Source organism: Clostridium sp. TF11-13AC, assembly GCF_003481065.1.
Classification (GTDB): domain Bacteria; phylum Bacillota; class Clostridia; order Lachnospirales; family Lachnospiraceae; genus Otoolea; species Otoolea fessa.
In genome coordinates, this window is the sequence record NZ_QUKJ01000003.1 from 1 (window position 1) to 115,343 (window position 115,343).

The 115,343-nt window shown below is 49.1% G+C and carries 94 protein-coding genes, 4 pseudogenes, 1 riboswitch and 1 other annotated feature (1 of these 100 running past the window's edge); of the genes and pseudogenes, 9 read left to right on the forward strand and 89 right to left on the reverse strand.

What is annotated here, in order from left to right:
* Positions 1 to 367 precede the first annotated feature (367 nt).
* From DXD12_RS07425 to DXD12_RS07515, 20 genes and pseudogenes are all read right to left on the reverse strand, one after another.
* Positions 368 to 856, reverse strand: coding sequence for a hypothetical protein (locus DXD12_RS07425; protein ID WP_002569239.1), 489 nt, complete (start codon positions 854 to 856; stop codon positions 368 to 370).
* 114 nt (positions 857 to 970) lie between these two features.
* Positions 971 to 1,276, reverse strand: a complete 306-nt coding sequence (locus DXD12_RS07430; protein WP_002569240.1) for a hypothetical protein — start codon at positions 1,274 to 1,276, stop codon at positions 971 to 973.
* A 175-nt stretch (positions 1,277 to 1,451) separates the two neighbouring features.
* Positions 1,452 to 1,580: pseudogene (locus DXD12_RS07435) on the reverse strand (Maff2 family protein); the annotation flags it as partial.
* Between the two features lie 331 nt (positions 1,581 to 1,911).
* Positions 1,912 to 2,157 carry a hypothetical protein gene (locus DXD12_RS07440; protein ID WP_118637983.1) on the reverse strand — a complete coding sequence of 82 codons (246 nt, stop codon included), beginning with the start codon at positions 2,155 to 2,157 and terminating at the stop codon, positions 1,912 to 1,914.
* Positions 2,144 to 2,698 (reverse strand): annotated as a pseudogene (locus tag DXD12_RS07445) (TraG/TraD/VirD4 family protein); the annotation flags it as partial. The gene DXD12_RS07440 and the pseudogene DXD12_RS07445, both read right to left, overlap by 14 nt.
* Before the next feature lie 102 nt (positions 2,699 to 2,800).
* The gene (locus DXD12_RS15640) at positions 2,801 to 3,988 is read right to left on the reverse strand and encodes a hypothetical protein (RefSeq protein WP_243097876.1); all 1,188 of its coding nucleotides are present in this window, start codon (positions 3,986 to 3,988) and stop codon (positions 2,801 to 2,803) included.
* Positions 3,985 to 4,710, reverse strand: coding sequence for a reverse transcriptase domain-containing protein (locus DXD12_RS15425; RefSeq protein ID WP_201885414.1), 726 nt, complete (start codon positions 4,708 to 4,710; stop codon positions 3,985 to 3,987). Before DXD12_RS15425 ends, DXD12_RS15640 begins: the two co-directional genes overlap by 4 nt.
* An 814-nt stretch (positions 4,711 to 5,524) precedes the next feature.
* Positions 5,525 to 6,775, reverse strand: a pseudogene (locus tag DXD12_RS07455) (type IV secretory system conjugative DNA transfer family protein); the annotation flags it as partial.
* The gene (locus tag DXD12_RS07460) at positions 6,772 to 7,248 is read right to left on the reverse strand and encodes a PcfB family protein (RefSeq protein WP_055214164.1); all 477 of its coding nucleotides are present in this window, start codon (positions 7,246 to 7,248) and stop codon (positions 6,772 to 6,774) included. The gene DXD12_RS07460 and the pseudogene DXD12_RS07455, both read right to left, overlap by 4 nt.
* Before the next feature lie 41 nt (positions 7,249 to 7,289).
* A complete protein-coding gene (locus DXD12_RS07465; protein WP_002569164.1) occupies positions 7,290 to 7,511 on the reverse strand; it encodes a DUF5348 domain-containing protein in 222 nt (73 codons plus the stop codon).
* Positions 7,512 to 7,542: 31 nt separating this feature from the next.
* Positions 7,543 to 8,526, reverse strand: a complete 984-nt coding sequence (locus DXD12_RS07470; RefSeq protein WP_055214162.1) for a DUF6017 domain-containing protein — start codon at positions 8,524 to 8,526, stop codon at positions 7,543 to 7,545.
* Positions 8,527 to 8,829: 303 nt separating this feature from the next.
* Positions 8,830 to 9,027, reverse strand: a pseudogene (gene eno / locus DXD12_RS07475) (phosphopyruvate hydratase); the annotation flags it as partial.
* Between the two features lie 58 nt (positions 9,028 to 9,085).
* Positions 9,086 to 13,783 carry an acyl-CoA dehydratase activase gene (locus tag DXD12_RS07480; protein WP_118637987.1) on the reverse strand — a complete coding sequence of 1,566 codons (4,698 nt, stop codon included), beginning with the start codon at positions 13,781 to 13,783 and terminating at the stop codon, positions 9,086 to 9,088.
* A gap of 393 nt (positions 13,784 to 14,176) precedes the next feature.
* The gene (hflX, locus tag DXD12_RS07485) at positions 14,177 to 15,427 is read right to left on the reverse strand and encodes a GTPase HflX (protein WP_118472464.1); all 1,251 of its coding nucleotides are present in this window, start codon (positions 15,425 to 15,427) and stop codon (positions 14,177 to 14,179) included.
* 14 nt (positions 15,428 to 15,441) lie between these two features.
* On the reverse strand, positions 15,442 to 16,251 hold the full coding sequence (locus DXD12_RS07490; protein WP_118637988.1) for a tetratricopeptide repeat protein: 810 nt from the start codon (positions 16,249 to 16,251) through the stop codon (positions 15,442 to 15,444).
* Between the two features lie 18 nt (positions 16,252 to 16,269).
* Positions 16,270 to 16,701, reverse strand: coding sequence for a dUTP diphosphatase (locus DXD12_RS07495; protein ID WP_107001670.1), 432 nt, complete (start codon positions 16,699 to 16,701; stop codon positions 16,270 to 16,272).
* A gap of 301 nt (positions 16,702 to 17,002) precedes the next feature.
* On the reverse strand, positions 17,003 to 18,184 hold the full coding sequence (gene gltS / locus DXD12_RS07500) for a sodium/glutamate symporter (protein ID WP_107001574.1): 1,182 nt from the start codon (positions 18,182 to 18,184) through the stop codon (positions 17,003 to 17,005).
* Positions 18,185 to 18,365: 181 nt separating this feature from the next.
* Positions 18,366 to 18,974: an SMC-Scp complex subunit ScpB gene (scpB, locus tag DXD12_RS07505; RefSeq protein WP_118467432.1), complete on the reverse strand. Its 609-nt coding sequence runs from the start codon at positions 18,972 to 18,974 to the stop codon at positions 18,366 to 18,368.
* Positions 18,958 to 19,776 carry a segregation/condensation protein A gene (locus DXD12_RS07510; RefSeq protein WP_107001576.1) on the reverse strand — a complete coding sequence of 273 codons (819 nt, stop codon included), beginning with the start codon at positions 19,774 to 19,776 and terminating at the stop codon, positions 18,958 to 18,960. Before DXD12_RS07510 ends, scpB begins: the two co-directional genes overlap by 17 nt.
* A gap of 160 nt (positions 19,777 to 19,936) precedes the next feature.
* Positions 19,937 to 20,878: a metallophosphoesterase gene (locus tag DXD12_RS07515; protein WP_107001671.1), complete on the reverse strand. Its 942-nt coding sequence runs from the start codon at positions 20,876 to 20,878 to the stop codon at positions 19,937 to 19,939.
* A gap of 290 nt (positions 20,879 to 21,168) precedes the next feature.
* Between DXD12_RS07515 and DXD12_RS07520 the strand changes: the two genes are divergently transcribed.
* Positions 21,169 to 21,978, forward strand: a complete 810-nt coding sequence (locus DXD12_RS07520) for a YihY/virulence factor BrkB family protein (RefSeq protein ID WP_107001577.1) — start codon at positions 21,169 to 21,171, stop codon at positions 21,976 to 21,978.
* On the opposite strand, the gene DXD12_RS07525 is transcribed toward DXD12_RS07520, so the two are convergent.
* The 4 genes from DXD12_RS07525 to DXD12_RS07540 all read right to left on the reverse strand — a co-directional run bounded on the left by DXD12_RS07525 (position 21,956) and on the right by DXD12_RS07540 (position 26,892).
* Entirely contained in the window at positions 21,956 to 22,333 is a 378-nt protein-coding gene (locus DXD12_RS07525) for a hypothetical protein (protein WP_107001672.1), read from the reverse strand. The two genes, DXD12_RS07520 and DXD12_RS07525, sit on opposite strands and share 23 nt — an antisense overlap.
* Before the next feature lie 24 nt (positions 22,334 to 22,357).
* On the reverse strand, positions 22,358 to 23,737 hold the full coding sequence (gene rlmD, locus DXD12_RS07530; protein WP_107001578.1) for a 23S rRNA (uracil(1939)-C(5))-methyltransferase RlmD: 1,380 nt from the start codon (positions 23,735 to 23,737) through the stop codon (positions 22,358 to 22,360).
* A 261-nt stretch (positions 23,738 to 23,998) separates the two neighbouring features.
* The gene (locus tag DXD12_RS07535) at positions 23,999 to 24,292 is read right to left on the reverse strand and encodes a hypothetical protein (protein ID WP_022359751.1); all 294 of its coding nucleotides are present in this window, start codon (positions 24,290 to 24,292) and stop codon (positions 23,999 to 24,001) included.
* A gap of 161 nt (positions 24,293 to 24,453) precedes the next feature.
* Positions 24,454 to 26,892 (reverse strand): UvrD-helicase domain-containing protein, encoded by a 2,439-nt coding sequence (locus DXD12_RS07540; protein ID WP_118637990.1) that lies wholly within the window; start codon positions 26,890 to 26,892, stop codon positions 24,454 to 24,456.
* A gap of 245 nt (positions 26,893 to 27,137) precedes the next feature.
* On the opposite strand from DXD12_RS07540, the gene DXD12_RS07545 reads away from it, so the two are divergent.
* Positions 27,138 to 27,752 carry a DUF1836 domain-containing protein gene (locus DXD12_RS07545; RefSeq protein WP_022359749.1) on the forward strand — a complete coding sequence of 205 codons (615 nt, stop codon included), beginning with the start codon at positions 27,138 to 27,140 and terminating at the stop codon, positions 27,750 to 27,752.
* Positions 27,753 to 28,032: 280 nt separating this feature from the next.
* On the opposite strand, the gene DXD12_RS07550 is transcribed toward DXD12_RS07545, so the two are convergent.
* The 23 genes from DXD12_RS07550 to cysK form a co-directional block, all read right to left on the reverse strand.
* Positions 28,033 to 28,347: a YerC/YecD family TrpR-related protein gene (locus DXD12_RS07550; RefSeq protein WP_022359748.1), complete on the reverse strand. Its 315-nt coding sequence runs from the start codon at positions 28,345 to 28,347 to the stop codon at positions 28,033 to 28,035.
* Between the two features lie 168 nt (positions 28,348 to 28,515).
* Positions 28,516 to 29,340: a Cof-type HAD-IIB family hydrolase gene (locus DXD12_RS07555; RefSeq protein WP_107001580.1), complete on the reverse strand. Its 825-nt coding sequence runs from the start codon at positions 29,338 to 29,340 to the stop codon at positions 28,516 to 28,518.
* A gap of 171 nt (positions 29,341 to 29,511) precedes the next feature.
* Positions 29,512 to 32,460 carry a PAS domain-containing hybrid sensor histidine kinase/response regulator gene (locus DXD12_RS07560; protein WP_118637992.1) on the reverse strand — a complete coding sequence of 983 codons (2,949 nt, stop codon included), beginning with the start codon at positions 32,458 to 32,460 and terminating at the stop codon, positions 29,512 to 29,514.
* A 5-nt stretch (positions 32,461 to 32,465) separates the two neighbouring features.
* The gene (locus DXD12_RS07565; RefSeq protein WP_107001582.1) at positions 32,466 to 34,316 is read right to left on the reverse strand and encodes an ABC transporter substrate-binding protein; all 1,851 of its coding nucleotides are present in this window, start codon (positions 34,314 to 34,316) and stop codon (positions 32,466 to 32,468) included.
* On the reverse strand, positions 34,294 to 36,501 hold the full coding sequence (locus DXD12_RS07570; RefSeq protein WP_118637994.1) for an ATP-binding protein: 2,208 nt from the start codon (positions 36,499 to 36,501) through the stop codon (positions 34,294 to 34,296). The genes DXD12_RS07565 and DXD12_RS07570 overlap by 23 nt, the downstream gene beginning before the upstream one ends.
* Positions 36,485 to 37,300, reverse strand: coding sequence for a transporter substrate-binding domain-containing protein (locus tag DXD12_RS07575; protein ID WP_118638255.1), 816 nt, complete (start codon positions 37,298 to 37,300; stop codon positions 36,485 to 36,487). The genes DXD12_RS07570 and DXD12_RS07575 overlap by 17 nt, the downstream gene beginning before the upstream one ends.
* A 389-nt stretch (positions 37,301 to 37,689) precedes the next feature.
* Positions 37,690 to 40,323 carry a pyruvate, phosphate dikinase gene (ppdK, locus tag DXD12_RS07580; protein ID WP_118637996.1) on the reverse strand — a complete coding sequence of 878 codons (2,634 nt, stop codon included), beginning with the start codon at positions 40,321 to 40,323 and terminating at the stop codon, positions 37,690 to 37,692.
* Between the two features lie 334 nt (positions 40,324 to 40,657).
* Positions 40,658 to 42,046 (reverse strand): glycine--tRNA ligase, encoded by a 1,389-nt coding sequence (locus DXD12_RS07585; protein WP_107001585.1) that lies wholly within the window; start codon positions 42,044 to 42,046, stop codon positions 40,658 to 40,660.
* Between the two features lie 95 nt (positions 42,047 to 42,141).
* A complete protein-coding gene (locus DXD12_RS07590) occupies positions 42,142 to 42,801 on the reverse strand; it encodes a hypothetical protein (protein WP_107001586.1) in 660 nt (219 codons plus the stop codon).
* A gap of 155 nt (positions 42,802 to 42,956) precedes the next feature.
* Positions 42,957 to 43,982 carry an acyltransferase gene (locus DXD12_RS07595; RefSeq protein ID WP_118637998.1) on the reverse strand — a complete coding sequence of 342 codons (1,026 nt, stop codon included), beginning with the start codon at positions 43,980 to 43,982 and terminating at the stop codon, positions 42,957 to 42,959.
* A gap of 30 nt (positions 43,983 to 44,012) precedes the next feature.
* Positions 44,013 to 44,660, reverse strand: coding sequence for a DNA repair protein RecO (gene recO / locus DXD12_RS07600; RefSeq protein ID WP_022359740.1), 648 nt, complete (start codon positions 44,658 to 44,660; stop codon positions 44,013 to 44,015).
* A 20-nt stretch (positions 44,661 to 44,680) separates the two neighbouring features.
* Positions 44,681 to 45,598, reverse strand: coding sequence for a GTPase Era (gene era, locus DXD12_RS07605; RefSeq protein WP_022359739.1), 918 nt, complete (start codon positions 45,596 to 45,598; stop codon positions 44,681 to 44,683).
* A gap of 26 nt (positions 45,599 to 45,624) precedes the next feature.
* Positions 45,625 to 48,543 (reverse strand): insulinase family protein, encoded by a 2,919-nt coding sequence (locus DXD12_RS07610; protein WP_118638000.1) that lies wholly within the window; start codon positions 48,541 to 48,543, stop codon positions 45,625 to 45,627.
* A 114-nt stretch (positions 48,544 to 48,657) separates the two neighbouring features.
* Complete coding sequence (locus tag DXD12_RS07615) at positions 48,658 to 49,470, reverse strand: YdcF family protein (protein ID WP_107001589.1); 813 nt, start codon at positions 49,468 to 49,470, stop codon at positions 48,658 to 48,660.
* Positions 49,471 to 49,504: 34 nt separating this feature from the next.
* Complete coding sequence (locus DXD12_RS07620; RefSeq protein WP_118467416.1) at positions 49,505 to 50,743, reverse strand: U32 family peptidase; 1,239 nt, start codon at positions 50,741 to 50,743, stop codon at positions 49,505 to 49,507.
* 14 nt (positions 50,744 to 50,757) lie between these two features.
* A complete protein-coding gene (locus tag DXD12_RS07625) occupies positions 50,758 to 51,399 on the reverse strand; it encodes an O-methyltransferase (RefSeq protein ID WP_022359735.1) in 642 nt (213 codons plus the stop codon).
* Positions 51,386 to 51,799, reverse strand: a complete 414-nt coding sequence (locus tag DXD12_RS07630; protein WP_118628759.1) for an aminodeoxychorismate lyase — start codon at positions 51,797 to 51,799, stop codon at positions 51,386 to 51,388. The genes DXD12_RS07625 and DXD12_RS07630 overlap by 14 nt, the downstream gene beginning before the upstream one ends.
* Before the next feature lie 30 nt (positions 51,800 to 51,829).
* Positions 51,830 to 53,497, reverse strand: coding sequence for a ribonuclease J (locus DXD12_RS07635; RefSeq protein ID WP_118628760.1), 1,668 nt, complete (start codon positions 53,495 to 53,497; stop codon positions 51,830 to 51,832).
* Between the two features lie 34 nt (positions 53,498 to 53,531).
* Entirely contained in the window at positions 53,532 to 53,834 is a 303-nt protein-coding gene (locus DXD12_RS07640) for a DUF1292 domain-containing protein (RefSeq protein WP_107001592.1), read from the reverse strand.
* Positions 53,835 to 53,890: 56 nt separating this feature from the next.
* Positions 53,891 to 54,328: a Holliday junction resolvase RuvX gene (gene ruvX / locus DXD12_RS07645; protein WP_117795092.1), complete on the reverse strand. Its 438-nt coding sequence runs from the start codon at positions 54,326 to 54,328 to the stop codon at positions 53,891 to 53,893.
* A gap of 107 nt (positions 54,329 to 54,435) precedes the next feature.
* The gene (locus DXD12_RS07650) at positions 54,436 to 54,699 is read right to left on the reverse strand and encodes an IreB family regulatory phosphoprotein (RefSeq protein ID WP_022359731.1); all 264 of its coding nucleotides are present in this window, start codon (positions 54,697 to 54,699) and stop codon (positions 54,436 to 54,438) included.
* A gap of 110 nt (positions 54,700 to 54,809) precedes the next feature.
* The gene (locus tag DXD12_RS07655) at positions 54,810 to 55,979 is read right to left on the reverse strand and encodes an ATP-binding protein (protein ID WP_118638002.1); all 1,170 of its coding nucleotides are present in this window, start codon (positions 55,977 to 55,979) and stop codon (positions 54,810 to 54,812) included.
* A gap of 281 nt (positions 55,980 to 56,260) precedes the next feature.
* Entirely contained in the window at positions 56,261 to 57,196 is a 936-nt protein-coding gene (cysK, locus tag DXD12_RS07660) for a cysteine synthase A (RefSeq protein WP_118638004.1), read from the reverse strand.
* 807 nt (positions 57,197 to 58,003) lie between these two features.
* Here cysK and DXD12_RS07665 point away from each other — a divergent pair.
* Entirely contained in the window at positions 58,004 to 58,762 is a 759-nt protein-coding gene (locus DXD12_RS07665; RefSeq protein ID WP_118467410.1) for a tRNA threonylcarbamoyladenosine dehydratase, read from the forward strand.
* 126 nt (positions 58,763 to 58,888) lie between these two features.
* On the opposite strand, the gene mtaB is transcribed toward DXD12_RS07665, so the two are convergent.
* Positions 58,889 to 60,205: a tRNA (N(6)-L-threonylcarbamoyladenosine(37)-C(2))-methylthiotransferase MtaB gene (gene mtaB, locus DXD12_RS07670; RefSeq protein WP_118638006.1), complete on the reverse strand. Its 1,317-nt coding sequence runs from the start codon at positions 60,203 to 60,205 to the stop codon at positions 58,889 to 58,891.
* A gap of 91 nt (positions 60,206 to 60,296) precedes the next feature.
* Here mtaB and DXD12_RS07675 point away from each other — a divergent pair, with 91 nt between their 5' ends.
* The gene (locus DXD12_RS07675) at positions 60,297 to 60,527 is read left to right on the forward strand and encodes an HPr family phosphocarrier protein (RefSeq protein WP_022359725.1); all 231 of its coding nucleotides are present in this window, start codon (positions 60,297 to 60,299) and stop codon (positions 60,525 to 60,527) included.
* Positions 60,528 to 60,738: 211 nt separating this feature from the next.
* Here the strand turns inward: DXD12_RS07675 and thiI are convergent, their stop codons facing one another.
* The 28 genes from thiI to DXD12_RS07815 all read right to left on the reverse strand — a co-directional run bounded on the left by thiI (position 60,739) and on the right by DXD12_RS07815 (position 91,905).
* Complete coding sequence (thiI, locus tag DXD12_RS07680; protein ID WP_117795086.1) at positions 60,739 to 61,917, reverse strand: tRNA uracil 4-sulfurtransferase ThiI; 1,179 nt, start codon at positions 61,915 to 61,917, stop codon at positions 60,739 to 60,741.
* Positions 61,918 to 61,997: 80 nt separating this feature from the next.
* Positions 61,998 to 63,152: a cysteine desulfurase family protein gene (locus DXD12_RS07685; RefSeq protein ID WP_117795084.1), complete on the reverse strand. Its 1,155-nt coding sequence runs from the start codon at positions 63,150 to 63,152 to the stop codon at positions 61,998 to 62,000.
* A gap of 31 nt (positions 63,153 to 63,183) precedes the next feature.
* Entirely contained in the window at positions 63,184 to 63,918 is a 735-nt protein-coding gene (locus DXD12_RS07690) for a 16S rRNA (uracil(1498)-N(3))-methyltransferase (protein WP_118467406.1), read from the reverse strand.
* 2 nt (positions 63,919 to 63,920) lie between these two features.
* Positions 63,921 to 64,877 (reverse strand): 50S ribosomal protein L11 methyltransferase, encoded by a 957-nt coding sequence (gene prmA / locus DXD12_RS07695; RefSeq protein ID WP_107001601.1) that lies wholly within the window; start codon positions 64,875 to 64,877, stop codon positions 63,921 to 63,923.
* Between the two features lie 260 nt (positions 64,878 to 65,137).
* Complete coding sequence (locus tag DXD12_RS07700; RefSeq protein WP_107001602.1) at positions 65,138 to 65,899, reverse strand: TSUP family transporter; 762 nt, start codon at positions 65,897 to 65,899, stop codon at positions 65,138 to 65,140.
* Positions 65,900 to 65,991: 92 nt separating this feature from the next.
* Positions 65,992 to 67,248: a radical SAM family heme chaperone HemW gene (hemW, locus tag DXD12_RS07705; protein ID WP_118638008.1), complete on the reverse strand. Its 1,257-nt coding sequence runs from the start codon at positions 67,246 to 67,248 to the stop codon at positions 65,992 to 65,994.
* A complete protein-coding gene (lepA, locus tag DXD12_RS07710) occupies positions 67,248 to 69,062 on the reverse strand; it encodes a translation elongation factor 4 (RefSeq protein WP_022359720.1) in 1,815 nt (604 codons plus the stop codon). Before lepA ends, hemW begins: the two co-directional genes overlap by 1 nt.
* A gap of 178 nt (positions 69,063 to 69,240) precedes the next feature.
* Positions 69,241 to 70,467, reverse strand: coding sequence for a stage II sporulation protein P (gene spoIIP, locus DXD12_RS07715; RefSeq protein WP_117795076.1), 1,227 nt, complete (start codon positions 70,465 to 70,467; stop codon positions 69,241 to 69,243).
* A gap of 88 nt (positions 70,468 to 70,555) precedes the next feature.
* Positions 70,556 to 71,557, reverse strand: coding sequence for a GPR endopeptidase (gene gpr, locus DXD12_RS07720; RefSeq protein WP_118638010.1), 1,002 nt, complete (start codon positions 71,555 to 71,557; stop codon positions 70,556 to 70,558).
* Positions 71,558 to 72,186: 629 nt separating this feature from the next.
* A complete protein-coding gene (gene yihA / locus DXD12_RS07725; RefSeq protein WP_107001606.1) occupies positions 72,187 to 72,792 on the reverse strand; it encodes a ribosome biogenesis GTP-binding protein YihA/YsxC in 606 nt (201 codons plus the stop codon).
* 21 nt (positions 72,793 to 72,813) lie between these two features.
* The gene (gene lon / locus DXD12_RS07730; protein WP_118467770.1) at positions 72,814 to 75,135 is read right to left on the reverse strand and encodes an endopeptidase La; all 2,322 of its coding nucleotides are present in this window, start codon (positions 75,133 to 75,135) and stop codon (positions 72,814 to 72,816) included.
* A gap of 141 nt (positions 75,136 to 75,276) precedes the next feature.
* Positions 75,277 to 76,575, reverse strand: coding sequence for an ATP-dependent Clp protease ATP-binding subunit ClpX (gene clpX / locus DXD12_RS07735; RefSeq protein ID WP_117795072.1), 1,299 nt, complete (start codon positions 76,573 to 76,575; stop codon positions 75,277 to 75,279).
* A gap of 43 nt (positions 76,576 to 76,618) precedes the next feature.
* Positions 76,619 to 77,200, reverse strand: a complete 582-nt coding sequence (gene clpP, locus DXD12_RS07740) for an ATP-dependent Clp endopeptidase proteolytic subunit ClpP (protein WP_022359226.1) — start codon at positions 77,198 to 77,200, stop codon at positions 76,619 to 76,621.
* 249 nt (positions 77,201 to 77,449) lie between these two features.
* The gene (gene tig, locus DXD12_RS07745) at positions 77,450 to 78,736 is read right to left on the reverse strand and encodes a trigger factor (protein ID WP_118481874.1); all 1,287 of its coding nucleotides are present in this window, start codon (positions 78,734 to 78,736) and stop codon (positions 77,450 to 77,452) included.
* 199 nt (positions 78,737 to 78,935) lie between these two features.
* Positions 78,936 to 79,490, reverse strand: coding sequence for a DJ-1 family glyoxalase III (locus DXD12_RS07750; protein WP_118638012.1), 555 nt, complete (start codon positions 79,488 to 79,490; stop codon positions 78,936 to 78,938).
* A gap of 127 nt (positions 79,491 to 79,617) precedes the next feature.
* Complete coding sequence (locus tag DXD12_RS07755; protein ID WP_182429730.1) at positions 79,618 to 80,286, reverse strand: phosphatase PAP2 family protein; 669 nt, start codon at positions 80,284 to 80,286, stop codon at positions 79,618 to 79,620.
* A 47-nt stretch (positions 80,287 to 80,333) separates the two neighbouring features.
* Complete coding sequence (locus DXD12_RS07760) at positions 80,334 to 80,807, reverse strand: CYTH domain-containing protein (protein ID WP_117795066.1); 474 nt, start codon at positions 80,805 to 80,807, stop codon at positions 80,334 to 80,336.
* 36 nt (positions 80,808 to 80,843) lie between these two features.
* Entirely contained in the window at positions 80,844 to 81,122 is a 279-nt protein-coding gene (locus DXD12_RS07765) for a DUF4160 domain-containing protein (RefSeq protein ID WP_107001610.1), read from the reverse strand.
* Positions 81,106 to 81,378 (reverse strand): hypothetical protein, encoded by a 273-nt coding sequence (locus DXD12_RS07770; RefSeq protein ID WP_107001611.1) that lies wholly within the window; start codon positions 81,376 to 81,378, stop codon positions 81,106 to 81,108. Before DXD12_RS07770 ends, DXD12_RS07765 begins: the two co-directional genes overlap by 17 nt.
* Positions 81,379 to 81,430: 52 nt before the next feature.
* Positions 81,431 to 81,718, reverse strand: coding sequence for a hypothetical protein (locus DXD12_RS07775; RefSeq protein ID WP_227589388.1), 288 nt, complete (start codon positions 81,716 to 81,718; stop codon positions 81,431 to 81,433).
* Positions 81,719 to 82,094: 376 nt separating this feature from the next.
* A complete protein-coding gene (locus DXD12_RS07780; protein WP_107001612.1) occupies positions 82,095 to 83,087 on the reverse strand; it encodes a beta-methylgalactoside transporter in 993 nt (330 codons plus the stop codon).
* A 14-nt stretch (positions 83,088 to 83,101) separates the two neighbouring features.
* On the reverse strand, positions 83,102 to 84,610 hold the full coding sequence (locus DXD12_RS07785) for a sugar ABC transporter ATP-binding protein (RefSeq protein ID WP_107001613.1): 1,509 nt from the start codon (positions 84,608 to 84,610) through the stop codon (positions 83,102 to 83,104).
* Positions 84,611 to 84,722: 112 nt separating this feature from the next.
* Entirely contained in the window at positions 84,723 to 85,814 is a 1,092-nt protein-coding gene (locus DXD12_RS07790) for a substrate-binding domain-containing protein (RefSeq protein ID WP_181357250.1), read from the reverse strand.
* A gap of 247 nt (positions 85,815 to 86,061) precedes the next feature.
* Complete coding sequence (locus tag DXD12_RS07795; protein WP_118570223.1) at positions 86,062 to 87,090, reverse strand: galactose ABC transporter substrate-binding protein; 1,029 nt, start codon at positions 87,088 to 87,090, stop codon at positions 86,062 to 86,064.
* Between the two features lie 24 nt (positions 87,091 to 87,114).
* On the reverse strand, positions 87,115 to 88,089 hold the full coding sequence (locus DXD12_RS07800; RefSeq protein WP_107001676.1) for a substrate-binding domain-containing protein: 975 nt from the start codon (positions 88,087 to 88,089) through the stop codon (positions 87,115 to 87,117).
* 31 nt (positions 88,090 to 88,120) lie between these two features.
* Positions 88,121 to 89,920, reverse strand: a complete 1,800-nt coding sequence (locus DXD12_RS07805; RefSeq protein ID WP_107001616.1) for a sensor histidine kinase — start codon at positions 89,918 to 89,920, stop codon at positions 88,121 to 88,123.
* Positions 89,920 to 91,548 carry a response regulator gene (locus DXD12_RS07810; RefSeq protein WP_118472438.1) on the reverse strand — a complete coding sequence of 543 codons (1,629 nt, stop codon included), beginning with the start codon at positions 91,546 to 91,548 and terminating at the stop codon, positions 89,920 to 89,922. The genes DXD12_RS07805 and DXD12_RS07810 overlap by 1 nt, the downstream gene beginning before the upstream one ends.
* A 174-nt stretch (positions 91,549 to 91,722) precedes the next feature.
* Positions 91,723 to 91,905: a hypothetical protein gene (locus DXD12_RS07815; protein ID WP_107001618.1), complete on the reverse strand. Its 183-nt coding sequence runs from the start codon at positions 91,903 to 91,905 to the stop codon at positions 91,723 to 91,725.
* A gap of 185 nt (positions 91,906 to 92,090) precedes the next feature.
* On the opposite strand from DXD12_RS07815, the gene DXD12_RS15645 reads away from it, so the two are divergent.
* Positions 92,091 to 92,891 carry a hypothetical protein gene (locus DXD12_RS15645; RefSeq protein WP_243027557.1) on the forward strand — a complete coding sequence of 267 codons (801 nt, stop codon included), beginning with the start codon at positions 92,091 to 92,093 and terminating at the stop codon, positions 92,889 to 92,891.
* A gap of 46 nt (positions 92,892 to 92,937) precedes the next feature.
* A riboswitch (TPP riboswitch) is annotated at positions 92,938 to 93,043 on the forward strand.
* A gap of 140 nt (positions 93,044 to 93,183) precedes the next feature.
* On the opposite strand, the gene DXD12_RS07825 is transcribed toward DXD12_RS15645, so the two are convergent.
* Together DXD12_RS07825 and DXD12_RS07830 are read right to left on the reverse strand one after the other, a co-directional pair.
* On the reverse strand, positions 93,184 to 93,924 hold the full coding sequence (locus tag DXD12_RS07825) for a L,D-transpeptidase family protein (RefSeq protein ID WP_118628770.1): 741 nt from the start codon (positions 93,922 to 93,924) through the stop codon (positions 93,184 to 93,186).
* A 77-nt stretch (positions 93,925 to 94,001) separates the two neighbouring features.
* On the reverse strand, positions 94,002 to 94,727 hold the full coding sequence (locus tag DXD12_RS07830) for a DUF6198 family protein (protein ID WP_243105361.1): 726 nt from the start codon (positions 94,725 to 94,727) through the stop codon (positions 94,002 to 94,004).
* Between the two features lie 300 nt (positions 94,728 to 95,027).
* Between DXD12_RS07830 and DXD12_RS07835 the strand changes: the two genes are divergently transcribed.
* Complete coding sequence (locus DXD12_RS07835; protein WP_118638014.1) at positions 95,028 to 96,368, forward strand: MATE family efflux transporter; 1,341 nt, start codon at positions 95,028 to 95,030, stop codon at positions 96,366 to 96,368.
* Positions 96,369 to 96,660: 292 nt separating this feature from the next.
* On the opposite strand, the gene DXD12_RS07840 is transcribed toward DXD12_RS07835, so the two are convergent.
* From DXD12_RS07840 to DXD12_RS07865, 7 genes are all read right to left on the reverse strand, one after another.
* Positions 96,661 to 97,557, reverse strand: coding sequence for a transposase (locus DXD12_RS07840; RefSeq protein WP_118638016.1), 897 nt, complete (start codon positions 97,555 to 97,557; stop codon positions 96,661 to 96,663).
* Between the two features lie 285 nt (positions 97,558 to 97,842).
* Positions 97,843 to 97,992: a hypothetical protein gene (locus tag DXD12_RS15285; protein ID WP_182457043.1), complete on the reverse strand. Its 150-nt coding sequence runs from the start codon at positions 97,990 to 97,992 to the stop codon at positions 97,843 to 97,845.
* A gap of 38 nt (positions 97,993 to 98,030) precedes the next feature.
* Complete coding sequence (locus tag DXD12_RS07845; protein ID WP_147354017.1) at positions 98,031 to 99,050, reverse strand: hypothetical protein; 1,020 nt, start codon at positions 99,048 to 99,050, stop codon at positions 98,031 to 98,033.
* A gap of 172 nt (positions 99,051 to 99,222) precedes the next feature.
* Positions 99,223 to 101,634, reverse strand: a complete 2,412-nt coding sequence (leuS, locus tag DXD12_RS07850; RefSeq protein WP_022360162.1) for a leucine--tRNA ligase — start codon at positions 101,632 to 101,634, stop codon at positions 99,223 to 99,225.
* A gap of 195 nt (positions 101,635 to 101,829) precedes the next feature.
* Positions 101,830 to 102,068, reverse strand: a binding site (T-box leader).
* Positions 102,069 to 102,196: 128 nt separating this feature from the next.
* Positions 102,197 to 102,409, reverse strand: coding sequence for a ferrous iron transport protein A (locus DXD12_RS07855; protein ID WP_022360163.1), 213 nt, complete (start codon positions 102,407 to 102,409; stop codon positions 102,197 to 102,199).
* Positions 102,410 to 102,642: 233 nt separating this feature from the next.
* Positions 102,643 to 103,701, reverse strand: a complete 1,059-nt coding sequence (locus tag DXD12_RS07860; RefSeq protein ID WP_118638020.1) for an MBL fold metallo-hydrolase — start codon at positions 103,699 to 103,701, stop codon at positions 102,643 to 102,645.
* A 163-nt stretch (positions 103,702 to 103,864) separates the two neighbouring features.
* Positions 103,865 to 105,226, reverse strand: a complete 1,362-nt coding sequence (locus DXD12_RS07865; protein ID WP_118638022.1) for an MATE family efflux transporter — start codon at positions 105,224 to 105,226, stop codon at positions 103,865 to 103,867.
* A gap of 404 nt (positions 105,227 to 105,630) precedes the next feature.
* Between DXD12_RS07865 and DXD12_RS07870 the strand changes: the two genes are divergently transcribed.
* Positions 105,631 to 106,950 (forward strand): acetyl-CoA hydrolase/transferase C-terminal domain-containing protein, encoded by a 1,320-nt coding sequence (locus tag DXD12_RS07870; RefSeq protein ID WP_118638024.1) that lies wholly within the window; start codon positions 105,631 to 105,633, stop codon positions 106,948 to 106,950.
* 158 nt (positions 106,951 to 107,108) lie between these two features.
* On the opposite strand, the gene DXD12_RS07875 is transcribed toward DXD12_RS07870, so the two are convergent.
* From DXD12_RS07875 to DXD12_RS07885, 3 genes are all read right to left on the reverse strand, one after another.
* Complete coding sequence (locus DXD12_RS07875) at positions 107,109 to 107,630, reverse strand: hypothetical protein (protein ID WP_107001643.1); 522 nt, start codon at positions 107,628 to 107,630, stop codon at positions 107,109 to 107,111.
* Positions 107,627 to 108,757 (reverse strand): hypothetical protein, encoded by a 1,131-nt coding sequence (locus DXD12_RS07880; RefSeq protein ID WP_118638026.1) that lies wholly within the window; start codon positions 108,755 to 108,757, stop codon positions 107,627 to 107,629. The genes DXD12_RS07875 and DXD12_RS07880 overlap by 4 nt, the downstream gene beginning before the upstream one ends.
* A gap of 380 nt (positions 108,758 to 109,137) precedes the next feature.
* A complete protein-coding gene (locus DXD12_RS07885; RefSeq protein WP_118467340.1) occupies positions 109,138 to 111,228 on the reverse strand; it encodes an elongation factor G in 2,091 nt (696 codons plus the stop codon).
* Positions 111,229 to 111,562: 334 nt separating this feature from the next.
* Here DXD12_RS07885 and DXD12_RS07890 point away from each other — a divergent pair, with 334 nt between their 5' ends.
* On the forward strand, positions 111,563 to 112,669 hold the full coding sequence (locus DXD12_RS07890; protein ID WP_118492045.1) for a prephenate dehydrogenase: 1,107 nt from the start codon (positions 111,563 to 111,565) through the stop codon (positions 112,667 to 112,669).
* 66 nt (positions 112,670 to 112,735) lie between these two features.
* Positions 112,736 to 114,013, forward strand: coding sequence for a 3-phosphoshikimate 1-carboxyvinyltransferase (aroA, locus tag DXD12_RS07895; protein ID WP_118638257.1), 1,278 nt, complete (start codon positions 112,736 to 112,738; stop codon positions 114,011 to 114,013).
* Between the two features lie 74 nt (positions 114,014 to 114,087).
* Here the strand turns inward: aroA and DXD12_RS07900 are convergent, their stop codons facing one another.
* Positions 114,088 to 115,343: the 3' portion of a penicillin-binding transpeptidase domain-containing protein gene (locus tag DXD12_RS07900; RefSeq protein WP_118638028.1), read on the reverse strand. Its footprint extends 205 nt past the window's final position; the window shows 1,256 of its 1,461 coding nt (coding positions 206-1,461); the start codon falls outside the window, past its right edge; its stop codon occupies positions 114,088 to 114,090.

Genomic DNA, 115,343 nt, shown 5'->3' on the forward strand with positions numbered 1-115,343 from the left:
TTTTTCAGAAAATCTATAACCAGCTTTTTTTATAAAAGGCTGCGGGCTGGCGTTTTTCCCTTACTCCCTATAAACCACAAAAGAGCAGAATGGACGGACTTTCCGGCAAGAACTTTTCCGGCGGCTCGGTCTTTCCCGACAATAAGGCGTTTCGGAAGCTGCGTTTTGCCCGCTGTCTGAAAAAAATGGCAGCCTTTTTTGGTTTCACTGTCTAATACGGAACTTTTGGAAATTTGCCAAAAATGGACGCAAAAAAAGCAGCAAATCTTTTTCGGATTTACTGCTTCATGTGCCGCTGCGGTGCGGCGGGATGGATATTCAGTTGAAATAAAAGAGGATGGTGGTACTTTAGTCTATCGACTCTTTACTAACTATTAGGTAATCTTGAAAGATTTTCCTTGAATTTATCTAAAGAATGTTCATTGTTTCCCGCAAAAATAAGTGGAATTGTATATTCATATGATATGCCATTTTCATAGTCCGATAATTGTATTTTTATAGTATCATCCCTCTCATCTTTAGGTGCTATATATATGAATGAATTTTTATTTATATCAGATATTTTCCCTTTTTCAGAAGAAACAGTATAACCCCAGTCTGTTAAATTTGTCTTTATTGTAACTTCTGTTTCTGTTTCTTTTCTAGTCTGCAATGCTGTTTTATCGATTTGGATATCAAAAGGAGTCGAACCTAACAATTCACTGTTTATATTTACAAGTTCTTCTCCATTTGTTTTAGAAATATTAGATTCATCTTCATAATTTTGTTGAGATTCATCTTTTGGTGTTTCTCTGTTACATCCTAATAAAAAGCATAAAATAATTAGTACTAATACAGAAAGTTGTTTTTTTTGCATTTATTTCTCCTTTCATATTATCAAAGAAAGCACTGAGAGTACTTTCAAGAAATTTTGAAATATTCTCAACGCTTTCTATTTTTTGATTATAAACTTGCCGGTAATGATACTATGTTAATTTATCTCTTTCGCGTAACCTTTGTTGCAATATACACATGCACCATTCACCCATTTGTGAGACATTTCAATCGTCTCAACTTCATAAATGCTTACTTCTCCACAAATTAAACATTGTTTGTAATTATATACATGACGTGTCGCACATTTATCCCAGTCATCATATATACCAGGCATTTCATCTTCATATCCATAGTACTGGGGAGAACCCCAACTATGAGTATGAGCGGCAAATACAGTCATTGGAGCAGCTACAATTCCAGCTACTACTGAAAGTGCTAAAATAGATTTTCTTAAATTCATAAGTTCCTCCCTTTCCTTAAAAATACATAGCTCTTTGTTACATTGTCATTTTAACATAATAATTGGTAAAATGCAATAATTTATTTTCTATTTACGAGAAAATACTGTGCATATTATCTTATTTAGGAATAGTTAAGGCGGCTACCTAAATCTTTTTATTACTTTACCGCACATGAGCATTCGCGCCCGGATTGTCGTTGCCGTAGCCCTCCATCAGATTGATTACGCCCCAGATACCAAGCCCGGCTCCAAGTGCTACAACAAGGGTCTGCAAAACGTCTACTGCGCTATTGAAAAATGCCATAAATATATCCTTTCTGCCGCGTCTGCGGCTGTCCGGCAAGCGGACAAAAGGCGGTCAGCATATGCCGCCGCACAAAAAAACCGCCCTCTGATAAAGGCGGCTGTCCCCGCGCTGCGTAAGTTCTGCGGCGCGGCGGTATTCAGTTGTAGGGGGTGCGGCTCCTGCCGCTGTGTACTGCGCCGGAAAGTGGGGGCGCGTATCATGTAGCCGGTATGGATAGATGTGATTGCTTCAATCGCTCCTTTCTGTGTCCCGCTGTGCTGCCGGACGTTTTTTTCAGACTTGCGGGAAGTGAATAGCTTGCGTAGCAAGGTGTTCGCTTCCTGCAAGTTCACAAAGGGGTAGCTGCCGCAAGGCAGCGTAGGGGAAGTGTAGCTTCCCCTGTCCCCCGGCGGTCTGCCATGCTGTCACTGTTGCGGGATAAGCCCCGGCGCGTGACATACTCCGTTGCAAAACGGCGGTGTTCCGCTTCCTTTTCCCGCCAATACTCCCATAATGCAGCGTCGGCGGCTTCCGCAACATTCATTAAAAACCGTTCAAGCTGCTTTTGTTTTTCCTCTGCGCTACGTTTCCTCATGGTCTGCGTCCTCCTGTAAGTCTGCCGCGTCAATCTCGTAATAGTCAAAAACCTCGTCGGGCTTGACAATGGCGGGGCGGCGTCTTAGGTGCTTTTCCATGTCAAAGGCGTTCTTCGGGTCTGCGTCGGACAGGTACTTGTATTTCGGGTGCTTCGTTATGTCGAATTTATCCGAAAAGAACGGGCGCACCCCGCGTAGCTGCAAGATACATTTCCCTCCGTCCATGACTGCGATTTCATCTTCCGTCATAAGCTGCTTTCCCAATTTCTGATAGTTCAGCCCATGCGAAAGCTCCCGCCCCCTTGTTTCGGAAGTGTTGAAGCTGTCTATCGTTTCCTTGCCTAAAATCTCCGATATTTCTTTGAGCGTCGTTTTTTCCTTGCCGCCCAAGAAAAGCGTGGTGTCGCAGTTGCCGACTATGGTATCGGCGTTGTCCTTGTAGATTGCCTTTAGTTGTGACTGGCTCTGCAAGATGATTGACGCGGAGATTTCCCGGCTCCGTATGGTGGCTATGAGCTTTTCAAACTTCGGTATCTGCCCGAATAGCGATAGGTAAGCCTCTGGCGTTTCCACCTCGGGCTTTTCCCCCGCTCCACACCGTGCGTGATAGTTTCCCATCACACGGCGTTCCACCGACTAAGATTACTTTTTAGTGCCTATATAGTCCTCGAATTGTATTTCCTCCAACTCTCTGTGTTTTCGGAGTTTATTGATTTTATCTTTCATTTCTTCGGTCAACTGTAAGTCTTTAAGCAACTTTCCAATTTTTACAGGATTCGTTGCTCCAACCAGTTCTGACACCTCTTTTGACAGGATAATCAAATTCCTGTAAGTGTCGTTTCGCTCTCCCTTACATGGTTTGATATGCACACATACCATATCTGATATTGACAGAGCATTGTGCGTTACCGCACATTTGCCTTTTTGTGCGATATATCTCGAAAGAGCGTTGTCTGCCATCTCCAACGTAGGGTAGAGATGTGCATTTTCCATCATGTATTTCATAACATCGTAGCTGATACAGTTTTCGATGTCTGAATACTTCCTCACATATTTATTGACTTCACGCCTTTTATATTTGGGGTATTCATAAGCCACATATCCAACAGGGATAATCATTCTTCCCTTTATCCATCGGAACTGCTTAGACTTTCCATACTTTTCCTGAATAAACTTGCTGGTTATCTCGCCTTGACGTTCTATGGGGTAACAGCGGTTATTATGATTCATGCCGTTACTTTTTCCCGTTACTTTAAAGGCGATTTCCGCAAAGTCTGCTGATACCATAGTTGCCATACAGTAATAGTTGTGCATTCCCATAACCATTGCATTATAAAGACTTATATTTCGGTCTATCTCGCTTTGTTTGCTCGGATTCTTTATGTCTTTCCAAACGTCACTTAGCTTTTTAATGACCTTTGCTTTACTCTTGTCTGCCATGTGGGAACGTATTACCCACTTACTGCCTTTTGGTACAACCTTAAATTTGATACCGAGGAAAGTAGTGTAATTCTTCCGCAAGTTTGTGATACCCGACTTTTCTCCACTGGTCTGTAAATGCAGATTTTCTGCCAACCAGAGTTTTGTGGCACACATTACCTTTTTCGCCGTTGCATAATCCCGACAGAATAGCTTAAAATCATCTGCATACCTTACGATATACATTTCTTTCAAATCGGTTTTTGCTCTCAGCTTATTCCATTTCTGCGTTCTGTCTACTGTGAGGACGTTTCCCTCTTTATCAGTCTTGTTAAACTCTAAACCTGTTTTACCCTCTTTGATTTTGAACATTTCCCACTGACTGGCAATCCACCAGTCCAGTTCATTCAATACAACATTTGCAAGAAGTGGGGATAGAATCCCCCCTGTGGTGTACCCGTTTCGGGAGTGATTATAATGTCATTGAACAGGATTTCCGCTTTCAGCATCTGCTTGATTATCATAATCAGCTTTCTGTCCTGTATGCCGATTCCCCACAACTGCCGAATCAACTTACTGTGGTCGATATTATCAAAGAAGCCAACAATGTCTACATCTACTACAAAGTGCAGATTCTGCAACTGTGCCATTTTATAGCATTGTGCGATTGCATTCTGCGTTGACCGATATGGTCTGAAACCATTGTTCCGCTCATGAAATTTCGCTTCACAAATCGGCTCCAGTATCTGTAAGATACACTGTTGTATCAGTCTGTCCCAAATACTCGGAATCCCTAATGGGCGGGTTTTTCCGTTGTCTTTCGGGATTTCAACTCGTCTAACCTTTTTTGGCTGATAATAGTTCAACTTATTTCTGACGGTTTTAATGACCGATTCGATGGGCAGTGACTGTATCGCTACAATCGTTTTCCCATCTGTGCCGGGAGTTTTGCTCCCACTGTTTTTACAGATATTTCGATATGCAAGTATGATATTCTGCTCTGACACAATCAACGGCATGAGCCTGTCAAATGTCTTTCCATTCTGGCTGTCCTCAAATAATCGGTAGCCTGTTTCTTTAGCGTCATACCTTTCTGCATTTCGCTCTGCTTTGTTTACAATTCGTTTTGCCATAGTAACCAGCTCCTTATCAGAGAATGATTTTTTCTTAGTCGCACCACGACAGCTATGAAAATCTCCATTTTGGTGATTACTATATAGGCATGAAAGAAAATCTTAGTATCGGCTTGAGGCTATCCCTCCACCGCTTATTGTTACGGCTTCACAGGTACTGTGCCTCTACTCTCACAGCCACTAATGCACTTATTATAGAAAGGCTCTTTCAATCCCTTTCCTTTTCGATACAACTACGGTACTTTTTCCGCTGATACAGTCAGCTCCCGTATTGGCTGCTTTCCACGTTCCGCATAACTTAGGATTGTTGCCACTTAGGTCGTTCCTTTAGCCCTGCAAGCATTATCTTCGAGCGAATCCATCAAGATACCTGTGTCCTGTAAACACAGAGGGCATTTCATACTAACAACTTTTACTTTGCCCCGCTTGCGTACCCATTGGTACACTTGCATTTCTGCAAGCCATTCGTTTAGAGCCGTACATTCGGAATCTTTGTCAGACCGCCTTTTTGGTCATTCTAACCATATGGCAACCCCACCCGCACTGTCACACACAACCCGTACCTCTACGAATCTTTCCTCGCCATTAAGCGTTAGGGTGTGCTTCGCACGACTTCCCCGAGCTTATAACCCCAACCGTCTGTATTCGGCTGACGCTATTCGGAGTATTAGTGAATCCCCTTCAGGGCGTTACCCCGTCATTTGAGATTTCAGTTATGCAGTTCTCTAAAACCACATTTATTTAATTGTTTGTGACTTTAGGCTACGCTTTTGTCGGTTATTCCCACCGTTTTAGGCGTAGAACGTGTCACACTATTCGCAAATTCATCAAGTAAGCACCGTACATGGACGGGAAGCCGCCCGCCGTATTCATCATCTGCCTTGTCGCACAAGAGGTTGAATAGCTGTGTGTAGAGGATACTCACGACAAAGTTAAAGGTGTCGTCGGTGTCGCTGATAATGACGAAAAGGGCGGTCTTTCTGTCGCCTATGGTGTCAAGCTCCATTTCGTCGGTTTCCATCAGTTCCCGCAGCTCCTTAATGTCGAATGGGGCTAACCTCGCGCCGCATGAGATAAGTATGCTTTTTGCGGTCTTGCCCGCCGCCAGTTTGTATTTTTTGTACTGCTTGACTGCAAAATGTTCCGGGTCTTTTTCTTCCAGACGTTCAAACATGAGGTCAACCGGGTTCTGGAAATCCTCGTCGTCCTCGCGGGCTTCCGACGCATTTATCATTTCAAGCAGCGTCGTGAAGTTCTTCTCGTCCTCCGGGGCTTCATACCAGATGTAGCCGATTAGCGCGGTGTAGTAGAGCTTTTCCGCTTTCACCCAGAAATCCTCGCCGGATTTTTCCCCGTCGCCTTTGGTGTTGGCGATAATGGTATTGACTAACTTCAAAATGTCCTTTTCGCTCCGCAGATAGGCAAAGGGATTGTATTTCATGGATTTTTTGAAGTTAATCGTATTTAGCACTTTGATACGGTATTTGTACCGCTGTAACATTTTCCCGGTTTCCAAAATCAGTGTTCCTTTCGGGTCAGTGACGATATACGACGTTGGAAAATCCTTTGACGTACATTGCATGAGCGACGGTTTCACAAAGAACCGGGTCTTGCCGCTGCCGGAACCGCCGATTACAAGGATATTTTTGTTTCTTGCGTATTTCGGCTGCTTCGGGCGGCTGTTCATGGTAAGCCGTTCCGTCTGCGTTAAGGGGATATTGTTCTCAAATACCGGGTCTGTGTACGGCTTTATGTCGTCAGCCCCGCCCCAACGCGCCGAACCGTATTCTGTCCCGCGGCGGTATTTCTTCGCGTTCTTGCCTTTGGTGTAGATAATCAGCCGGACAATGACCGCCCCCGCAATGCCTAAAGCTAAATCTGCCGGGTGGAAGCTCGGCGCGATACTGGAAAAGGCGGCGGTAAAACCGTCCCCAAGATGTAGCAGCTTTGCGCTTGCGTCCGCGCCGGGGGATAGACGGACAGCCGCGCCCACTTTATCAAAGAGCCAGACAAAGAGCAGATACGGGAGATTTAGGATAAGCAGCTTCTTGATTTCCGGCTTCATAGCGATACCTCCCTGTCTTTGTTCTTGACTTTCGCACGTTCCGCGTTCTTGCCCTGTGTGGCTTCTTTAAGGGTTGAGAGCAGCTTTCGGATAGAGGGCTTTTTCTCCTGTGTCAGCTTCTTTGCGGAAAACTCCTTAAAGGCTGCGGTCAGCACGTCCGCGTCCCGCCCCTTGAAGAAAACCAGATAGCGGGGCGGGCTTTCCGTCGCGTCCTTTTTCAGCGCAAAGTCGATACCGTACTTTTTCGCCGTACCCTCAAAGGCTTTGATATTGCCCTCGGTAATCTCAATGTTGGAAACGCCCGCGTTCTGCTTCATAAGCTGCTTTAAGCTCTGCTTTCCCTGTGGCGGTTTTGCAAGCTGCTTTTTGCCCTTTGACAGTATGGCTTTCATTGCCTTTTGGAGCGTCTGGGCGGTCAGCTTCCCGGTCTTGATGTAAAGGGCTATGGTCTTTTCGTTTACTTCGTCCTGCAATTTGTCGCGTCCTCCTTTCGCGTTTCTTTATGGGGCGGCGGTCAGATACGCACCCGCAGCCCGTTCAAGTCCTCGGCTCTGATACCCACAAGATACCAGTTGTCGCCGTACTCAATCCGGGTCGGCTTCCACTTGCCCCGCACGAATACGTCAAAGCACTCGCCGCAATGCAAGCCCCCGTAGTAGCTGTTTAAGTCAAAGCGGATGTCGTAACGGTCGGTGCGCTCGTCAAATACCAATGCTCCTGTCATTTTCTGTGCCATAATAAAATCCTCCTTTTGTGGTTGTGGGTGGTTACAGGCTTTCGCCCTCGTTGCATGAATAATAGTCCGGGTCGCCGTACTGCGGCTTTTTCGGTGACAGTGCGCCGCTTGCCATGTCATGGGCGACAAGGGAAGTGTAATAATTGCCGATAGTGGACGGGGCGTTGAAAAGGGCTGCTTTCAGATATTGCTTGATGTTGCGGATTTTCGTTGTGTTCTCCCGCATACAGTCAAGCACAAAGCGGATATGCTCGCCGTCCAGTTTCATAAACTTAGATTTCACAAGCTCTGCCGGGTAGTCGTCCCCCGCAATCCGCACCCGCTTTCTGGCGGTGCATACGGTTTCAAGCATGAGGTCTACAATCTCGTCAAGCCTGTCACTGTCAAACTTCATGTCCTGTTTGAGAATGTGGTAGTCGATATTGTCCTTGATGATTTCCCGGTATATATCAACTGCGCTCTGTGCTGTCGCTTCCGTTCCTTTCCGTTCCGGCGGAGTAGCCGCTTCTCTGCAAGGAGAGGGGTTAGGGGAAAGGATAGGAATGGAATGGGTACTTTGTTCATCAGTAATTATTTTTTCTTTTTTTGGTAAGTCAGTTCTTTGTATATCTTTATTTAATTGCGTTGGATTTTCCAACGTAGGTTTTTCCAATGTTGGTTTTTCCTGCGTTGGATTATCCAATGTTGGATTTTCCAATGTAGGTAAATCCGGCGTAGGCGGCTGCGGCTGCTCGAATATCACATAGTCCGCGCCCCGCAAGCGTCCTTTCTCGTCGCGCTCCCTTGACCGGACGATATACCCGGCGCGTTCAAGCTCCTTAATGGCTTCGCGGATAGCGTCTATCTTCTCCCGGTTGATAAGGGATAAGCCTTTCAAGGTGTAGTCCCAATCTTCGGGGAGTGACAGCATTTGCGACAACAGCCCCTTTGCCTTTAGGGAAAGCTCCTTGTTGCGTAGGTGGTGGTTGCTCATTACGGTGTAGCCCTTGTTCCGTTCCACTCTGAAAACTGCCATAGTTCATAGCTCCTTTGCTTTGGATTTGTTACGCAGTAGAAGCGCGGTTTCGGGGGATAAGGTATAAATCCCTTTCCGCGCCAGATACGCGCCCGCAAAACCGCTTGTAGCAAGGCTTTTTCTGCCCCTACTGCGTAACAAGGGCATGAAAAAAGCGGCGTTCCTGTTCTCCCGTATAGAGAGTAAGAAACGCCGCTTCTGCGTCGTATTCAGTTTTTAGTACAATACCCTGCTTGTCCGTCGCTCGAAAAACCTTGATTTTCCAGTGTTTTCAAAAGTATCGTTATCTAACGTCAGCTTTTGTACGCCCTTTCCGCCAAAACGCGACTTGTCGCCGTCGCGCAGCTCCAGAGCCTCAAATTCACCTGTCGATGCACCGCTCGGTGCCGCGCCGCGTCCTATGCTTCCGTCTGATAGATAAACTTCCGCCTCCACTGTTGGATTTCCTCTCGAATCAACAATCTCCCGTCCAATCACCTTTTCAATTTCCAGATGTTTCATAGCCTGTCCCTTTCCGCCGCGTGGGCTTATGTGATTTCTATTTTTGTCTAACCCGAAATCAGGAAACTTTCTGCTTTTTATTATCGGCGTTTTTCTGTTTTCTATTCATAGTCTCCACGGGGCTTCTCTGCCCCACGTCCGGCAGGGCAACCGTGCCCACGCTTCTTTCTTTCACATTCATAATCAGCATCTGCAGGCGGTTTTCCAGATTGGCAAAGCTCACATCCGGATCGTAGTCAAGCGGCAGGATCTGGGCGTCCGGGTACATTTCCCGCATTTTTTTTACGATGCCGCGTCCTACCACATGGTTTGGCAGACAGCCAAATGGCTGTAAAATCACAAATGCCCGGCAGCCGTGCGCCGCATGGTGCAGGATCTCACCCGGAATCAGCACGCCCTCGCCCGCATCAAAGGTGTGCGGGATGATCGGGTCACTTTCCTTTACCAGTTCCGGCAGGCGGCAGACAGGCGTATAGAGCGGATGCTGTTTCGCTATCCGATCCGCTGCCGCGTGCGCAGCGTCAAATACCCGGTTCGCCACATGGTACCAGTTTTTCTTGACAAACGGCTTTTTCAGATGATACGTCCGAATCTGCTCATCCTGGCAGAAATACGTTTTCCGGATAACATCCGTCATCCGCGCCTCGATAATCTCAAATCCATTTTTCTCCAGGTAGCGCTCAATCTCATGATTCGCGCCCGGATGGAAATTGAGGAGATACTCGCCGACGATCAGGACGCGCGGGCGCGGCTGGCTCCGGTCATATTCGATCGCATTCATCCGCTGGATCGCCTTTTTAAAGCCTCGCAGAGCGCCTGAAAGCCCATGCCGCTCCAGACCATCCACGACGAAATCCATCGCCTCGCCAAATGCCTGATCGCTGCTTCCAGAAACTTTCTCATACGGGCGGATCTTGCGAAGCAGCTCTTCCAGAATATCGATCATCGGAAGCGCTCCCGCCAGACGGATCGACGACACAAGGTTCATCCGGAAGCCCGGATGCAGATCATGATAATCGACGTCATCGTTCGTCAGAATCGCCACCTCCGGGTAGCCGGCGTCGTTAAGCGCCTTGCGAAGCAGCGCACTGTAATGGGTCAGGCGGCAGTCACCGATGTATTTTCCCATACCGATCGCCGTCTCAGATGGCACATACTGACCACTCCGAAGTGCTGCCAGCGCCTCGCCGATGACAATCTGCGCCGGGAAACAGATATCGTTGTGGACATACTGCTTTCCGAGGCGGATCGCCTCTTCCCTGCCGACCGCCAGCGGAACTGCCCGGATTCCCTGTGTCTTCAACGCCGCCGACATAATCCGGCAGAACGCGTGGGAGGTGTTCGGGACCAGAACCGTGCGCTTCTTGCGGTCTTCCACCTCAAATTTAACCGGATATGGATCCGAAAGTTCGTGAACCTGCCAGGATTTTTGAATGTCTGGTCCCAGCGCAGCCGTCCCGCATTCATTTCCGCCGCCCGCATTCTCCTGTCGGCTTGTTCCAGGCTGGTTTTGCAGCCTCTCCGCCATCTCCCGCTTCTTCCGCCGCATGTTGATCGTCTCCAGGAAGGAACGCACCCTGATCCGCAGCGGTCCCTGTACCTCGCTCTCGTCAAGTTTCAGGATCAGCGGTGATTTTCCGGAGATTTCCCGCATCATACGCTGGATCTCATCCGACAAATATGCGTCATGCCCGCATCCAAAGCTTACAAACTGGACATATTCCAGATTCTGGCTCTGTGCCGCCAGAACCGCGGACGCCAGCATCCGCGCATGGTAATTGTTTACGACATCCAGACGGCTGTGGCTTAAATCCACATTTTCAATGCCCGGAACAGAATCTGCCGTCAGAACCGGAACGCCGAACTCGGTCAAAAGCTCCGGCAGGCTGTGGTTGACAAGCGCATCATTCTGATACGGTCTTGACGCCAGCACCACCGCATAGCGCCCCTCTTTTTCCACCTCTTCCAGAACCTTCGCTCCCGCCTCTTTCAGGCGGCTCCCAAACTGCCGCATCGCATCATTTCCTGCAAGAACCGCCTTTTTCGTTTCCGACGGCTGGATGGAAAATGTCTGTTCCATATATGTAATAAGCTGACGTTCTTTATCTTCCTCCCTGTACCAGTAAAATAACGGTGCATCAAACGGAATGCCCCACTGTTTCTCCGGAGAATCCGAGTTGCGGATCACAAGCGGATATCCCTTCACGACTGCACACATGGACTCGCTCGTTGATTCCGTATTTTCCGATCCAATCGCCGCAATCGACGGCATAAAAATACGATCCACTTTCTTCTTTACCAGATCGCGGATATGCCCGTGCACCAGTTTTGCCGGAAAGCAGACGGTATCTGAAGTTACCGCGCTTAAGCCTTCCTCAAACATCTTGTGCGTGCTCGGGGATGAAATCTGAATCTCAAAGCCCAAAAAACGCCAGAACGTCGTCCAGAACGGCATCGTATCCCAGAAAGCAAGGACGCGCGGCAGACCGATGGTTATATTTCGCCGCACAGTATCAGACACAGCATTCGGCACAAGACCAGTCTTAGCGGCTGCCCGCTCTGAATGACTTTTTGCAGACGATGCATCCCCTTCTTCCGCTTGATCCAGATAATCTGCAAACAGGAGTTCTTCCCGCAATTTATAGAGATTTGGCACTTTATTCCGGGTTTCTGACGCTATTTTCAGTCGCTCGCGCACCTTCACATCCTTCGGATCGCCAAGAATCTCGCCCCGCTCACAACGGTTGTTCGTGATCCATGAGGTTCCATTCGAAAACCGCACCACCGCACGCTGACAATGGTTCATACAGAACGGACACGGCACATTCGCCTCCTGCTGCCAGGTCAGGGACTCCATTTGATCCAAACCAATAAAATGCGGCTGTTTCCGGCTCTGTGCTTCTTCCTTCGCTAAAAGCGCCGCACCGATCGCCCCCATAATGCCCGGATACGGCGCCCGGATCACCGGGCGGCCGACATACTGTTCCAGCGCACAGAGAACCGCATCATTTTCAAACGTTCCGCCCTGTACGACAATCCTCTTTCCCAGAGAATCCAGGTTCGACACACGGATAACCTTTGTAAATACATTTTCAATGATCGAACGGCACAGCCCCGCCATGATGTCCTCCGGCAGCTTTCCATTTCTCTGCTCCGTCACGATACTGCTCGTCATAAAGACGGTACAGCGGCTTCCGAGCGCAGCCGGATGCTGCGAAGAAAATGCCTTTTCAGCAATCTCCCGCGCCGGAATATGCAGGGAGGATGCAAAATTTTCCAAAAACGACCCACAGCCGGATGAGCAGGCTTCATTCACGACAATATTTGTGATAACGCCATTGTCCAGCCAGATTGCCTTCATATCCTGACCGCCGATGTCCAGAAGAAACGTCGCATCCGGCGTGTATTTTGCCGCCGCACGCGCATGTGCCACCGTCTCAACCGCGTGTGTCTCGGCCGAAAATGCACGTGAAAACAGCATTTCTCCATAACCGGTCGTCCCGGCTGCCAAAATCTCCAGCCGCACGCCGTGGGACGCATACTTTTCCCGCATCGCAATCAATGCTTTCTTTGCCACCGTCAGCGGATCGCCTTGATTCGGCGCATAAAAGGAATCCAGAAGTTCCTCATTCTCATCTAACAGGACAAATTTTGTCGTCGTACTGCCCGAATCAATACCCAGATATGCCCGCAGCGTACTGCCTGACTGCGGATATACTGTTTTTCGTTCCGGACGTCTGTGTCTCTCCTGAAATTCCGTCTGCGCCGCCTGATCGGCAAAAAATGGACGGGAACGGAACGTGCCCTCCGCCATCTCATCGCCATTTCCGGCTTCACTTTGTTTCTTTGCTTCCTCGCGCGCCGCACGCACCTTCTCGATCCGATCTAACAGTCCGTCTGCCGTGGCGAGCGCCTCTTCCTTCGAAAAAAGCTTCACTGCCGCACGCGCCGCACCGCAGGCAATCAGAAGTTCCGGCCGGTCCGGACTTAAAATTTCCTCCGGACGAAGGTCCAGACGTTCAGCAAACACGCGCACCAGCGTCCGGTTAAAGGTCAGCGGACCGCCCTCAAAGACGACCGGCTTCTCGATCGAAAGTCCCTGTGCCAGACCGCCGATCGTCTGTTTGGCAATCGCATGGAAGGAGGAAAGCGCCAAATCTGATTTTTTAACCCCCTGATTTAAAAGAGGCTGGATGTCGGTCTTGGCGTACACGCCGCACCGTCCGGATATATCATATACGGTTGTTCCCTGTGCCGCCAGCGCGTCAAATTCCTCAACCGGCGTCTTAAGAAGAGAAGCAATCTCATCCACAAACGCACCTGTACCGCCAGCACAGCTGCCGTTCATCCGCATATCTGCGACCTGCAGCTCGCCCGTCCGTTTATCCCTCTGGAAAAAGATAATCTTCGCATCCTGTCCACCCAGCTCGATCGCCGTTCCGATTTCCCCGTACATGGCTTTCAAGGCGATCGAGTTCGCCACTACCTCCTGTACATAAGGGATCTCCAGCTCTTCCGAGAGGTGCTTTGCGCCCGAACCGGTCATCGCCATCAGAAATGACCGCCCCGCAAGCGTCTCTTTCACCAATTTTACAGCTCTCGACACACTCTGAAGCTGATCCGAGTGATGGCGTGTATAGTCCGAAAACAGGACTTTCCCCGTTGCCGCCTCCATCACTGCCACCTTCGTCGTCGTTGAGCCAACGTCAATTCCGACGAGAATCTGTTCCTGTCCGTTTTGTCCCTTCTGTTCCATTCTGTATCTTCTAACTCCTTTATCCCAGATGTCTGAAAACTTGTGCGGTCATTCTATCCGACACAAACAGCCTGCGCCCTGTCATCTCTTTTCTCTTCATCTTAACAACTTCTTAGCATCCGCCAAAACATGAAGAAGAGGCATACGGTTTTTCCCCGCACACCTCTTTACCGTATGGATCTGTACGCATCTGCCTTCCAGCATTCTGTACAGCCATAAATATGCTACATTCTAACAAATTTAAAATAAAAAGTCAATTCCCGGGAATTTCAAAGGTGCCGTAAGAAAACGTGGTGGCAGCAGGAATTTGCCGTATTGAAATGCGAAGCCTCGGCAAATCCCGTTACTGGGCACGTATACGTGAACGTAACACAGTAACCTATCATCTGCCTGTTAGCGCATCAGCCCTGCGTAGAGCTCCGTCGGCACATATGCCTCCACGTAAATGCCATCTTCCCGGTACTCTTCTTTTAAAAGCTGACCGTATTTACGGATCGTCTGGATGCGTCCGGCTTCCTGGTAGGAAAATACCTTTTCCAGATAAATCTTGCGGTTTCGCAGAATCATTTCCAGAATATCCTTCAGCTCATCCAGCCCCGCGCCCGTCTTCGCGGAAATCTGCACCTGATAATCAGAATGCAGATCTTTCAGCGTCTCCGGCTGCTCCACCTGATCCATCTTGTTAAAGACTGTTACCACCGTCTTATCGCCAATCTCCAGCTGACGCAACGTATCATATACGACATACATCTGCGTGTCCATCTGCGGATTCGACGCATCGACCACATGGAGGACAATATCGCTATAACGTGCCTCCTCCAGCGTACTCTTGAACGCCTCGATCAGATGGTGCGGCAGTTTGCGGATGAATCCGACCGTATCTGTCAGCAGGATCTCCTGTCCGCTCGCCAGCTTTAATCCACGCGTCGTCGGATCCAGCGTCGCAAACAGTTTATCCTGTGCCAGGATTCCTGCACCCGTCAGGGTGTTTAAAAGCGTTGACTTACCGGCATTCGTGTAGCCGACGATCGCCGCCGACAGCGTATATTTCCGGTCGCGCTGTTTTCTCGTCACCTCGCGGTGGCGTTTGACATCTTCCAGTTCCGACTTTAGCTGCCCGATCCGCTCATGAATCAGACGGCGGTCCATCTCCAGCTTCTTTTCACCCGGTCCTCTCGTACCGATACCGCCGCCCAGACGGGACAGGGAACTGCGCAGACCGACCAGGCGCGCTGCGCGGTAACGCAGCTGTGCCAGCTCAACCTGGATTTTTCCCTCGCTCGTCGTCGCATGCGCCGCGAAAATATCGAGAATGACCATCGTCCGGTCCATTACCTTCGTATCCAGCGCCGATTCCAGATTGCGAAGCTGTGCCGGGGACAGTTCATCGTCGCAGATCACGCCGGTTGCGCCCATTTCCCAGACCATCTCCCGCAGTTCCCCGATCTTTCCACTGCCCAGATAGGTGCCTGGATGAATCTTCTCCCGGTTCTGCACCAGACGCCCGATCGCCGTCGCCCCGGCAGTATCCGCCAGTTCTTCCAGCTCATCCAGGGACGCCTCCGTATCATCTTCATCTGAGGTGCTGACCGCCACCAGAATGACGCGCTCCTCCAGTTCTTTCATATCGAACAATTCTGCCATATTACCTCCAACATTTACCGGCTTTCCAGAAAACGGATTTCCTTCTGCACCTCCGGCGTGTCCGCACCGGCTGCCTGACACTCCTTAAACTCTTCCAGCGCCTTCGCAAAATCGCCCTCTTTCTCATAGAGAACCGCAATATTCTGCCGGATTACCAGCGCCGTCTCACTGTCTGCCAGCGAAAGCGCCTCCTCATAATGGGACATCGCGCTCTCATAATCGCCAGCCTCCATTTCACTGATCGCAAGCTGATTATAAATCTCCGGTCCCGATACGCCGCGCTCGATCGCCTGATTGCAGTACTGGGCTGCGAGTTCACTGTCCCCGGCATCCCGCGCCGCCGATGCAAGCGCCGTAAACGCCAGACTCACCCCCGGAGCCGCGGCGCTGCTTTTTTTGCTGTTCTTCGCCTTTTCCTCCGCTGCCGCAAAATCCTTTTCGGCGTCCTCCGCCTGTCCGTCTGCTGCCTCCGAAGCCGCTTTATAATAGAGGTATTCCGCTTTTCCTCCATCCACCTCCGCCAGAATTCCATAGGTCTGCGCTGCCGCCTTATAATCCGCCAGTTTGTATTCTGCCTCGCCGCGATATTTTAAAACATCCAGTTCAAAAGAATTGACGATCCCATCGCTCTCATCCAGCGCTTTTCCAAACGAATCGATCGCATCCTGATAATTACCTGCATTTAACTGCTCGATTCCGGTCATACGCGCTTCTTTCGCTTCCTTCGATTCAGCGCCGCAGCCGGAAAGGATGCCCAGTGAAAGCACCGCTGCTGCCAGAAAAAGACTTGTTTTTTTTCGTTTTAACCTCTTTATCTGCTTCATTTTTACCAAACCTTTTTATTAATTCTTTCCCGTACTTCCGATGCCGCCGCGATCTTCATTGTCAAGCTTCTCCGTCTCCTCAAATATGATCTTCGGCTGATGCTCCATGATGCGGAACTGACAGATGCGGTCATTGACATGGATCACTGTATCACGCAGCGCATATGCCGGAAAATGCCACTGATCGTTGTCTCCACAGTAACTCTCATCGATCACACCCATATGATTGGTCTGGATGATGCCGAAATTTTTAAAGGTACTGCTACGCGGAACTACATGCGCCTCATAGCCCTTCGGCAGCTCCATCGCCACGCCAAGCGGAATCAGGGCAAAATCACCCTTTTTCAGCACCACCTCACGCGCCGCACGCAGGTCGATCCAGTCAGATTTGCCGTCAATGTAGGCGAGGCGGTCAATGGCGTCTGTGAAATATTTGATCTTTATGTTCATGCTGTTCATATCTGTATGAAATCCTTTCTTATGTCACATTTTATCCGGTAATGGCTGCCTTGCAAGTTTGTTTTTCACAAAGCACCTCCCCGAAAAATATTTTTCAACTTTCCAGTTTCTCTATAATACCACACGCGCGCGTTTTCCGAAAGTATTAATTCGTGCAGGCACGGACTTTCGCTCGTTGCACGCGAAAAATCCCGGCGGCCTGGAAATCCAGAACCGCCGGGAAGGAAATAGGTTGGAGCTACTTCAATATCAGAATATTTTAAATGGATACTTTGCTGAACCAGCCGTCAAATTATAAGAGGTTCATGAAAGTAGTCAGTACCATGGAGTTAAAGAAGTCTACGAATAAGCTTCCTACTAACGGTACGATGAAGAATGCACGCGGAGCCGGACCATAGCGCTCTACCAGTGCTCTCATGTTTGCCATTGCGTTCGGGGTTGCGCCCATACCGAAACCACAGAATGCGGTGGTCATTGCAGCTGCCTCGTAATCACGGCCCATGATGTTGAATACAAGGAAGTTTGCATACAGGAACATAACAACCGTCTGAACTAACAGGATAACAATCATCGGAAGCGCCAGAGCTGCTAACTGCCACAGCTTCAGGCTCATCATTGCCATCGCTAAGAACAGGTTCAAGGACAGACCGCCCAGTGCGTCAACTTCTTCCATCGGAAGATCTTTGTGCTGTACATCCCAGATGTTACGGATAGCGGCTGCTGCCAGCATCGCACCGATGTAAGTCGGGAATGTAAGACCAATGCTCTTAAAGAACGCGAAAATGAAGGTACCAACACCGATTGCAACTGCAAGGAATACAGCCGCGGTGGTGAATTTCTGACCGTCGATCGGCGATGCTACTTCGTCAACTGCATTGCCTTCCTCGGCTGCGGTTGATTTCAGATGGTGTTTCTCAACACGGGCACGGGCGATAGGACCACCCATCATACTGCCGGATACCAGACCATATGTAGCGGATGCCAAGGCAACTGTAGTTGCGCCTACAACTGCGTATTCCTGCTCCAGAAGCGGTCCGAAGGAACCACTCGTTCCGTGACCTCCAACTAACGGCATAGAACCCATACATAAGCCGAGAAGCGGATTCAGACCAAACGCTGCTGCCAGACCGCTGCCGACTGCATCCTGCACGATACAGATACCAACTGCCAGCGCCAGGAACATAAATACCTGAACGCCGCCCTTCTTTAACAGACGGAAGCAGGCGGTAAAACCGACGCTGCAGAAGAAGATCGTCATAAATACGCTCTGTAAGGTTGTATCAAAGGAAAGCTCCAGAACTCCTGTTGCATACAACGCCAGATGAGCGAATGCAAATACGACACCGCCCGCAACCGGAGCCGGTATACAATACTTGCTCAGGAAGGGCAGCTTTTGTACAAGCAATCTTCCCAGACAGTAGACCAGTGCGCCAAGAGCACACGCCTGATACATATCAAGCTCAAGTGTCAACATAAACAATTCCCCCTTTTGTTTTGCTGGCTTCTTTCATTTATGTAGCGATTTGAAAGAGCTGCTTGTTTGTTTGTGTTGACCTCATTTTCCACGTTGGCTACAAAAAGTTACAAGAAAATACAGAAATATGATGTTAAGAATCTGTTAATGTCAGAATTGAATGAATATTGTTAAGAAAACGTTAATATTTCATTTCCTTCTCTGCCTCTTCCGGCAGTTTCCCCTCAAACTTCAGCTCTTCCTCCGCCTCCATGCGGAACTCGTCGATTCGTCCCGGTGCCGGTTCCGGCAGTTCTTTCGTCGATCCGACTCCAAACCGGCGCAAAAATTCCTCCGTCGTCGCAAACAATGCCGGACGTCCCGGCACATCCAAACGCCCTACCTCGTAAACGAGATTGTACTCAATCAGTTTATTGACCGCGTGATCCGATTTAACCCCGCGGATCTTTTCAATCTCAAGCTTCGTGATCGGCTGTTTATAAGCAATGATCGAGAGTGTCTCAAGCACAACATCCGTTAAAATCTGCTTCTTCGGCGTCGCTGCCACCCGGATCAGATTCTCATAATATTCCGCGCGGGTCGCCATCTGCCAACTGTCCTCCAGCTGCGTGATCTGCATGCCCCGCTTTTCTGCCTCATAACGGCTCTGTAATCGTCTGACCGCCGCTTCCGCGCGCTCTGTATCCGTCCCGAGCGCCGCCGCAAGCTGGCGCAGCTCAACCGATTTTCCCATTGTAAAGAGAACCGATTCCACGATGGCTTCCTCGCGTTTTTCATCTAATTCTGGCATACTCTTCTCCTTCCTCCGTCGAAAGTTCCAGCTCTGCCTCGCCTTCCGTTTCATCCACATCCACCGTATCGAGCTGCATCTCATCAAACAATTTTTCCTGCACCAGATGAATCCGTCCCATCTTCATCAGCTCCAGCACTGCCAGAAACGCCACGACTATCTCCAGGCGATCGGATTCCCTCTCCAGCACATCGCTGAATTTAAAATGACGGTGTTCCCGCGCATAAGAAAGCACCGACCTTACCTTCTGCTCCAGGCTGATCGGTTCCCTGCGGATCGTACTGAACCGGCTTCGCACCGGGTCAAGCTTATTGGCATTCCGCTTCATGACCGCGTCAAACACTTTCTGCAGCTTTGCCAGCGTCAGACCATCCAGAAGCTTGTCCAGATCCAGCGGTTCTTCATATTTCGCCACCTCCCGGGGAATCGTCGGTTCCTTAAAAAAGAGAAGCTCTGCCTCCTGCTCCCGCTCTTCCAGCTCCTGCGCCATATATTTATACATCTTATATTCCAACAGCCGGCGCACCAGCTCGGCGCGCGGATCTTCCTCGTCTTCTTCCTCTTCTTTTTCCACCTTCGGAAGGAGCATCCGCGATTTGATGTCCAGAAGCGTCGCCGCCATCACCAGAAAATCGCTGACCACATCCAGATCCTCATGATCCATCTGATTAACATATTCCAGATACTGCTCCGTAATCAGGACGATCGGAATATCGTAGATACTTACTTTATTCTTTTCAATCAGATGAAGCAACAGGTCCAACGGTCCTTCAAAATTATCTAATTTATAGGAAATTTCCATTCTTTCCGAACTCCTTCTTTTAGCCAGCTTTTTCTACAATCATATACCAAATTCCGTATACATCCACCTGTGCCGAAGAGTTATTCCTGCTGCCACCACGTTTTCTTACGGCACTTTCGGTTCCAAAAGTGCCTACCCGTGTACAATAACCAGAATCTCTCTATTGTTTTCCCCGCAACGTCACACAAACCAGCTCTGGCCGGTCATTCAGCCGCACATTGATCGAATGCGTCCCAAGCCCCCGGCTGACGATCATCGTCTTTCCGTCCGCATCAAACCGTCCGGCGCACCATGGCAGGAAAAACTGGTACTGCGGCGTCATCACGCCTCCCAGCCCCGGGATCCGGATGGTTCCGCCGTGGAAATGTCCGCAAAGCGTCAGATCCGCGCCCCATTTCCGGCAGGTCTCAAAAAAGAGGGGAGAATGAAATAATAATATCTCATACATTTCATGTCCGGCTTCCCGCTCCTTTTCCGCCAAGTCAGGAAAAAACGATTCTTTCATCTGTTGAAAACACGTCTTCTCTGCCGCAGTTCCAACCCGCTCTGAAAGCTCTTCCATCGGCAGTTCCGGCACCGTGAAATGATGCTTATAATATATCTCCCGCAAATTGCACCCAGTCACCCGGATCCACGGATTGATCTCCTCGCTCCGATCCGACAAATAATGAACCCCCAGACGTTTTAATTCCATCTGGAACCGATCATACAAATCTCCGTACACATCCCGCTCCCGATTCATCCGCTCCTCATGATTTCCGTTCGCATAGTAAACCGGCACAAAGGAGGTCAATTTTTCCAGAAGCGATACCGTGACGGTTAAATCACCTTTTCCCTTACAGACCATCATATCGCCGCCGATCAGCACCGCATCCGGCTTGAATGTGCGGATCGCCGCCACCAGCGGCTCATTGTCCGTTCCATACACATTATCATGCAGATCCGACAAAAATACGCAGCGGAACGCAGCGCCATCCGGCAGCTTCGGACTCTCTATCTCATACTGGTCGGTCACAAAATGTTTTTTTTCATATTCCGAGCGGAGCAAAAGCCCCACTGTCACGGCTGCCAGTGCCGCCGCACATGCTGTGATTGCGATCATTTTGTTTCCTCCCATGTCCCATTTTCCAATTGGCTGCCGGCTGATTTTTGCTGCTGTCCGCATCACTGCCATCCTTATGCCCTGCAGACCCGAATCATTTCTATCCTGTTATCATACGGGAAACCGGTGTTTTCGTCAAGACAGGCAAATCCGTTGCTATTTTTTCGACCTCATGATAATATACTTTTAACAACACTGAAATGGCATTCACCTATCGTCAGCCATTTTTCAAAGGGAAATGAGCCAGTTACGGATATTTTCTTAATAACATAAATCAAGCGAGGTTTTTCATGCTTTCTTTTCTCCTGAACTGTAAACGGATTTACAACGATTTCATTAAAGACGAAGTCACGGTGTACGCCGCCCAGGCTTCTTTTTTTATCGTTCTCTCTGCCGCACCTTTTATCATGATTCTGCTGACGCTGATCCAGCTCATCCCCGCCGTCAGCCCGGAGGATCTGATGCACGTGATGACACAGCTTCTTCCCTCCAGCATCCACCCGCTGATTGAATCGGTAATCCAGGACATCCAGACTGTATCCCCGGCCGCCCTGCTCTCGGTTACCACCGTGGCAACCATCTGGTCGGCTGCCCGCGGCATGCTTGGGATCGAGCGCGGCTTAAACCGGATCATCGGCTGCCGCAAGCGCAGAAATTACCTTTTAGGACGTATCATCAACTCTGGCTATACCATCGTTTTTCTCCTGATGTGCATTTTCTCCCTGGTTCTGATGGTGTTCGGTTCCTCCCTGCAGCGCCTGCTATTCCGTTACTTTCCGATGCTGGACAGATTCGTTTCCTGCCTGATTAGTCTCCGGACGTTTCTTGCGCTGGCGCTGCTGACGCTCTTTTTCGTCGCGCTGTACACCTGGCTGCCCTATGAACGGCAGGATATCCGTCTCCAGCTTCCCGGTGCGCTGATTTCCACCGTCGGATGGATCGGATGTTCCTACGGATTTTCCATCTACTTCAACCATTTCAGTAATTATTCTTATATGTACGGCAGCTTGACCGCCGTCGTGATCCTGATGCTGTGGCTGTACGCCTGCATCTGCATCCTGTTTTTCGGTGCGGAAATCAACCAGCACTGGCGCAGATAATCCCCAGCCTCAGGAACACCGGATACAGATAGCTTGCCCCAAACACTCCCAGCTGCTTTGGTCCGGTCACGCAGCCAAGCTCCTGCGCTTTTTTATACGCCACCAGGATGCTTGCACGCGTGACCGACTTTTCTTTCCGGCTGACAAACATCTCGTTGCCCCGGATCGTGTACGAATATTCCAGCCCTTTCGCCGTGTAAAATATTGCCCCTTCAAATGCAAGAATCGCTTCCCACAGGGCATCCGGCGTCTGCTCGCGCAGTAAAGTCTCCCTCTTCCGGCGCTGCACAGCTGTCTCCTGTACCTGACAATCTGCTGTATCTGGTTTTATTTCATTCTCTTTTGTTTCATCCATTTTTCCCACATCCATTTTGGGATCTTATTTCTTCCGCGTCAATGAAACCACCGTCTCACAATTGGCAGTATGCGGGAACATATCCACGCAGCACACCTTATCCACCTGATATCCTGCCGCCTGGATCGGTTCCAGATCCCTCGCAAGGCTGGTTGGTTTGCAGGACACATAAACCATGTGGCTGACGCCAAAATTCAAAATCTTTCCGATCGCCTTCGGATGGATTCCGTCGCGCGGCGGATCCAGAACGATCAGATCCGGCTTTTCTTCCAGCTCGTCCACCACCTTGAGGACATCCCCCGCCAGAAATTCGCAGTTGCCAAGTCCGTTGCGCGCCGCATTCTCACGGGCTGCCTCGACTGCTTCCCCGACAATCTCCACGCCGACTACTTTCTCCGCCACCGGTGCGAGGATCTGCGCGATCGTGCCGGTGCCGCTGTAAAGGTCAAATACGACTTTTCCCTTCGTCTCACCAACATACTCACGCGTTTTCTCGTACAGCACCTCCGCGCCCAATGAGTTCGTCTGGAAAAAAGAAAACGGCGAGATCTGGAACCGCAGCCCTAAAAGCTCTTCGTAAAAATGCTCGCGTCCGAACAGAATGTCCGTCCCCTCATCTTTTACGGCATCCGCCAATGTATCATTTTTGGTATGCAGAATGCCCGCAAAGCTTCCCTCCATAGGAAGTGCCTGAAGGCGCTCCGTCCATCCCCGTAAAAGTGCTTCCTCGGTTCCCTCAAAGGTATCCGTCTGTGTCGTCGTGATCAGATCGACCAGAATCTCCCCTGTCTTGATCGCACGGCGCACCAGAAGATGGCGCAAATAGCCAGTATGCTGCATTTTTTTATAAAATCCAACTTTCTTTTCCTCAAAATATTCTTTTGTACAGACAAGAATCTTGCAAAAATCCGGATGCACGATATGGCATTCGTCGGTTGTAACCACATCATAAAAACTGCCGCGCTTGTGCATTCCCAGCGACATAGGACCATCCTTGACCTCATCACCGAAGGAAAACTCCATCTTATTCCGGTAGCCCTGCACCAGCGGGCTGCCTAAGATGCCCTCAAACTCATATTCCGGACATACCGCATCCAGAAGGGAACGAACCTGTTTTTCCTTGATCGCAAGCTGTTTCTCATACGGAATCGGCTGATAAAGACATCCGCCGCAGATACCAAAATGCGGGCATATATCCTCTGCCGTCTCTAACTTTGAGTGCTCGACAACCTCCAAAAGCATACCCTCGCATCGGCCGCCGCGCTTTTTATTGATACGGAACCGGATCTTCTGTCCCGGAAGCGCATTTTTGACGATCGCTTTCTCTCCATCTATCACAACTACGCCCTTATTTGGAAACTCAATCCGTTCTACAGTTCCTTCGTAAATCTCACCTTTTTTCATTGATAACTATATAGCTCCTTCTCTCAGTGGCTTTTACCGCACTATAATCACCAACTGCAAATGATTTTTCAACTCACAGCTAATTTTCATCTGCGGTTCTAATTCATATCTTTATAGTATACAGGAATTTTTTTCTTTTTCCAAGATATAAAAAATACAAACTTATCTACAAACTTTCCTATGGCATAAAAAATACTGCGTGAAACCGATTTTCCGGTTCCGCGCAGTATTTTTTATGATTCATTGACTAAATTATCACAATCAGTCTTTCTTCTCTTTCTCGTCGCTCTCATCCTCGAAGAAATCATCGTCGAAATCATCATCGAAGTCGTCCTCGAAATCTTCCAGATAATCTGGAGTAAAGAAACGATATACGCCGTATGCAATCGCTGCAACTGCTGCTACAATACCGATAATGGCTAAAATCCAGAGAATACAGTTTTTCTGTTTCTCCTCTTCTTCTTTTCTGTGAAGGAATTCATTCAGTTTGGTTGCATTCATGATCTCTTCTACTCTGGAGAGCGCATCTTTGCTCATCATATCAAATTTATTCATACACTCCACATCCTTTCCCGCGTTTTGATCCGCAATTCTTGATTTTATTATACCATCTCTCAGCCGATTTTACTATATTTTTTATTGGATCTGGCGAAAATGTTTTAATACGGCATTACTGTTTTCGCATACGTGTACCGTAACAATACGGCAAACACGGTCTAACATTTCACCAGTTTTGCAAATGAAGCGAACATTTTTTTCACGCCCACGCGGTCAAAATTAACCGTCACCTCAAAATCCTTGCCGCCGTCCGCGATCTTCTGCACCGTTCCCTCGCCAAATTTGAGGTGGCGGACTCGGTCGCCCTCGCCGTAGGAAAGATGGTCGGCCTTCTGGACCGTAAATGCCTTGCCAAATGACGGTGCCGGGCTGGCTGGACGGCTGCTGGAACTATAAGCGCTCTTATATGGATCCAGCGTGCGGCCAGAACCAGCACTTCCGGAACCATTCACACCGCCCCAGCCGCTCATCCGGGCTGCGCCGCGCTCCCAGGCGGCATCGTTCTCTGAAAGAGAGTGTTTTCCAGACATTCCGCCAATCCGCACCCGATCGCCGTCTCCCGCGCCAGATACACCAAAGCTGCCCGTTGTCCAGCCAGAAGTCCCCGAATCTTCAAATCCGCGTCTGCCCCGGCTCATACCAGCAGCCCGTTCAAAGACGATCGGCTGCTCTTCCTCGTCCAGAAGCTGCGGCGGAATCTCCTCGATGAAGCGGCTGACCTTCGCAAACCGCGTTTCTCCATTGACCATGCGCTGTCTCGCCGCCGTCAGCGTCAGTTCTTTCTCCGCACGGGTGATTCCGACATAGCAGAGACGCCGTTCTTCTTCGATGGCGTCCTTATCATCCGAAAAGATGGACATGCTGCTCGGAAACAGCCCGTCCTCCATGCCGCTTAAATAGACATACGGAAATTCCAGACCTTTTGCGCCGTGCAAAGTCATCAGGACAATCCTGTTTTCGGATTCGTCCAGACTATCTACATCCGCTACCAGCGCAACCTCCTCCAAAAATCCGTCCAGCGTCGGTTCCTCCGCCGTGCTCATATAGCCGGTCGCCTTATTAACCAGCTCTTCCACGTTCTGCAGACGTGTTTCTCCCTCGATCTCGCCTTCCGCCTCCAGATCCTTCTTATATCCCGTCTCTTCCAGAATCGCCTCGATAAGTTCCGGGATCGAAAGGGCCGAAAGCCGCGACCGGAAGTTTTCGATCTGCTCCGTAAACTTCTCGATCTTATCCGCCGCCTTGCCGATCGTCGGCACGCCGCGCACGCGCAGCAGCGCATCATAAAAGCTCATGCCATTGGCAGACGCATAGATCGTCACTTTTCCGATCGAGGTCGCACCGATGCCGCGCTTCGGCACATTGATGACACGCTGAACCGCCAGATCATCGCGCCCATTCGCAATCGTCTTTAAATAGCAGAGAATATCCTTGATTTCCTTGCGCTGATAGAAATTGACGCCACCGACCAGCCGGTACGGAATGCTGTAATAAATACATTTTTCCTCCAGAAGACGCGACTGTGCATTGGTACGGTACAGCACGGCAAAATCCGAATATTCCGCATTTTTCTCTTCTTTCTCACGCTCAATATCACGGATAATGGCGTCTGCCTCCTCGTATGCCGTGTCATACTGACGGAAGCGCACCTTCGGTCCCTCGTCATTCGCCGTCCACAGCGTCTTGTCCTTTCTGCCGCGGTTGTGGCGGATCACCTCATTTGCCGCGTTCAGGATGCTCTGGGTGGAACGGTAGTTCTGCTCCAGCTTGATAACGCGTGCGCCCGGAAATGCTTTCTCAAAACTTAAAATATTTTCGATATTTGCCCCGCGGAATTTGTAGATCGACTGGTCATCATCACCGACCACACAGATATTTCTGTACTTCTTTGCCAGCAGATCGACCAGCTTAAACTGTACAAGGTTCGTGTCCTGGTACTCGTCCACCATGATATACCGGAATTTGTCCTGATAATATTCCAGCACATCCGCGTTTGCCTCGAAAAGTTCTACCGTTTTCACCAGCAGATCGTCGAAATCCAGGGCATTATTCTTCTTGAGTTCTTTCTGGTATTCCCGGTAAATCTGAGCAATCTTTTTCTCCCGGAAGTCCGCTCCCGCCTGCTGCTCAAACTCATCCGCCGTGATCCGGTCATTTTTCGCCGCAGAAATCCGTGACAGCACCGCCCGCTCCTTAAACTGCTTCGGATCCGCCTGCATTTTCTTGAGCACCTGCTTCATCAGCGTTTTCTGGTCGTCGCCGTCATAGATAGTAAAATTCGAGTCATATCCCAGACGGTCGATAAACCGGCGCAGAATCCGAACACAGCTCGAATGGAACGTGCTGACCCAGATCGCCTCCGCGCCTTCCCCCACAATCTTATCCACACGCTCGCGCATCTCCGCCGCCGCTTTATTGGTAAATGTGATCGCCATGATATTCCACGGCGCCACCCGTTTTTCCTCGATTAAATACGCAATCCGGTGTGTCAGGACGCGCGTCTTTCCTGAACCGGCGCCTGCCAGAACCAGGAGTGGTCCCTCCGTGTGAAAAACCGCCTCCCGCTGCATCGGGTTAAGTGTGTCGTATTTGCTCATATATGTTTCGTTCCCTTCTATCCTCTTATATAATCTATTTTTAATGACAAAAAGTATGTTCGAATACGCTCTAGTATAATCTATTTTCTCTTGGATGTCACGGAATTTTCATTGATTTTAAATTTCTCCTTGCTATCTGGTTTTCAAAACTATATAATATCACATAGAGAGTTCATGACAGCGGAAGCGCCAAAATCGCCTCCCTGTTTCGCAGCTTTCGAATTTCAACGCAGCGAGGTACATACATGAAATCGAACGAAGAACGCCTGCAGGATCTGCTGGCTTATGTTGATAGTCTGACCCGGGTGCATCCGTCGGAGATTCCCGGTATTGATTTATATATGGATCAGGTCACGACCTTCATGGACAGCCACCTGAACACTTCCAAATGGCTGGGCGAGGATAAGATCCTGACCAAAACCATGATCAATAACTATGCCAAAAATAACCTGCTGCCGCCGCCCGTCAAAAAACGCTACTCCAAGAATCATCTGCTGATGCTGATTCTGATTTATTATTTTAAAAATGTGATATCCTTTCGAGATATTGAGCAGCTCTTCTCGCCCATCAGCGAGCACCACTTTTCCCATGGTTCCAGCCCGGAATTAGAAGAGCTTTACAACGAAATCTTTTCGCTGGAAAAAGGGCAGCGCAAGCGCTTGCAGGAAGACGTCATGGCAAAATTTGACGCCGCCAGCCAGACATTCAAGGACTATGACTGTGAAGACCGCGAGTATTTACAGCTGTTCGCCTTTATCAGTGAGCTGGCGTTTGATGTCTATCTGAAAAAACAGATGATTGAAATCCTGGCGGAACAGCTCCGGCAGGAGACGCCGGTGAATCCGAAGAAGAAGAAATAGGCAGCACTTCCGCTGTACCGCCACACTCAAAAACAGGCTAAACAACAAAAAATTCAACCCATTGCACCATACACGATAAAAAAGACACTGGAATCACTTCCCCTTGTGGAAATTCTTTCAATGTCTTTTTTCTTTCATTTCTTTTTATCTTTCATTCAACCAGCTGCCAGCTCCTGGGACAATTCCACCCCAAGCCAAATTTGTCCATCTTTGGCAGGTTGGTTTGCTACACCTATGAAAGTACGCGCTTTATCTATCGTGCGTATATTCCTACTTCGTCTTACGCTTCCGTTTTCTCCGCCTCTTCCTGCTCTTTCACACGCGCAAATACCATATCATATCCGTCGCTTCCGTAATTTAAAGAACGGTTGACACGGCTGATCGTCGCTGTCGATGCGCCGGTCTTGTCCGCGATCTCCAGATATGTCTTCTTCTCACGCAGCATCTTCGCTACTTCATATCTCTGGGAAAATGATAAAAGTTCATTAACTGTGCATACATCCTCGAAAAAGCTATAGCATTCGTCGGTATTTTTCAGTGTCAGAATCGCCTGGAACAGATGATCCACAGCTTCGGTTTTCAGTTTTTTATTCATAATGCAAGGCACCCCTTTTTAATATGTACTCCGAAAATATATTCATTTTTCCGTTTTTCTTATATTAACATATTAAAGTTTTAAAGTCTAGTATCTTGCCTATTTTTATGAATATTTTATTTTTCATCTGTTCACGCAATATACATTTATGCGAATCTGCCAAATCTTCTACAGCATAAACTTTTCCACCACATGAGCCACACCGTCGTCGTTGTTGGAATAGGTAATAAAGTCTGCAGCTTTCCGCACCGGAAGCACCGCATTCTCCATCGCTACACCTAATCCGGCATACTGAATCATCGTGAGGTCGTTGTAGCCGTCCCCACAGGCAATCATCTGCTCACGCGAAAGCCCGATGTGAGAAAGAAGACGCTCTAACGACTGTGCTTTATCGATGCCCCTCGGAAGCACCTCCAGGAAAAACGGCTCCGAACGGTAAACGCTGAAATTCTTCCCCATCGCCGCCTTGACGCGCGGCTCGACCATCGCCAGGTAGTCTCCATCCTCCATCATCAGGTATTTCGGTACCGGATACGTGATCGCAGCTTCCATGTCGTCCACCTGTACTAACTCCATGCCGTTGATCCGCGCTTCCAACTTCGCATAGGGACTGTCACTCTGGTTCGTCAGAAGCTTTGCCCCCGCCTCATCGTAACTCAAAAGCCCCACCTGTTCCTCCTCGGCCAAGCGTATAATCTTCTGATTTGCCTCCTGCGGCAGGGAACGGCTGAATATGATCTCGCCGGTTTTGCAGTTCGTGATCCTGCCTCCATTAAACGACAGAATATAACTGCCGTATTTTGCCAGCTCCAGCTCTCTCGCAAGCGGCAGCACTCCCGGCGTCGGACGCCCGGACGCCAGTACAATCTTCTTTCCGCGCTCCTGAAGCTCCATCAGACGCTGCTTCGTCTTTGGCGTAATCACCTTATCTCTGTTTGTTAAGGTTCCGTCCAGATCCAGGACGATAATCTCATAACTATGTTTTTCGGTCATATTTACTCCACATTCAAATCATACATACTATTACACGTATATACGATACTTGGAAAAGGTGAATTTGTCAATTAGCAACATGCCACATTACTTAATGCAATCCCTTCTTAACTTCTCAAATGGTTAACTCATATACTTCCGTTACTTTTGCCATTGCTTCCTGTATCCCCTCTATGAAAGATTTTTTTGCAATGCATCAATTAATTCCTCTACAACAATTGGCTTGGATAGAAATCCATTCATACCGTATTCCAGCGCTTCCTTCCTGTCTTCATCAAAAGCATTGGCAGTCATGGCAAGAATAGTGATTCCCGCCTGTGCCGGATCATCCAGGGCACGAATCCGCTTTGTGGCCTCATACCCGTTCATGACAGGCATCTGCACATCCATCAACACAAGATCATAACCGCCCGGTTTCGATTTTTCTACCTTCTCCACTGCCTCTGCTCCATTTTCGGCAGTGTCAACCAGAAAGCCATATTCATTCAGGATCTCCACCGCAATTTCACGGTTCAGTTCATTGTCTTCCACAAGCAATATACATCTGCCCTTGAAATCTGAACCTGCTGCCGGGAGAATATTATCCTCTTGCTCAGCCTGCCTCTGACCGATAGCTGTCATCAAGGTCTCTCTGATATCTGACATAAACATAGGTTTCGAACAGAATGCTGTAACCCCTGCCGCTCTGGCCTCCACTTCGATATCTGACCAGTCATAAGCCGTCAGGATAATGATTGGCGTATGGTCACCCAGACTGCGGATCTGACGGGTAACTTCAATGCCATTCATATCCGGCAGACACCAGTCAATGATATACGCATGGAATGCATCCCCCAGTTCCATAGACTGCCGCGCCCGGAGAACAGCCTCCTTACCGGAAAGAGTCCATTCTGAACGCATTCCAACCTTGACAAGCATCTTTGTCACACTGTCACAGGTATTAAAATCGTCATCTACAACCAGTGCCTTAAGACCTTCCAGCTCTGCGATCTTCTCTACATGGTGATGCTCAGGCTGAATCCGGAATGGCAGGCGGACAATAAATTCAGTTCCCTTGCCATATTCTGTCTGAACCTCGATAGTTCCGCCCATCATATTCACGATGTTCTTGGTAATAGCCATGCCAAGTCCGGTACCCTGAGTCCTGGTGACCGTGGAAGTCCGCTCCCTCTCAAAAGGAGAAAAGAGCTTCTGTACAAATTCCTGGCTCATACCGATTCCGTTATCCTTTACCCGGATCTCGTACAGCGCACTGCCGCTTTGCGTCCCCGGACACTGTTTGAGCCGGACTGAAACGGTTCCACCAGCAGGTGTAAACTTAACCGCATTGGACAAAAGATTCAACAGTACCTGGTTCAGACGCGTCTTATCACAATAGATATCCTCATTAGTCACATCCATTGCATCCATATAAAGCTCCAGCTGCTTCGCATGGATCTGCCCACCAATGATCGTCTTCAGGTCATGAAGCACATCCGACAGGCTGACCTCTGTTTCTTCCAGATGGATTTTTCCACTCTCAATCCGGCTCATATCCAGTATATCGTTGATCAGTGAGAGCAGGTGGTTGCTGGATGAAAGAATCTTACCCAGATAATCCCGGACTCTTTCCTTATCATCAATATTACTTACAGCCAGTGTGGTAAAACCGATGATCGCATTCATGGGTGTCCGGATATCGTGAGACATATTGGAAAGAAACGTACTCTTGGCCCGGTTTGCTGTCTCCGCAGCACGGACTGCCTCAGAAAGTGCCTGATTCATTTTCCTGTCAGAGGTACGATCCGACATAACCAAGATATATTTTCTTTTTCCGTTTACCTCGCTGCACATTGCAACATTATGAAACCAGCGCTGCTCTCCTGATTTATAATGAACGTATTCAAACTCCCATTCTTTCTGTTCATGAACCCGGATTCTCTCCAGATAATTTTTATCCGGTTCTTTCGGATTTTCAGAATGCAATTTTCCCAAAACATGAATATCCTTACGGATCTCTTCTACCGTAATCCCCAACAATTTTTCCGCATTCGGGCTGACGTAATCTGCCTGATATGTTCTAGCATCCAGCATCAGAAAAACATCATCTACATTCATTGACAGCTTCTGAAACAATTCGTCTCTATACAGGATCTCCGTATCCTTTTTCCTGAGGTTTGTTCTGCCTTTTTGAACAATAAAACTGATAAGTAAAGCGGCAATACAGAGCACGACTCCTCCCACGAGAAGCATTGTATTAAACTGCAGGCTATTCATACTGGCATTCACGATATCCGCCGGGACAAGTCCCAGAAACATCCAATCCTTGATATCTGATTTTTCATAGACCAGATAATAGCTCCTTCCATCAAGCTTTACCAGCTTCGCATCGGTACGTCCTTCTTTAAACTTCTCCGAAAGCTCATTGATCTCTTTTTCAGACATATCAGAATGCTCTCTCAGAACACCGAAGAAATTATACACTCTCCCCCATGACCCAGAAGAATGCTCCACCACAACACGACCATCCGGATGAATCACATAGTTCTGGGCATTTCCGTCGAAAGCAGAGATATCCAGTACATTTACGATATCAGAATTCTCATAGGCAATGGCAATCGCATCATATTCAAATCCCTGATAACTTCCATAGGCCTTGGGAGTTGCAAAAACAAGCAGCTGGGCTTTTCCAGGAACTGCTACATTTGTTATCACATCACTTCCCTGTCGGAGCTCCTCTTCCATATTTCCCTGTAATCCAAGATACCCTGTTTCACCTGTTACCTTCTTATAGTTTCCGTCAGCTGACAGAAAAAAGAATTCTAAAAAGCCGGCATCTTCCTGTGCTTTCTCTATATAATCACGAATTTCGTCTTCATTGGAGGTGTTCTGCAGATTCTCTCCCCACATATGAAGATAGGTCAGATTCTTGTCTGTCAGTTCCCGCAGCATATTATCAGACTGATGAAAAATCTCTGTCAGATGAGACACACTTTCCTCATATACCGTTTTCGACACAAATTTAAAATATCGGGAAACCGTCAATACGATTCCAAGAAAAACAGCTATAACGACAGCTGCCTTGAATTGTTTTCTATTGACAAGTTTCTTTTTGTCTGTATTATGATTCTTAATATCCATTTTTCTCACCTCAGAGCCACATAGTCTTCAGGCTCTGCAAGAACGGCATCACCATCTGAAATATATCCTATCCAGGTATCCTTCACAGAAGTATCTCCCCTATCAAACACAATATTATCCTCTACCGGATAATTCTCCATGTGTTTAGGTATCGTCAGGCAGGTTACCGTGAACATATCATTGTCTTGAACTTTCTTTCCATCCTTCATAACTTTGCTCAATGTATAACCATCATCCGTTTCCCTGATCTCCACAGAAATACCGCTGACTACAGGTAGAGAACCGCTGTTAAAGGGAATAAAGCCTCCCTCATAGCCTTCCACAAAATTTCTGACAGTCTCTTTCAGCTCTGCCCCACTCATCTTACTGCTGTAAGCCAAAAGACCATTTGGCATGATCATGCTGCCCGCCATTTTTTTCGTATACCCGGCTTTCAGCACGTTTCCGGTAAAGCTGTTTCCGGTGGCGATCAGCACATCCGTCCCGTAGACACCGCGCAGCGTATTTGCCATAACCGAATAGGCTGCATTACCTCCACTGGCATGGAAACGATTGGAATAGAATTTCTGTGAATCCAGCAGGATATCCTCGGAGATAGTCTGCTGATTCAGAAGCTGGGTGTTAAAGGACTGATAAGCCTGCCCTGCATCGTATTCTCCTGCGATCATCTTAGATACTACATCCTTGGAAATAGAGAAGAAGTCATTTGACGCAATACGGATATACATGTGATTTTCTTCGATCACAGGTTTCACATCTTTCAGATATTCTGTAAGATGGATATCCACATCCTGGCTGTAGCTTAAGAGATCCTGACCATCATAAAGGATCTGGTTCTGAGCATCCTCTGAAAGCATTGTATCCAATACCTTCATGGCTTTCTTCCGTCGTGTTTCATCCTGTGCCAGATCACGGTTTAAAGCCACTTGAAAATAGGGTGTCGTCATCAGCCATTTTTCTCCATTCTCTTGAAAGAATGGCAGAAATGTTGTGTGAATGCCCTGATCCTGAAACATTTTAACACCGGAAGAGCTTCCAAAGTACATGGCAAGCTTACCACTTTTGAACAACTCAACCACATTATCATAGTTCAAATCCAAATCATCCCGGTTCAATCCTGTATCCCGGATAAACCGCTCCATCCGTTCAAAAGCCGCCGGCCAGACGGTATTGTCCAGACCTTCTTTCACTGTATGATCCGGGTCACTGTAGGTGGTGCGCCATCTGCGTCCGTCGGCAGAAGAAAGTTCTGACGCCGACAGGCCCTGCAGTGTCTCCATACAGGTATAGTCATAATAATAGTCTGCGGTAAACCCTCGGATTCCCACCTTATCAAATGCCTCGCAGGCAGAGACAAAGCTTTCATAGTCTGTTGGCAACGGGATATCATATTTTTCAAAAAGATCTTTGTTCACTACAAAGCCATGGGCATCCGCACACACCGGAAGCCAGTTTATGCTGCCATCCTCGTTCCTAAAATTGTTTAGATATGTATCATAGACAGCACCTGCCGCATTGGTTGTGGAAAGATCCATCAGGCTGTCTTTCAGCGAACTTGCATCATGCAGTGAAAAACGACAACAGGTTATAATATCCGGCAATCCTCCATTTTCATCAAGAAACTTATAAAAATCCAGATCATTATTTCCTACTACAAATTCAATGTTAATATCCGGAAGCTGTTCCTGAATATAGGGTGCATATTTTTCATACAGGTTTGTGCTCCATAAATACACCGTGATGGTTTCTGCATCTTCTTTTTCCGCTCTTTTCCCGCCGCAGCCTGATAAAAGTAATATGGCCATTACCATCACCAGGAATACAGCAAGTAACTTATTTCTTTTTTCCTTTTTCATTACGAATCCCCCTAAAACTGTGTTCCGCTAGTTCATAAATTACCTTTACCAGTAATTTTGCATCAACAGGCTTAGAAATATGTTCATCCATTCCCGCTTCTTTTGCTCTTATTCTGTCCTCCGTGAACGCATTTGCTGTCATTGCAATGATCGGTATCGTCTTAGCATCCTCTCTCTCCAGAGACCGGATCATCTTCGTTGCTTCATAACCATTCATGACCGGCATCATGATATCCATGAGGATCGCATCAAATTCACCTAACTCACTTTTTTTGAATTGATCCACAGCTTCCTGCCCATTCCATGCCTTGGTCACGACAGCACCTTCATTCTGAAGCATAAATTCAGCAATTTCTATGTTCAGCTCATTATCTTCTGCCATAAGAATATGCAGTCCCTTTATAGATTTTCCATCTGATACATCTTTCTGTTCTTCCCATTTATCCGAATTCAGATCTATTTTAAATGGAACCTGGATCACAAAGGTAGTCCCTACACCATCTTCACTTTCAAAGGTAATGGTTCCACCCATTTTCTCAACCAGCTTCTTTGCAATCGACATTCCCAGACCCGTTCCCGCAAATTTTGTGCGGCTTCCTGCGTGTTCCTGTACAAACGGTTCAAAAATATGTTTCTGAAACTCTTCTGCCATTCCGATTCCGGTATCCCGGCAGACAAATTCTATCGTCGTCATCTCTGGCTGTTCGGATGGAATCTCCCGGCAGCTAATATAGATATATCCGTTTTTTCTGTTATATTTCACCGCATTCGACAGAATATTCATCATCACACGTTTCACATGTCCTGGACTTCCAATAAGCTTTCGATGTGTGATTTCTTTCTTCTCCCACACAATCCGGATATTCTGGTCTGCAGCCATCTGCTCGATCACAACAAGTACTTCCCGGGAAATACGGCTTAGATCAAATGGAATTTCTTCCAGAATCACTTCACCCGCCTCCAGCTTACTCATATCCAGGACATCGTTTACCAGCTCCAGCAACAGATTGGATGCCTCTTTCACCTTTGTTCTGTATTCTGTCTGTTTCTCCATATCATCTGCACAATGATCTGCCATATTGAGTAAACCGCAGATTCCATTAATCGGAGTCCGGATATCATGGCTCATCCTTTGGAGAAATTCCGTCTTCGCCCTATTGGCGGCTTCCGCCTTTTTGGCAGCTATCAGAAGTTCTGATTTATATTTTTCATCCTTTTCCCGCTCTTGTTTCTCATGTTCCAGATTGGTTCTGAAGATACAGGACCAAAATATACCAACTATCAAAGAATATAGAAAAATGACACCAGCCACACTTAATGGAAGGTTATGAAACACTTCCTCATCCAGAAGATATGCATAAATATAATAATCCCGCTGCTTCAGCATGATTCCGTAGCATCCGGTTCCTTCATTCTTCAAATGAAAAATATGCTGGCTGTCTGTGTGCTTTTTCATTGCCTGAATAACCTCATTGTCGGCCGTATTCTGCCCCAACAGGCTCTCATCGTTACTGGCAACAACGAGCCCATCGTCTGCAACAATAATTGTTCCATCTTTCTGGACACTATATCCATTTAAAAGCCCTTGTATCGTCAAAGTATAGTTTCTGGTAAATTCAGGAGATGTGTAATAGTAAATTGCCACAATACCCGGTGCGTCTTTTCTGGCGCAGGCTGCAATGTCGATCCGGGACCCGTCTTCCCTGGCAAGCCGTTCCGAATAGCTTCTTTCTTCATATCCTGTAAAATCCATGATAATTTCTTTTTGCAGATACTCCGTAATCTCATCCGTCAGAGACTCTTTTGTGCTATACTCACAGACCGTCTTTCCCTCTGCATCCAGTACAAGGATGCCATCCACCCAGAGAGTCTGCAGATTATCTTTTAGAAACTCCCGGCTTAACTGACCACCGTTTTCTCTTTCCATGTTAATATTGGTACTCATCTGTCTGGCACTTTCAATGGCACGGAGAAGGCTTTTGGATTCCGAAGATTCATTATAATGAGTATAGGTGGAACACTGCACTTTCACATAGTTTACAATCTCTACCATTCTTTCTTCTGCTTCCGCTTTTTCCGCATGAAAGAAATAAGTCAGGGAAACTACCGCCACACAGATTCCAAACAAAATACCAACTATTTCTATCTGCTTTTTCTTTGTCCTTCCCTTAATATCCAAGTTCATCCACCTCCAGATACCTTCCCGGATCATCCAGATATTTTTCAATGATTTTCAGGGATGTTCCATCCCGACGCATTTCCTCCAGGGTCTGATCCATCTGCTCACAGATTCCCCGGTCATCCTCTTTTGCAAAGGCAACCCCTATACCGGTGATCATCAGCGGCTCTTCCAGAATACGAAAGCTTGTGTCATAATCCTTCATATACTGGACAATCGATTCCTCATGTGCGGCAACTGCATCTACGTATCCTTTTCCCAGAAATGTATAGATCAGCTCCCTGTGTCCCAAACTGATCAGATTGCCCAGCTTTGGGATTCTCTCATCCGTCCGGTTCAGAAAAATACCTTCCGGTTTGGTTGTGGACTGAACAGCCAGATTCTTTCCCTCCAGGTCACTCAGTTTATAGATATCACTGCTCTCATTTACAGCAACCACCTGACGGCTTGCTATATACGGTCCGGCCCAGCGGTACTCGTCAAGGCGCCCTTCCATGGAAAAACAGCCCATGATGCAATCGATCTCCCCGCTCTCCAACAGTTCTTTTTTCTTCTCCCAGTTGATCTGGACAGGCTCCACCTGATAGCCCATTCTTCTGAACGTTTCTGTAGCCAGTTCTACATCAATTCCTGTCGGCACACCATCCTCATTCAGATAAGTGTATGGTGGATAGCTGTCGCTTCCCAGGGTGATGACGGGTTTTTCCGTTTCTTTTTTATTCTCACCTGTGTTTTTGCACCCTGCCAGGGTAACTGCTAAGATTCCAACAAGCAGAATACCTGCGATCACTCTTTTTCCTTTCATTTTCATTCCATCCCTGTTATTCTTTTCTATTTCTTCACATCTGATTTCCGGCCATTTATTACGATTCAGTGGCCCGCGCTTAGGTGCCCCCGCATATAAGACTTAATTTCCTATATGATCAAAAAAAGCTCCATGTAAAAAATTTACAGGAACTTTATCCATAATGCCCTCTTAACTCTTACCTTATATTCTTACACTTTTTATTATAGCATTCAAAATATACCATGTCCACAAAAAGTTGCCATCATCCATTTTGTTACTGTTCACTCATGCGTGAACAGTAACTCCATTTTTTCATAAACAGCCGCCGGTTATTTATACAAAAGAACCCCCTTACTTTCGTAAGGGAGTCCTCATTTACTCATCTATTCAAGGATATTTCCTTAAAATTATTTCTCAGCAATAGCAGCCTGAGCAGCAGCCAGACGAGCGATCGGCACACGGAACGGTGAGCAGGATACATAGTCCAGACCAATCTTATGGCAGAACTCTACGGAAGACGGATCGCCGCCGTGCTCACCGCAGATACCTACATGAAGAGTCGGGCGCTCTGCTTTACCTAACTTAATCGCCATCTCCATCAGCTTGCCTACGCCAGTCTGATCCAGTTTTGCAAATGGATCGCTCTCGAAGATCTTCTTATCATAGTAAGCATTCAGGAACTTGCCTGCATCATCACGGGAGAAGCCGTAGGTCATCTGAGTTAAGTCGTTTGTACCGAAGCAGAAGAATTCAGCCTCTTTTGCGATGTCGTCAGCGGTCAGAGCTGCACGCGGGATCTCGATCATGGTACCTACTTCGTACTTCAGATCAACGCCTGCTGCTGCGATCTCCTCGTCAGCGGTCTTCACAACGATATCTTTTACATATTTTAACTCTTTCGCATCGCAAGCGAGCGGAATCATGATCTCCGGTTTTACGGACCAGTCAGCGTGAGCTTTCTGTACGTTGATAGCTGCACGGATAACTGCCTTGGTCTGCATAACAGCGATCTCCGGATAGGTAACTGCCAGACGAAGTCCACGGTGACCCATCATCGGGTTGAACTCATGCAGGGAAGCAATCAGGTTCTTGATGAACTCTACAGATTTGCCCTGAGCGTCAGCCAGTTTCTTGATGTCCTCTTCCTCAGTCGGAACGAACTCATGCAACGGCGGATCCAGGAAACGGATAGTTACCGGGTTGCCCTCCAGAGCCTCGAACAGACCTTCGAAGTCGCCCTGCTGATACGGAAGGATCTTATCCAGAGCTGCTTCTCTCTCTTCTACAGTGTCAGCACAGATCATCTCACGGAAAGCAGCGATTCTGTCTTCCTCGAAGAACATATGCTCGGTACGGCAAAGACCGATACCCTCAGCGCCAAGCTCTCTAGCCTTCTTAGCATCTGCCGGTGTATCTGCGTTTGTACGAACTTTCAGTCTTCTGAACTTGTCAGCCCATGCCATAACGCGACCGAATGTACCAGCGATAGTAGCATCTACGGTCTTGATCTCACCTTCGTAAATATTACCGGTTGTACCATCGATGGAGATGAAGTCTCCCTCGTTGAATACTTTACCAGCTAAAGTGAATTTCTTATTCTCTTCATCCATAGCGATGTCGCCGCATCCGGATACACAGCAGGTACCCATACCACGAGCAACTACAGCTGCGTGAGAGGTCATACCACCACGAACGGTTAAGATACCCTGAGCAACCTTCATACCGGTGATATCTTCCGGAGAAGTCTCAAGACGAACTAAGATAACTTTCTCGCCCTTCTCAGCCCATTTCTCAGCATCTTCTGCGGTGAATACAACTTTACCGCAAGCAGCACCCGGAGAAGCACCTAAGCCTTTTCCAAGCGGAGTAGCTGCCTTTAATGCAGCAGCGTCAAACTGCGGATGCAGCAGTGTATCGAGGTTACGCGGGTCGATCATAGCGACTGCTTCTTCCTCTGTCTTATGACCTTCATCTACCAGGTCGCAAGCGATCTGCAGCGCAGCCTGAGCAGTTCTCTTACCGTTACGGCACTGTAACATGTAGAGTTTCTTGTTCTCTACGGTGAACTCCATATCCTGCATATCATGGTAGTGGTTCTCAAGCACATCACAAACCTTGATGAAATCTGCATATGCCTCCGGGAACTCCTGCTCCATCTGTGCGATCGGCATCGGAGTACGAACACCAGCAACAACGTCCTCGCCCTGTGCGTTCTTTAAGAACTCGCCCATCAGCTTCTTCTCGCCGGTTGCCGGGTCACGGGTAAATGCAACACCTGTACCAGACTCATCGTTTAAGTTACCGAATACCATCGGCATTACGTTTACTGCAGTACCCCAGGAATACGGAATATCATTATCTCTTCTGTATACGTTCGCACGCGGGTTGTCCCAGGAACGGAATACAGCTTCGATCGCTAATTTTAACTGAACAACCGGATCAGACGGGAAGTCCTCACCTAACTGTTTCTTATACTCAGTCTTAAACTGCTCTGCCAGAGTCTTTAAGTCAGCTGCGGTCAGCTCTATGTCGTAGTGAACGCCTTTTTCTGCTTTCATCTTGTCGATGAGCTGCTCGAAGTATTTCTTACCAACCTCCATAACGACATCTGAGAACATCTGGATGAAACGTCTGTAGGAGTCATATACAAATCGCTCAAATTTCGGGTCCGGGTTGCCTGCGATCATCGCTGCAACTACCTCGTCATTTAAACCAAGGTTTAAGATGGTATCCATCATACCTGGCATGGATGCTCTCGCACCGGAACGAACCGATACTAACAGTGGGTTCTTCAGATCGCCAAATTTCTTTCCATTGAGCTCTTCCATCTTCTTAACGCCTTCCATGGTCTGTGCCATGATCTCGTCGTTAATCTTGCGACCATCTTCGTAATACTGAGTACAAGCCTCAGTTGTGATTGTAAATCCCTGTGGAACCGGCAGACCGATGCTTGTCATCTCCGCCAGGTTCGCTCCCTTTCCTCCCAGCAGGTTACGCATGGTCATGTCGCCCTCGCTAAACATATAAACCCATTTTGCCATAAGTATTTTCCTCCTATACTCGTTTATGTTTTACATTCACATATTTGTATTTATGTGAAAGATAAAAGCCATCGTGAATATTATAACATAAACTGCGGTCTAGTAAAGAGTTTTTTTGAATTCTTTCCAACTTTTTTTCGATCAATATATATTTTTTTGTAATTTTCGCGAATATTAAATGAGATGACTATCCAGAACAGTGCCTAATCTGCCCCAAAATAAATTTCGTTCTTTGCAAAATGCCAAAAATGTCACAAGCCCTCTCTAACACAAAAAGCAGAAACCATCTCCTGTTTTCTGGAATATGGTTTCTGCTTTTTTGTTTATTTAAAGATTAGAAACGGAACTTATCCTCAAAGTAGTTCTTTAACTCGGCGATCGGCACACGTACCTGCTCCATGGTATCACGGTCACGGACGGTAACAGCCTGGTCGGTCTCCGACTCGAAGTCGTAAGTGATGCAGAACGGAGTACCGATCTCATCCTGACGGCGGTAACGCTTACCAATGTTTCCTCTGTCGTCGAACTCGCAGTTGTAGTACTTGGAAAGCTCTGCGTAGATCTTCTCTGCTCCCTCGTTAAGCTTCTTGGACAGCGGAAGCACACCGATCTTAACCGGTGCAATCGCCGGATGGAAGTGAAGAACGGTTCTCACATCGCCCTCTCCGATCTCTTCCTCATCGTATGCAGCACACAGGAATGCCAGGGTTACACGGTCAGCACCCAGTGACGGCTCAATCACATACGGGATGTATTTCTCCTTCTTCTCATCGTCAAAGTAGGTCATATCCTGACCGGAGGTGTTCTGATGCTGGGTCAGATCGTAATCGGTACGGTCTGCGATACCCCACAGCTCGCCCCATCCGAACGGGAACAGAAATTCCAGATCGGTCGTCGCCTTGCTGTAGAAACACAGTTCTTCCGGAGAATGGTCACGCGCGCGCATCTCGTCCGGCTTGATGCCAAGTGTCTGCAGCCAGTCGATGCAGTGCTGTTTCCAGTATGCAAACCACTCAAGGTCAGTACCCGGCTCACAGAAGAACTCAAGCTCCATCTGCTCGAACTCTCTGGTACGGAAGGTAAAGTTACCCGGTGTGATCTCGTTACGGAACGATTTACCGATCTGACCGATACCAAACGGGATCTTCTTGCGAGAAGTTCTCTGTACGTTCTTGAAGTTTACAAAGATACCCTGTGCAGTCTCCGGACGCAGATATACGGTGTTTTTTGCATCCTCGGTAACTCCCTGGAAAGTCTTGAACATCAGGTTAAACTGACGAATGTCGGTGAAATCATGCTTGCCGCAGCTCGGACAGCAGATGTTATTGTCATCAATGTACTGTTTCATCTGCTCCTGGGACCAGCCGTCTACAGAACCCTCGATCTCGATGTTGTGCTCTGCCATATAGTCCTCGATGAGCTTATCTGCACGGAAACGCTCTTTACAGCTCTTGCAGTCCATCAGCGGGTCAGAGAAGCCGCCCAGATGTCCGGATGCCACCCATGTCTGGGAGTTCATGAGAATCGCACAGTCTACACCTACGTTGTACGGGCTTTCCTGAATAAATTTCTGCCACCATGCACGTTTTACATTGTTTTTCAGTTCTACGCCCAGATTGCCGTAGTCCCATGTATTGGCAAGGCCGCCGTAAATCTCAGAACCCGGATATACAAATCCTCTTGATTTTGCCAGCGCCACGATTTTGTCCATCGTCTTTTCCATTTGTCTTGTCCTCCTGATTCATTTATCATTGTACCCGTCCCCGCCTCTTCTTTCGATATCTGGCAGATGGACGAATTTAACAATCATTCTGTTTTTTATCTTTTAAAAATCACATAAGCCGTGCCTGTTTCCGGCAGACTGACGGTTGAATCGTCTTTTAACTCGGTATTCGAACTGCGGTAAAGCACTTTTCCGCCGACCATCAGCGTCGCACCGCCCTCGCTCCGGACTGCCATGCCGCTTTTTTCATTTTGAACCGTATCCGTTCCGGCTTCGCTTCCATCTGCCTTTACCAGCTCACCCTCGGAAAACCATCCATCGGCAATCGCCTCCGAAAGCGGCTTTGCCTCCAGCGCCGTCAGGGAGTTGCTGGTGTCCTCGTTGTCATTCGTCTCTCCGAATGCTTTCAGATCTTCAAAGGAAGCATAATCAAAGATCGCAGTCACCGTGTCTTTTCCCGCCTTCACACTTTTCAATGCTGCCGGCAGTCTCTCGGCATTTTTCTGGTTCTGTGCCAGCGCCCCGGCGCCTTTTTCTTCATTAAAATGAATCACTGCCGTCTCTAAATACTGCTTTAATTCATTCTCATCGACCGAAATACCGCCGGTCTGCTCCACCAGAGCACTCGACAGCGCTCCGTCTTTTGCCACATATACGCAGCTCTCCGAAGGGGAAAAGGCGGTTTCCCGTGAGCCACAGCCGGACAGCATCACACCCACGGTACACGCTGCCAGAAGAAATCCTCTTTTTTTCATTGCTCTTCCTCCCAAGCGCAAAAATGCTCCTACAACCAAGTTTTTATAGTATACCTGCTTTTCTATGTATTTTCAAGACTTGGACCTGAAAAAACGCATACTCGCACTTCCGTTTCCAGAGATACCTGCCTTTCAACCGTAAATCCTGCTTTTTGTCAACGTCCCCCATTCAGGGTCTTCCAGATGTCCGGACGGTACCTCCGCAACACGCGCGCCGCCTGATAACAGAGTGTCACTGCAAGCAGCGGCATGCACACATACATAAACATCGAAACCAGCTGGCTGCCCGGAAATAGCAGCGCCGCCGCCTTATTGAGGAAACGGACCACCACAAAGTGCGTCGCATAGATAAAAAAGGTGCAGGTCATAAACGGTCTGACTTCTCCCAGCCAGCGCTCGTTTACCATCATCCAGATACCGATGACTGCCAGAAGCTGGTAGAGAACGATTCCCGGCACAAAATAGTGGGTATAATAGCTCCTGCTGAGCACGATTCCCACTGCCAGCAGGCACACCCCCAGTGCCGCCCGCTTCCACGACCATACCGCCTCCGCCCATTTTCTCCCGTGCAGCGCCGCATAGGCGGCAAAGGAATAATAAATCAGGGCGTCCAGATTCAGCTCCGGCAGCGCCACCCCCTTGAAAAGTGCCACAAACAGCACCAGCAGAAATGCCGCGCCGGTCCAGATATTTTTCAGAAACAGATACAGCACCGGTGCCAGCAGCACCAGCAGGATGATCTGGTACATGAACCAGAACACCGGATTGAAGGTGTACTTGGTGATCGCCTGCCATGCGCCCGACGGCGTAATCACCAGATCCGTCCGGTTGGCGATCGTCTGCAGTCCCGGAATCCGGCTCGCCGCCACATACGCCACGTAGTAGATGGTATTCCAGAGCAGGTACGGAACCAGAAGCGAATGCAGACGTTTATTTAATTTTTCTCCCAGCCGCTTCATCGTGAAGTTCCGGTAGAACAGGTAGGCAGACAGCATGATAAAGCATGGGATGTCCACCCGCAGAATTTCCTGCATGACCGGGTACTGGAAATGCCACCACGGTGCGTCCTGCCCCAGTTCCGGGAAAAACAGATCCGCGTTGCCGGAATGCGTCCAGATGACCATGAGGCAGCAGATGAAATTGAACCAGGCGATTTTCTGATGGAATTTGGCTTCTGGCATATAAATGGTTCCTCCCTGGATAGTTGTATGTTATGTAATCGTCTGCAATATCTCCAATGAGTGAAAACTTTTATCTACATATGCCCTCTTATTCCGCTCCACATTCGCCGCAAATTGTGCAAATGCATCTTCTTTCAGAAGAAATGTATACAACTTCTCGATCGGCGCGTAGATGACGTACTGCCAGGCGTAGCGTGCGGAGTCTCCGGCGCGCAGGGGTGGATCTTCAGTGTATTCGCCGTTGATGACCATGATTTTTAATTCGAAGATGCGCTGTACAAGTTTGTTGGGGAGTGCGGGTTTTAGGAGGGCGCGGAAGGACTGGTAGAGTAATCGCAGCATTTCTCTTGCCTCCAGACCTTCTCTTCCGAAGTATTCGGCGAATTCAGCAAAATAGGAGGCGTAGCAGGCGCACTCAACGTCCTGTTCAAGTCCTTCGAAATAGTTTTCGATCTCCGCGCCATAGAGATTGTAGGCATCCCGCGTCTCAGAAAGTGTGAAGGTTCCAAATGCGAAAGGCCGGCTTGCCGCACGCAGCAAACTTCCAGTGCGCTTCGCCCCGCGGGCAAATGCCGTGATTTTTCCGCGGTCTCCCGTCAGGAGAATCAGACGTTTATCAAATTCACCGACCGGGGCTGCATAAAGCACCATTCCGGTTGTCTGTATCAAATCTCGCATGCAGCCCTTCCTTCCCTCACTTAAATTTCTTTCGGGTTATATCCGTAATTCTTCATATACATATCGCTGTCTCTCCACTCCCGGCGCACTTTAACCCAGAGTTTCAGGTTGACCTTCGTGTCCATCAGATTTTCAATTTCCATCCGGGCAGCGGTTCCGATACGTTTTAACATCGATCCGCCTTTTCCGATGATGATGCCCTTGTGGGAATCGCGCTCGCACACGATCGTTGCATCCACGTCGATGATGCCGTTTGGGCGCTCTTTCATCTGGTCGATGACAACTGCAATGCCGTGGGGGATCTCGTCGTCCAGCATCCGAAGCGCTTTCTCGCGGATCAGCTCCGCTGCGATCTGGCGCATCGGCTGGTCGGTGACGGTATCCTCATCGTAAAACTGCGGACCTGCCGGGAGATATTTAAAAATACTGCTCTTGACATCCTCGATATTCATCTCTTTGAGAGCCGAAACCGGGATAATCTCCGCAAAATTCAAAATATCCTTATATGCCGCGATAAAGGTCAGGATCTCTTCCTTCGATTTGACCGTATCAATTTTATTAATAACCAGAATGACCGGCGTCTTGATCTTCGAAAGCTGCTCTGCAATGTGGCGCTCGCCTGCCCCGATGAAGGTGGTCGGCTCTACCAGCCAGAGAATCACGTCAACCTCTTTTAACGTATTCTCTGCGACATTGACCATGTACTCGCCCAGCTTGTTTTTCGCCTTGTGGATACCCGGTGTGTCCAGAAAAATGATCTGTCCGCGCTCGTCTGTGTAAACCGTCTGGATACGGTTCCGGGTCGTCTGCGGCTTCTCAGATGTGATCGCGATCTTCTGTCCGATCAGGTGGTTCATCAGCGTAGATTTGCCGACATTCGGACGCCCGATCAGGGTCACAAAGCCAGATTTAAACTCTTTTGTATCTGTATTTGCCATCTTGTTTCCTTTCACTTGCATTTTGTTTAGTTAAACAGATTCTTCACCGTCTTAAACAGATCCTGATTTGCCTTGACTTTTTCTGCATTTCCAATCGCACAGATGCTCTGCTCACTGAACACTGCCCTGATAATCGGTGCCAGCTCCCGGATATCCTCCGGGGTAACTGCCAGGATCTCGTCTCTCTCTTTCTGGATCATCGCATCCGTCACGCCGGTAAACCAGGCCGCGTCGGCGCGAATGCCTTTGTACGGCGGCAGAAGCGGCGCATCAAGGTCGCTGATGGTTCCAATCACGAATTTCGTCATATCACGCTCGTCTGCCTCAAACTGCTCCAGATACGGCACGATGCCCTCGTAAACCTCATTCGTCTCGCGCAGGTTCGGATCGCGGTAGGAAACGAAATAGCTGTCGCCAAATCGTCCGGCTCCATTCATGACGCCGTAAGCGCCGCCCTTGACACGGACATTGATCCACAGATAATCATATCCGAGAATGACTTTCAGCGTCCGCAGCGTGCCCTTGTATGCCAGCCCTTTCTCCACGAAATTGCCGCAGCGCGCCAGATAATTGACCTGGGAGGAGGTCATGAAGCCCTCGTTTAAGTTCTCTTTTTTCCACTCAAACGGATAAACGGTTCCGTCGCCCTGTGGAAGACGTTCTTTTAAAAGCGGAAGCGCTGCTTCAAGCCCTGCCTGATCGCCAGCTGCTGCCGTGTAGCTTATCAGCATATTTTCTTTCGTAAACAGGCGTGCCGCCGTCTCTTTTAATTTCGCGATCACCTCACCCTTTTTCTCATCAAAGTGCTTTGCCGTCTCTTCAAGGAACTGGTAGAAGCCGATTCCGCCCGTGCAGTCGTCAAATGCCGATTCTGCTGAAAAATAGGAGCTGGCTCTCATCACTGCCGCTGAATGTGCCGCCTGATTTAAACGCATCTGGCTCTTCGACTTCGTCTCCGCCACAATCTCGCCGAGACGTTTCTCATCATCAAGGATTGAATCAAGCAGAATCTCCGCGATCGCTGAAAATCCAAAGTCCAGCTTCTCGCACAGCACCCGGGCACTCGCGGTAAAAATACCGGTAAACGCGCCCTGTTTCCGGCTGTCCGCATAGGAGCTGACGCTGAGCGTGATACCGCCGGTATTTAAGTTGATCTCATCCGACAAATCGCTGTATGTGTGTTTCGTCGTATCGACAAATCCAAGCACTGCTTTCAAAAGTCCCACATACGGCAGATCCCTGGACGGTACATGGTCGGTACAAAACATCACGCGCAGATAACCGATGCCTGAGGTAAAGAGCTCATGTGCCAGCACCTTGGTTCCGCCAATCTCGCGCTCGGTCAGGATAAATTTCTCCGCCTCTTTGCGGATATCTGAGCGTTTCAACAGCGGAATCTTCTCTAAATCTTCCTTCGGGGACGGGGTGTCCTGATACTCTTTCAGCTCTTTTGTGCCATCCACGATCGCCTGAATCTCCTCCGCGCCCAGGCTCTTCTTATATACTTCCAGCTTTTCACGCAGCTTCTCATCCTCGATCGCCGTCAGTCCCCGCTTCGGGCTGACCGTGATCACCGCCTCAAACGGGTTATCTAAGAGATATTTGCGGATCAGTTCTTCAAAATATCCTTCCTTTGCTGCTTTTTTGAGGAATGCAAATGTCTCCTCATATTCCAGGTGCATCAGCGGATCGCCGCCGTACAGCCAGCTATCTAAGCACTGCAAGCCGTACATCAATCCTTTCGGCGCGTTGCCGAAATCTGCCTCACGGCTGCGGAATTCATAGTAGTTGATGCCCGCCATCAGGCTCTTCTGGTTGATGCCATCATCTGCCAGCTTCTTAAGCGTTGCCTTGACAGTCTTTAAAAACGCCTCTTTCTGGCTGCCATCCGCATTTTTCGCAATGACAGAAAAATATGGCTGTAAAATACCATTTTCATAGCTTCCCAGGATATCCTGGCCAATCCCAGCGCTGATGAGTTCTTTCTTTAAAACGGCGCCCGGCGCATCCAAAAGCACATACTCCAGGATCTGAAATGCCATGTAGAGAATCGGGTCAAGATCGTCGCCCACCACCGTATTAACCGACAGATAGGTTGCGTGATCCTCCGGCTCATCCTCAGTGATCGGATAGAAGATCTCACGGTCCTTCGGAGCGTCAAACGGCTTCTGGTAGTGAATTTCAGAATCCACCGGCTGACGGTCATAGTGGCTTAAATACTCACGATCCAGCCAGTCCAGCTTCTCTGCCATATCCATATTTCCGTACAGATAGATAAAGCTGTTGGACGGATGGTAGAATTTGCGGTGGAAATTCAGGAAATCCTCATAGGTCAGCTCCGGGATAACCTCCGGGGCGCCGCCGGACTCATGCGTATAGCAGGTATCCGGGTAAAGCGTGTTCTGCGTGTAGCGGTCAAGCACGCCCTCCGGGGAGGAAAATGCACCCTTCATCTCATTGTAAACGACACCGTTTACCGTGATCGGGCTGTCCGCCGACTCCATCTCGTAATGCCAGCCCTCCTGGCGGAAAATCTTCTCTTCTTTATAGATATTCGGATGCAGAACCGCGTCCATATAGACGTCCATCAGGTTCTGGAAATCTTTGTCGTTGCAGCTTGCAACCGGGTATACCGTCTTATCCGGGTAGGTCATCGCGTTTAAGAAGGTATTTAAGGAGCCCTTCACCAGCTCTACAAACGGATCCTTGACTGGAAATTTCGCCGAACCGCACAGGACGCTGTGCTCCATGATATGCGGCACACCCGTGCTGTCAGATGGCGGGGTGCGGAATCCGATGCAGAACACCTTATTCTCATCGTCATTCGAGAGTAGGAACACTCTCGCTCCCGTCTTCTTATGTTCCAGAAGAATCCCCTCGGAATTCAGCTCTTTTACATGTTTTTCGTTCAGGATCTGATAACTCTTCAAATCTTTTACTGTCATGCTGTCTTTCCTTTCTCTGAAACGATTCCACAGCGCATACAGACATCTGTTGAATCGTTACTGTTCACGTATACGTGAACAGTAACGTTGAATCGCACCTTTTTTCTTCTTTTTTTACAGTCTTCCCATAAATTTGTCTTTTAGTACGGCAAATGCCTCCCGCAGCCACAGGTGCACCGCCAGCACCGGGTCGCACGCAGCTGCCACGCCGACCGGCTCGATCTCCTGTCTGCGCGCGATCGCCTCCGCCCGGAACACATGGTAATTGCTCGTCAGAATCCCGATCCGGATGGTATCGCCGTCCGGGCGCTCACGGTAAAACTCCATCAGGTGTGCCCGCGCCGCCTGCGCCTTGTTGTATTCCTGCCGGTCGATCACCGTCCGGCTGAACTCGATGTTCTGCACCGTGTCGGAGGACTGGTCTTCAATCAGCAGCTTATCCTCCGGAATCCCGTTGTACTGTAAATATTCGTACATCGCCCGCGCCTCGCTGATCTCCTCGCCCGGACCTTTTCCGCCGGAAAGCACCAGAACCGTGTTCGGATATTCCTCCGAATACTCGATCGCCCGATCCAGACGCTGCTTTAGGGAATTGCTGATCTTGGTGCCGCGCACACGTGCTCCCAGCACGATCACATAGTCCGCCGGCTGTCCCGTCGCCGTAATGGCGCTCCAGCCGATCAAAACCTCCGTGATCACCAGAATCAGAAATCCCGCCGCACATACTGTCCCGACGGAAACGCCGATCCACACGGGAATTCTGCCCTCATGCTGGCTGCCAAACCACCATCCAGCCGCCAGAAGTCCCAAAAAAATCGCCAAGCAGGGCCAGATCAAGGCAAACGAAGTCGAAACACCTGAATAAATAACAATTATGATATAATATAACAGGCACAGGACCGCCGTTCCTCCTAAAAACCAAACCATCTGTCATCCTCCTGATGTCCATCCAGCCGCACCTTTACAAATCCAGCGCTTCGTCCTCACGCCGCAGGATATCCTGCGGCTTTGCCATACCGCCTAAGTCTACCCAGAGCTGCTGCTTCGGGTGCGGTGCGCTCTCCTGCGCGGTTCCATCCTCAGTAAAGATGCCTTTCACTTCCACACGCAGGTTACGTCCGTCCGGCTTCATGATCTCGATCGTCTCTCCCACGCTGAATTTATTCTTCTGCTCCAGATGAACCAGGCCATCCCCGCGCACAGCGCCGACCGTTCCCAGATAGGTATACGGTTTTACATAAGTATTGCTTCCGTATACCTGCGACTCGGTACCCGGTTTATGGAAATAAAATCCGGTGATGTATTCCCGGTGGGTACATTTGCGGATCTCACTCTTATACCACTCCATCTTGGACTGGTATTTTTCCGGGCTTTCCAGATAATCGTCGATTGCGATTCGGTAGGTTCTCGCCACGGTTGCCACATAGAGTGCTGTCTTCATGCGTCCCTCGATCTTGAAGCTGTCGATTCCTGCTTCGACCATCTCCGGAATGTGCTCAATCATGCACAGGTCGCGGGAGTTGAAAATATAGCTGCCGCGCTCATTTTCATAGACCGGCATCCACTCGCCCGGTCTTGTCTCCTCCGCCACCGCATATTTCCAGCGGCACGGATGAGTACAGGCGCCCTGGTTCGCGTCGCGCCCCGTCAGAAAATTGCTGAGAAGACATCGTCCTGAATAGGAAATGCACATCGCTCCGTGGATGAAGCTCTCGATCTCCATATCCTCCGGAATATGTTCGCGGATCTCGCGAATCTCCTTCAAGGACAGCTCCCGCGCCGTTACCACGCGCTTCGCGCCCTGTTTATACCAGAAAAGGAACGTCCCGTAGTTTGTATTATTTGCCTGTGTGCTGATATGGATCTCCATCTCCGGGAGAATGCGTCTGGCAATCTCAAAAACACCCGGATCGGAAATAATCAGCGCATCCGGCTTGATTTCTTTCAGTTCTGTGAAATATTCTTCCACACCGGCTAAATCATCATTATGTGCAAAAATATTTGCTGTAATATATACTTTGACGCCGCGCTCATGGGCGAACGCAATGCCCTCTTTGATCTCTTCGTTCGTAAAATTCTTCGCCTTTGCCCGCAGACCAAACGCCTCGCCGCCCAGATAGACCGCATCGGCTCCGTAAAGGACCGCCGTCTTGAGGACGTCCAGGCTGCCCGCCGGGATTAAAAGTTCCAGTTTTCTCATGTTTTTCCTTTCTTTTATCGCTTTACACTTAACGCCACGCCATCCCCGATCGGAATGACAGACGTCTCAAATTCTTTCATGTGTGTCAGTTCATATAAATAATCGCGCATCCGCGTGTGGATCGTCCGGTTGCGGCGCTCGACCGCATAGCGGGATTCCACGATATCGCCGTCCTGTAAGACATTGTCCGACAGAAGAACGCCGCCGGACGGCAGCAGACGCAAAATCTGAGGCAGCCAGTGCATATACTGCCCCTTAGCCGCATCCATAAATATAAAATCATAAGGGCCGGAAAGCGTCCCCAGTATCTCTTCCGCATCGCCTTCCAGTAAAGTAATGCACGGCTCTTTTCCTGCCCTTTCAAAATTGCGCTTGGCAATCGGTATTCTTTTTTCGTACTTCTCAATCGTCGTGATCCGGCAGTTTTCCGGCATCACACGGCTCATCAGTAAAGCCGAATAGCCCACAGCCGTTCCTACCTCCAGAATCGACTGCGGGCGCTTGAGAGCAATCAGTGTTTTCAGAAATGCGGAGGTCTCCCTGCGGATGATCGGCACGCAGTCAGCCAGCGCTTCTTCCTCTATCGAGTCGAGCAGCGGTCCGTTGCCCGCGTCCAACGACTGGATATAGGCGGTAATTCTGTCATTTACTATCACTTTTATCCTCCTCCGGGCTGGCGGCAGAAGCTGCCGCCTCATCCATCTCCTTCAGCATCTCCAGAGAAGTCTGGGCGGTGCTGAACTGATAGGTTCCCGGATATATCTTGTATTCATAAATCTTTGCCTGCAGCACAAAGACCACGCGGCTCCTAATCAAACCGACGCGTTCCAGCGCTTCGCCTGCCTCGGAGGTGCTTTCGCTTTCCTCGATGGTAACCGTTCTCATTCTTCCCGGCTCTGCCTCAACTGCGGTCGGTTTAAATATCTCATGCCCCAGCCAGTAGCCCTTCGTTGCGCCCTCATAGAGCAGAAACAGTGTCAGTACCAGAAAAACGATCCGGAACACACTGTCCAGAATTGATACTGCGATATGGGGTTCCCCAGATGTCCGGCTCATATGCCACCTCCGTGCTGCTTTTGCAGTCTTCTACACTTCCATGATGATCGGAAGAATCATCGGATTTCTCTTCATCTTCTTCCATAGGAAATCACTCAGGCTGTCGCGGATAATGTTCTTGATCTTGCCCCAGTCGCTCACGTGCTTCTCAAGACAGCCTTGTACGGCTTCATCCACGATTCTCTGTGCCTCTTCCATCAGATCCTCGGACTCACGCACATAGACGAAACCTCGGGACACGATATCCGGTCCCGCTAAGAGCTGGTTGCTGTATTTCTCCAGCGTCAGTACCACGATAATGATACCGTTCTGTGCCAGGTTCTGGCGGTCGCGCAGAACGATATTTCCGACATCACCGATGCCCAGGCCATCGACCAGGATGCCGCCCGCCTGTACATGGTCGGCAACACGGTAGCCCTCGTCCCCGATCTCGATCACATCACCTGAGCGCATCAGGATGACATTTTCCTTCGGAATGCCCATTGAGATTGCCAGGTTGCGCTGCGCCATCAGGTGGCGGTACTCACCGTGTACCGGAATCGAGAATTTCGGACGAATTAAGGAGTACATCAGCTTGATCTCCTCCTGGCAGGCATGTCCGGATACGTGGGTATCCTGGTTGATAACCTCTGCGCCCTTCATCGACAGCTCATTGATAACTCTTGCAACGGCTTTCTCATTGCCCGGAATCGGGGTGGAACTTAAAATAACCACGTCGCCCGGCATGATCGAAACCTTCTTGTGCAGGTCTGCCGCCATACGGGACAGTGCCGCCAGAGACTCGCCCTGGCTGCCGGTCGTGATAAGGACGGTATCCTCTTTCTTATAATTTTTCAGATGTTCAATGTCGATCAGTGTATTTTCCGGAATATTAATGTATCCAAGTTCGCTCGCCGTGCCGATGACATTGACCATGCTTCGGCCCTCGACCACTACCTTACGTCCATAGTGGTATGCCGTATTGATGATCTGCTGGACACGGTCTACGTTGGAAGCAAACGTCGCAACGATGATCCGGTTGTTCTTGTGCTCTGCAAAAATCGAATCAAAGGTCTTGCCGACGGTGCGCTCCGACATCGTAAATCCCGGACGGATCGCGTTGGTACTGTCGCACATCAGCGCCAGCACGCCTTTCTTTCCAAGCTCGGCAAAACGCTGCAGATCCGCCGGTTCGCCGAATACCGGTGTGTAATCGATCTTGAAGTCGCCGGTGTGGACGATAATGCCAGCCGGGGAGAAGATCGCAAGCGCCGATGCATCTGCGATACTGTGGTTCGTCTTGATGAACTCAATCCGAAAACATCCGAGATTGATGGACTGTCCGTGCTTTACGACCTTGCGGCGGACGGTCTTCATCATATTATGCTCTTTTAATTTATTCTCAATCAGTCCGATCGTCAGTTTGGTGCCGTATACCGGTGCCGGAACATCGCGGAGTACATACGGCAGCGCGCCGATATGGTCCTCATGTCCGTGCGTGATCACAAAGCCCTTGACTTTGTCAATGTTGTTCTTTAAATAGGATACATCCGGGATAACCAGATCGATTCCCAGCATATCGTCGCTCGGAAATGCCATACCGCAGTCTACTACAATAATGCTGTCTTCATATTCGAAGGCAGTCATATTCATACCGATCTGTTCCAGACCACCGAGCGGTATGATCTTTACCTTATTATGATTTGTTTCCTTTTTCAATCAATGCACCTCCAAAAATTCGATTTTTAGATTTTTATTCGATATCAACGCCCAGATCGCTCATCAGCTCCGCAAACACCTTGGACATATACTCCAGTTCTCCATCATCGTCCACAAATTCGTAAGCTGCTTCTGCATCCTCCGGCTTTGATGTATCTCTCAACAGATAGCACTCTCCATCGCCGTCCTTCGTATCACTTGCCAGCAGATAGGACTCGCCATTTAACTTTGTCTCTTCCAGGACATACAGCTTCACTTCCTCGCCGTTCTCATCCCTCAGCGTGATGCTGTTTTCCATATTATTCAGTTCATCTAACATTGAATCCAGGTTTCCCATTCTATGATTCTCCTTCTATTCTTTATTTTCAATCATTGATTTTTATCACTGATAATTTATTCTTCCGCTTTTCCTTGTGCCTGTAAATCCAAATATCCCTGCAAAATCAATACTGCCGCAATCTTATCAATCACGCTCTTCCGGTTTTCCCGGCGCACTCCACTCTCGATCAGGATCTGCTCCGCCGCATTCGTCGTCAGGCGCTCGTCCCACATAACGACCGGAAGGTTCGTCCGCCGTTCCAGCATCTCTTTAAATGCCAGCGTCTTTTCAACGCGCTCTCCCAGCGTATTATTCATATTTTTAGGATACCCCAAAACAATCGTCCCAACCTCGTATTCCCGGATCAGCTCTTCAATCCGGGCGCAGGTCTGGCGAAGTTTGTTCTCATCCTTCCGTGTGATCGTCTCAATCCCCTGTGCTGTAATGCTTAACGGATCGCTGATTGCCACTCCCGTGGTCTTCGATCCAAAATCAAGCCCCATAATTCTCATATTCTATTTTCTCCATAACAAAACAAGCTGGCAGCCCGTCAGATATTGGACTGTTGTCGCCAGCTGTTTACTCTTCCGCTTTTTAATTGCCGTGCTGCATCCACTCTTTACTGAAGCTTCGTCTCAATATATACCTTCACAAGCTCTTCCAGAATTTCGTCACGCTCTACCTTCATAATCAGGCTTCTGGCACTCTTGTGGCTGGTAATATAGGTCGGATCTCCAGACATAATATATCCTACAATCTGATTGATCGGGTTGTAACCCTTCTCCGTCAGCGCTGTATATACCTGTTCCAGAACCTGGCTTGCCTCCAGCTTCTTCTCTTCCTGTACTGCTCTAAAAAACTGTGTATTGCTGATATCACCCATTTTGTCTTCACGTCCTTTTAAATACCCGCCGCGCTCTGTCACTCTGCGGATCCATGCGTGCAGGTAAACTACTCTTTTTTATTTTACTCTACTTTACCCCATTCGGCAAGTTATTTTTTATCATTATAATCATCCAGGAAATTGTACGTCCAATCGTCCTTGTGGTAACCGATCACAGTCTTTAAGTTGATATTGTGGACACTCTTAAAGATATTTTTCTCGATCACGTCGCTCTCCTTGCGGAAATGGGCGATCAATTCCTTCATCTCATCGCGCTTGGAACCACGTCCGCCTCCGCAGCTCACGCAATTTTCAGTAAAACGGCACGCGCACTGTATAAACTGCAGTCCGTTGTAATCACGCCACGCCTTGACCGCATCTTCCTTGATAAGGTACATCGGGCGGATCAGCTCCATGCCCTCGAAATTCTGGCTGTGCAGCTTCGGCATCATCGTCTCAATCTTGCCGCTGTACAGCATTCCCATGAGGATCGTCTCAATCACATCATCAAAATGATGCCCAAGCGCAATTTTATTGCAGCCCAGCGCTTTCGCCTGTGCATAGAGGTGACCGCGTCGCATTCTGGCACAAAGGTAGCACGGATTCTGTTCGATCGTCGCCACCGTGTCGAAAATATCGCTCTCAAATACCGTCAGCGGAATGCCGAGAAGTTTCGCATTGTCCTGGATGATCTTCCAGTTATCCGCATTGTAGCCCGGATTCATCACTAGAAAAACGGTTTCAAACTGGAATTTTCCATGTTTTTTCAATTCCTGGAAAAGTTTCGCCATCAGCATGGAATCCTTGCCGCCTGAGATACAGACTGCGATCTTGTCGCCCTCCTGAATCAGGTCGTAGGTGTTGAGCGCCCGCGTAAACGCCCGCCAGATCGGCTTGCGGAATTTTTTTATAATACTCTGCTCAATTCTCGCCCGTTTTTCCTCTCGATCCGCCTCGGATTCTCCGCCTACGAAGCGTGAGAGGGAGAGGCGCAGCCACGCACGGTAACCACCCTCCACATTGACCGCGTCAAATCCGTCTCCGGTCAGACGACGCACCCACTCCTGGCTCTTCTCACCGGTATGGCACATCACGTACACTGGATGCATTTTGTCTAACCTGGCTGTTTCTTCCTCATATTGCTCTTCCAGCTGGGACGCCGGGAGGCTTACCGCCCCCGGAAAAGTTCCGCGCATATACTGGTCCTGCGGGCGGATATCCACGATCGTCTTCTCCGCATCCTTTAACGCTTCCAGCTCCTCAATCGTAATCGTTTTCATTGTATATTCTCCTGTATCCGTTATCTGCAAAATCCTCTTTAAGAAAAAGAATGTAAAAAATGTGCCTACCCGTGTGCAGTAACCACAATTCTCATGAAATGAAACAAAAGCACAGGATCCGCGCTGACAGTGCTCTGCCAAACAAACGGGTCCTGTGTTTTTCTGCTGTTTTGTTACCGTTCACGCGCACGTAACCAGTCACTCATTTTCTGTTAATTATAACACTCTCCCTGCATTCTGGGAAGTCCTATTTCTATAATTAGTCTCTTATAATTAGTCTCTTAGTCCTCTGTAAAGAGTGGTGTGGAATAATAGCGGTCACCGCTGTCCGGAAGAATCGCTACGATGGTTTTCCCCTTATTTTCCGGGCGTTTTGCCAGCTCAATCGCACCATGCAGGGCTGCGCCGGAGGAAATACCGACTAAGATGCCCTCTTTGTGTGCCAGAAGTTTTGCTGCCGCAAATGCATCCTCATTCTCCGCCTCGAAAATCTCATCATAAATCTTAACGTTCAGTACATCCGGCACAAATCCGGCGCCGATACCCTGAATCTTGTGTGCGCCGCCCTTGCCTGTCTTTAATACCGGGGATGAAGCTGGCTCCAGCGCTACGACTTTCACATTCGGGTTCTGGGATTTTAAGTATTCGCCGGTACCTGTCAGAGTTCCGCCGGTACCAACACCTGCGATCAGGATATCAACCTTTCCGTCGGTATCATTCCAGATCTCCGGACCAGTGGTTGCTCTGTGAACCGCCGGATTGACCGGATTGACAAACTGACCGGCTAAGAAGCTGCCCGGTGTCTCTTTTGCCAGCTCTTCTGCCTTCTCGATCGCGCCCTTCATGCCCTTTGCACCCTCAGTCAGGACAATCTCTGCACCGTACGCTTTCAGAATGTTGCGGCGCTCCACGCTCATCGTCTCCGGCATCGTCAGGATGATGCGATATCCCTTCGCTGCTGCGATGGACGCCAGACCGATACCGGTATTGCCGGAAGTCGGCTCGATGATGACAGAACCCTCTTTCAGGACACCTCTCTTCTCTGCATCCTCAATCATGCCTTTTGCAATACGATCCTTCACGCTTCCAGCCGGGTTTAAATACTCCAATTTTACCAGAACCGTTGCTTCCAGTCCCAGCGCTTTCTCAACATTCACAACCTCAACTAACGGTGTGTTTCCTACCAGCCCCAGTGTTCCCTTATAAATGTTTGCCATGATGATTTCCTCCTAATATCTGTGATGATTTTTATATTTTTTAATTTTTATAGATTTCTATAGATTCTTCTTTTTTCCAGAACTCATTTCCAATTTGAAAAACTCGCTCCAAAAGAAGTTTAAAATGCGAAAAGAACCCATCCTCTATACACATTTCCCACCCGTCCAATCCAGCTTTTCTGCCGCCTGTCCTGCTTGTTTTTCTGTGTACGCGGATGCGCTCTTTCTATATCCTTAACCCTTATGAATAAAAAGATTCACGAAACCCGTTTTCCCCGGAAACCCCGCTTACCGAAGTCCAGCTTTCTGGTTTTCGCGTACACAAATGCGACAACAACATCGATCCATACAAATACAACCATTGCTGCAACACATCGTATTCATCCAAAAACCATTGACTGCTTTCATGATCTTCACTCCTTTTCTTTTTCCTATCAGCTTAGTAGGCATATTATCACTTTATGCAATATCTGTCAACCTTTTTTTGCCCGTTGTTACTGTTCACGCACGCGTGCCCAGTAACGGAATTTGCCGTGGCTTCGCATTTAAATACGGCAAATTCCTGCTTCCACCACGTTTTCTTACGGCACTTTCGGTTCCAAAAGTGCCTACCCGTGAACAGTAACGATTATTTGCACACTTTGTTACGTTTCTTCATGTCTTTCTTGACAAACGCAGACCGCACCTTTACAATAAAATACCGAACTGATGGGTAAAAAACGTTCAGAAACAGAGCCTGCTATTATCTAGTATAGCACAGTTGTGACTGTGAAGCTACTGACAGAATATATTACAAGGGAGTATCATATGTTAAATTCATTTTCCAGAACTGAACTTCTCCTCGGCAGGGATGCCATGGAGCGTTTATCAAAAGCACGCGTTGCCATCTTCGGCATCGGCGGAGTCGGCGGCTATGCGGTGGAGGCCCTCGCGCGCAGCGGTGTCGGCACGCTTGATCTCATCGACGATGACAAGGTCTGCTTAACCAACATCAACCGCCAGATCATCGCAACCACCTCCACCATCGGAAAGTACAAGGTTGATGTCGCTGAGGAACGCATCAAATCCATCAACCCACATGCAGTTGTCCACACCTACAAGACATTCTACATGCCGGATACCGCGAAGGAATTTGATTTTTCCCAGTATGACTACGTGATCGACGCAATCGACACCGTGACGGGAAAACTGATGCTGGTAGAACAGGCAGAGGCAAGCCACACGCCGATCATCAGCTCGATGGGTGCCGGAAACAAGCTGGATCCGGCTGCCTTTGAGGTAACTGACATTTATAAGACTTCCGTCTGCCCGCTCGCGAAGGTCATGCGGCGTGAGCTAAAAAAACGCGGAATCAAGAAACTGAAAGTGGTTTATTCGAAAGAGAAACCGTTGACTCCGGGCGATGATATGGCAATCTCCTGCCGTTCCCACTGTGTCTGCCCGCCGGGAACCGCCCGTAAATGTACCGACAGACGGCAGATTCCGGGTAGTATCTCGTTTGTACCATCAGTAGTGGGACTGATTATTGCCGGGGAGGTTATTAAGGATCTCGTCGGGGTTCATTGATTGCTTACTGGTTAATTTATTAAGTCGATATATTCTATTTATGTCATTTTTTGAAATTTTATATGTATGTAAAAAACCAATGAATCCCATCTTGGGGGGATCATTGGTTTTTTCGTTTACGGTCTTCTATTCACTTTCCAGTAAAAGCACCTCTTCATTCAGTGCCTTCGTGAAGATTCCCTTCACCGTCTTATTTTTTAATCCTTCTTCGTATGGAACGGCACCTTTGACGTACTGGCGGGTGTGTCCCATCATGTATTTGGTTCCGTCGATCTCGATCGGTTCTTCGAGAAGGATCTCTTCTTCAGTTCCAAGAAAGCGCCCGCGGTATTCTAAGGACTGCTGTTTTTCCAGTGCCAGCAGAATATCGCTGCGGACGGATTTGATTCCTTCTGGTACCTGATCCGGCATATCGGCGGCGCGGGTGCCTGCGCGGCGGGAGTATTTGAATATATGCATTTCATAGAAATGGATCGCTTTTAAGAAGCGTTCTGTTTCGGCAAATTCTTCTTCGGTCTCGCCCGGGAATCCTACGATGACATCGGTCGTGATCGCCGGATTGTCAAATTCTTCCCGCAGAATTTCACAGCACGCCTGATATTCAGCAGCGTTGTAGCGGCGGTTCATGCGCTTTAAAGTCGCGTCACAGCCACTCTGGAGTGACAGATGGAAGTGCGGGCAGATGGTCCGCAGCCTCGCCAGCTCTTTGGCAAATTCGCGGGTTACGATACGTGGTTCAAGAGAACCGAGGCGCAGGCGCTCAATGCCCGGAATCTGGTCGAGACGTTTGATTAAAGTCAGCAGATTTTCTTGCTGCTCATCCTTGAAATCGACACCATAGGAGCTTAAATGGATACCGGTCAAGACAATTTCCTTGTATCCGGCTTCCGCAATCCCGCGCACCTCGTGCTCGATGTCCTCCGGGCGGCGGCTGCGGACGCGTCCTCTCGTATATGGTATAATACAATAGCTGCAAAACTGGTTGCAGCCGTCCTGTACCTTGATAAAGGCACGCGTATGGTCAGCAATCCGGCGGATATGGAGTTCTTCGTATTCCTGTGAATGTCCGATATCCAGAATCTCACCGCTGTTTTCGTGATCTGCAAAATAATCATCCAGGATCTGTACCAGATCTTTTTTCTGGTTATTGCCGACGATCAGATCGACCGCCTCATCTTTTTTCAGCTCCGCGCCTGCTGCCTGCACATAACAGCCGACCGCCACAACAGCCGCCGACGGGTTCATTTTCTTTGCTCGATGCAGCATCTGGCGCGATTTCCGGTCGGCAACATTCGTCACGGAACACGTGTTGATAATATAAACATCCGCTCCTTCCCGGAACGGCACAATCTCATATCCTGCATCCTCTAAGAGCTGCTGCATGGCTTCCGTCTCATACGAGTTCACCTTGCAGCCCAGATTGTGGAATGCCGCTTTTCTCATTTTTATCTCCTTTAAATTGAATCCTCTCTTGACTTTTGTCAGATTACTTTGTAGTATAAAAGTATTATTGTAGATAGAGGAGGTTTTTTTCATGAAAACAGTTCGTATTTCTTTAAACTCGATCGATAAAGTTAAATCCTTCGTCAACGACTTAGCGAAGTTCGACGTAGATTTTGACCTTGTTTCCGGACGTTATGTGATTGACGCTAAATCCATCATGGGTATCTTCAGTCTGGATCTGTCTAAACCGATCGATTTAAACATCCATTCTGAGAACCAGATCGATGAGATCTTAACGACACTGGCTCCGTACATTGTATAGCAACCATTAGAACGATCGAGATGGTTCTGTTTGAAACGAAAAAAACCGCTGTTAAGCAACTCGCTTTGCAGCGGTTCTTTTTTTCATAGAGAACTGCGTCCTATGAAAAAAACACTCCGCGAGGATGCGCACTCGCGCGAAGCAAAAAACTGTCGCAAGCGACCGCGCGAGACGCCCGAATGTGCCAAGGCACATTCTTTTTTATATATGACTAGCACCGGATAACCTCAACCGTATCGATCGCCTCTTTTACCAGCGCATCTATCTTCTCTTCCAGATTGCGCTCGGATTTTTCAATCAGGTGCAGAACCGGCTTGGTAACCGGGTGTTTGGCTACGAAGATGGTGCAGCAATCTTCATACGGCTCGATCGATGTCTCGTAGGTACCAATTTTCAGAGAAATATCGACGATATCCTGTTTGTCGAAACCGATCAGCGGGCGGAAGACCGGAAGTGTGCAGACTGCATTGGTAACCGCCAGGGAATGAACCGTCTGGGATGCTACCTGACCAATGCTCTCGCCGGTGATGAGTCCGAGACAGTCGTCTTTCTTCGCCAGCTCTTCCGCGATCTTCATCATGTAGCGGCGCATGATAATCGTCAGCTCCTCATGCGGGCACTGCTCGTAGATGTAGAGCTGGATATCTGTGAAATTGACTACGTTTAATTTGATCGGACCTGCGTATTTTGCTACCTGCTTTGCCAGATCGACTACTTTCTGTTTTGCACGGTCGCTGGTGTATGGCGGCGCATGGAAATAGGTTGCCTCGATGGTAACGCCGCGTTTTGCGATCATGTATCCTGCCACCGGGCTGTCGATACCGCCGGATAAAAGCAGCATCGCGCGTCCATTGGTTCCGACCGGCATACCGCCCGGTCCCGGAATCACCAGAGAGTATACGTTGATACGTTTTGCACGCAGTTCCACATTTAAAAGAACATCCGGATTGTGTACGTCTACCTTTGTCTCCGGGAATGCGTCCAGGATGACCTCACCGAGATCGCGGTTGACTTCCTCGGAGGTATGCGGATACTGTTTGTTGGCACGGCGGGTGTTTACCTTGAACGTAAAGTGTTTATCTGGGTATGCTTTGTCCACATACTCAACAATCTTCGCTTTCAGGTCGTCATAGCCGTTGTCCTCTAACTGGACCATCGGACAGATCGCCGCAATACCGAATACCTTTTTCAGTGCGTCGATGACCTCATCGTAATCAAATTCTTCCGCTGCGGTCGCATAGATACGCCCTGCCTCCTTGGTTACGGTAAATTTTCCATCAAGACGTTTTAACGAGTGGTGGATGTGGGACACCAGCGCGTCCTCGAATACATAGCGGTTTTTACCTTTCAGGCCAATCTCCGCATATTTAATCAAAAATGTATGAAACATGGAATTCCCTTTCTACAACAGGCTGTCATTCTTCTGCTTTCCTGCAAAAAAACTGAACAGCCATTCTTTAAACAGCCATTTTATTTCATCTGGTAACGGCGCAGTACCGGAAGCAGTTCTCCCAGAACGCCGATCGCATAGTCTACTTCTTCCTCGGTATTCAGATCACCCAGACTGAACCGGATCGTCGAATCGAGAAGTTCTTTTTTCACGCCGATTCCCTTTAAAGTACCGCTGATGCCCGGATGATTGGACGAGCAGGCGGAACCGGACGATACATAAACCCCTTTGTCCTCCAGCGCATGGAGAAGTACCTCGCTGCGGACGCCCTCAAAGCTGGCGCTGACGATCTGCGGCGCGTTGGTGCGGTCCTCACTGCCGTTGATGGTGACGCCGCCGAGCGGTTTCAATCCCGCAATCAGGTGCTCCCGGAGTGTATACAGCTTTTCGATGCGTGCATCAAAATCTTTGTACGCCTCGCGTGCTGCCACGCCGAGTCCGACACACCCCGGCACATTTTCCGTACCGGAACGCATGCCCTTCTGCTGGCCGCCGCCAAACAGAATCGGGCGGATCTTGACACCGTCGCGGATATAGAGGAATCCGACGCCCTTCGGCGCATGGATCTTGTGTCCGCTGACGGAAAGCAGGTCAATTCCCTGTTTTTTCGGACGGATCTTATATTTTCCATATGCCTGGATCGCATCGACATGGAACAATGTCTTCGGATTTTTCTTCTTGATGCACTGGCTGATCGCCTCGATCGGCTCTACTGCTCCGACCTCGTTATTGACGTACATCACAGACACCAGGATCGTGTCCTCGCGGATAGCTTTTTCCAGATCCTCCAGAGAAATATGTCCCAAATGATCGACCGGAAGATAGGTCACCTCAAAGCCCATCTCCTCCAAAAATGACATCGTATTGTAGATCGACGGATGTTCCACACCGGTCGTGATAAGGTGTTTTCCGGCTCTGCGGTTTGCCAGCGCCGTGCCGATCAGCGCCGTATTGTTCGACTCTGTTCCGCCGGAAGTAAAGAGAATCTCCTTCTCCTGCACTTTCAGTGTATCCGCGATCGCCTTCTTTGCCTCGCGAATCAAATTTTCTGCTTCCACACCTTTTCTGTGCTTCGCCGCCGCGTTTCCGTAGTTGACACACATTGCATCAACGACTGCATCCTTTACGCAGTCCAGCACCTTGGTGGTCGCTGAATTATCAAAATAGGCTTCCATTTTTATCTCTATCTCCTTTGTAATTTTCCAATTACACTTCCAACTGCAGCATCAGTGCCGACAACATACACAAGCCTGCCGTCTCCGTCCGCAAAATTCTCTTTCCAAGCGTTACGATCTCCGCCCCGTTTTCCCTGGCAAGCTCGACTTCTTCGTCCTCAAAACCGCCCTCCGGACCGATGAAAACGGCGATATCCGTACCCGGCTTGACCGACGCCAGCAGTTCCCTCGTTTTCCGGATGCCGTCCGCCGACTCATATGGCAGAAGAACCATATCGTACCCGGCTACCTCTTTGACCGCCTCTTTGTAGGTCATAAGCGGCGCCACCTCCGGGATAAGGCTGCGCTTGGACTGCTTCGCGGCGCTCTCAGAAACCGCATTCCAGCGTTTTCTCTTCGCGTCCGCTTTTTTCGCATCCAGCTTGACAACCGAACGCTTCATGCTGACCGGAACCACCCGGTATGCCCCCAGCTCCACCGCCTTCTGGATGATCAGTTCCATCTTATCGCCCTTCGGAAGCCCCTGGAACAGGTGAATCCGCGCCGGAAGCTCTTTGTTTTCCCATTCTTCCAGAATCTTTGCCGAAACATACTCTGGTTCCAGTTCTTCCACGCGGCAGAAATAGTCGCCGCCCTCACGGCTGCTGATCAGGATCTCCTCGCCCGGCTTCATCCGCAGAACATTGCGGATATGGTTGACATCCGCGCCCTCAATCCGGATTTCTTCCGCCCCGATCTGGTGCGGTTCCACAAAAAAATGGTACATGATTATTTCTTCCTCGCTGTGACAGAAACCCACTCGCCCTGATGGGTGATCTCTACAATCTCAAAGGCATCGTTCGCCTCAAATGCCGCCTTGACTGCCTCTTCCTTCATATCAATAATACCCGATGTGATGAAGATACCATTTTTCTTAATATGAACCGGGATCTCTTTCTGTAGCATGATGATAACGTCTGCCAGAATGTTGGCAACCGCAATGTCGTAATACTCGTATTTTACTTCGTCCTGCACTGCCTTGTCGTCGATGATGTTGCCCTGTACGACCTTGAACTGCTCCGGTGCAATTCCGTTTGCTTCCAGATTCTCGCCAACGGCTGTGATCGCATTTTCATCCAGATCCGTTCCAAATACGTGTTTTGCGCCCAGTTTTAACGCCGTGATGCCTAAGATACCGCTTCCGGTTCCGACATCAAGCACCTCTGAATCCGGTGTCACATATTTCTCGAGCTGGCGGATGCACAGCTGCGTTGTCTCATGCATGCCCGTACCAAACGCCGTACCCGGATCGATCTGAATCAGCAGCTTGTCCTTGTGCTCCTCCGGCACTGTCTCCCAGGTCGGCTTGATGAGGATGTGATCGACCGTAAACGGTTTGAAATACTGTTTCCAGTTGTTGATCCAGTCCTTATCCTCCGTCTCGGATTCTGCAAACGTGCAGGCGCCCAGATCGGTAAACGGCTTCAATTCTTCCAGCGCCTCTTTGACTTTCGCCATCATCGCCGGGATATCATCATCCTCATCGAGATAAAAACTTACCTTCGCCACGCCCTCATCCGGCGGAAGCTCCGGCAGAATGTCGATGAACATTCCCTTCGTCTCTTTCTCGGTCAGCGGGATATTGTCCTCAATCTCAATGCCCTCGATGCCGAGTTCATCCAATGTGTAGCTGATGAGATCCACCGCCTCTGTGGTGGTCGTCAGCGTAAATTTCTTCCATTTCATGTTCGTTACCTCTCTTTATTGAAACGACTTATCAGCCAAATATTCACGTTTCATCACGCAGCTATTTTTTCATCATTTTCACTGTAAATGTGTCAAACGTTACTGTTCACAGGTAGGCACTTTTGGAACCGAAAGTGCCGTAAGAAAACGTGGTGGCAGCAGGAATTTGCCGTATTTAAATGCGAAGCCACGGCAAATTCCGTTACTGGGCACGTATGCGTGAACAGTAACTGTCAAACGGCTGAATCAGCCTAATCGTTCTAATTTCCCAATAAAATCTTCACAAACAGGATCGCCAGCACCACCAGAATCAGCGGGCGCACGATCTTCTGTCCATTTCCCAATACCAGGCCGGAACCGATATAATTTCCTAAAATACTGCAGATCGCCGCAGCCAGCCCCAGCGTGTAAATGATCTTGCCGTGAATCACAAATGTGACAAACGCCGCCACATTAGACGAAAGATTGATCGCCTTTGTCGTACCCGCCGCCTCTTTCATCGTATAGCGCGCCGCTCCTGTAAGCACCAGCAGCAGGAAAGTTCCGGTTCCCGGTCCGTAAAAACCATCATAAATACCGATGATCAGCGCGGATGCCAGCGCAATCAGGAATGATTTCCGCTCCGGCAGGGTGCCCGCCAGCGAATCATCGCCCATTTTCTTATTCCGCATAACATAAAATGCAACAATCGGAAGAATCACGATCATCATATACTGTAAAATCTTATCGCTGACTAACAGAGTCAGGTTCGAACCGATCGAAGAACCGATCAGCGCCGCCACAATAAACCAGACCACCTTCTTAAACTGTATGTAACCGTTTTTGGCAAACCGCCCGGTCGCGATTGCCGTTCCCATCATGGAACTCATTTTGTTGGTTCCGAGCGCCATATGGGTCGGAACCCCGGCGATCAGGTACGCCGGCAGTGAAATCAATCCGCCGCCCCCTGCGATCGCATCCACAAAGCCTGCCAGAAATACCATCGGGCAGACGATTATAAACTGCAGTATCGTGCAATCCATGCTACATCCTCCAAAACTTTCATGCACGCCCAAATTCTTCCTGCCGTTGCAAAACAGGTGTCAAAAAGCGCTCTGGGCATACATTTCTATTCTTATTGCAAAAACTCCGCCAGTGCATAGGTACTGACATCCAAACCATATTCGGTCAGGCGGACATGGCTATCTGTCTGGGCTGACGCTTCCAGCAATCCTTCTTTCAAAAGCCTCTCGATCACCTCGCCGTACACCGCTTCCATCGTCACGCCAAACCGACGTTCAAACTCTGCCGTCCGGACGCCGCCGGTCAGCCGCAGCCCCAAAAACATAAATTCTTCCATCCGCTCCTGACGGCTCAGTTCGTGTATTTCCTCATACTGTGCGCCCGCTGCCAGCTCTTCTTTCGTAAACGTCAGATAACGGTTCAAATCCGCCGTCACCTGAAAGCGTTTCCCGCCCGCCAGCGAGGACGCCCCCAGACCAAGCCCCAGATACTCCACGCCGGTCCAGTAACCGATGTTGTGGCGGCAGGCATAGCCCGGTCTGGCATAATTGGAAATCTCATACCGCTCATAGCCCCGCTTCGCCAGCGTTGTTTTCGTATGATGGTACATATTCCGATCTGTCTCCTCATCCGGCAGACATTTGCAGTTTTCATACTTCGTCTGTAAACGCTTTGGCATAGAGGCATAATCGCCGTATTTCTCCAGATCCGCGCACATCTCCCCGTACTCTTCATATAACGGCGTGCCTTCTTCCACAATCAGGCTGTACGCGGAAATATGTTCCGGTTCCAGGTCGCAGACGAACCGCAGCGTCTCCTGCCAGCTCTCCTCCGACTGTCCCGGAAGCGCCGACATCAGATCGACATTGATATTGTCAAATCCAGCGTCCCGCGCAGCACGAAAACTCTGTAAAAACTGCTCCCGCGTATGAATCCGCCCTAAAAGCCGCAATTCCTCCTCCGAAGCCGACTGCAACCCCAGACTCAGGCGGTTGACCCCTGCATTCCGGTAACCGGCTGCCGAATCCGGCGTCAATGTCCCCGGATTCGCCTCCATCGTGATCTCCGCATCCGGCTCTACCCGAAAGACCTGCCGGACGGCTGCCAGAATCCGCTCAATCGCCGATGGTGGAAGCAGGGACGGCGTTCCGCCGCCGATAAAGATCGTCTCCACCGTCCGCCCTGTCAGGTTTAGCCGCGGCGCCGCATTTTCAGGACACTGCCCTGCATCCTCTTCCGGAATGCTTTCAATCTCCCGGATCAGCTGATCCACATATTTTTCCCGCACGCACGCATCGGACGCAAACGAAAGAAAATCACAGTAACGGCATTTGCGGACGCAGAACGGGATGTGTATATATAATTCCATTATTCCTCGTCCAGCTTCAGGACGCTCATAAATGCCTTCTGCGGAATCTCTACGTTTCCGATCTGACGCATACGTTTCTTTCCTTCCTTCTGCTTCTCCAGAAGTTTTCTCTTTCGGGAAATATCGCCGCCGTAGCATTTTGCCAGAACGTCCTTCCGCATTGCCTTGACCGTCTCGCGGGCAATGATCTTTCCACCGACCGCCGCCTGGATTGGAATCTCAAATAAATGACGCGGAATCTCATCCTTGAGCTTCTCGCACATTTTTCTGCCGCGCTCATATGCCGAACCTTCGAATACGATGAAAGAGAGCGCGTCCACTTCCTCGCGGTTGACGAGAATATCCAGTTTTACCAGCTTGGATTCCTCGTAGCCCTTTAACTCATAATCAAACGACGCGTAACCGCGGGAGCGCGATTTCAATGCATCGAAGAAATCATAAATAATCTCATTTAACGGAAGTTCATATTTCAGCAGCGCACGGCTCGCCTCAATATACTCCATTCCCAGGTAAACGCCGCGGCGCTCCTGGCACAGCGTCATGATCGCACCGACAAACTCGGTCGTAACCATGATCTCCGCCGACACGATCGGCTCTTCCATATAGGCAATCTCGGAGGGATCCGGCAGGTTTGACGGGTTCGTCAGCTCAATCATATCGCCGTTCGTCTTGTGCACCCGGTATACAACGCCCGGCGCCGTTGTAACAAGATCCAGATTGTACTCGCGTTCCAGGCGTTCCTGGATAATATCCAGATGAAGAAGCCCCAGGAAACCACACCGGAAACCAAAGCCCAGCGCTACCGATGTCTCTGGCTCAAAATAGAGCGCTGCATCGTTGAGCTGCAATTTTTCCAGTGCATCCCGCAAATCCGGATATTTCGCACCGTCCGCCGGATAAAGACCGCAGTATACCATCGGCGTTACCTTCTTGTAACCCGGAAGCGGCTCTGCGCATGGGTTGTCCAGATCGGTGATCGTATCGCCCACGCGGGTATCCTGCACATTTTTAATACTGGCAGTCACATAACCAACCATACCGGCTGAAAGCTCTTCGCACGGAATAAACTGACCTGCGCCAAAATATCCGACCTCCACAACCTCGGCAGCCGCTCCGGTCGCCATCATTTTCATGCGTGTGCCTTTTTTGATCGTACCGTTCTTCACACGGCAGAATACGATAACGCCCTTGTAAGAATCATACAGGGAGTCGAAAATAAGCGCCTGCAGCGATGCCTCCGGATCGCCCGCCGGTGCCGGGATCTTCTGCACGATCTCCTCCAGAACTGCCTCGACATTTAAGCCGGTCTTCGCAGAAATACGCGGTGCATCTGACGCCTCCAGACCGATCACATCCTCGATCTCCGCTGCCACGCGCTCCGGATCCGCACTTGGCAGATCGATCTTATTTAACACCGGAATGACCTCCAGATCATGATCCAGCGCCAGATATACATTCGCCAGCGTCTGCGCCTCGATTCCCTGTGCCGCATCCACAACCAGAATCGCGCCGTCGCACGCCGCCAGGCTTCGGGAAACCTCGTAGTTAAAGTCCACATGTCCAGGCGTGTCGATTAGGTTAAAAATGTACTCCTGACCGTCTTTCGCCTTATATACCGTGCGGACTGCCTGCGACTTGATGGTAATACCTCTCTCCCGCTCCAGATCCATGTTATCAAGCACCTGCGCCTGCATCTCACGGCTCGTTAAAAGTCCCGTCATCTCAATAATACGATCTGCCAGCGTTGATTTGCCGTGATCGATATGTGCAATGATGCAGAAATTTCTGATTTTGCTCTGATCTATAATTGCCATCCGTTCATTCCTCTCTCTGTATCACTTTGTTTGGCAGCAAAATGTTTGCTGCGATATCTTATTTTTTATTTAAAATCATCTTTTATAATAAATAACACCTGATCTAAATGAATATACCATTTTTTCAGGTACGCCGCAAGTCCTGAAATAGAAAAAGCCTTGACTAAAAGCCTTGCCATTAGCCTGTCAGCACCTGATCCAGAAGCTGCGCCAGCGGATCCATCGCATTGACCGCCTCTTCATATGTATTCGTCTGTGCTCCGACTTCGATCAACGCCGAGCGCGGGCGTAGATGCAGATTGTAACGAAGCCCCTTTAAATAAATCGTCCGCGTAAACCCAGGATATATCTGATCGGCATTCCACTTCATCTGAAAACTGAACGCCAGATTTTCCTTCCGGCAGGGATTTGCCAGATACTCGATCGGTCCGTCCGGCGTCTCGCTGGTACCGTTGAAAAACATGATCTGTGCCGTTGGTTTCCCTTCTATCTGCGTGACTAGATGCGTCTGCTCGCTGACACCGTCCCGGTGCACATCTAAAATCACCTGAATCGACGGGTATTTCTGCAAAAGGTTCGTGACACCCTCGCAGGCATATGTATAGGCACGGCTCCGGTCTAGATGCCCCGACTTCATATCATAGGCAGTTGTATCGTGCCAGACCTGATATCCTTTCGCCCGCAGCCGTTTTGCCAGCTCTTCCCCCAGAGACACCACCGCTCCCTTTCCGTCGCTTCCCGCATAATCTCTATAATTTTCCTGCGAATGGGTATGATAAATCAAGATCTGTGGTCCGTCCGCCTCGTCCTTCCTGATTGTCAGATCCATCGATAAAAATGTCTCTGCGTTCATCAGGCTCCGGTCAATCGATGCCGTCGGGTGGATTGTAAAAAAATGCTGGATCAGATAATCATAATCTTCCAGCTTTTTCCGCAGACGCGGGCTGTCCACCAGTGCGGCAGGATTTGCCCTCTCTGTCTTTTCTCCATTCTTTCCAGCACTATACAGCCTCTCTTCGTCTGTCTCTCCGCCGCCCTGTCTCCCACTTCCATGAACAAGCCCGTTCCATTTTCCAAGTAAAGTTCCATCCACCAGCCTACTCCCGGAAAACTGTGCCAGGAAATCCATATACTCCTGCCGGACTTCCTGTTCTTCCAGATATTTATAATAGGACGGATCGGCTTCTCCCTGCGTCTGTTTCTTCCACCCGGCAAGTCTATGCCTTTTCCCCTCCTCCGAATCTGGTATATCCCGCAAATTAGTCCCCCAGACCGGATACCAGGACCTTACCACCGCATTCTGCACAGCTGTCCAGATGAATGCACGCATCTTCCAGCCGACTGTCAGCAAAAACAGAACCATCAGGAGCCCGGCTGCCCTCTGCCACCACCGCACCGCATTCATCTCCCTTCTTTCCTGTTCTATCCTATGCGGTTAGCAAAGTGTAGTTTCCTGTTTGGTTCTGTTTTTCAATCTGGCATTTTTTTCAGTGTTATCTTTCTTCCTCCAGCCGTTCCACTGCCCGCCGGATCCCCTCGGCGATTGCAGCGCTCAGCTTGCAGATACGCTCGTCCATGTCCTGCGGGGTCACAAACATCGCTCCAAATTCAGGTTCCAGAAGTTCCCGGATCAGCTCATACTGGCTGTCCGAATCCAGTTCCCGGATGTATTCACCGTATCGGCTGCCCTCTTTTGAGGCGGTTAGTGTCCGCACTAACGCATTAACCGTCCCGTGAACGATCGCCGCCGCGCCCACAACAGTCGGAACGCCGATCGCGATTACCGGCACGCCGAGATTTTCCCGCGTCATTCCCCGGCGGTGGTTGCCGACGCCGGAACCCGGATGAATTCCTGTATCCGTCAGCTGAATGGTGCTTGCCAGACGGTGGACGTTTCGCGCCGCCAGCGCGTCGACCGCGATCACCAGATCCGGGCGGCTCTCCCGCACGACGCCGCGGACAATTTCTGCCGTCTCCATCCCTGTCTGTGCCATCACCCCTGGATGGATACCGCTGAGAACCGGATGCACCGTCCGCCCCGCTTTCTCAGCCGTATAGAGGTATGTGCCATTTCTTCTGCCTGGCTCCGTCCGCAGATGGCGGTTCATCGAAAGCCCATCCACCACGCGCGGTCCCAGCGAATCCGGCGTCACCTGCCGGTTTCCCAGTCCCGCTACCAGAATCGAAAGTCCGGCCATGGTTGAAGCACAGTTTTTCCGGATCAGGGACGCCAGCTGCCGTCCTAACTCCCCGGCAGCCGCCTCACAGTATGCGTCCTCTGTCTCCGACAGCCCCGGATCTTCCATCGTCAGGTAGGTTCCCATCGGCTTTCCCATTGATTCCGCACCTTTTTCGTTCAAAATCGAGACTTCCGTCATCCGGATCGAACTGCCATGACAGCGCCATTCCCGCAGCGCCACACCGCCGATTACGCCCCCATCCCCCTCAAAACTTTCTCTCTCCTCCAACGCCAGATCCGTCCGATTTTCAAACATGGCTGCTCCCTTCTATCTCACAACTCAATCACAACCCGCACCATTATAAAGCTTAAATTCCATCCTGCCATTTTTCATGTCAAAATATCCTTATTTTTTTCCTCAATTCGTAACTGTTCAGTACCTTCACAGTCACGCGCAAAAATTCATTAAAAATTGCCTACGGCAATGGAATTTTTGCCTGCTGACCCATGTTTTCGTACGGTCAGCGCAGTAAATGCGCAGACCTACTGAACAGTTACCTCAATTTTTATATTTTCCAGAAATATATATTTTATTCTCTCAAAAAAACCTACCGCTTTTTTTGTTTCATAGGACGCAATTTCCTGTGAAACAAAAAACTGCGCCACCCAGCCCAGATATTTGACATCGCCCGCAAGGATAGGCGCCGCCTGATATCCGGTCAGATACCGCAGTTTATACGTTTATTTTTCGAATTTTTCTAAAACTCTATTCTATTTCTCGCCGTCCGCACTCTCCACCGGCGTTACTGTTCACACACGTGTGCTCAGCAACGGGATTTTGCCGATGCTACGCATTCCAAATCGGCAAAATCTGCTGCCGGAACTGTATCGTACGGAATTTTCAGTTCAGAAAATTCCTACCTGTGAACAGTTACCCACCGGCATCTATTCCCCCGGATGTTCCACCTTCCAGATCTCCGTCTCCAGATAGTTCCAGATCTCTTCTCTGCCCTGTTTTGTCTCGGCGGAGAACGGAATCATCATCACTTCGGTGCCGACTCCCAGACCTGTTCTGAGAATCTTTAACTGTTTCTGGAGCTGGCTGCGCTTGATCTTGTCAGCCTTGGTCGCAATCAGGATCGGCTGGAAGCCCTGGGAAACGATCCAGTCGTACATGAGTTTGTCGTTTGAAGACGGCTCATGACGGATATCAATCAGCAGGAAGACGCAGCGAAGCATCTGCGATTTGTGCAGATAATTCTCAATCATCTTGCCCCACTTTGCCTTGACCTCAACGCTCGCGCGCGCGTAGCCGTAGCCTGGCAGATCGACGTAGTAAAACGCGTCGTTGATATGGTAAAAATTGATCGTCTGGGTCTTGCCCGGCTGCGAGGATGTTCTCGCATAGGATCGGCGGTTCATCAGCGCATTGATCAGGGACGATTTGCCGACGTTTGATTTGCCTGCAAACGCGAATTCAGGCTGTGTATTTGCCGGCAGCTTACTGGTGATACCGCAGACGGTTTCCAGATTTACATCTTTTATAATCATATTTTTTCTCCTACTAAACCGCTATTTCTCCGGTACAAATGCCTCTCGGATGACTTCGTTCATCTCCTTGATGTATACGATCTCCATTCCTTTCGTGATTTCCTTCGAAAGTTCCTTGACATCCGGCTGATTTTTCGCCGGTACCAGTACCTTTTCCACCTGCGCCATGCGGGCTGCGAGCAGTTTTTCTTTCAGACCGCCGATCATCAGCACATGACCGCGCAGCGTTACCTCGCCGGTCATCGCCACACGCGGCAGTACCTTCCGTCCTGTCACCGCCGACAGCATCGCCGTTGCCATCGTGATTCCGGCCGATGGACCATCCTTCGGCACCGCGCCCTCCGGGATATGCAGGTGAATATCGTGTTTCTCGAAATAGTTCTCCTTCACGCCGTAATCAGATGCAACCGAACGCACATAGGTCAGTGCAATCTGCGCCGACTCCTTCATAACATCGCCCATCTGACCCGTCATCTGCAGCACGCCTTTGCCCGGCATGACATTGACCTCGATCTGCAGTGTATCGCCGCCGACGCTCGTCCACGCCAGACCGCGCACGATACCGACCTGTGCCTCATTTCCGGCTGCATCGAAGAAGACTTTCTCGCGTCCCAGATAATGATCCAGATTCCGCTCTGTCACGCGGATCGACGGTTTCTTCTTCTCCAGCACCTCTCTGGCTGCCTTGCGGCAGATATCGCCAACCCGGCGCTCCAGATTCCTGACTCCAGCTTCCCTGGTGTAGCTGTGAATCATTTTCTCCAGCGCCGAACCCGTGATATTTAACTGTTCCTTCGAAAGGCCATTCTTCTCCAACTGTTTCGGAATCAGATAGTCTTTTGCAATGTGATATTTTTCATTTTCCGTGTAACTATTGACTTCAATCAGCTCCATACGGTCCAGCAGCGGTCCAGGGATCGTCTGCGTTGTATTCGCCGTCGCGATAAATAATACCTCCGACAGGTCAATCGGGATCTCCACATAATGGTCGCGGAATTTCACATTCTGCTCGCTGTCCAGCACCTCTAAGAGCGCCGAGGATGTATCTCCCTTATAATCGCTGCTGACTTTGTCGATCTCATCCAGCAGCATCAGCGGATTGGCAACCCCTGCCTGCTTGAGCCCTTCCACGATGCGTCCCGGCATCGCGCCGACGTAGGTCTTTCTGTGACCGCGGATCTCCGCCTCGTCGCGCACGCCGCCCAGGCTGATGCGGACATATTTGCGTCCCATCGCCTTCGCAATCGAGCGGGCGATCGAAGTTTTACCGGTTCCAGGCGGTCCCACCAGGCAAAGGATCGGGCTGGTGCCCTTCTTCGTCAGGATGCGGACTGCCAGGTATTCCAGCACGCGCTCTTTGACCTTTTCCAGACCATAATGGTCGGCTTCCAGAATCTCTTCCGCATGCTTCAGGCTCGCGTTATCCTTCGTCATTTTGTTCCACGGCAGTTCCAGCACCGTTTCCAGATATGTCCGGATCACATTCGCATCCTGGCTGCCAGCCGGCATATTCTGGAAACGGTTGATCTCCTTGCGGATCCGCTCCTTTACTTCCACGCTGGCTTTGATCTTCTTCAACTGTTCCTTCATCTCGTCCGCATCAGAAACCGGATTTTCCTCTCCCAGCTCCTCCCGGATCACACGCAGCTGCTCCCGCAGAATATAATCACGCTGATTTTTATCCAGCGCCGCCTTTACCTTCGTCTGAAACTCGCGTTTCACGCGGTAAACCTCTAATTCCGTCAGCAGAAGCTGCAGCTCTGTCTCATACATCTCCGTCAGCGTCCGGCATTCCAGTACCGACTGGCGCGCTTCATAGTTCCACGGGAACTGGGCTGATATCTGGTTCATTAATTCGGTCAGATCTGGCTGTGCGATCAACGGACTTAATACTTCACGTCCCGCTGCCACATTTAATTTTCCGTATTCTTCCAGCTTTTCTTTCAGGATCCGGAGCATCGCCTCTTTCTGAATCGTGTCCAGATCGTCCTCGACCGGATCCAGAATCTCCACGATCGCAGTGCAGCATGCCTCGCCCTTCTCCATCTCCAGAAGCTCGGCTCTCTCCTGCCCTTCCACCGTGACGCGCACCATGCCGCCCGGCATCTTGACAAGCTGTTTCACGTAGCCAATCGTTCCTACCTGAAAAATCCCGTCAATATCCGGGATCACCTCATCCGGCTGCTTCTGCGTCGCCAGAAATACTCGCTGATCGCCCACCATCGCCTGCTCCACCGCCGCGATGGATTTATCCCGGATGATATCGAAATTTACCGTCATCTGCGGCAGCACGGTCAGTCCGCGCAGCGCGATCATCGGCATTGTCAGTTTCTTATCTTCCATAACACCTTTATCTTTCTTAATCAAACGTATCGTTATTTCCTGTGAAAAGAAAAACAGGGGTCTGCCTATGGCAGTTCGCCATCTCACAGACCCCATTAACAGCCGCCATTCTCAAGCTGCTGCATTTATTTTCCTTTACATTTACGCAATCTCGCCGGTTCTGTCTTTCTTAGAACGTCCTGTAAAAGACTTGCGGGGCACCGTATTGTCGCGATATACCAGCTCCGGCGCACTCTTTCCCTCGACTACGTCTTTGGTAATCGTGCAGATGCCGATCGTGGAATCGGACGGAATCTCATACATGGTATCCATCATCAGGGACTCCATGATAGAACGAAGTCCTCTGGCTCCCGTCTTTCTCTCGACTGCCATGTGGGCGATCGCCATCAGCGCATCATCCGTGAACTCCAGCTTCACGCCGTCCAGATCGAGAAGCGCCTGATACTGCTTGATCAGTGCATTCTTCGGCTCTCTTAAAATGCGGACCAGCGCCTCCTCATTGAGCGTCTGGAGCGATACCGTGATTGGCACACGACCGATAAACTCCGGAATCAGACCAAACTTCGTCAGATCCTGCGGCATTACCTGTTTCAGAAGCTCATCGATATCCTGATGCTTGCGATCCACAATATCGGAGTTAAATCCGATGGAACCGGCACCTAAACGGCTGTCGATGATCTTCTCCAGACCGTCAAATGCACCGCCGCAGATGAACAGGATGTTGGTCGTATCGATCTGAATCAGTTCCTGCTGCGGATGCTTTCTGCCGCCCTGCGGCGGAACACTGGCAATGGTTCCTTCCAGAATCTTTAAAAGCGCCTGCTGTACACCCTCGCCCGATACATCGCGGGTGATAGATACATTTTCAGACTTCTTCGTAATTTTATCAATCTCATCAATATAAATGATGCCGTACTCTGCCTTGCTGACGTCGTAATCAGCCGCCTGGATGATCTTCAAGAGAATGTTCTCTACATCCTCGCCGACATATCCAGCCTCGGTCAGAGTGGTCGCATCCGCGATGGCAAACGGTACATTTAAGATCTTCGCCAGCGTCTGCGCCAGGTATGTCTTACCGGAACCGGTCGGTCCGAGCATCAGGATGTTGCTCTTCTGAAGCTCTACATCCTGCGTGGACTTGGACATAACTCTCTTGTAATGGTTATAAACCGCTACGGAGAGCACCTTCTTGGCGTCGTCCTGTCCGATGACATACTCATCGAGAAATTCTTTGATTTCCTTCGGCTTCAGCAGGTTGATTCCGCTGAAATCCGGTCCTTTTTCCTGATCGGCAAATTCCTCTTCCAGAATCTCCGAGCAGAGTTCGATACAGTCATCGCAGATATATACATTATCTGTGCCAGCGATCAGTTTTCTAACCTGATCCTGTGTCTTGCCGCAAAATGAGCAGCGTATTTTGTCGTCTGTTCTGCCTGGCATACTTCCACCTTGTTCCTTTCTATTATTCCATCCAGAAATCTAATTAGTGGTTGGTAATGACACAATCAATCAGACCATACTCTTTCGCCTGCTCTGCTGTCATGTAATTATCACGCTCTGTATCACGCACGATCACGTCATACGGCTGGCCTGTATTGGCTGCCAGAATCTCATTTAATTTCTTCTTGGTACGAAGAATATTCTCCGCTACGATCTGGATCTCGGTTGCCTGTCCTCTCGCGCCGCCGGATGGCTGGTGAATCATCACTTCTGCGTTCGGAAGTGCATATCTCTTTCCTTTGGTACCGCCGGAAAGCAGGAATGCGCCCATGCTGGCTGCCATACCCAGACAGATGGTAGATACATCACATTTGATATAATTCATCGTGTCATAGATCGCCATACCTGCGGTAACAGAACCGCCCGGGCTGTTGATATATAAGCTGATATCCTTATTCGGATCCTCTGCCTCCAGAAACAGAAGCTGTGCTACAACCAGGCTGGCTGTCACATCATTTACTTCCTCTCCCAGGAAAATGATACGATCTTTAAGCAAACGGGAGTAAATGTCATACGTCCGCTCGCCGCGGCTGGTGGATTCAAGGACATAAGGTACTAAACTCATGATTCTTCCTCCTATAATTGAGAATGAATGTTTATGGCAAAAATTGTTATAGTTCACACGCGTGCAAACTGTAACAGGATTTTGCTGATGCTTCGCATTACAAATCAGCAAAATCTGCTGCTACTATGTTATCGCACGGCACTTTCGGTTCCAAAAGTGCCTGCCTGTGAACAGTAATACAAAATTCTATGATGCCTTAGGACACCATAGAATTCTGCCTTATTTCAGTATTCGCTTTTATCGGTTTGATTAAGCAAGCTTTGCCTGCTCTACCAGTAAATCGATCGCTGCCTGAACTTTCAGGTCCTCACGGATCTGCTCTTTCTCGCGCTCACCCATCATTTCTTTCAGCTTAGCGCCTTCCAGTTTGTAGGATGCTGCGATCTCGTTGATCTGCTCGTCAAGCTTCTCATCGGAAACTTCTACGTTCTCAACTTCAACTACTTTCTCAAGAACCAGTCTGGTCTTGATTCTCTTCTCTGCTTCCGGACGCATCTGCTCCATCAGCTTCTCCGGTGTCATGCCGGTATATTTCATGTAATCGTTGATGTTTAAGCCCTGGCTCTGCAGACGACGAGCGTAATTCTCTACCATCTCTCTTGCCTGAGTGTCAACCATCGGCTGCGGCAGTTCCATCTGAGCATTCTCAATTACTTTCTCGATTACGTTGTTCTCGTTCTCTACTTTAGCATCCTGCTCTTTCTTCTCCTGCAGTTTCTTGCGGATGTCTGCTTTGTACTCATCCAGAGTATCGAAATCAGATACTTCGCTTGCGAACTCATCGTTCAGCTCCGGAAGCTCGTTTCTCTTAACTTCTTTGATGGTTACAACGAACTTAGCCGGTTTGCCAGCCAGCTCATCTGCATGGTACTCAGCCGGGAAAGTAACGTTTACGTCACAGGTCTCGCCTTTTTTCTTGCCGATTAACTGATCCTCAAAGCCCTCGATGAAGGAATGGGAACCGATTACCAGCGGATAATCTGTACCAGCGCCGCCGTCAAATGTCTTGTCATCAATGTAGCCGGTGAAGTCGATGATAGTGTTGTCGCCGTCCTCGATTGCGCCGTCTTCTACGTCGATCAGTCTGCCGTTTTTCTTACGTGCTGCAGTCAGCTCGTTCTCTACATCCTCGTCTGTCACAACAGCTTCTGCCTTCTTAACTTCTACGCCTTTGTACTCGCCCAGAGTTACTTCCGGTTTCAGAGCTACGGTTGCCTCGTAGATGAATGCCTTACCTTTTTCGATCTGAGTCACTTTGATCTCCGGAGTGGATACGATCTCTTCCTTGCTCTCCTCTGCTGCCTTCGGATAAGATGCGTCGATCACTTCGTTTGCTGCATCCTCATAGAAAATGCCAGCGCCATACATCTTCTCCAGCATAGCTAACGGTGCTTTACCTTTACGGAATCCCGGGATGCTGAATTTGTTTTTGTTCTTGTTGTACGCATTTTTGATTGCTGCATCAAACTCTTCAGCCGGAACTTCGATGGTCAGCTTTGCCATGTTCTTCTCTAATTTTTCTACCTGTAAACTCATTTTAAGGGGTCCTCCTTGCTTCTATATGTGAACCGCCATTCTACCGGGCGTTACACTTCAAGATAGCATTATAGCATATCTGCGTGCTAAATACTAGCGGAAAATATAATTTTGCGTTCACTTTTTGCGGGTTTATGAGTGGTTTTAGGTGGGTTTTATGCCATTTTTGATGTATTTTCTGTATGTTTCTAAGTTGAAACTACACCTGGTCATACTGAATTGAATCTTTGACCTGTAATGCTACCGGGCGATCGACTAAGAGCGATGCCAGCTCAATTCCCAGATCCAGCGCATATCCAAGTCCACGCGCCGTTGTGATATTGCCGTCCGTCACAACGCCCGCACCCGTCAGCTTCGCACCGGTCAGGGCATCCTCAAAGCCCGGATAGCAGGTTGCCTTCTTATCCTTCAAAAGCCCCAGCTGCCCCAGAATGCTCGGAGCCGCACAGATCGCTGCCAAGCGCTTTCCAGCAGCATCTGCCTGCACCAGTGCATCGCAGAGCGGTTTGCACGCCATCAGATTTTTCGTTCCCGGCATACCGCCCGGAATGAACAGAAGATCCGCTTTCATCGGGTCAACCTCATGCAGCAGAGCATCTGCATGGATACCAAATCCATGTGCGCCCTTCACCTCTTTTTTACCCGTAATCGAAACCAGTTTTACCTTCACACCCGCGCGGATCAGCACGTCTGCCGTCGCCAGACATTCCACTTCTTCCAGTCCATCTGCTAAAAATGCGTATACTACAGCCATGATTATTTCCTCCTGTTCTTTATTTTTATAAGACTTTTTATATTAATTTTTTTATTTTTCACAAAGTAATCATTTTTTCTTTTTAGATATCAGAAAATCATTGCAACTGTTCAATTCGTTCACTTTTTTATTCTTCATGAACCGCATTCGTTGTTTTTCCAGCTTTTCCTTTTGAAAATGCCTTTACTAGTACCCACACATTCACCGCCTCGTCAAGAATCAGGCTCAAAATCCAGCCACAGAGCACATCGACCAGCGAATGCTGTTTGATGAACATGGTTGAAAGACAAATCAGAATCGTGACAATCCACGAAAGTGTACGGATCGGTTTCTTGTTCCGCACACTTGCCGCGTGGCAGATCGTCAGATGTACCGCCACAGTGCTCGATACATGGATCGACGGGCAGACATTGTTCGGCGGATCCACCCTCCGCAGAAACCGCACAATCTGCGCGCAGAAATTCTGTGATGTGATCTCCTGCCGCAGATTTAAACCGTTTGGTGCCAGCAGGTAGACAAATAAGCAAAAGGTTGCTCCTGCAAACATCACAAAGCAAAGTCTCAGATATGCCTCCCGGTCCCGAATCATAAAATAAAGCATAAACACCGGCACCCACGCGTACCACAGAAAATACGGCAGTACAAACCATTCATTAAACGGTATCAGGTCATCGACCGCACAGTGTATAATATGAACATCCGATGGTTCATGCAGCTCCAGCAGAAAAAATCCTGACAGAAACACCAGCATATAGAGTCCTGCCAGACAGTAGCGGTGCGTTTTGATCCAATTCATTACTTGTTTTATCATTAATAATATACCTTTGTATTGTTCTTTCGTTTTTATTCTTTCGTTTTTAATACCAGGTTTTCCGCCAGCGCCAGACGGCTGTTCTGGTACTCGCCCGTAAACGTCACCTCGCGCCCGAACCATTCCGGCGGCACAAAGGCAAGTGCGGCTTCCTCACTTGGAAATTCAACCTCCGCCAGCTTCAATCCCTCATATTCACCTAAAAAAATGTCCAGCTCAATCGTGTACTCCGTTCCTTCCATCGGAATCAGATAACGCTTTTTCGTCAGAATCCTGCCGTCAGCCTTCGAACGGAGATGCTCATAGGATTCCTTCGTCAGCGGCAGATTGTATTCCTCCCGCGCCATCAGTCCTTTGGATTTGTAGGTCAGATAATAGGTGTCATCCTCCTGACGGACACGCACGACCGGAGCAGTGCTTAGATATGCCTGCTCGATCTGGTGGAAGGGGTATCCGGCTATATCAAATGGAATGTGACTAATTAAATATTTGCGTTCGATTTCCATAAAATTAGTTGTCCTTTTTATATTTCTTAAAAAGTCTTAACAAAAGTACCGTATTTCTCCAAAATGAGAAAGCCATTTTTCTATAATTTCTTCACTGTTGGCCTCTATCACCCGAATCATACTGTTCAAAATTTGGGCTGATATTTTGGAAGAATTGTGGCTGAGCAATGCCTTGCCCGTACTGGTTATCCACACTTTTGTCGCATTTGAAGTTGCTCTTCCCTCTGCAATATGGACATGCACCGGTTCCAGCGGCTCATTTTCATTCGACCAAAAATATACAATATATGGTCCAATCCTAAAAATTTGCGGCACTCAGAATTCCTCCCTCTTGTGAAAACTCCATAATCAAGTGTGCATTTTCCCGAATCAGTTTCTTGAAATAACTCATTTCCATATCTGAATAACCATTTATATTCTCCCACTTGTAATCTGGCAAATAGCATATCGCATTGTGAAATCCATCTTTTTCATCGGGTGTTTCTATATAAACTTTAACCCTGCCATCTGCCCGCATTTCAGAATGGGTAATTTCCGTATCATCATTTAAGGTCATAAATGGGTACATCATCTTTCTTCCTCCTCTCATTTATCCTCAAAACAGTTTTAACCACGGCTGCTTTCTACTTATTCAGCATCCCCATCACCACAACCACCACAAACAGTACCACCATCACGCCGATAAAAATATCCATCGTCCGCACAGAGACATGCACATGGTCATAGATGCGCTCTTTGATGGTCTTTTCTTTCATGAGTTCCAGCTCCCGGCGGAGCTTTTCATTCTCCGCTTCCAGTTCCTCCAGAGTTTTATCTGCCGTCTCCTCTGCCGCTTCTTTCGCCGTCTCCAGTTTTTCGCTCACTGTTTCTTTTATCGTCTCATTCTTTTCCAGCATTTCGTTTTCGCTCATCCTTGTTCCTTTCAGAATATGGCTTGTTTTCTCTGCTGCTCACTCTGAAACAGCCTCTTCTCTTATTATATCCATAAAAATAAGTTCAGGCAATCCAAAAATATTTTTCCGTCACTGTCAAAGCAAGCGCTGGCACGCTATCTCGTCCACCATCCCCCTGCCGATTACAACTTTTCAGATTTATACAAGAAAAAATCCTGCCCGGCAGGGCTGTTTATATAATAGGAGATTCCAACGGATTCTCCCATTATATAAAAAACTCCCCCGCCATGCATCCATGGAGAGGGAGTTTTGGATTTGTTTTCAATATTTATGTACGGTTCCCGACGACTTTTCATATGGTACATACATTCTCGTCAGAACACAGTTAATCTTATTACTTCTTCGCAATGTACTTACGGATATCCAGCGCAATCGCAACAACGATAACGATACCCTGTGCGATATACTGGTAGTTCGGGTCGATGCCGAGGAACTGTAAGCAGGTCTTTAAGAACTCGAATACGAGTACACCGATGATAACACCGGAGATACGTCCGATACCACCGTTTACAGATACACCACCGATGGTACAAGCTGCGATAGCCTCCAGCTCGTAACCGTTACCTGTATTTACACCGGCACCACCGGACTTAGCTCCCAGAAGGAAACCAGCGATGGCATACAGTGCAGTAGCTGTTACATAGATGATGATCTTGGTTTTCTTAACATTTACACCAGCAACCTCTGCTGCTGCCTCGTTGCCGCCGATTGCATACATATATTTACCATGGCGGGTGTAGTTAAATACGAACCACATGATCGCGCCGATGACAAATGCAATGATGAACAGGTACGGAATACCGAAGAAGTTACCATTTGCAATGATGGTATACTCCTGACGATAACCGCCTAACGGAACGGATTTTGTGTAAACCAGGTTGATACCGTATACGATCATCTGCATACCCAGGGTACCGATGAAAGCCGGTACATTCAGGTAAGCAACTACGATACCATTGATAAGACCAAATACACAGCAGATAGCGATACAGATAAGGAGAATCAGCCATACGTTCTGCTCGCCAAATCCTTTGGTAAGTTCAAAATGTCCGCTGTAATCACTCTTCTGGAGCAGAGTACCTGCCAGGCAGGCAGAAAGTCCAACCAGACGTCCTGCAGAAAGGTCGGTACCTTTCGTAATCAGACAGCCGGATACGCCGACTGCGATGATGAAACGGCATGCTACGTTGATGGAAATGTTGCTAAAGTTGCTACGGCTGAAGAAGTTCTGTTTTGTCACACCAACAAAGAGAACCATCAACAGGATCAGAATAACGATACCGTTATTGATCAATATATCTTTTACATTCAGTTGTTTCTTATCCATTCTCTCTTCCTCCTTTAGAACTTAGTCGCGTAGCTCATGATACGCTCCTGAGTTGCTTCCTCACCCTGTACCTCACCGGTAATGTGACCATTACACATGACAAGGATACGGTTCGACATACCAATCAGCTCCGGCATCTCAGATGAAATCATGATGATACCTTTGCCCTGCTTTGCCAGGTCAATCATGATCTGGTAGATCTCATACTTGGCACCAACGTCGATACCACGGGTCGGCTCATCCATGATGAGGATATCCGGGTTGTTGGCCAGCCAGCGGGAAATCAGAACCTTCTGCTGGTTACCGCCTGAAAGTGACTGAATCAGTGTCTTACTGCTCGGCGTCTTGATTGAAAGCTTTGCCACGTTATCCTTGACAAGCTGCTCAATCTTCTTCTTATTCAGTTTGATACCATAGTGTAAATACTGATCCAGGGAGGAAATTGATACATTATCTGCAATGGACAGACATCCCAGAATACCAGTTCCGCGTCGGTCCTCGGTAATCATACCGATACCGCCCCGGATTGCATCCTGCGGACGCTTAATGTTCATTTTCTTACCCTTAATATAAACTTCTCCGGATTTAATATGACGCATACCGAAGATACCTTCCATCAGTTCCGTTCTCTGAGCACCTACCAGGCCGCCGAATCCAAGAATCTCGCCTCTTCTAAGGGTGAAGGAGCAATCCTGGAAGGAACGATCATGGATACTGGAATATCCTCTGACATCCAGCAGTACCTCTCCGGCTTTTGTATCATTCTTCGGAGGATAGATATTGGTCAGCTCACGACCAACCATCTGTTTGACGATCTCATCATCCGAAATCTCGTCCATATGCCAGGAACCAACATAGGTGCCGTCTCGCATGATGGTAATATCATCACAAATCTCACGAATCTCCGCCATCTTATGGGAAATATAGATGAGGGATACGCCTCGTGATTTCAGGTCACGGACAATGCGGAAAAGCGCCTCTACCTCATTATCCGTCAAGGAGGAAGTCGGCTCGTCCAGAATTACAACTCTGGCATTTAAGGATACAGCCTTGGCAATCTCGACAGACTGCATCTGGGCGATGGACATGGTTCCCAGTTTTGCCTTCGGGTTATACGGCATCTTAACATCGTCCAGCCATTTTGCTGTCTCTTCAAACATCTTTTTATGGTCGATGACCTGAATCGGACCAAATTTCTTGGTTGGATAACGACCGGTGTACATATTCTCTGCTACCGTTCTCTCAGGTATCGGCTGCAGCTCCTGATGTACCATGGCCAGTCCTCTGTGAAGGGCTTCATCCGGATTGTGGATCTCCACTTTTTCTCCATCCAGATATACCTCACCTTCATCCATATGATAAATACCAAAGAGACATTTCATCAAGGTGGATTTACCAGCGCCGTTTTCTCCCATCAGTGCATGGACGGTGCCGGGACGTACTTTGAGGTTTATCTTGTCCAGAGCTTTTACGCCAGGGAAGCTTTTCGATACCCCGCGCATCTCCAATCTGTACTCTGCCATCCCATTCTCTCCTTTCATAAAATCGGGTGTGCCATCTGCACACCCGACACTTTATTCACTCCCCCGCAGGGGAGTGATATGTTCATAACCGTCCTTCTCTGAACAGCTACAATTATTTAATCATTTCCAGAATATCGCCAGCGTTCTCAGTTGTAACCTTTACATAGTCTACCATGTATACGTTGTCAACATCTTTGCCGTTTACGAAATCAAGAGCTTTGTCAGCTGCTGTATGAGCCTGTCCGAAGTAATCGTTGAATACGGTACCGGTCATCTTGTCGTTCATAACGTTCTCAACAACCTCAACCAGAGCATCAACACCTACCAGGTAGATATCTTTGTTTACAGTTCTTCCAGCTGCCTCGATAGCCTGCAGAGCACCAAGAGCCATAGCATCGTTGTTGCAGAATACAACATCGATCTTGTCGCCGTACTGGGACAGAGCGTTAGCAGTGATCTCCTGACCCTTTGTCTGATCCCAATCACCACGCTGCTTGGTCAGCTCTTCAACCTCTACGCCAGCTGCCTTTAAAGCCTCAACGGATTTCTCAGTTCTGTACTGAGCATCTACGTTCTCCGGATCTCCCTGAACCATGATGTAACGAACAACGCCGTCGCCGTCTGCATCACCCTTGTTCTCAAGCTCAGCGATCTCTTCACCCTGATATGTACCGGACTGTCTAGCATCAGCACCTACATAAGTAGCTTTGATGCCGTCGTCAACCCAAGCCTGCTCTCTCTCAGCATCCGGCTCACGGTTGATGTAAACAACCGGGATACCTGCTTCGTTGCAGATGTTGGTTACATCCGGCTCAGAAGAAGCCTGAACCAGGTTGATGATCATAACATCAAATCCCTGGGTAACGAAGTTACGGATCTGGTTCATCTGCTCGGACTGGTCATTCTTACCATCCATGATGGAGATGTTCTCTGCCTTTAAGCCAAGCTCATCTACTAAATATTTCTGAAGTTCGTTTCTATACAGTGTCATGAAGTTATCAGCGAACTGGTAAATAGAAATACCAACTTTAACTTCTGCCGGATCTTTTCCTTCGATTGCTTCTTTAACAGTCTCTGCTGCGTCAGCTGCTGCTGTTGTCTCTTCTGCCGCTGCAGTTGTCTCTGCCGGTTTGCTGGAGCAAGCAGTTACGGAAAATGCCATTGCAGTTGCCAAACCAAGTGCTGCTACTTTTTTCAGTTTCATAATGTTTGTCCTCCCTTAAACTTGCGTATCCGTTTGCGCTGTCCGGATCCACCGAACAGTTAAATTTTCCGCATACACACATTATACAGTTTCGCCGATTCGTCATTTTTTCTTATCGACACCTTTATTATACGGATCGTTTGTACACTTTTCCATATAATTTTCTTGGTTCTTATATAAAATTTTTTTAGATCCTTTGTGATTTTATTCACATATTCTTGTTTTTCCGGTGTGAAACTGTGGGATTTTATGGTAAATCAGCAACAGTCAGCGCTTTCTGACTGCATTGATAATAGGTTCCTTCCTCTAATTCGACCTTTTCCTGTACATTTTGACCAAGTGCCTCAGCGGCAGCTATCTCAAAAATCACTTCTGCATACTCGTCGCTGTCACACTGGACTGTTCCATACAGTTTTCCGCTCTTAAGCCCCTCGATTCCCTGCGGGGTTCCGTCGATGCCGACCACCTTGACGCCCCTTGTGTCACCGGCGCGTTCAAGCGCCTCGGCAGCTCCGAGCGCCATCTCATCGTTGTTGCCGATCACCACCTCGATCGCATCCCCGAACTGGCGGATCCACTGTTCCATCAGCGCCGCCGCCTGGCTCCGATCCCAGTTTGCCGAACCACCGGTCAGTTTTTCCAGCGGAATATCTCCGTCGCGCATCGTCTGCACCGACCACTCTGTCCGGATCAGCGAATCCTGATGGCTGCGCTCGCCCTCCAACATCACATATCCCACGGTTCCATCCCCATTTAAATCAAGACTGCCCGGATTTTCCTGATACGCATCCACCAGAAGCTCTCCCTGCAGAACCGCCGATTCCCGCGCGTCCTCCCCTACATAATAGAGGTGCTCCCACCGTTTCATGTCCTCCTCGACCGGTTCGCGGTTGAAAAATACGACCGGCGTCCCGGCATCCATCGCCTTGTTGATGACATACGATGCTGCTGAGCGATCCACCATATTGACGCAGATCGCATCGTATTCCAGGGAAAGGAAACGATCTACCTGGCTGTTCTGCGTATTTTGGTTTCCCTTCGGATCCATGATTTCCAGATTGACCTTAATGCCCGTCTGCTGCTCATATTCCTTCGCCTTTTCCTCCAGGCTGGAACGGATATTGTTGATAAAGGCATCCTCGCCCCGGTACAGCGTTACACCGATACGGATGCTCTTTTTTTCTGCCGGTTTTGCCGCGCTGCATCCATTTAAAAGAAGTGTGCCCACTGCCAGAAGTGCCAGCGCCATCTGAATGCTTTTTCCGTTTTTTTTCATCTTTCTATACTCCCTCCCGGATTTTTAATCAATCGGGTACAGCATCTTCTCATATTTCTTCGAGCGCAGCTCATCCTTCTCTATATAGTAGGATTCCAATGAAAGCTGGCTTCTCTCCTGCTCTTTTTCAATCGCCTGCACTGCTTTTTTGACCGCAAAATAGCCCGCGTCAAACTGGTTTGTCACCACCAGCCCCCGGATTGTCCCCTTGTCAAGCTGATCCAGCAGGGACGGCATCATCCCGACGCCGTATAGCCCGGAAATGTATTTTCCGTACACGCTGCTTCCGCCGACAATCTCCGCCGCCTCCGCTGTGCTGGCGAAATCCAGTGCCGCCACCACCGCCGTGCCGCTGCCCGGATAAACTGTTTTTTCAATGACGGAACGGTAAGTATCATCGGTGCCGCGCGGCACAATGGTATAGGAAAAGCCCTGTTTTTCCAGCACCTCCGTCAGCCCCTGCTTCATCTCCCCCGCCTTGCCGATATATGGGTTATCTGCAAAGATCCAAACAGGAAGATCGGGGCTCTGTTCCGCCGTAATCGCCTCGCCCAGCTTTCTCCCGGCTGCCGTCCAGTCCATATGAACCGCCCCCTTGACCTCCTCATCCGGTGATAATTCACCCAGCAGGATAATCGGCGTTCCATATGTATTTTCTTCCAGATATTGGCGGCATTCCAGCTCATCAACCGGCTCCAGTATCACTGCCCCGGCACCGTCTGCCGCTTCCCGGCGCACCAGCTCCATCTGCTGTGCCAGATTATCCTTTTCATACAGGGTAATAAAGCTGACATCTACATTATACTCAACCGCCGCCTGATCCACGCCCTTGCGGAAGTTGACGTAATCATCATCCGAAGTATCGCTGATAATCAGGGACACCGGGTAGACCTCCACCTCTTTTTCCTTGATGATCCAATCCGTGGAGGAAAGGAGATACAGCAAAATAAGTCCCACACACAGGATTCCCCAGAGCACCAGCTCCTTTTTTTTTCTCACTCCATATCGCATTGATCTGTCGCCCCCACTTTTACACTTTCTTCTCTTCCAGCACTTTCTCGTAAGGCACTGCCGGAAGATGAATCTTCACCGCGGTTCCCTCATCCGGCTCCGACTCGATCGAAAGACCATATTCCGCGCCGAAATACAGCTTGATCCGCTCGTTGACATTGCGTACCCCGATGCCGGATCCGCGCTTGGATGCCACGTGCGCCGTATCGGTAAAGAGGCTCTCGACCTGTTCCTCCGTCATGCCAAGCCCATTGTCCCGCACCTCCAGATACAGCTCTTTTTCCTCCTGCCAGGCGCGCACGAAGATCTCACCGTCGCCGTCCATATATTCCATGCCATGGTAGATCGCATTCTCCACCAGCGGCTGCAGCATCAGTTTTAAACTTGCAAGTTCCAAAACCTCATCATCTGACTCGATCGTATAGGTAAACTTATTTTTAAACCGCATCTGTTGGATCATCAGGTAATTCCGGACGTGTTCCAGCTCATCCTTCACAGTAATTAAGCTCTTGCCGCGGCTTAAACTGATACGGAAGAACCGCGCCAGCGCCGTCACCACCTTGACCGCCTCCGTTTTCTGCTCATTTTCAATCATCCAGACAATGATATCGAGCGTATTATAGAGAAAATGCGGATTGATCTGCGACTGCAGCGTATCAAACTCCTGCTTGCGTTTCGCCTCATGCTCACGCACAATATCCTGCATCAGGAGGCGGATCTGACCCGCCATATCACTGATCGATTTTCCCAGATGGCGGATCTCATACGAACCGCCGATGTACACCGGTGCGCTTAAATTGCCCGCCTCCAGGACGCCGACCGATTTTTCCAGCTCACGGATCGGATTCGTGATCCTCGATGAAATATAAGAGTTAATCAGAGCCAGAATGCACAAAATGAGGGCAATGACAAATACGATAAAAAGCCGGGTTTTGATCGTGTTGAGCGACACGGCATTTTCCGGCGTCACCCCGACCACCTTCCAGCCTGTGTAGCCGATCGTCTTGACCGTCGCCATCCGCTTTTTTCCGGCAAATATCTCCTCATGATTTCCGTCCGAATAGCCGGCTGCCTGTCCATTGTTCTCCTGCACCCAGCCGGAATCCAGAAGCTGCATCTGCGGGTGGTAAAGAATCTCGCCATTTCCGCTGATCATATAGAAATAACCACCGCGCCCCGTCGTGATGCCGCCAAAGAGCTGTTCCAGGCTCGAATAGCGGATATCGACCAGAAGGACGCCCTGCGAGGTCGAGGTTCCGTGTGTCAGTTCGACCGCCCGCGATAGCGAAATGACCCATCGGTATTGATTTTCCGCATTGTCAAACACATACTGTACGTGCGGCAGGGAAAAATGCTGGTTTTCCGTCCGGTTTAAGGCGCTCCGGAACCATTCTTCCTGCGTCACATCCACCTCATTTTTCAGACGCACCGCCGGGACTGCCTCCAGAAGCGCCCCATCCTCCGAAAACAGGGCAATATTCTCCACATTATCCTTATTATTATCGTAGAGAAGCGTAAATTCACTTCCAAGCGACTGGCTCGACAGATCGGCATTCTTGATCGTGCCATAATAAAGCGAGTCGGACAGCTTCATGATCGTGCGGAGGTACGACTCCACAGAGCGCCCCACCTGCGCGATCAGGTTCTGGCTCTCCTCCTGTACTACTTCCGTGACCTGCCGTGACATTCTCTGGTACAGCGACAGGGAGATCAGCACGCTCGCCGCCAGCGCCGTGATCGTAAAATAGATAAAGATCATAGACCGGATGCTGGCGTCGTCAAAAAGCTTTTTCTTCCAGATCGTCCTTTTTTTACCCATTATGCCTCCCCGCTCCGGTGTGCCGTGCGGTACCGCGTCGGGGAAACACCGAATTTTTTCTTAAATACGTAACTGAAATAGTTCTGCTCCGGGTAGCCGACCTTTTCCGCGATGATATACGTCTTGTCGTCAGTTGCCATCAGAAGCTCGACCGCGCGCCCCAGCCGGACATCGGTCAGATAGGCGATGTACGCCTGTCCCGTCTCCTTCTTAAACATCGTTGAAAAATACGCCGGGCTCATATGCAGATGGCGGCAGATCTTCTCCACCGACAGCTCCGGATCTTGAAAATTGTCCTGAATGTACTGCTTCGCCTCGCGGATCACGTTTTTTGTCGTATTGCTCCGCTCTTCTTCCATTCCGGCATTCATCTTGAGCGCCACCTCGGTCAGGTACGGGCGGACATTCTCCATCTTCTGGACGCGCCCCAGAATCTCGAAATAATCATTTTCCACGCCAAACATCTCGCTGATCCGCAGATCATACTGCTGGGAGAGCTGTGTCAGCACATTGATGATCGCAAGCACATACGCCTGATACTGGCGGTAATGCACCCGCGCATCCTCCATCCGGCTCACAATCCCGTCTATCACGGAACGGATCTTTTCCTTCGGTCCAAACTTGACTGCCGCTATAAGCTCCGACTCCATCCGGCTGTCGAACCGGAGTTTTTCATGCCCGGACGGCTCCATATCGCCGATGCAGATCACACCGCCGGAACCTGTGATCGCACGGTAACCGAGTGCATTGAGTGCCGTGTGGCACGGGCGGCTTAAATCCGTCAGCGAACTGCAGCTCTCACCCACGCCGATCGTAACCGATACCTCCAGAATTTTCTTCGTCTCCTTGCAGATATCGCCCAGCAGGGCAATCAGTCCGGTCTGCGTATTGTCTTTGTCGATCGCCACCAGAAGGATCGTCTCAAAGGAAGAGTGGAACACAATAAAACGGTACTGCCCTTCCAGTTTTTCCTCAATCAGATTGCGGACGGAAATCGGAATCAGCTCCCGCTGCTGATGCAGCGAAACTGCCTTGTCCACCTTCTCATCCGGTTCCAGATGGATCGCCGCAATCACCCATTTGACCGCACCCGCAACGTCGATCGCATATTCGTTCAGTTTTTCCTCAATCTGCGCTTCCTCCATGCCGCCGTGAATCAGGTCATTCAAAAAATGTTCCCGGATCGCCGGAAGACTCTTGATATAACTTTCCCGAAGCAGGGTAACATTCCGCTTCTGCTCGATCTCCTCATCGAGATTTTTCTTGATTTTCTTTAAAATCGCCGTCAGCTCTTCGACATTGACCGGCTTTAAAATATATTCGATCACATTGAGCTTGATCGCCTTTTTGGCGTACTCAAATTCATCAAAACCAGAAAAAATCACGATCTTGATGGACGGATATCTCTGCCGTATATTCTCCGCCATCTCCAGCCCGTCCATATATGGCATCCGGATGTCTGTCAGCACAACATCCGGCTCATTCTGCTCGATCTTTTCCAGCGCTTCCTTCCCGTTCTCCGCATCCCCGATCACCTCGAATCCGGCATCCTGCCAGTCGATTTTGCGTATGATGCTTGTCCGTACTTCCTCCTCGTCATCTACCAGCATGATTTTATATGGGTTCATATGGATTCGTCCTTTCAGTTCCTGATGCAATGTTGTTGTGAGCCAGTTTGTCTTAGGACTCTGGAGCTCTGCTACGGTATCCCCATTCCAGCTTTCCCTGACACCTCATGAGGAAGTGGCTGGGCAGGCTGGAATGAGGGGAATTTCTTTCTTTACATTATACCACATCTTTCTTTATTTGTGAGTTTGTGATTTTTCACTGGCAGGTTCCAATTTCTGTAAAGGCGTGCTTCGTCCCCGGGTGCGGGAACCCGGTTCCACACAGCGTCTGCATCCAGTCCGCCGTCCGCGGCAGGCGAGACAGTCTTCATCTATTTCATAAACGGCATTTCCATCAATGATCAGCCGGGTGTTCATAGCTCTGAATCCTTTTCTTTCTTATTTTTTATAATATACTATATGTGGTTTTTCCTGTCCCGGAGCTTTTTTTCTTTAAACATTCCCGTTCTTTTTCGATTCCAAAAGTGCCTACCCGTGAACCAAAACGTCTTTTTTTCCTCTCATCTGCATATATTGAGACAAAGATTTGGGAGGTTTTTTTCGTGAACCAAGATGTTTCTCTCAAAATGACCGAGTTAGACCGCTTGACCTCACTCCCACATATGCAGCTTGTCAAGGCGGCGCTTCCCTATATTCACATCCCGGAACAGCGTTTTTTCTCCCTGTTTGTGAAATTCCGCGAACTAGAAAAGACGATGCAGCTATTTGCTGATCCGGCCGACGGTGAGATCGGAATCTGCTCGGTGGGCGAACGCGACAAGGATTCGCCGGTTGATATGCTGAAAGCGATCAAGCCGTATGGCACAGAGGAAGAGCAAAGTTCGATCGATCTGGTCTTAAATTTTATCGAAGGTTCCCGCCTCTATGAATCCTACTGGCAAAATATGCCGCAGACAGCATCCTTTCCGACTTCGCAAGATATCCAGAATGATTCACCCAATTCTGATGCAGTTCCGGCATCTGTCCTTTACCCGCAAGCCGAATATTCCCGCAGACAGAAAAAACCCACAGACCGTGCATCTGGCACATCCACTTCAAACAGACAGGAGGCACACACTATGGAATTTCAAAACTGGAAACAGGATCCGAGACTCCGCTCCATGGATCCAGACAAAATAAAACAGATGGAACAGTTAGCCGATCAGGCAAGAAACACGCCGCAAGACAAGCTTCTGCCGCTTCTCATGAGTCTCCGGGGCAGCAACGGTTCCCCGCAATTCTCAACCTCAGAAATGGACACTCTTTTTTCGATCCTGACAGACCAAATGCCCCCAGCGCAGAAACGGCAGGCGGAAATGCTGCGGATGCTGAGCCGGCAGATGGGCGGGGCAAATAAATCATAAAACCAGAGTTGCCATTGCTATTTTTTTCCAAATCATGCTACAATTCATTTCGATAATGGGGAGCTTGTGATGCAGGCTGAGAGGGAACCAAAAGTTCCGACCCAAAACCTGATTTGGATAATGCCAACGTAGGGACAAATATTTTGAGACACCTGAGCGCCGGATATTGTCCGGCGTTTTTGGGTTTCATTAGGAAATTATGTCCTATGAAACAAAAAAACTCATCTGGGGGTTCCTATCTGCTTCCAGATAAAAATCCCCAAATGAGATCTGACTCTCACAGCCTATCTAATTAGTAATTTGCTAAATCGCTCTCATCCTGCACCACCACAATCTTCGTCCCGGTATCCACCTGGCACACAACCTGTTTCATATCTTCCTCCGGAATACTGATGCATCCGGAAGTTCCCGTATTATTCCAGCTCTTCGGGCAATGCAGAAAGATCGCCGATCCCTTTCCCGGTGTACACTCCGGATTATAATCCAGTACCAGGCCATAATTATACTGCGGCGCCTGCGCCATCAGATCCTCCGCCGAATTCCAGTCCTTCTGTACCTGCTTCGTATTTGCCAGCTTGTTATAATACTGGCTGTTTCCGTCATCCACATAATAATCGCCGTCCACGATCTGGTGATACGGCAGAATCGTTCCCGGATTTGCCTTCAGGCCAAATGCCATCGTAAAGCGGTACACACCCGCCGGCGTCTTCTTATCGCCCTCCTGCTTCTGCATCGTGATACCGTTCATGCCGCTGACCGCTTCTTTCGACATCACCTGCACCAGTTTTCCATCTGTATCGCGTTTATACCAGTCCAGACGGCTCTTTGCCGGATCCTGGCGGTTGCCAATCACCACTATCAGCTGCGTTGCATCCTTCGATGCCTCCAGTGTATTTACATCCCCGTTGTAGCGTGCCGTAAGCGCCGGTCCTGTCGCTTTCTCCGCCGCCATCGCAGCCGCCGGAGCTGCCGCACTCATCAACATGCCTGCTGCCAATACTACCATTGCTTTCCGCTTCATTCTCAATTTCATCTTATTTATCTCCTATTATTTTATGTATCTGAATTTTACTCCAAAATCGGCTGCTTTTATCTTTTCCACACACTCTGTCAGTTCCTGCCACTTTCCAGTCCAGCCGCCTGCAGCATCGCCTTTCCAAAAATATGATGAAACAGCGCAATCACGCGCCCCACCAGCACGACAGCACAGACCGTTCCAATGCCGATTCCCACCGGTTTTCCCGCAAACAAAAGCCCCATGAGCAGTGACAAAACGATACAGGTTGCATCCACACAGTTCTTCATCAGACCCGTGCCGATTCCAAAGGTGTCTGCAAGCACCTGCACCAGACCATCGCCCGGATTTGGCACCAGCCGCATTGACAGGGACATCGCCGCGCCGATGCCTGTAAAAATCAGGGCAAGCATCAGCACTCCCAGGCGTCCTAAAAGTCCAGACGCCTCCGATCCGCATTCTTCTAACGACGGTATGCACACTGAAAACACATTCAGAAATCTTGTAAATACAATACTCAATGGAAACTGCAGCGCATCTTTCATAAGCAGGCTGCGTCCGGCTTTTCCTTTCTCCCGCAGATGAATCGCCGCCTGAATCAAGACAAAGATACCATACAGGACAAAGGTCATATCACCAAAATTCCGGTTCCAGATCACGGATGCCGCATACGAAAGTGAAATAATCGGCGACACTCCGAGTCCAGCTTTCGTATTGAGCGTAAGCCCCATCGCCAGAATCAGAAGCCCCATCAGATAAAAGCCCCACCGTGCTGCCCCGCTTCCCGTCGGTTTCTCCGTCATTTCCATGTTGTGATTCAAGATTTCCTCATCTCTTTTTCTTAATATTTGTTAAATCTATTCTATTATAGATCCTCCTCTTTCCACTTGACAAGCGCTTCCTGTATTCTAAATCTTCCAATTTTCTTACGAAATAAATATTCCAGCCTGCCTACATTCTACAATCACAGTCTACATCTTACCATTGCGCCCCATTGAACCCACGACAAATTTCTGCTGCCACCAGATTATCTTACAGCACTTTCCGTTCTCTTTACTTTTTCCATCCCCTATGCTACACTAAACTCATGATTTTAGCTGTATCAAAGGAGTTTTATACATATGAAAAAAGATATGACCGAAGGGCGGGAATGGTCCTCCATCCTGCTCTTTTCCCTGCCCATCATGGGGGCAAACCTGCTGCAGGTTTTGTACAACCTCGCTGACAGCGTGATCGTCGGAAACCTCATCAGCGCGACCGCCCTTGGAGCCGTCGGACTGACCAGCTCCATGACCTGGCTCTTAACCGCCATCTGCACCTCCATCGGTGCCGGTGTCAATATCGCAGTCGCCCAGTATTTCGGTGCCAAAAAAGAGACGGATATACAGGAATCCATCTCCGTCTCCTATCTGATTGCCATAATCGCAAGTATATTTTTAACTGCCGCCTGCTTTCTGACAGCCCGTCCAGTTATTTTCGGCTTTTTGCAGGCACCGGAGGAAATGCGTTTCGACAGTATGGCATACTTTCTGATCTACAGCGGCGGAATTATTTTCCAGTTGCTCTACAATGTCACCTACGGCATCCTGCGGGCACACGGGGATTCGCGCGGCGCACTCATTTTCCTGATGATCTCCGCCGCCCTGAACATCGTGCTGGACTGTGTGTTTATCTCCATCTTTCATATGGGTGTCTCCGGCGCGGCTGCCGCGACCGTGATCGCACAGGCAGGTTCCGCCATCGCCAGTTTCCTGTATCTGCGGCACATTTTCCCGGATCTGCTGCCGAAACGGCGTTATCTCTACGCCTGGAAGGGACAGGGGGCGCTGCTGATGCGCCTGAGTATTCCGATCATGCTGCAGACGGGCGTCAATTCAATCGGCTTCCTCATCCTGCAGCGTCTCATCAACTCCTTCGGCGCTCCCAGCATCGAGGGCTACGCTGCCATGCTGAAGGTCGAACAGCTCGCGCACATCCCGTCCCAGAGCTTTAACGTCGCCATTTCCAGCTTCGCCGGACAGAATATCGGCGCTGAAAAACTGGATCGTGCCCGCCGCGGCTACCGCACCACCATCCTGATGGGCGTCCTGATCAGTATCTCCATCAGTATCGTAGTTCTGCTTTTTGACCGGCCGCTTCTCCAGATCTTCAACATCACCGGAGAGTCCCTGCGGCGCGCAAAGGAACATCTCGACATCCTGATGTTCTTCATCTGGACCAGCACGATCACCAACATCACCTGCGGTTTTCTGCAGGGTGCAGGCGATGTCAAGATCCCGGCAGCTTCCGGCTTCATCAACCTGGGCATCCGCCTCGCGCTCTCCTTCCTGCTGGCGCTCACCCCGGTTGGCTTCCGCTGCTACTATGTGAGCATGCCGCCCGCATGGCTGATCGCCTGCTTCGTAGTTGTGATGCGCTACCGGAGTGGAAAATGGAGGGAGTTTCGGATTGTAAAAGAGTAAAGAAAAGGGATGGAAGAATTCACTTTGGGGGGTGATTTCTTCCATCCTTATTTCGTTTAGAGCTCTTTTTCGCGTTCTATCTATAGAAATTGCTTCTAAAACTTTAGCACACTGCTATCCATAAAACACAAACTCCATTTTTACCATGCACATTCCACTCCACGCGCACACCGCTGCTACCAGTGCACGGTATGTAAACACGATATGGATGTAAGCAGATCTGCGTATGCAATCATAAGCGCATCCGTCCAGTTATCCAGCTGATCCGCATATGTATAACCAACCGCCGCACCTATTCCTTAAACTTTTCCAAAATATTCCTAACTTCATCCACATCTATCTTCATCTGTTCTGCAATCTGGTTTTCTGTATATTTATCTCGATATAATCTATAAATTCCAAACACCCGTTTCTCACCCTGCTTCTGCCCTTCCCTTAATCCTTCCTTCTTACCTTCGGCATACTCTGCCTTCCGAATCAATTCCTTTTCCCGTTTCTCATCATATTCGAAAATACACACCTCTATCGCCTCCGTTCGATTCTTTCTTAGGAAATCAGCCAGTATATTTTCCTCAATACATTCCGTCACAGCCTGCTCTGCCGCCCGGTTTATGTCCTTATACTCTGCCGCATATTTACGAATCTTGTCAACCAGAAGCATATACTCTTTCAACAGGCAGCAAGTTTCCAGAATCCTCTGTTTTTTATCCAGATTAATATTCAATACCTTCACTATCAATTCCAGCTCTGGTTCATCTTCCTTCTGGCAGAATGAATGTGACAGTTTCAGAACACTTTCCGCTTCTCGCTCCTCTTCTCCATTGTAAAATACAACAAAGTGTGGGGTCGGCAATTCCACCAGCGTTGACGCAGACAGCGTTTGATTCCGAATGAGCATCTGGTATTCTTTCGTCACATAAATCAGAAAACATAGCGGCATATTCGGATTCCAGGTTGACTGATGTTCATACAAATTCAACTGCATATCCAGCAAAAATGCCTGGTCATTTTTCATATTCATATAAACAGCATTTTCCAGCGTCACGATCTCCAACTCTTTTGCATCCGTATAATGTGAATGATTTACCGCATTATACAGACTCAACAGATTCTCCCTCGTACTGAAAATCATCCGAAACAACGTGTCCTTGTGATCCCGCCTTACTTTTACAGAATTCCTATTTCTCATTCATTCTCCTTTCTGACAGGAGAATTTCATTTCTTCATCATCCATCGAAAATCTCCTGCTCTTCAATTGTTGTTGACTTGGATAAGCATAAGATTTTCTTAGATTAATTTAGAACATTAGATACATTTGAATAGTTGATAAAGAAAAATATATGCTTGATAGGATAAATGTATCATATTCCCCCAAAGGATGCAAGAGAAATCCTCAATCATACATCAAAATTTGCAAATATTCATTTAGCAGATCAGGAGTACTCCTCTCTCGAAAAGCACCCCTGATCCATTTTTACTCATATTCTGTATTTTTCTTCTTCCCGGACATCCCTGCCATCACAATAATAAACCAGAAAAACGGCTGCCTGCAGTTCATCAACGTAAAACTTTCCGCCAGCAGTGCCAGCACTGCCGCCCGCTGTGCCCGGTCGCAGCGAATCACATTTCTTCCAATCCAGTACACCAAAAAGGTAGTCGGAATCAATCCATACGAAAACCAGACATCAAAAAAGCTGGAATGAATCTCGTTGACATGAAACACATCAAAACACCCGGACTCAAAAGTGCCTCAAATCCATCATATGGAATAAACCGCTCAAAAAATCCCTCTCCGGCTCCGCATAACAGATACTGCGGTTCTAACACCAGTCGTTCTGCGCTTCGATCATAAAGTAAATCATAGATATTTCCATTCGCCAGCTTCCATATCTTCTGTTGAATCCGCGAAAGAAGTGTATAATCCGTCTGGGAAACATCAAAATCCGCTCCCGGCAAAATCAAATACACGCCGACTGCCAGAAGCACCAAAAATGCGGCACCGCCAAACCACCAAACTTTCTTTTGCTTCGAATGACAACATTTATCCCAGAAAAACTGCCATGCAAGCACAGCAAAAAATACCAGTAAACCTACAGACATTCCGGTCGATTTTGCTTTAACAATCAAGAACACACCTACCAGAAACATTCCCCAAAAGCCAATACGCGCTTTCGCCGTATAAACGGCTTTCCGCCAGTACTCCATAAAAAGCACCAGCATCATGATAAAAATGAAAAATGCGAACTGATTCGGGTCGTTAAAAGTTCCCACAAAACGTGATCCGCCCCAGGTTTCATAAAAATATCTGCCACGACCAGAAACAAGTAGCAACACCTGGAAAATCAAGTTGATGCGGCACATCCAGCAAAGTCCGTTCATGAACGACTCCGAATATAAAGTTCGAAATGTCCAGATCAAAAATGCTGAATATATCCAATACAGCGTATGTAAAGGAAAACTTCTATTCAATATCCAAATAAAATAGACTCCATTAATAATTATCGCAAATATCAAGAAGATGAGCCAAGGGAAATCTTCTTGGTACAAAACTTTTCTGCTGTTCTTTCGGACAGCACATAATGTAAGGAGCCCAGAAGCGGTGAAGAAAAGATCGGCTATTCCGATGCTACCGCTAGAAAATTTTGTTCTGTCCCTCTTTTCCAGATGATCGGATTCCCGCATTCAAACGCTTCCTAATGTGCTTTTTTGTTTCATAGGACGCAATTTTCTATGAAACAAAAAGCAAAAAACAGCACCCTGTGTATTTTCTTCTCGAAATACACAGGATGCTGTTTTTTAGCGCAACGGATCAATCTCAATAATCCCGCTTGATTCCGCCCGGATTTTTCACAATTTATTTCATAACAATATTCACAATCCGTCCCGGAACGTAAATTTCTTTTACGATATTTCCAGTCAGCTTGTCCTTGATAGCCTCTTTACCAGCGGCGATAGCATCTTCTTTGGAGATGTCTGCCGGTACGGTGATGGTCGCACGGACTCTGCCGTTGATCTGAACGGCTACCTCTTTCTCGTCATCCTTCATCTTCTCTGCGTCGCACTCCGGCCAGGAAGCGTGGAATACGCTGTCGGTTCCGCCGAGCTCCTGCCACAGCTCTTCACCCAGATGCGGTGCGAACGGTGCCAGCAGGATAGTGAAGGTCTTGAGGGTTTCTTTGTCGATGCCGCCCTCTTTCTTCGCCAGATCGATGAGCTTGTTGTTGTACTCCATGAAACCGGAGATAACGGTATTCAGGCTGAACTGCTCGAAACGCTGCTCAATGTCGAATACCAGTTTGTGGCGCAGTTTAACCATTTCCTTGGTCTCTTTGATGTCTTTGTCCTTGCTGGTCATAACCAGGTTGTAGAAACGGTTCAGGAAACGGGATACGCCCTCGATACCGCGGTCATCCCACTCTGCATCCAGTTCCGGCGGTCCTACGAAAAGCTCATAGAGACGCAGGGAATCGCAGCCGTAGTCGCGTACCAGATCGTCCGGGGATACGACATTTCCTTTCGACTTACTCATCTTGATACCATTCTTACCAGTGATCATACCCTGGTTGAACAGCTTCTTGAACGGCTCGTCGAAGTCAATAACACCGATATCGCACAGGAACTTGGTGTAGAAACGGGAATACAGCAGATGCAGTACTGCATGTTCAACACCGCCGATGTACATATCAACCGGCAGATATTTGTCTGCTTTCTCACGGGATACCAGTTCTTTATCGTTCTTGTTATCTACATAGCGCAGGAAGTACCAGGAAGATCCAGCCCACTGCGGCATGGTGTTTGTCTCACGTTTTGCCGGAGCGCCGCAGCACGGGCAGGTGGTGTTGACCCACTCGTCGATGGCTGCCAGCGGGGATTCGCCGGTACCAGTCGGCTGATAGCTTTCTACCTCCGGAAGTTTTAACGGAAGCTGATCCTCCGGAACCGGTACGTTGCCGCACTTCGGGCAGTGTACGATCGGGATCGGCTCGCCCCAGTAACGCTGACGGGAGAATACCCAGTCACGCAGCTTGTAATTGACTCTCTTGTGACCGATACCTCTCTTCTCAATCATTTCCGGCGCTTCTTTTTTCAGTACGGAAGATTCCATACCATTCCACTCGCCAGAGTTGATCATCGTGCCGGACGCCTCGGTATACGCCTCAGTCATGTTCTCGATCTCTTTGCCATCTTTTGCGATAACCTGGATGATCGGGATATTAAATTTCTTTGCAAACTCGAAGTCACGGTCATCGTGTGCCGGTACGCACATGATAGCGCCGGTACCGTAGTCAGCTAATACATAATCAGACAGCCAGATCGGAACCTTCGCACCGTTGATCGGGTTGATTGCATAAGTTCCGGTAAATACGCCGGTCTTTTCCTTATCCTGCAGACGGTCTACGTTGGAACGCATGGAGGAATCGAAAATGTATTTCTCTACTGCCTCGCGGGTCTCATCGGTTGCCAGGCTCTTTGCCATCGCGTGCTCCGGAGCCAGTACCATGAAAGTTGCACCGTACAGGGTGTCCGGGCGGGTGGTGTAAACGGTGATCTTCTCATCGCGTCCCTCTACGCCGAAATCAACCTCTGCACCGTAAGATTTACCGATCCAGTCAGTCTGCATCTTTTTAACCTTCTCCGGCCAGTCCAGTTTGTCCAGATCATTTAAGAGGCGGTCTGCGTACGCGGTAATCTTGAGCATCCACTGGCGCAAGTTTTTCTTGGTAACCGGGGTACCGCAGCGCTCACAGCAGCCGTTGACAACTTCCTCGTTTGCCAGACCTGTCTTACAGGACGGGCACCAGTTGATCGGGAATTCTTTCTCGTATGCCAGGCCTTTTTTGAACATCTGGACGAAGATCCACTGGGTCCATTTGTAGAATGCCGGATCTGTGGTATTTACTTCCATATCCCAGTCATAGATGGCTGCGATCTCGTTGATCTGACGTTTAATATTTTTAATGTTGGACTCGGTCGAGATAGCCGGGTGTACGCCCATCTTGATCGCGTAGTTCTCTGCCGGCAGACCAAATGCGTCCCAGCCCATCGGATGGATCACGTATTTGCCGCGCAGCAGCTGATAACGGCTCCATACATCTGAAATAACGTAGCCTCTCCAGTGACCAACGTGCAGACCACTTCCGGACGGATATGGGAACATATCCAGGCAGTAATATTTTTCTTTCTTTCCATCGTTTACATTGATGGGATGTTTTTCCCAGTTCTCGCGCCATTTTTTCTCAATGGCGGTATGATTGTACTGTGACATCTTTGTTCCTCCTGTTTTCTGCTTAACCCACGCTGATTTTTTGCTATTTCCTGTCAAAATCCGGCTCCAGTCTCTAAAATGATGATTCATTATTGCAATCGACTGGTCCGTTGGCAGTTGCATAACATCCAACCCTTGCGGACATTCTTTCAATCCGGTAACGTCAAAAACGCCCTGCGTCTCTACATTACCTGTATAGAGACGCAGGGCGAAAATTCCAACTGCGCGGTACCACTCTATTTCACACGGAATCCGTGTGCTCCTCATCGTCCTGTAACGGCGGATGACCGGCTCTGTCTACTCGGGTATTCAAAAACACTTCTTTCAACAGGCTGCTCCCGGACCAGTTCGGCGGCTTCCTTCCGCTGCCTCACACCATCCGGCAGCTCTCTGTAGAAATTTCGCGGCTTACTACTTCCGTTCATTGCATTTGTGCTATCTGGTAGAATAGCATAAATGGGAAGAAATGTCAAGTAACGTGACCTTCTCAAACTTGCACGTGACAGATTCGACGTTCTTTCAATACATGACATTTTCGACAATCTTTCAATCACCGTCAAACCTACACCTGAATCCGCTCTGCCACTTCATCGCCCAGTGCCAGCCGAACCTTTCCATTTCCGATGATCAGACCATCCAGCACACGTCCAAGGACCCGGATACGGCTTCCTTCTTTGATTCCATAGCGCTCCAAAAAGTTCATCACATCCGCATTTCCAAACATCCACTTGATTTCACAGGACTCTCCCGCCTGCACCTTTGCCAACGACTGCATACAACGACCTCCTGACTGATATTCCGCTTTCTGTAACTGTTCAGTACCTTCACAGTCACGCGCAAAAATCCATTAAAAATTGCCTGCGGCAATGGGATTTTTGTCTGCTGGTCCATGTTTTCGTACGGTCAGCGCAGTAAATGCGCAGACCTACTGAACAGTTACCTCTTTCTTTACTATTATTATATACAGTCAGACTATTGTTAGTCAATGGTAATAATTGTTAGTTAATTCTAACAGTATTTAGCCGTTACCGTGAACCATCTCCACACTTCTCCGTCCATCTCCCGACGGATTCTGCCGCGCAGGCGGAGGTAGTCCAGATGCGCCATGCACTCGCCCACCGCGAACCACTTCTGGGACGGTGGAAATTCTTCCCAGCTGGCGGCACGGATCTTCCAGCGCATCTTTCCAGCCGTCTCATATGCCGTCATACCCGGATGTTCGGCAAGCAGCGCCTCCGTCTCCTCCAGACGCCGCTCATGGTGTGCCAGCAGCGCCTCGATGCGCGCCGCATAATCGCCTGTCTTCCGGTGTCCCGGCAGGGCAAGGCGGACCGGATATTTTCTGGCGAGGCGCAGGCTGTCGAGATAGTCACCTAATGAATCCTCCGATTCCAGCCAGGAAGTAATATTCGGCGATATATCAAACAGGATATGATCGCCCGTGAACATGACGCCCTGCTTCTCTGCCCAGAACATCGCATTGCCCGGCGTATGCCCCGGCACGGAGATCATTTCCAGGGTGTAATCTCCTACCGTGTATTTCCAGCCTGCCTCAACCGGAACAAAACGGTCATCTACCTGATCCAGCTTATAGCGGACTGCCGGATTGAGCATCTGCGTTTTCTTCATTTCATCCTCCGGAAATCCCCCGGCACGGAATTGCTCCGCCAGGCGAAGCGGACGCTCTGGTTTAAAACCGTCCTTTAAGATTGCCAGATCGGTTCCGCTGATATAAATGCGGCTGTCCGCCCCTGCCGCCTCCCTGGCGAGTCCCGTGTGATCCGAGTGCAGGTGCGTCAGAAGAATATCCAGCCGATCCGGACTGCTGCCAAGTGTCCGAAGCCCGGCAAACATCGCCTCCCGGCATTCCTCGCGCCGAAATCCGGTGTCAATCAGAAGGTCACGCCCGTTTTCTTTCCCCTTGATCAGGTAACTGTTGAGTTCCCGCAAAGGATTCTGCGGCAATTCCACGCCAATCCGCCAGATTCCCTCTGCCACCTGTTCTACAAGGGCTTCCCTCTTCTCTATGTTCTTTGTGATTTCTTCTCTTTTATTTTCTTTAAGCATATTTTTTCCTTATTGAATCTATTGAATCTCTTTATTTAGCTTGCGACATGTTTCTTCTTACCGCGAGTGCGCATCCCGTGAATCGTTTTGTTGCATCATAGAACAAAGCTTCCCATGACATAACAAAAATCCATGCAGTTTTTTAACCACATGGATCTTCACTTTATTCTCTGCCTTCTGCTTTCTCTTCTCTATGATCCATCGTCCGGAACAGATGTGTGCAAATCAAAATCGCCACCACAATCGACAGATAATCAGCCGCCGGCTGTGCATAGATAACTCCATCCAGGCCAAACATCACATTCAGCACGAAAATCAGCGGAATAAAAATCAGTCCCTGGCGGCAGATCGTAAGAATCAGCGACGGAAGCGCTTTTCCCATTCCCTGGATCGTATTGATGCAGAGGAATAAGATACCAAGGAATGGCGCAGAAAGCTGGAGCGCAACCACCATCTGAATACCATACTGGACAACTTCCGCATCATTAATAAACATCTGAATCATTGTCTTTCTTGCGACAATCATAAACAATGTCAGAATCGTTCCCATAATAACCGATACAAATCCTGTAAATTTGAATACCGACATCAGGCGTTTCTTGTTGCGCGCTCCATAATTATAACCGACCAGCGGCTGGATTCCCACGCAGAGACCAATCTGCAGCAGGACAACAAGCATATTGGATTTCATCGCAACACCCATCGCCGCTACCGGTGTGTCACCGTAGCCGACCAGCGCCTGGTTCAGGATAATATTGGCAAAGCTCATCAGGATGTTATTTAAGGAAGCCGGAATACCGATTCCTGCCACGCCGGAAGCGATTCCATCTCCCATCTTAAAATCACGGAAATGAATCGACAGTGTCGATTTGCCCCGCAGATAATAAGCAATATAGTAAAGACAGGCCGCAATATTGCCGATAATCGTCGCAAGTGCTGCACCGGTCACTCCCCAGCCAAGCGCCAGGATCATGATCGGATCCAAAATAATATTTACTACAGTACCTAACAGGTTTCCGACCATCGATTCCCTCGATGCGCCTTCTCCCCGCAGAATATTCGCAAATGCAGTTGAAAACATAATAAACGGCGCGCCGATTGCAATAATCGCCAGGTACTGTCTCGCAAAACCGATCGTATTTACACTGGCACCGATGAGATGCAGAATGGTTTCCATTCCAAGTACAGACAGGATAGCCACTATCACGCCCAGCCCCAGGGATCCATAGCAGCAGAATGAACTGATATGACATGCCCGATCTTTATGGCGTTCTCCCAGTGCTCTCGATATCGCTGAGCTGCCGCCGATACCGAACAGATGGCCTAATGCCATAAAAATCATAAAGACCGGCGTTGCCAGCGAAACTGCCGCCACCTGCAGCGGATCCTTCGTCTGACCGATGAAAAATGTATCCGCCATGTTATAGATAACAACCACCAGCATGGAAATCATGGTCGGAACCGCCATGGTTGCGACCGCCTTCGGTACGGGTGTTTTTTCAAATAAATCCGTATTTGTTTTCATTTGTCGTAACTCCTCTCTTTCTATATTTGTTGTATTCTTTACAGTCACATTCTCGCGCCGAGCGCGGTCGCTTGCGACATGTTTCTGCTTCGCGCAAGTGCACATCATTGGCACGTTAGTGCCTTTTTGTGTAATAGGGGATTCCAAGGAATTTCCTATTACATAAAAATACAGGCACTTCTGCCTGCTGTGTAAAAGACCAACTCTTATTTATAAACACTTAATTTTATCATAAACACCTATTTTGTCAACTATTTCCGTATTAAACCTATCTTAAACTCATCTTAAAACCCAGCTTAAAAATTGTCTTTTGGAATTGTCTTTGGAAGTTGCAAAAAAGCGCTTTCTGGGATATGATGGAAACTAGAAAATTTTGAATTTCATACCGATGGAGGATTTTTATTATGTCTAACAATTACGCAGGTAAATTTGTGAGCGCTGAGACCGCCGTCAAGGCCGTTCAGCCGGGTGACTGGGTGGATTATGGCTTTGGCGCTGGATTTCCGGAGCTTCTCGACCGTGCGCTGGCAGCACGCAGGGATGAGCTGACCGACGTCAAGATCCGCGGCGGTTTAGTCATCCGCCCGCACATCGAGGTTGTCGAAAGCGACCCGGAGCAGAAAGCATTCAGCTACTACAGCTGGCACATCGGCGATTATGAGCGCAAGCTGCAGACCCGTGGGCTCTGCAAGTTTATGCCGATGATGCTGCGTTCCCTGCCGGAAATGTACCGCCACCACATTCGCGTGGATGTTGCCTTTGTACCGGTTTCCAGACCAGATGCGGACGGCTGCTGCGGACTGGGTATTTCCAACTATGCATGGCGCACCATCTTTGAGAATGCGCGCACCGTCATCTTCGAGATCAATGAGCGCCTCCCGCGCTTACAGGGCGTCGATGGTTCCCACCGTGTCCACCTCTCAGAGGCAGATTTCATCGTCGAGGGCGAGCATGAGCCGCTTCCGATCCGCACCTACCGCGATCCGAGCGCCATTGATATTGAGATTGCCAAACGTGTCGTTGAGGAGATCCCGGACGGCGCTGTCCTCTCCCTGGGAGTCGGCGGCGTTCCGTTTACCGTTGCCAATATGCTGGCACAGTCCGACAAAACCGACCTCGGCTGCCACACCGGCACCATCAGCGATGCTTTTTTAGCCCTCTATAAGGCTGGCAAGCTGACCAACAAGAAGAAGGAGATTGACAACGGTTATTCTACCTGGAACCTTGCCATGGGCTCTCAGGAATTATATGACTGGCTGGATAATGAGCCGCAGCTCTTCCATCCGGCTGACGTCGATTACGTCCACTCCCCGTACCGCATCGGTGAGATGAAAAATGTCATCAGTATCAACGGTGGGGTCGAGCTGGATCTGATGGGACAGGAAAATGCCGAGTCTGCCGGCACCCGACAGCTCTCCGGTATCGGCGGACAGATGGATTTCCTGGAGGGCGCATTCCGCTCCGAGGGAGGCAAGGGCTTTATCTGCCTTGCTTCCACCCACAAGAAAAAAGATGGCTCCTTAAAATCCAACATCGTACCGTTCATTCCGGGCGGCAGCACCGTATCTGCACCGCGTACCATGATTCAGTACGTGGCGACCGAATACGGTATCGCAAAACTGACCGGGCTTACCTTAAAAGAACGAGCGGATGCCATGATCGCCATCGCACACCCGGATTTCCGTGATGAGCTGCGCCGGTATGCGGAGGAGAATTTTAAATAAAAATTGGAAAGATACATCGGAACCGAAACATCAACATTCCATGTTATCTTTGATTATTTGAAAACCAGAATTTTCAACATAGAAAAGCCGTAACCTTATACTTTCGCTCATGAGTTTAATCCCATGGGCGAGTATATCTGATTACGGCTTTTTATTTTTTATGCCTCTTTCTTCGCCCCTATAACAACCATAACCACCATAAACCGGCAGACCAAAATAATCATAGACGCAAAGAGCTGCCACAGCGCGATATGCAGAATCAGGCTGACTGCGTACCCACACAGTGCTGCTCCCATTACCATAGCATATCCACAGCACAGTTCGGAGTGATAGGAATGTCTGGGCGAACCTGCGGTGTAGCTTTCCATCAGTCCATAGAGCACCACATATTCCAGCATACACGGAATCAGCGACCAGATGGTTCCGTCCGGCCGCCTCCAGAACATGGACAGGAAGCTAGAAAAAGCAGTCACCAGCACAAGCGCCGCCCCTGCTGCCCGGTACACTCTCATCTCTTTTACATCCATCTGGAAAAATCCAGCCTGCCGCTCTTTCTGGAGAATCCCGATATATAAAATCAGGAACCCGATGCAGGGCGGCAGCAGCATCACATGGAACAGATTAATATGAATCGAAGCAAGAATCAGACCGGCTAAAATCTTATGATCTCCCGTTTTCACTTAAATGCCTCCTCTTTCAGCAGATATTTCCACACATCAATAAAGCGAAGCTCCCTTCTCTTCCTGTATTCATTTTCAAATGAAAGAACCTGCTCCCCGCCATCTTTGCCGATATATGAAAGCACTGCAACTCCTGAATGAAATACCTGCGGAGACTGGTCTTCCTCTTTGCCAATCCAATGGCTCTGGAACGTCAGCACATCACCCGTTTTTACTGTCAGCCGTTTCGGCTCTTCCCCTTCTTTTTGGGCTGGGATAGGCTCTCCATTTAAGGTCATCGAAAAATTTTCCATCTCCCCGGCTGACGCAATGCAGCCTTTTACTTCGATGGTTCCATCTTTCTGAACGGTGTAAACCTGTGTGGCCGTTCCATCTGAATTGGCGCTGGAACTTGGATTTTCCAGGGCGCTCCCGCCCTCCGGATTTGCAATCAGTACCAGATTACCAATTTTTACGTCCGCTGTGTTTCCATCTGAATAGAGCACCTGCGCCCGCGTCAGGATTCTCCACTGACTGATCCCGTTATGCTGCGGATCTTCAATCGAAAGCGTAGCATCCAGGCGATGAAGCGCATACTGTCCCGCTGACTGGACTGTCTCCCGCATTTCCTGCATTTGAAGTTCAGGCAACTCTGAAAAACGAATTTCTCTCACACAGATCTCATCCGTCACATCCGTCAGATAGGCAAAATTTACCTGTGTATACCATACATCCGAAGTTTCATCTGTCTCATCCACATTTTCTTCCCCTAGTGCATATAAGGACACTGTATTCTCCAATTCCATATTCGCATTCAGGTCTTTCACACCTTTGTCTAAAACTCCAACTTTCACATCGGAATCGGTACTTTCTTCTTCAAGCGCCTCACTTGACACAGATGGAACGATTCCATCCTCCGAAGTTTCTACTCCGTCCAGCCCACAGCCCAGATAGGCCGACTGGCTGTAGTGCAGAAACAGCGGTTCTTTCAGCCGGAACGTATACTGGGCGATCAGACCCGCCAGCAGACAAATAAGCGCCAGCACCAGCCAGATACGCACGATCATCCGCTCCGGGTGTTTCCGAACTGTTTTTGCCTGTTCTTTTACTTCCATGAGTTCCCCGCTTTTCTCATTTTTCTCTATCATAAAAAGGCCACCCACCTGTCTGTATAAGTTGTTCTCTTTGCAACATTATACCTTTTTACAGGTGGGTAGTCTTTTCTATTTTCTTACAATTTATAGCCTTCTTTTTGAAAATTGCAAAAGAACGCAATTCGTAGCAATTTGGCATCCGCATTCACTGCCTTAACCTCTCGCTTGTCCCATCGATAACATTCGCAGCGCTTTGTTCAATTCAAGCACAGCCTATAACCATATCGATCCGAAAGGTCTTCCAGAAAGAGAAAGCCGCCGCTGACAGCCTTGATGAATCGGTATCGAGCCACTCAGCCGCCTGCGGCGGTTTTCTGCTTATTTATATAAGAATATCATATTTTTGACCGAAACGGTAAGCACTTCATCTGCCATTATTCAGCTTCTGCCGCTCTCGCCTCCACTTCTCTCTTCTGTACATCGCCCGGAGCCTGCTCGTAGCGGCTGAACTCATAGGAGAATTCACCGATACCGCCGGTCATGGAACGAAGGTCGGTGTTATAACCAAACAGCTCGGACATCGGGATATCTGCCTCGATGATCTGTTTGCCGTGATGGTTGGAGTTCATACCGAGAACACGACCTCTTCTGCGGTTCAGATCGCCCATAACGTCGCCGGTGAATTTATCCGGAACGGTTACTTTCAGAGATGCGATCGGCTCAAGGAGAACTGGATTCGCTTCCATGAACGCTTTCTTGAATGCCAGCGTCGCTGCCATCTTGAATGCCATCTCGGAGGAGTCAACCGGATGATAAGAACCATCTAACAGGGTTGCTTTCACACCGACAACCGGATATCCAGCCAACGGACCCTTCTGTACGCATTCCTGAATACCTTTCTCAACTGCCGGGAAGTAGTTCTTTGGAACGGCACCGCCAAATACCTTCTCTTCGAATACATATGGTGTCTCCAGATCGCCGGACGGCTCGAAGGACATCTTAACATCGCCGTACTGTCCATGTCCGCCGGACTGTTTCTTATATTTGCCCTGTGCTTCTACTTTCTTGCGAAGTGTCTCGCGGAATGCAAATTTCGGTTTGCTGAGCACAATGTCTACTTTATATCTTGCCTGCAGCTTGCTGACAACGACTTCGAGCTGCTGCTCGCCGATGCCGTAAAGTAAGGTCTGACGGTTCTCGGTATCGCTGACGCTTCTGAGTGTCAGATCTTCGTCCATCATCTTCGCCAGTGCGCTGGAGATCTTGTCCTCATCGCCTTTAGTCTTAGCTGCGTATGCCATGTAGGTATACGGAGTGGAGATCTTCGGTTTGTGGTATACGATCGGAGCCGTGCGGACTGCGATGGTATCGCCGGTCTGGGTGACGTTTAATTTGGCAACTGCGCCGATATCGCCAGCCTTTAATTCCGGAACCTCGATGACATCCTTGCCGCGGAGAACATATACTTTCTGAACTTTCTCTTCAGCATCTTTATTTACATTGTAGATAACGGTATCTGGTTTTAAGGTACCGGTACAAATCTTCATCAGGGAGTATTTGCCGATGAACGGGTCAACCACAGTCTTGAAAACACGTGCCGACAGGGATACATCGTCATTATATTTAGCGGTAAAGCGCTCTGCGGTCGATACATCGACACCGACACACTCGAACTTGTCCGGTGACGGGAAGTATTTATCGATCGCCTGCAGCAAATATGCGAAGCCCTGTGCATTGACACCGGAACCCATCATAACCGGAACGATGTTGCCCTCACTTACGTGCTCACGCAGCGCCTGTGCGATCTCTTCCTGTGTAAATTCTTCACCGGAGAAATAGCGCTCCATATATTCTTCACTCGTCTCTGCCACTGCCTCGATCAGCGCATCACGGATGATGCCGAGGTTCTTCTTGGTGTACTCCGGAATCTCGCATTTCTCATATTCGCTTAAATGGGTGAAACGGCGGCCTTCCATCTTTACCGCATTGACAAAGCCGACAAATTTTTCATTTTCACGGATCGGCACCTGGAACGGCGCGATCTTACGGCCAAACTGTTTCTCCAGTTTTAAGATCAGCTCACGGAAGCTTGCCTGATCGTCATCCATGTTGGTAACGAAGAACAGGCGCGGCAGGTTGTACTCTTCACAGAGTTCCCATGCCTTCTCGGTTCCGACTTCGATGCCAGCCTTGCAGTTTACAACGATGATTGCTGCATCTGCTACACTGATAGCTTCCTCTACTTCTCCCACAAAATCAAAATAGCCAGGGGTATCTAACAGGTTAATCTTGATCGGTCCATCTTCTCCCTGATACTCCAACGGAATCAGCGTGGTGGAGATAGAGAACTGTCTCTTGATTTCTTCTTTATCATAATCGCTGATGGTGGTTCCTTCCGGAACTTTTCCCATTCTCTTGGTAGTACCTGTTACCAGTGCCAGCGCCTCTGCTACCGTTGTCTTGCCGGCACCGCCGTGCCCCAGTAACACTACATTGCGGATTTGTTTTGTCCCATACACGTTCATAGTTAAGTCCTCCCGTCTATTTATTTTGATGTTTTTTTCTTGTATTTTAACCTCTGTTCATATTGTACAAGAAAATAGAGAAAATTTCAAGCAAAACAACACCTTTATACAAAATTTATTCGTTTTATTTTGAAAAGCATTGAAAATGCGACAATTTCCCTGTTCAAAGGCGGTGAAATCAATCGCATTTTCGCAAATTTAGTAATAAACAGATGCAAAAAAATTCTTTTTCACTTCAACGCGTAAAATCGTTGACAAGTGACTTGTTCTATTCTACAATAATTTCTAGTTTCTTTTTTTTACTATACTACTTATGAAAGAGAGCGTAATTGCTATGAATACACCGATTAATCATCTTACCGCCGGTTTCATCGGACTCGGTCTGATCGGCGGCTCTATCGCCAGAGGTTTGAAACGCAGCGCCCCGGATATTCAGATCATGGCTTATATGCGGACCCGCGAAAAATTGGAACAGGCACATGCAGACGGCATTGTTGACCTGATTCTGGACGGCGTGGACGAGCATTTAAGCGAGTGCGACATCATTTTCCTGTGCACACCGGTTGAATTTAATGAATCCTATCTGCGCCAGATCCGGCCGTTCTTAAAGGAAGGCGCGGTTGTGACTGACGTCGGAAGCACCAAGACCAGCATTCATGAGACCGTTGCCGCGCTTGGCATGGAAAGCTGCTTCGTCGGCGGACACCCGATGGCTGGCTCGGAAAAGACCGGCTACGAGAGTTCAACCGACCATTTGCTGGAAAATGCGTACTATATCATTACCCCGACGCCGCACACCCCGGCTTCCTACACCGACCGTATGGTGGAGGTGGCAAAGGCGATCGGTGCGCTGCCCCTGGTGCTGGATTACCATCGTCATGATTTCATTGTCGCGGCGATCAGCCATCTGCCGCACCTCATCGCCTCCAGCCTGGTCAACCTGGTACACGACTGCGACAGCGAGGATCAGATGATGAAACGGCTGGCTGCCGGAGGTTTCAAGGATATCACCCGTATTGCCTCCTCTTCTCCGGTCATGTGGGAACAGATCTGCATGACGAACACAGGCAATATCACTGAGGTGCTGGATCGCTACATTGATTCCCTGACGACATTGCGGGAAGAACTGTCCGACCACCAGTCTAGAGCCATCTACCAGCTGTTTGAGTCCTCCCGCGACTACCGGAATTCGTTTGCAGAAACTCCAAAAGGATCGATACAGCCGGAATACGCCTTCTCCGCCGACGTGGTGGACGAGCCAGGTGCTATCTCCATCATTTCCTCGATCCTCTCCGGCAAAGGAATCAGTATCAAAAATATTGGCATCAGCCACAACCGTGAGCATGGCGAGGGCGCGCTGCGGATCAGCTTCTACGACAAGGCTTCGATGGAAGCGGCGTGGGCGCGTTTGAAGAAATACAATTACACGCTGTTCGCGTAGACTGCAATGTATGTTTCAAACTTAACTTTCAACATTAATGTTTAGGCAGGTACAACTATGAACTCAATGAAATTTACCCATACATCTTCTCTCCGGGGCGAACTGACCGTTCCGGGAGACAAGTCCATCTCCCACCGCAGCGTCATGTTCGGCGCTCTTGCGGACGGACTGACCGAAATTCACGGCTTCCTGCAGGGCGCAGACTGTCTCTCCACGATCTCCTGTTTTTCCAAAATGGGAATCTCGATCGAAAATCAGGGCGAGACCGTTCTCGTCCACGGACGTGGACTGCACGGGCTGACTGCCCCAGACTCCGTTTTAGACTGCGGCAACAGCGGCACCACAACGCGCCTGATCTCCGGCATTCTCTCGGCCCAGAAATTTGACACAACACTGACCGGCGACGCTTCCATCCAGAAACGTCCGATGAAGCGCATCATCGATCCTCTCTCTCAGATGGGCGCAAAGATCGAGAGTGTCAATGGAAATGGTTGCGCGCCGCTCCATATCACCGGCTCACCACTGCACGGCATCCATTATAATTCTCCGGTTGCCTCCGCCCAGGTCAAATCCTCGATTCTGCTGGCAGGTCTGTATGCCGACGGAGAAACCCGCGTGACCGAACCTTACATTTCCCGCGATCACAGTGAACGGATGCTGTCCGCATTCGGCGCAGACATCCACACAGATGGAACCACCGCGATTTTACAGCCGGCAAAACAGCTCTATGGACAGAAAATTCAGGTTCCGGGCGATATCTCCTCCGCTGCCTTCTTTATCGCAGCCGGACTCATCGTACCGGATTCAGAAATCTTAATTAAAAATGTCGGTATCAACCCGACCCGCGACGGCATCCTGCGCGTCTGCAAGGCGATGAACGCGGACGTCGAACTTCTCAATGTAAACACCGCCTCCGGCGAACCGACCGCCGACCTGCTCGTCCGCTCCGGTAAGCTGACTGGAACCGCGATCGAGGGTGCGATCATCCCGACTCTCATCGACGAGCTTCCGGTGATCGCTGCGATGGCGTGCTATGCCGAGGGAACCACCGTCATACACGATGCCGCGGAACTGAAGGTAAAAGAGTCAAACCGCATTGCTGTCATGGTAGAGAATTTAACCGCTATGGGCGCGGATGTGACCGAGACCGAAGATGGCATGATCATCCACGGAGGCAAGCCGCTGCACGGTGCTGTGATCGACAGCAAGAAGGATCACCGCATCGCCATGACCTTCGCCGTTGCCGCACTCGGCGCTTCCGGCGAGACCGAAATTCTGGATGCAGACTGCGTGAACATCTCCTATCCGGGATTCTATGGGGATCTGAAACGGCTGTGTAAATAAAATGTGACTATGCATATTTGAGACAAAAAGGGCAGGAAAAGCTTCAAATCGCTTTCCTGCCCTTTTCTTTTGTCCTACTGCCCATATTTCGCAAAATACCGATCCAGCACCTGTCTTGCGATCGGCGCAGCGACCGCACCGCCGGAACCGGACTCTTCTGCCAGCACGCAGACCGCCACCTTCGGCTTGTCCGCCGGAGCGAAACCGACAAACCAGGAATGTGTCTCCTTACCTGTCTCAAACTCGGCGGAACCGGTTTTTCCGGCCACCGTATAGGATGCCCCCCGCATCGCGGAACCCGTACCAATCTCGACCACCTGGCTCATGAGATGCGTCAGAAACTGTGCGTCATTCGCAGACATCAGGGTTCCATAGGCGGACGGAAGGAACTTCTTGACCGTCTGACCACCCACATTTTCAACATGATCGATCATATATGGCTTCATCAGCGTGCCGCCGTTGGCGATCGCCGATACGATCATCAGGTTATGCAGCGGCGTAATCTGGGTTTTTCCCTGTCCGATCGCGGTCTGAAGCTTTTCCCAGTCATCCGAACTGCCGTCGAGCGAAAATGTGCTCTGGTTGTACGGAAGTGTGTACGGAAGCTCCGAATTAAAGAGCATCTGATTTGCCAGCGCCCGGAATTTTTCTGAATTAATCTGCATTCCAATCTCCGCAAACGCACCGTTGCAGGAATTGGCAAATGCCTGAATCAGGTTCTGCGCCCCGTGTGCCGTCCCGTGGTAACATTTAATCGTATAATCGCCATTCTGGTAAGAGCCATTACAATTATACACATAGTCCTGCCAGGTATTCGGGTTCTCTTTCATATATTCCAGCACCGTCAGCATCTTGAACGTCGATCCCGGCGGATATAAGCCCTGCGTCGCGCGGTTGACTAACTGCGCCTTCGTGTTGTCCGGCGATGTCAACTCTGCCCAGCGCTCATCGACGAGATTCGCATTGAAATTCGGCTGGGAAACCATCGTTAAAATCTTTCCCGTATCCGGTTCCATGACAATCACCGCGCCCCGGTGTTTTCCGATCGCGTCGGATGCCGTCTGCTGCAGATCCACATCGAGCGTCGTAATCACATTGTCGCCCAGATTTTTCTGCCCCTGAAATTCATTGATCGTTTTCTCAATCAGATTCACATGGGAGGAAAGCAGGTAGAAATTCGCCAGCGACTCCAGACCTGTTTTTCCATTTTTGCCGGAATATCCGACCGAATGGACAAACAGATAATCATACGGATAATAGCGTTTCTCGCTTCCGTCACTTGCAACGTTCGTCTGCGCCAGCACCGTTTTATCATTGCTCATAATCGAAC

What these genes read in the sequence shown, in the direction of transcription:
- DXD12_RS07425 (WP_002569239.1), bottom strand. Translation starts at nt 856, where the DNA reads ATGCAAAAAAAACAACTTTCTGTATTAGTACTAATTATTTTATGCTTT.
- DXD12_RS07430 (WP_002569240.1), bottom strand. Translation starts at nt 1,276, where the DNA reads ATGAATTTAAGAAAATCTATTTTAGCACTTTCAGTAGTAGCTGGAATT.
- DXD12_RS07440 (WP_118637983.1), bottom strand. Translation starts at nt 2,157, where the DNA reads ATGAGGAAACGTAGCGCAGAGGAAAAACAAAAGCAGCTTGAACGGTTT.
- DXD12_RS15425 (WP_201885414.1), bottom strand. Translation starts at nt 4,710, where the DNA reads ATGGCAAAACGAATTGTAAACAAAGCAGAGCGAAATGCAGAAAGGTAT.
- DXD12_RS07465 (WP_002569164.1), bottom strand. Translation starts at nt 7,511, where the DNA reads ATGGCACAGAAAATGACAGGAGCATTGGTATTTGACGAGCGCACCGAC.
- DXD12_RS07470 (WP_055214162.1), bottom strand. Translation starts at nt 8,526, where the DNA reads ATGGCAGTTTTCAGAGTGGAACGGAACAAGGGCTACACCGTAATGAGC.
- DXD12_RS07480 (WP_118637987.1), bottom strand. Translation starts at nt 13,783, where the DNA reads ATGGAACAGAAGGGACAAAACGGACAGGAACAGATTCTCGTCGGAATT.
- hflX (WP_118472464.1), bottom strand. Translation starts at nt 15,427, where the DNA reads ATGGCAGAATTGTTCGATATGAAAGAACTGGAGGAGCGCGTCATTCTG.
- DXD12_RS07490 (WP_118637988.1), bottom strand. Translation starts at nt 16,251, where the DNA reads ATGAAGCAGATAAAGAGGTTAAAACGAAAAAAAACAAGTCTTTTTCTG.
- DXD12_RS07495 (WP_107001670.1), bottom strand. Translation starts at nt 16,701, where the DNA reads ATGAACATAAAGATCAAATATTTCACAGACGCCATTGACCGCCTCGCC.
- gltS (WP_107001574.1), bottom strand. Translation starts at nt 18,184, where the DNA reads ATGTTGACACTTGAGCTTGATATGTATCAGGCGTGTGCTCTTGGCGCA.
- scpB (WP_118467432.1), bottom strand. Translation starts at nt 18,974, where the DNA reads ATGCCAGAATTAGATGAAAAACGCGAGGAAGCCATCGTGGAATCGGTT.
- DXD12_RS07510 (WP_107001576.1), bottom strand. Translation starts at nt 19,776, where the DNA reads ATGGAAATTTCCTATAAATTAGATAATTTTGAAGGACCGTTGGACCTG.
- DXD12_RS07515 (WP_107001671.1), bottom strand. Translation starts at nt 20,878, where the DNA reads ATGATCGCAATCACAGCATGTGCGGCGGCACTGGCAGCCGTGACAGTG.
- DXD12_RS07520 (WP_107001577.1), top strand. Translation starts at nt 21,169, where the DNA reads ATGCTTTCTTTTCTCCTGAACTGTAAACGGATTTACAACGATTTCATT.
- DXD12_RS07525 (WP_107001672.1), bottom strand. Translation starts at nt 22,333, where the DNA reads ATGGATGAAACAAAAGAGAATGAAATAAAACCAGATACAGCAGATTGT.
- rlmD (WP_107001578.1), bottom strand. Translation starts at nt 23,737, where the DNA reads ATGAAAAAAGGTGAGATTTACGAAGGAACTGTAGAACGGATTGAGTTT.
- DXD12_RS07535 (WP_022359751.1), bottom strand. Translation starts at nt 24,292, where the DNA reads ATGAATAAATTTGATATGATGAGCAAAGATGCGCTCTCCAGAGTAGAA.
- DXD12_RS07540 (WP_118637990.1), bottom strand. Translation starts at nt 26,892, where the DNA reads ATGAGCAAATACGACACACTTAACCCGATGCAGCGGGAGGCGGTTTTT.
- DXD12_RS07545 (WP_022359749.1), top strand. Translation starts at nt 27,138, where the DNA reads ATGAAATCGAACGAAGAACGCCTGCAGGATCTGCTGGCTTATGTTGAT.
- DXD12_RS07550 (WP_022359748.1), bottom strand. Translation starts at nt 28,347, where the DNA reads ATGAATAAAAAACTGAAAACCGAAGCTGTGGATCATCTGTTCCAGGCG.
- DXD12_RS07555 (WP_107001580.1), bottom strand. Translation starts at nt 29,340, where the DNA reads ATGACCGAAAAACATAGTTATGAGATTATCGTCCTGGATCTGGACGGA.
- DXD12_RS07560 (WP_118637992.1), bottom strand. Translation starts at nt 32,460, where the DNA reads ATGGATATTAAGAATCATAATACAGACAAAAAGAAACTTGTCAATAGA.
- DXD12_RS07565 (WP_107001582.1), bottom strand. Translation starts at nt 34,316, where the DNA reads ATGAAAAAGGAAAAAAGAAATAAGTTACTTGCTGTATTCCTGGTGATG.
- DXD12_RS07570 (WP_118637994.1), bottom strand. Translation starts at nt 36,501, where the DNA reads ATGAACTTGGATATTAAGGGAAGGACAAAGAAAAAGCAGATAGAAATA.
- DXD12_RS07575 (WP_118638255.1), bottom strand. Translation starts at nt 37,300, where the DNA reads ATGAAAGGAAAAAGAGTGATCGCAGGTATTCTGCTTGTTGGAATCTTA.
- ppdK (WP_118637996.1), bottom strand. Translation starts at nt 40,323, where the DNA reads ATGGCAAAATGGGTTTATATGTTTAGCGAGGGCGACATGACCATGCGT.
- DXD12_RS07585 (WP_107001585.1), bottom strand. Translation starts at nt 42,046, where the DNA reads ATGGAAAAGACGATGGACAAAATCGTGGCGCTGGCAAAATCAAGAGGA.
- DXD12_RS07590 (WP_107001586.1), bottom strand. Translation starts at nt 42,801, where the DNA reads ATGAAAAAAAGAGGATTTCTTCTGGCAGCGTGTACCGTGGGTGTGATG.
- DXD12_RS07595 (WP_118637998.1), bottom strand. Translation starts at nt 43,982, where the DNA reads ATGCCAGAAGCCAAATTCCATCAGAAAATCGCCTGGTTCAATTTCATC.
- recO (WP_022359740.1), bottom strand. Translation starts at nt 44,660, where the DNA reads ATGCGAGATTTGATACAGACAACCGGAATGGTGCTTTATGCAGCCCCG.
- era (WP_022359739.1), bottom strand. Translation starts at nt 45,598, where the DNA reads ATGGCAAATACAGATACAAAAGAGTTTAAATCTGGCTTTGTGACCCTG.
- DXD12_RS07610 (WP_118638000.1), bottom strand. Translation starts at nt 48,543, where the DNA reads ATGACAGTAAAAGATTTGAAGAGTTATCAGATCCTGAACGAAAAACAT.
- DXD12_RS07615 (WP_107001589.1), bottom strand. Translation starts at nt 49,470, where the DNA reads ATGGTTTGGTTTTTAGGAGGAACGGCGGTCCTGTGCCTGTTATATTAT.
- DXD12_RS07620 (WP_118467416.1), bottom strand. Translation starts at nt 50,743, where the DNA reads ATGAGAAAACTGGAACTTTTAATCCCGGCGGGCAGCCTGGACGTCCTC.
- DXD12_RS07630 (WP_118628759.1), bottom strand. Translation starts at nt 51,799, where the DNA reads ATGAGCCGGACATCTGGGGAACCCCATATCGCAGTATCAATTCTGGAC.
- DXD12_RS07640 (WP_107001592.1), bottom strand. Translation starts at nt 53,834, where the DNA reads ATGGGAAACCTGGATTCAATGTTAGATGAACTGAATAATATGGAAAAC.
- ruvX (WP_117795092.1), bottom strand. Translation starts at nt 54,328, where the DNA reads ATGAGAATTATGGGGCTTGATTTTGGATCGAAGACCACGGGAGTGGCA.
- DXD12_RS07650 (WP_022359731.1), bottom strand. Translation starts at nt 54,699, where the DNA reads ATGGGTGATATCAGCAATACACAGTTTTTTAGAGCAGTACAGGAAGAG.
- DXD12_RS07655 (WP_118638002.1), bottom strand. Translation starts at nt 55,979, where the DNA reads ATGAAAACGATTACGATTGAGGAGCTGGAAGCGTTAAAGGATGCGGAG.
- cysK (WP_118638004.1), bottom strand. Translation starts at nt 57,196, where the DNA reads ATGGCAAACATTTATAAGGGAACACTGGGGCTGGTAGGAAACACACCG.
- DXD12_RS07665 (WP_118467410.1), top strand. Translation starts at nt 58,004, where the DNA reads ATGTTAAATTCATTTTCCAGAACTGAACTTCTCCTCGGCAGGGATGCC.
- mtaB (WP_118638006.1), bottom strand. Translation starts at nt 60,205, where the DNA reads ATGAGAAAAGCGGCATTCCACAATCTGGGCTGCAAGGTGAACTCGTAT.
- DXD12_RS07675 (WP_022359725.1), top strand. Translation starts at nt 60,297, where the DNA reads ATGAAAACAGTTCGTATTTCTTTAAACTCGATCGATAAAGTTAAATCC.
- thiI (WP_117795086.1), bottom strand. Translation starts at nt 61,917, where the DNA reads ATGTTTCATACATTTTTGATTAAATATGCGGAGATTGGCCTGAAAGGT.
- DXD12_RS07685 (WP_117795084.1), bottom strand. Translation starts at nt 63,152, where the DNA reads ATGGAAGCCTATTTTGATAATTCAGCGACCACCAAGGTGCTGGACTGC.
- DXD12_RS07690 (WP_118467406.1), bottom strand. Translation starts at nt 63,918, where the DNA reads ATGTACCATTTTTTTGTGGAACCGCACCAGATCGGGGCGGAAGAAATC.
- prmA (WP_107001601.1), bottom strand. Translation starts at nt 64,877, where the DNA reads ATGAAATGGAAGAAATTTACGCTGACGACCACCACAGAGGCGGTGGAT.
- DXD12_RS07700 (WP_107001602.1), bottom strand. Translation starts at nt 65,899, where the DNA reads ATGGATTGCACGATACTGCAGTTTATAATCGTCTGCCCGATGGTATTT.
- hemW (WP_118638008.1), bottom strand. Translation starts at nt 67,248, where the DNA reads ATGGAATTATATATACACATCCCGTTCTGCGTCCGCAAATGCCGTTAC.
- lepA (WP_022359720.1), bottom strand. Translation starts at nt 69,062, where the DNA reads ATGGCAATTATAGATCAGAGCAAAATCAGAAATTTCTGCATCATTGCA.
- spoIIP (WP_117795076.1), bottom strand. Translation starts at nt 70,467, where the DNA reads ATGAATGCGGTGCGGTGGTGGCAGAGGGCAGCCGGGCTCCTGATGGTT.
- gpr (WP_118638010.1), bottom strand. Translation starts at nt 71,557, where the DNA reads ATGTTTGAAAATCGGACGGATCTGGCGTTGGAGGAGAGAGAAAGTTTT.
- yihA (WP_107001606.1), bottom strand. Translation starts at nt 72,792, where the DNA reads ATGATTATAAAAGATGTAAATCTGGAAACCGTCTGCGGTATCACCAGT.
- lon (WP_118467770.1), bottom strand. Translation starts at nt 75,135, where the DNA reads ATGGAAGATAAGAAACTGACAATGCCGATGATCGCGCTGCGCGGACTG.
- clpX (WP_117795072.1), bottom strand. Translation starts at nt 76,575, where the DNA reads ATGCCAGGCAGAACAGACGACAAAATACGCTGCTCATTTTGCGGCAAG.
- clpP (WP_022359226.1), bottom strand. Translation starts at nt 77,200, where the DNA reads ATGAGTTTAGTACCTTATGTCCTTGAATCCACCAGCCGCGGCGAGCGG.
- tig (WP_118481874.1), bottom strand. Translation starts at nt 78,736, where the DNA reads ATGAGTTTACAGGTAGAAAAATTAGAGAAGAACATGGCAAAGCTGACC.
- DXD12_RS07750 (WP_118638012.1), bottom strand. Translation starts at nt 79,490, where the DNA reads ATGGCTGTAGTATACGCATTTTTAGCAGATGGACTGGAAGAAGTGGAA.
- DXD12_RS07755 (WP_182429730.1), bottom strand. Translation starts at nt 80,286, where the DNA reads ATGAATTGGATCAAAACGCACCGCTACTGTCTGGCAGGACTCTATATG.
- DXD12_RS07760 (WP_117795066.1), bottom strand. Translation starts at nt 80,807, where the DNA reads ATGGAAATCGAACGCAAATATTTAATTAGTCACATTCCATTTGATATA.
- DXD12_RS07770 (WP_107001611.1), bottom strand. Translation starts at nt 81,378, where the DNA reads ATGATGTACCCATTTATGACCTTAAATGATGATACGGAAATTACCCAT.
- DXD12_RS07775 (WP_227589388.1), bottom strand. Translation starts at nt 81,718, where the DNA reads ATGAGCGAAAACGAAATGCTGGAAAAGAATGAGACGATAAAAGAAACA.
- DXD12_RS07780 (WP_107001612.1), bottom strand. Translation starts at nt 83,087, where the DNA reads ATGGATAAGAAACAACTGAATGTAAAAGATATATTGATCAATAACGGT.
- DXD12_RS07785 (WP_107001613.1), bottom strand. Translation starts at nt 84,610, where the DNA reads ATGGCAGAGTACAGATTGGAGATGCGCGGGGTATCGAAAAGCTTCCCT.
- DXD12_RS07790 (WP_181357250.1), bottom strand. Translation starts at nt 85,814, where the DNA reads ATGAAACTGAAAAAAGTAGCAGCACTTGGTTTGGCAACTGCAATGGCA.
- DXD12_RS07795 (WP_118570223.1), bottom strand. Translation starts at nt 87,090, where the DNA reads ATGAAAAAAAACGGAAAAAGCATTCAGATGGCGCTGGCACTTCTGGCA.
- DXD12_RS07805 (WP_107001616.1), bottom strand. Translation starts at nt 89,920, where the DNA reads ATGGGTAAAAAAAGGACGATCTGGAAGAAAAAGCTTTTTGACGACGCC.
- DXD12_RS07810 (WP_118472438.1), bottom strand. Translation starts at nt 91,548, where the DNA reads ATGAACCCATATAAAATCATGCTGGTAGATGACGAGGAGGAAGTACGG.
- DXD12_RS07815 (WP_107001618.1), bottom strand. Translation starts at nt 91,905, where the DNA reads ATGAACACCCGGCTGATCATTGATGGAAATGCCGTTTATGAAATAGAT.
- DXD12_RS07825 (WP_118628770.1), bottom strand. Translation starts at nt 93,924, where the DNA reads ATGAAATTGAGAATGAAGCGGAAAGCAATGGTAGTATTGGCAGCAGGC.
- DXD12_RS07835 (WP_118638014.1), top strand. Translation starts at nt 95,028, where the DNA reads ATGAAAAAAGATATGACCGAAGGGCGGGAATGGTCCTCCATCCTGCTC.
- DXD12_RS07840 (WP_118638016.1), bottom strand. Translation starts at nt 97,557, where the DNA reads ATGAGAAATAGGAATTCTGTAAAAGTAAGGCGGGATCACAAGGACACG.
- DXD12_RS07845 (WP_147354017.1), bottom strand. Translation starts at nt 99,050, where the DNA reads ATGCGGGAATCCGATCATCTGGAAAAGAGGGACAGAACAAAATTTTCT.
- leuS (WP_022360162.1), bottom strand. Translation starts at nt 101,634, where the DNA reads ATGTCACAGTACAATCATACCGCCATTGAGAAAAAATGGCGCGAGAAC.
- DXD12_RS07855 (WP_022360163.1), bottom strand. Translation starts at nt 102,409, where the DNA reads ATGCAGTCGTTGGCAAAGGTGCAGGCGGGAGAGTCCTGTGAAATCAAG.
- DXD12_RS07860 (WP_118638020.1), bottom strand. Translation starts at nt 103,701, where the DNA reads ATGCTTAAAGAAAATAAAAGAGAAGAAATCACAAAGAACATAGAGAAG.
- DXD12_RS07865 (WP_118638022.1), bottom strand. Translation starts at nt 105,226, where the DNA reads ATGAAAACAAATACGGATTTATTTGAAAAAACACCCGTACCGAAGGCG.
- DXD12_RS07870 (WP_118638024.1), top strand. Translation starts at nt 105,631, where the DNA reads ATGTCTAACAATTACGCAGGTAAATTTGTGAGCGCTGAGACCGCCGTC.
- DXD12_RS07880 (WP_118638026.1), bottom strand. Translation starts at nt 108,757, where the DNA reads ATGATAGAGAAAAATGAGAAAAGCGGGGAACTCATGGAAGTAAAAGAA.
- DXD12_RS07885 (WP_118467340.1), bottom strand. Translation starts at nt 111,228, where the DNA reads ATGAACGTGTATGGGACAAAACAAATCCGCAATGTAGTGTTACTGGGG.
- DXD12_RS07890 (WP_118492045.1), top strand. Translation starts at nt 111,563, where the DNA reads ATGAATACACCGATTAATCATCTTACCGCCGGTTTCATCGGACTCGGT.
- aroA (WP_118638257.1), top strand. Translation starts at nt 112,736, where the DNA reads ATGAAATTTACCCATACATCTTCTCTCCGGGGCGAACTGACCGTTCCG.